Source organism: Micromonospora sp. DT229 (genome assembly GCF_049844505.1).
GTDB lineage: Bacteria > Actinomycetota > Actinomycetes > Mycobacteriales > Micromonosporaceae > Micromonospora.
This window is the reverse complement of sequence record NZ_JBNCLD010000016.1, coordinates 1-114,996: the sequence shown is the minus strand read 5'-3', so window position 1 is coordinate 114,996 and position 114,996 is coordinate 1. Positions and strand designations below refer to the sequence as shown.

Annotated in this window: 103 protein-coding genes, 2 tRNA genes, 3 pseudogenes and 1 riboswitch; of the genes and pseudogenes, 78 read left to right on the top strand and 30 right to left on the bottom strand. The window is 70.8% G+C overall.

The features are described from left to right. Positions 1-59: 59 nt before the first annotated feature. The 3 genes from rplU to obgE all read left to right on the top strand — a co-directional run bounded on the left by rplU (position 60) and on the right by obgE (position 2,198). A complete protein-coding gene (rplU, locus tag ACLQ2T_RS22530; RefSeq protein ID WP_425768323.1) occupies positions 60-374 on the top strand; it encodes a 50S ribosomal protein L21 in 315 nt (104 codons plus the stop codon). Positions 375-385: 11 nt separating this feature from the next. Beyond that, the gene (gene rpmA, locus ACLQ2T_RS22525) at positions 386-637 is read left to right on the top strand and encodes a 50S ribosomal protein L27 (protein ID WP_327024501.1); all 252 of its coding nucleotides are present in this window, start codon (positions 386-388) and stop codon (positions 635-637) included. A gap of 94 nt (positions 638-731) precedes the next feature. Beyond that, positions 732-2,198, top strand: a complete 1,467-nt coding sequence (gene obgE, locus ACLQ2T_RS22520) for a GTPase ObgE (RefSeq protein WP_425768322.1) — start codon at positions 732-734, stop codon at positions 2,196-2,198. A 106-nt stretch (positions 2,199-2,304) separates the two neighbouring features. Here the strand turns inward: obgE and ACLQ2T_RS22515 are convergent, their stop codons facing one another. Next, positions 2,305-2,781, bottom strand: coding sequence for a DUF4383 domain-containing protein (locus ACLQ2T_RS22515; RefSeq protein ID WP_425768321.1), 477 nt, complete (start codon positions 2,779-2,781; stop codon positions 2,305-2,307). 238 nt (positions 2,782-3,019) lie between these two features. Here ACLQ2T_RS22515 and ACLQ2T_RS22510 point away from each other — a divergent pair, with 238 nt between their 5' ends. From ACLQ2T_RS22510 to ACLQ2T_RS22500, 3 genes and pseudogenes are all read left to right on the top strand, one after another. After that, positions 3,020-3,655: a cyclase gene (locus ACLQ2T_RS22510; protein WP_425768320.1), complete on the top strand. Its 636-nt coding sequence runs from the start codon at positions 3,020-3,022 to the stop codon at positions 3,653-3,655. After that, positions 3,652-4,823, top strand: a pseudogene (locus tag ACLQ2T_RS22505) (zinc-dependent alcohol dehydrogenase). The gene ACLQ2T_RS22510 and the pseudogene ACLQ2T_RS22505 overlap by 4 nt, the downstream one beginning before the upstream one ends. Before the next feature lie 204 nt (positions 4,824-5,027). Continuing rightward, on the top strand, positions 5,028-5,411 hold the full coding sequence (locus ACLQ2T_RS22500) for a hypothetical protein (RefSeq protein WP_425768319.1): 384 nt from the start codon (positions 5,028-5,030) through the stop codon (positions 5,409-5,411). A gap of 57 nt (positions 5,412-5,468) precedes the next feature. Here the strand turns inward: ACLQ2T_RS22500 and ACLQ2T_RS22495 are convergent, their stop codons facing one another. Further along, complete coding sequence (locus ACLQ2T_RS22495; RefSeq protein ID WP_012014682.1) at positions 5,469-5,687, bottom strand: DUF397 domain-containing protein; 219 nt, start codon at positions 5,685-5,687, stop codon at positions 5,469-5,471. Between the two features lie 69 nt (positions 5,688-5,756). Between ACLQ2T_RS22495 and pepN the strand changes: the two genes are divergently transcribed. The 9 genes from pepN (at position 5,757) to ACLQ2T_RS22450 (ending at position 16,490) form a co-directional block, all read left to right on the top strand. Then, the gene (gene pepN / locus ACLQ2T_RS22490; protein ID WP_425768318.1) at positions 5,757-8,270 is read left to right on the top strand and encodes an aminopeptidase N; all 2,514 of its coding nucleotides are present in this window, start codon (positions 5,757-5,759) and stop codon (positions 8,268-8,270) included. Positions 8,271-8,343: 73 nt separating this feature from the next. Further along, positions 8,344-8,940, top strand: coding sequence for a nicotinate-nucleotide adenylyltransferase (gene nadD / locus ACLQ2T_RS22485; RefSeq protein ID WP_327024507.1), 597 nt, complete (start codon positions 8,344-8,346; stop codon positions 8,938-8,940). A gap of 109 nt (positions 8,941-9,049) precedes the next feature. Further along, positions 9,050-9,454 (top strand): ribosome silencing factor, encoded by a 405-nt coding sequence (gene rsfS, locus ACLQ2T_RS22480; protein WP_425768317.1) that lies wholly within the window; start codon positions 9,050-9,052, stop codon positions 9,452-9,454. Then, positions 9,451-10,098, top strand: a complete 648-nt coding sequence (locus tag ACLQ2T_RS22475) for a histidine phosphatase family protein (RefSeq protein ID WP_425768316.1) — start codon at positions 9,451-9,453, stop codon at positions 10,096-10,098. The genes rsfS and ACLQ2T_RS22475 overlap by 4 nt, the downstream gene beginning before the upstream one ends. 72 nt (positions 10,099-10,170) lie before the next feature. After that, positions 10,171-11,025: a DegV family protein gene (locus tag ACLQ2T_RS22470; protein WP_425768315.1), complete on the top strand. Its 855-nt coding sequence runs from the start codon at positions 10,171-10,173 to the stop codon at positions 11,023-11,025. 640 nt (positions 11,026-11,665) lie between these two features. After that, a complete protein-coding gene (locus ACLQ2T_RS22465; protein WP_425768347.1) occupies positions 11,666-12,454 on the top strand; it encodes a ComEA family DNA-binding protein in 789 nt (262 codons plus the stop codon). A gap of 50 nt (positions 12,455-12,504) precedes the next feature. Continuing rightward, the gene (locus ACLQ2T_RS22460) at positions 12,505-14,916 is read left to right on the top strand and encodes a ComEC/Rec2 family competence protein (protein WP_425768346.1); all 2,412 of its coding nucleotides are present in this window, start codon (positions 12,505-12,507) and stop codon (positions 14,914-14,916) included. A gap of 156 nt (positions 14,917-15,072) precedes the next feature. Beyond that, positions 15,073-16,050: a DNA polymerase III subunit delta gene (holA, locus tag ACLQ2T_RS22455; protein WP_425768314.1), complete on the top strand. Its 978-nt coding sequence runs from the start codon at positions 15,073-15,075 to the stop codon at positions 16,048-16,050. Then, positions 16,047-16,490: a hypothetical protein gene (locus tag ACLQ2T_RS22450; RefSeq protein WP_425768313.1), complete on the top strand. Its 444-nt coding sequence runs from the start codon at positions 16,047-16,049 to the stop codon at positions 16,488-16,490. The genes holA and ACLQ2T_RS22450 overlap by 4 nt, the downstream gene beginning before the upstream one ends. 143 nt (positions 16,491-16,633) lie before the next feature. Here the strand turns inward: ACLQ2T_RS22450 and rpsT are convergent, their stop codons facing one another. Both rpsT and ACLQ2T_RS22440 read right to left on the bottom strand, forming a co-directional pair. After that, the gene (gene rpsT, locus ACLQ2T_RS22445; RefSeq protein ID WP_425768312.1) at positions 16,634-16,900 is read right to left on the bottom strand and encodes a 30S ribosomal protein S20; all 267 of its coding nucleotides are present in this window, start codon (positions 16,898-16,900) and stop codon (positions 16,634-16,636) included. A 239-nt stretch (positions 16,901-17,139) separates the two neighbouring features. Next, complete coding sequence (locus ACLQ2T_RS22440; protein WP_425768311.1) at positions 17,140-18,126, bottom strand: phosphotransferase family protein; 987 nt, start codon at positions 18,124-18,126, stop codon at positions 17,140-17,142. Between the two features lie 91 nt (positions 18,127-18,217). Between ACLQ2T_RS22440 and ACLQ2T_RS22435 the strand changes: the two genes are divergently transcribed. The 3 genes from ACLQ2T_RS22435 (at position 18,218) to ACLQ2T_RS22425 (ending at position 21,278) form a co-directional block, all read left to right on the top strand. Next, positions 18,218-18,751, top strand: coding sequence for a DUF4240 domain-containing protein (locus ACLQ2T_RS22435; protein WP_425768310.1), 534 nt, complete (start codon positions 18,218-18,220; stop codon positions 18,749-18,751). Positions 18,752-18,845: 94 nt separating this feature from the next. Continuing rightward, positions 18,846-20,723 (top strand): translation elongation factor 4, encoded by a 1,878-nt coding sequence (gene lepA / locus ACLQ2T_RS22430; RefSeq protein ID WP_425768309.1) that lies wholly within the window; start codon positions 18,846-18,848, stop codon positions 20,721-20,723. A gap of 267 nt (positions 20,724-20,990) precedes the next feature. Then, positions 20,991-21,278, top strand: a complete 288-nt coding sequence (locus ACLQ2T_RS22425) for a GlsB/YeaQ/YmgE family stress response membrane protein (protein WP_425768308.1) — start codon at positions 20,991-20,993, stop codon at positions 21,276-21,278. Between the two features lie 138 nt (positions 21,279-21,416). On the opposite strand, the gene ACLQ2T_RS22420 is transcribed toward ACLQ2T_RS22425, so the two are convergent. From ACLQ2T_RS22420 to ACLQ2T_RS22410, 3 genes are all read right to left on the bottom strand, one after another. Continuing rightward, positions 21,417-22,322 carry a phytanoyl-CoA dioxygenase family protein gene (locus ACLQ2T_RS22420; protein WP_327024515.1) on the bottom strand — a complete coding sequence of 302 codons (906 nt, stop codon included), beginning with the start codon at positions 22,320-22,322 and terminating at the stop codon, positions 21,417-21,419. Between the two features lie 219 nt (positions 22,323-22,541). Further along, positions 22,542-23,399 carry a hypothetical protein gene (locus ACLQ2T_RS22415; RefSeq protein ID WP_425768307.1) on the bottom strand — a complete coding sequence of 286 codons (858 nt, stop codon included), beginning with the start codon at positions 23,397-23,399 and terminating at the stop codon, positions 22,542-22,544. A 122-nt stretch (positions 23,400-23,521) separates the two neighbouring features. Then, entirely contained in the window at positions 23,522-24,310 is a 789-nt protein-coding gene (locus ACLQ2T_RS22410) for an enoyl-CoA hydratase-related protein (RefSeq protein ID WP_425768306.1), read from the bottom strand. A 20-nt stretch (positions 24,311-24,330) separates the two neighbouring features. Here ACLQ2T_RS22410 and hemW point away from each other — a divergent pair, with 20 nt between their 5' ends. Next, complete coding sequence (hemW, locus tag ACLQ2T_RS22405; RefSeq protein ID WP_425768305.1) at positions 24,331-25,554, top strand: radical SAM family heme chaperone HemW; 1,224 nt, start codon at positions 24,331-24,333, stop codon at positions 25,552-25,554. Positions 25,555-25,561: 7 nt separating this feature from the next. On the opposite strand, the gene ACLQ2T_RS22400 is transcribed toward hemW, so the two are convergent. Beyond that, positions 25,562-26,161, bottom strand: coding sequence for a DUF4870 domain-containing protein (locus tag ACLQ2T_RS22400; RefSeq protein WP_425768304.1), 600 nt, complete (start codon positions 26,159-26,161; stop codon positions 25,562-25,564). A gap of 207 nt (positions 26,162-26,368) precedes the next feature. Here ACLQ2T_RS22400 and hrcA point away from each other — a divergent pair, with 207 nt between their 5' ends. From hrcA to ACLQ2T_RS22385, 3 genes are all read left to right on the top strand, one after another. After that, positions 26,369-27,391 (top strand): heat-inducible transcriptional repressor HrcA, encoded by a 1,023-nt coding sequence (gene hrcA / locus ACLQ2T_RS22395; protein WP_425768303.1) that lies wholly within the window; start codon positions 26,369-26,371, stop codon positions 27,389-27,391. 70 nt (positions 27,392-27,461) lie between these two features. Continuing rightward, entirely contained in the window at positions 27,462-28,607 is a 1,146-nt protein-coding gene (dnaJ, locus tag ACLQ2T_RS22390; RefSeq protein WP_425768302.1) for a molecular chaperone DnaJ, read from the top strand. A 13-nt stretch (positions 28,608-28,620) separates the two neighbouring features. Next, positions 28,621-29,355, top strand: coding sequence for a 16S rRNA (uracil(1498)-N(3))-methyltransferase (locus ACLQ2T_RS22385; RefSeq protein WP_425768301.1), 735 nt, complete (start codon positions 28,621-28,623; stop codon positions 29,353-29,355). A 50-nt stretch (positions 29,356-29,405) separates the two neighbouring features. On the opposite strand, the gene ACLQ2T_RS22380 is transcribed toward ACLQ2T_RS22385, so the two are convergent. Then, positions 29,406-30,167 carry an SDR family NAD(P)-dependent oxidoreductase gene (locus ACLQ2T_RS22380; RefSeq protein WP_425768300.1) on the bottom strand — a complete coding sequence of 254 codons (762 nt, stop codon included), beginning with the start codon at positions 30,165-30,167 and terminating at the stop codon, positions 29,406-29,408. Between the two features lie 94 nt (positions 30,168-30,261). Here ACLQ2T_RS22380 and ACLQ2T_RS22375 point away from each other — a divergent pair, with 94 nt between their 5' ends. The 10 genes and pseudogenes from ACLQ2T_RS22375 (at position 30,262) to ACLQ2T_RS22330 (ending at position 38,858) form a co-directional block, all read left to right on the top strand. Then, positions 30,262-30,624 carry a histidine triad nucleotide-binding protein gene (locus ACLQ2T_RS22375; RefSeq protein ID WP_425768299.1) on the top strand — a complete coding sequence of 121 codons (363 nt, stop codon included), beginning with the start codon at positions 30,262-30,264 and terminating at the stop codon, positions 30,622-30,624. Positions 30,625-30,668: 44 nt separating this feature from the next. Then, positions 30,669-32,021 (top strand): serine hydrolase domain-containing protein, encoded by a 1,353-nt coding sequence (locus ACLQ2T_RS22370; RefSeq protein ID WP_425768345.1) that lies wholly within the window; start codon positions 30,669-30,671, stop codon positions 32,019-32,021. 160 nt (positions 32,022-32,181) lie between these two features. Further along, positions 32,182-32,928: pseudogene (locus ACLQ2T_RS22365) on the top strand (PhoH family protein); the annotation flags it as partial. Positions 32,929-33,135: 207 nt separating this feature from the next. Further along, positions 33,136-33,669, top strand: a pseudogene (locus tag ACLQ2T_RS22360) (LAGLIDADG family homing endonuclease); the annotation flags it as partial. Positions 33,670-33,837: 168 nt separating this feature from the next. Continuing rightward, on the top strand, positions 33,838-34,311 hold the full coding sequence (locus tag ACLQ2T_RS22355; protein ID WP_425768344.1) for a PhoH family protein: 474 nt from the start codon (positions 33,838-33,840) through the stop codon (positions 34,309-34,311). Positions 34,312-34,326: 15 nt separating this feature from the next. Next, positions 34,327-34,800 carry an rRNA maturation RNase YbeY gene (gene ybeY / locus ACLQ2T_RS22350; protein ID WP_327024525.1) on the top strand — a complete coding sequence of 158 codons (474 nt, stop codon included), beginning with the start codon at positions 34,327-34,329 and terminating at the stop codon, positions 34,798-34,800. Further along, positions 34,776-36,179 (top strand): hemolysin family protein, encoded by a 1,404-nt coding sequence (locus ACLQ2T_RS22345; protein ID WP_425768343.1) that lies wholly within the window; start codon positions 34,776-34,778, stop codon positions 36,177-36,179. The genes ybeY and ACLQ2T_RS22345 overlap by 25 nt, the downstream gene beginning before the upstream one ends. Continuing rightward, entirely contained in the window at positions 36,172-36,549 is a 378-nt protein-coding gene (locus tag ACLQ2T_RS22340; protein ID WP_327024526.1) for a cytidine deaminase, read from the top strand. Before ACLQ2T_RS22345 ends, ACLQ2T_RS22340 begins: the two co-directional genes overlap by 8 nt. Continuing rightward, on the top strand, positions 36,546-37,445 hold the full coding sequence (gene era / locus ACLQ2T_RS22335; protein ID WP_425768298.1) for a GTPase Era: 900 nt from the start codon (positions 36,546-36,548) through the stop codon (positions 37,443-37,445). Before ACLQ2T_RS22340 ends, era begins: the two co-directional genes overlap by 4 nt. 213 nt (positions 37,446-37,658) lie before the next feature. Then, positions 37,659-38,858, top strand: coding sequence for an acyltransferase family protein (locus tag ACLQ2T_RS22330; protein WP_425768297.1), 1,200 nt, complete (start codon positions 37,659-37,661; stop codon positions 38,856-38,858). Here the strand turns inward: ACLQ2T_RS22330 and ACLQ2T_RS22325 are convergent. After that, complete coding sequence (locus ACLQ2T_RS22325; RefSeq protein WP_425768296.1) at positions 38,845-39,675, bottom strand: DUF4097 family beta strand repeat-containing protein; 831 nt, start codon at positions 39,673-39,675, stop codon at positions 38,845-38,847. The two genes, ACLQ2T_RS22330 and ACLQ2T_RS22325, sit on opposite strands and share 14 nt — an antisense overlap. 126 nt (positions 39,676-39,801) lie before the next feature. Between ACLQ2T_RS22325 and recO the strand changes: the two genes are divergently transcribed. The 3 genes from recO (at position 39,802) to ACLQ2T_RS22310 (ending at position 41,818) form a co-directional block, all read left to right on the top strand. After that, positions 39,802-40,677, top strand: coding sequence for a DNA repair protein RecO (recO, locus tag ACLQ2T_RS22320; RefSeq protein ID WP_425768295.1), 876 nt, complete (start codon positions 39,802-39,804; stop codon positions 40,675-40,677). A gap of 114 nt (positions 40,678-40,791) precedes the next feature. Next, a complete protein-coding gene (locus ACLQ2T_RS22315; protein ID WP_327027006.1) occupies positions 40,792-41,568 on the top strand; it encodes an isoprenyl transferase in 777 nt (258 codons plus the stop codon). 64 nt (positions 41,569-41,632) lie between these two features. Then, positions 41,633-41,818, top strand: a complete 186-nt coding sequence (locus ACLQ2T_RS22310) for a hypothetical protein (protein ID WP_327024531.1) — start codon at positions 41,633-41,635, stop codon at positions 41,816-41,818. Between the two features lie 131 nt (positions 41,819-41,949). Here ACLQ2T_RS22310 and gndA read toward each other — a convergent pair whose 3' ends face one another. The 4 genes from gndA to ACLQ2T_RS22290 form a co-directional block, all read right to left on the bottom strand. Further along, positions 41,950-43,395, bottom strand: a complete 1,446-nt coding sequence (gndA, locus tag ACLQ2T_RS22305; RefSeq protein ID WP_425768294.1) for an NADP-dependent phosphogluconate dehydrogenase — start codon at positions 43,393-43,395, stop codon at positions 41,950-41,952. A 288-nt stretch (positions 43,396-43,683) separates the two neighbouring features. Then, complete coding sequence (locus ACLQ2T_RS22300) at positions 43,684-44,484, bottom strand: energy-coupling factor transporter transmembrane component T family protein (protein ID WP_425768293.1); 801 nt, start codon at positions 44,482-44,484, stop codon at positions 43,684-43,686. Beyond that, a complete protein-coding gene (locus tag ACLQ2T_RS22295) occupies positions 44,481-45,917 on the bottom strand; it encodes an ABC transporter ATP-binding protein (RefSeq protein ID WP_425768292.1) in 1,437 nt (478 codons plus the stop codon). The genes ACLQ2T_RS22300 and ACLQ2T_RS22295 overlap by 4 nt, the downstream gene beginning before the upstream one ends. 138 nt (positions 45,918-46,055) lie before the next feature. After that, entirely contained in the window at positions 46,056-46,646 is a 591-nt protein-coding gene (locus ACLQ2T_RS22290) for an ECF transporter S component (RefSeq protein WP_425768291.1), read from the bottom strand. 70 nt (positions 46,647-46,716) lie between these two features. After that, positions 46,717-46,821, bottom strand: a riboswitch (TPP riboswitch). 357 nt (positions 46,822-47,178) lie between these two features. Between ACLQ2T_RS22290 and ACLQ2T_RS22285 the strand changes: the two genes are divergently transcribed. The 4 genes from ACLQ2T_RS22285 (at position 47,179) to ACLQ2T_RS22270 (ending at position 50,385) form a co-directional block, all read left to right on the top strand. Next, positions 47,179-48,144, top strand: a complete 966-nt coding sequence (locus tag ACLQ2T_RS22285; protein ID WP_425768342.1) for a permease — start codon at positions 47,179-47,181, stop codon at positions 48,142-48,144. Then, positions 48,141-48,845 (top strand): TIGR03943 family putative permease subunit, encoded by a 705-nt coding sequence (locus ACLQ2T_RS22280; RefSeq protein ID WP_425768290.1) that lies wholly within the window; start codon positions 48,141-48,143, stop codon positions 48,843-48,845. Before ACLQ2T_RS22285 ends, ACLQ2T_RS22280 begins: the two co-directional genes overlap by 4 nt. Before the next feature lie 26 nt (positions 48,846-48,871). Next, on the top strand, positions 48,872-49,702 hold the full coding sequence (locus ACLQ2T_RS22275) for an alpha/beta fold hydrolase (protein WP_425768289.1): 831 nt from the start codon (positions 48,872-48,874) through the stop codon (positions 49,700-49,702). Between the two features lie 182 nt (positions 49,703-49,884). Beyond that, on the top strand, positions 49,885-50,385 hold the full coding sequence (locus tag ACLQ2T_RS22270; protein ID WP_425768288.1) for a DUF6328 family protein: 501 nt from the start codon (positions 49,885-49,887) through the stop codon (positions 50,383-50,385). A 75-nt stretch (positions 50,386-50,460) separates the two neighbouring features. On the opposite strand, the gene ACLQ2T_RS22265 is transcribed toward ACLQ2T_RS22270, so the two are convergent. The 7 genes from ACLQ2T_RS22265 to ACLQ2T_RS22235 form a co-directional block, all read right to left on the bottom strand. Next, positions 50,461-51,096 carry a hypothetical protein gene (locus tag ACLQ2T_RS22265; RefSeq protein WP_425768287.1) on the bottom strand — a complete coding sequence of 212 codons (636 nt, stop codon included), beginning with the start codon at positions 51,094-51,096 and terminating at the stop codon, positions 50,461-50,463. Between the two features lie 258 nt (positions 51,097-51,354). Continuing rightward, the gene (locus ACLQ2T_RS22260; RefSeq protein ID WP_425768286.1) at positions 51,355-51,753 is read right to left on the bottom strand and encodes a Fur family transcriptional regulator; all 399 of its coding nucleotides are present in this window, start codon (positions 51,751-51,753) and stop codon (positions 51,355-51,357) included. A 115-nt stretch (positions 51,754-51,868) separates the two neighbouring features. Further along, positions 51,869-52,201, bottom strand: a complete 333-nt coding sequence (locus ACLQ2T_RS22255) for an ArsR/SmtB family transcription factor (protein WP_425768285.1) — start codon at positions 52,199-52,201, stop codon at positions 51,869-51,871. Positions 52,202-52,238: 37 nt separating this feature from the next. After that, entirely contained in the window at positions 52,239-53,108 is an 870-nt protein-coding gene (locus ACLQ2T_RS22250) for a metal ABC transporter permease (RefSeq protein ID WP_425768341.1), read from the bottom strand. Beyond that, positions 53,105-53,869: a metal ABC transporter ATP-binding protein gene (locus ACLQ2T_RS22245; RefSeq protein ID WP_425768284.1), complete on the bottom strand. Its 765-nt coding sequence runs from the start codon at positions 53,867-53,869 to the stop codon at positions 53,105-53,107. Before ACLQ2T_RS22245 ends, ACLQ2T_RS22250 begins: the two co-directional genes overlap by 4 nt. Continuing rightward, complete coding sequence (locus ACLQ2T_RS22240) at positions 53,866-54,834, bottom strand: metal ABC transporter substrate-binding protein (protein WP_425768283.1); 969 nt, start codon at positions 54,832-54,834, stop codon at positions 53,866-53,868. The genes ACLQ2T_RS22245 and ACLQ2T_RS22240 overlap by 4 nt, the downstream gene beginning before the upstream one ends. 67 nt (positions 54,835-54,901) lie before the next feature. Beyond that, complete coding sequence (locus tag ACLQ2T_RS22235) at positions 54,902-55,159, bottom strand: hypothetical protein (protein ID WP_425768282.1); 258 nt, start codon at positions 55,157-55,159, stop codon at positions 54,902-54,904. Positions 55,160-55,188: 29 nt separating this feature from the next. On the opposite strand from ACLQ2T_RS22235, the gene ACLQ2T_RS22230 reads away from it, so the two are divergent. The 3 genes from ACLQ2T_RS22230 to ACLQ2T_RS22220 all read left to right on the top strand — a co-directional run bounded on the left by ACLQ2T_RS22230 (position 55,189) and on the right by ACLQ2T_RS22220 (position 57,653). Further along, positions 55,189-55,530, top strand: coding sequence for an antibiotic biosynthesis monooxygenase family protein (locus tag ACLQ2T_RS22230; protein WP_425768281.1), 342 nt, complete (start codon positions 55,189-55,191; stop codon positions 55,528-55,530). A 184-nt stretch (positions 55,531-55,714) separates the two neighbouring features. After that, positions 55,715-56,161 (top strand): hypothetical protein, encoded by a 447-nt coding sequence (locus ACLQ2T_RS22225; RefSeq protein ID WP_425768340.1) that lies wholly within the window; start codon positions 55,715-55,717, stop codon positions 56,159-56,161. Between the two features lie 112 nt (positions 56,162-56,273). Further along, a complete protein-coding gene (locus ACLQ2T_RS22220; RefSeq protein ID WP_425768280.1) occupies positions 56,274-57,653 on the top strand; it encodes a glycine--tRNA ligase in 1,380 nt (459 codons plus the stop codon). A 62-nt stretch (positions 57,654-57,715) separates the two neighbouring features. Here the strand turns inward: ACLQ2T_RS22220 and ACLQ2T_RS22215 are convergent, their stop codons facing one another. Continuing rightward, positions 57,716-58,687, bottom strand: coding sequence for a hypothetical protein (locus ACLQ2T_RS22215; protein WP_425768279.1), 972 nt, complete (start codon positions 58,685-58,687; stop codon positions 57,716-57,718). 184 nt (positions 58,688-58,871) lie between these two features. Between ACLQ2T_RS22215 and dusB the strand changes: the two genes are divergently transcribed. The 4 genes from dusB (at position 58,872) to ACLQ2T_RS22195 (ending at position 70,911) form a co-directional block, all read left to right on the top strand. Beyond that, on the top strand, positions 58,872-60,038 hold the full coding sequence (dusB, locus tag ACLQ2T_RS22210; RefSeq protein ID WP_425768339.1) for a tRNA dihydrouridine synthase DusB: 1,167 nt from the start codon (positions 58,872-58,874) through the stop codon (positions 60,036-60,038). Between the two features lie 577 nt (positions 60,039-60,615). After that, the gene (locus tag ACLQ2T_RS22205; protein WP_425768278.1) at positions 60,616-64,380 is read left to right on the top strand and encodes a LamG domain-containing protein; all 3,765 of its coding nucleotides are present in this window, start codon (positions 60,616-60,618) and stop codon (positions 64,378-64,380) included. 89 nt (positions 64,381-64,469) lie between these two features. After that, positions 64,470-70,622, top strand: a complete 6,153-nt coding sequence (locus tag ACLQ2T_RS22200) for an RHS repeat-associated core domain-containing protein (protein ID WP_425768277.1) — start codon at positions 64,470-64,472, stop codon at positions 70,620-70,622. 121 nt (positions 70,623-70,743) lie between these two features. Further along, positions 70,744-70,911, top strand: a complete 168-nt coding sequence (locus tag ACLQ2T_RS22195) for a hypothetical protein (protein ID WP_425768276.1) — start codon at positions 70,744-70,746, stop codon at positions 70,909-70,911. 119 nt (positions 70,912-71,030) lie between these two features. On the opposite strand, the gene ACLQ2T_RS22190 is transcribed toward ACLQ2T_RS22195, so the two are convergent. Further along, positions 71,031-71,672: a C39 family peptidase gene (locus ACLQ2T_RS22190; protein WP_425768275.1), complete on the bottom strand. Its 642-nt coding sequence runs from the start codon at positions 71,670-71,672 to the stop codon at positions 71,031-71,033. Between the two features lie 427 nt (positions 71,673-72,099). Beyond that, entirely contained in the window at positions 72,100-73,818 is a 1,719-nt protein-coding gene (locus ACLQ2T_RS22185) for a beta-N-acetylhexosaminidase (protein WP_425768274.1), read from the bottom strand. A 273-nt stretch (positions 73,819-74,091) separates the two neighbouring features. Between ACLQ2T_RS22185 and ppdK the strand changes: the two genes are divergently transcribed. Then, positions 74,092-76,800, top strand: a complete 2,709-nt coding sequence (gene ppdK / locus ACLQ2T_RS22180) for a pyruvate, phosphate dikinase (protein ID WP_425768273.1) — start codon at positions 74,092-74,094, stop codon at positions 76,798-76,800. 97 nt (positions 76,801-76,897) lie between these two features. Here the strand turns inward: ppdK and ACLQ2T_RS22175 are convergent, their stop codons facing one another. Continuing rightward, positions 76,898-77,401 (bottom strand): roadblock/LC7 domain-containing protein, encoded by a 504-nt coding sequence (locus ACLQ2T_RS22175; RefSeq protein ID WP_425768272.1) that lies wholly within the window; start codon positions 77,399-77,401, stop codon positions 76,898-76,900. Positions 77,402-77,689: 288 nt separating this feature from the next. Here ACLQ2T_RS22175 and ACLQ2T_RS22170 point away from each other — a divergent pair, with 288 nt between their 5' ends. The 5 genes from ACLQ2T_RS22170 to ACLQ2T_RS22150 all read left to right on the top strand — a co-directional run bounded on the left by ACLQ2T_RS22170 (position 77,690) and on the right by ACLQ2T_RS22150 (position 82,728). Then, a complete protein-coding gene (locus ACLQ2T_RS22170) occupies positions 77,690-78,043 on the top strand; it encodes a VOC family protein (protein WP_425768271.1) in 354 nt (117 codons plus the stop codon). Further along, complete coding sequence (locus ACLQ2T_RS22165) at positions 78,033-79,256, top strand: deoxyguanosinetriphosphate triphosphohydrolase (RefSeq protein WP_425768270.1); 1,224 nt, start codon at positions 78,033-78,035, stop codon at positions 79,254-79,256. Before ACLQ2T_RS22170 ends, ACLQ2T_RS22165 begins: the two co-directional genes overlap by 11 nt. 63 nt (positions 79,257-79,319) lie before the next feature. After that, the gene (locus tag ACLQ2T_RS22160; protein WP_425768269.1) at positions 79,320-80,171 is read left to right on the top strand and encodes a siderophore-interacting protein; all 852 of its coding nucleotides are present in this window, start codon (positions 79,320-79,322) and stop codon (positions 80,169-80,171) included. A 155-nt stretch (positions 80,172-80,326) separates the two neighbouring features. Beyond that, the gene (gene dnaG / locus ACLQ2T_RS22155) at positions 80,327-82,189 is read left to right on the top strand and encodes a DNA primase (protein ID WP_425768268.1); all 1,863 of its coding nucleotides are present in this window, start codon (positions 80,327-80,329) and stop codon (positions 82,187-82,189) included. 2 nt (positions 82,190-82,191) lie between these two features. Further along, a complete protein-coding gene (locus ACLQ2T_RS22150) occupies positions 82,192-82,728 on the top strand; it encodes a hypothetical protein (protein ID WP_425768338.1) in 537 nt (178 codons plus the stop codon). A 25-nt stretch (positions 82,729-82,753) separates the two neighbouring features. On the opposite strand, the gene ACLQ2T_RS22145 is transcribed toward ACLQ2T_RS22150, so the two are convergent. Further along, on the bottom strand, positions 82,754-82,990 hold the full coding sequence (locus ACLQ2T_RS22145) for a flavin reductase (protein ID WP_425768267.1): 237 nt from the start codon (positions 82,988-82,990) through the stop codon (positions 82,754-82,756). A gap of 585 nt (positions 82,991-83,575) precedes the next feature. Here ACLQ2T_RS22145 and ACLQ2T_RS22140 point away from each other — a divergent pair. From ACLQ2T_RS22140 to ACLQ2T_RS22055, 18 genes are all read left to right on the top strand, one after another. Continuing rightward, a complete protein-coding gene (locus tag ACLQ2T_RS22140) occupies positions 83,576-84,379 on the top strand; it encodes a helix-turn-helix domain-containing protein (protein ID WP_425768266.1) in 804 nt (267 codons plus the stop codon). Further along, positions 84,370-84,561, top strand: coding sequence for a DUF397 domain-containing protein (locus ACLQ2T_RS22135; protein ID WP_425768265.1), 192 nt, complete (start codon positions 84,370-84,372; stop codon positions 84,559-84,561). The genes ACLQ2T_RS22140 and ACLQ2T_RS22135 overlap by 10 nt, the downstream gene beginning before the upstream one ends. 129 nt (positions 84,562-84,690) lie before the next feature. Further along, on the top strand, positions 84,691-85,644 hold the full coding sequence (locus ACLQ2T_RS22130) for an endonuclease domain-containing protein (protein ID WP_425768264.1): 954 nt from the start codon (positions 84,691-84,693) through the stop codon (positions 85,642-85,644). Between the two features lie 178 nt (positions 85,645-85,822). Continuing rightward, positions 85,823-87,013, top strand: a complete 1,191-nt coding sequence (locus ACLQ2T_RS22125; RefSeq protein WP_425768263.1) for a YihY/virulence factor BrkB family protein — start codon at positions 85,823-85,825, stop codon at positions 87,011-87,013. 170 nt (positions 87,014-87,183) lie between these two features. Beyond that, entirely contained in the window at positions 87,184-88,362 is a 1,179-nt protein-coding gene (locus tag ACLQ2T_RS22120) for an ROK family transcriptional regulator (RefSeq protein WP_425768262.1), read from the top strand. A 34-nt stretch (positions 88,363-88,396) separates the two neighbouring features. Then, positions 88,397-89,965 carry a sugar ABC transporter ATP-binding protein gene (locus ACLQ2T_RS22115; RefSeq protein ID WP_425768261.1) on the top strand — a complete coding sequence of 523 codons (1,569 nt, stop codon included), beginning with the start codon at positions 88,397-88,399 and terminating at the stop codon, positions 89,963-89,965. Then, the gene (locus ACLQ2T_RS22110) at positions 89,962-91,062 is read left to right on the top strand and encodes an ABC transporter permease (RefSeq protein ID WP_425768260.1); all 1,101 of its coding nucleotides are present in this window, start codon (positions 89,962-89,964) and stop codon (positions 91,060-91,062) included. The genes ACLQ2T_RS22115 and ACLQ2T_RS22110 overlap by 4 nt, the downstream gene beginning before the upstream one ends. A 94-nt stretch (positions 91,063-91,156) precedes the next feature. Beyond that, a complete protein-coding gene (locus ACLQ2T_RS22105) occupies positions 91,157-92,200 on the top strand; it encodes a substrate-binding domain-containing protein (RefSeq protein ID WP_425768259.1) in 1,044 nt (347 codons plus the stop codon). A 56-nt stretch (positions 92,201-92,256) separates the two neighbouring features. Next, a complete protein-coding gene (locus ACLQ2T_RS22100; RefSeq protein ID WP_425768337.1) occupies positions 92,257-93,432 on the top strand; it encodes a Gfo/Idh/MocA family protein in 1,176 nt (391 codons plus the stop codon). 466 nt (positions 93,433-93,898) lie between these two features. After that, a complete protein-coding gene (locus ACLQ2T_RS22095) occupies positions 93,899-95,047 on the top strand; it encodes an inositol-3-phosphate synthase (protein ID WP_425768258.1) in 1,149 nt (382 codons plus the stop codon). Further along, a complete protein-coding gene (locus tag ACLQ2T_RS22090) occupies positions 95,044-96,006 on the top strand; it encodes an SCO3242 family prenyltransferase (protein WP_425768257.1) in 963 nt (320 codons plus the stop codon). Before ACLQ2T_RS22095 ends, ACLQ2T_RS22090 begins: the two co-directional genes overlap by 4 nt. Further along, complete coding sequence (locus ACLQ2T_RS22085) at positions 96,003-97,085, top strand: sugar phosphate isomerase/epimerase family protein (protein WP_425768256.1); 1,083 nt, start codon at positions 96,003-96,005, stop codon at positions 97,083-97,085. Before ACLQ2T_RS22090 ends, ACLQ2T_RS22085 begins: the two co-directional genes overlap by 4 nt. Before the next feature lie 86 nt (positions 97,086-97,171). Next, positions 97,172-97,789: an EboA domain-containing protein gene (locus ACLQ2T_RS22080; RefSeq protein WP_425768255.1), complete on the top strand. Its 618-nt coding sequence runs from the start codon at positions 97,172-97,174 to the stop codon at positions 97,787-97,789. Next, the gene (locus tag ACLQ2T_RS22075; RefSeq protein ID WP_425768254.1) at positions 97,789-98,640 is read left to right on the top strand and encodes a TatD family hydrolase; all 852 of its coding nucleotides are present in this window, start codon (positions 97,789-97,791) and stop codon (positions 98,638-98,640) included. The genes ACLQ2T_RS22080 and ACLQ2T_RS22075 overlap by 1 nt, the downstream gene beginning before the upstream one ends. Further along, entirely contained in the window at positions 98,640-99,827 is a 1,188-nt protein-coding gene (eboE, locus tag ACLQ2T_RS22070; protein ID WP_425768253.1) for a metabolite traffic protein EboE, read from the top strand. Before ACLQ2T_RS22075 ends, eboE begins: the two co-directional genes overlap by 1 nt. Continuing rightward, a complete protein-coding gene (locus ACLQ2T_RS22065; protein WP_425768252.1) occupies positions 99,824-101,212 on the top strand; it encodes an alkaline phosphatase family protein in 1,389 nt (462 codons plus the stop codon). The genes eboE and ACLQ2T_RS22065 overlap by 4 nt, the downstream gene beginning before the upstream one ends. 130 nt (positions 101,213-101,342) lie before the next feature. Further along, positions 101,343-103,454: a ThuA domain-containing protein gene (locus tag ACLQ2T_RS22060; RefSeq protein ID WP_425768251.1), complete on the top strand. Its 2,112-nt coding sequence runs from the start codon at positions 101,343-101,345 to the stop codon at positions 103,452-103,454. 274 nt (positions 103,455-103,728) lie between these two features. Continuing rightward, on the top strand, positions 103,729-104,736 hold the full coding sequence (locus ACLQ2T_RS22055; RefSeq protein ID WP_425768250.1) for a sugar phosphate isomerase/epimerase family protein: 1,008 nt from the start codon (positions 103,729-103,731) through the stop codon (positions 104,734-104,736). Positions 104,737-104,834: 98 nt separating this feature from the next. On the opposite strand, the gene ACLQ2T_RS22050 is transcribed toward ACLQ2T_RS22055, so the two are convergent. Both ACLQ2T_RS22050 and ACLQ2T_RS22045 read right to left on the bottom strand, forming a co-directional pair. Next, complete coding sequence (locus ACLQ2T_RS22050) at positions 104,835-106,013, bottom strand: ROK family transcriptional regulator (RefSeq protein WP_425768249.1); 1,179 nt, start codon at positions 106,011-106,013, stop codon at positions 104,835-104,837. A gap of 139 nt (positions 106,014-106,152) precedes the next feature. Next, positions 106,153-106,560, bottom strand: a complete 408-nt coding sequence (locus ACLQ2T_RS22045; RefSeq protein ID WP_425768248.1) for a hypothetical protein — start codon at positions 106,558-106,560, stop codon at positions 106,153-106,155. A 272-nt stretch (positions 106,561-106,832) separates the two neighbouring features. On the opposite strand from ACLQ2T_RS22045, the gene ACLQ2T_RS22040 reads away from it, so the two are divergent. Both ACLQ2T_RS22040 and ACLQ2T_RS22035 read left to right on the top strand, forming a co-directional pair. After that, a tRNA-Asn gene (locus tag ACLQ2T_RS22040) sits at positions 106,833-106,905 on the top strand. A 246-nt stretch (positions 106,906-107,151) separates the two neighbouring features. Continuing rightward, positions 107,152-107,225, top strand: a tRNA-Ile gene (locus ACLQ2T_RS22035). A gap of 454 nt (positions 107,226-107,679) precedes the next feature. Here the strand turns inward: ACLQ2T_RS22035 and ACLQ2T_RS22030 are convergent. Beyond that, entirely contained in the window at positions 107,680-108,321 is a 642-nt protein-coding gene (locus ACLQ2T_RS22030) for a response regulator (protein ID WP_425768336.1), read from the bottom strand. 17 nt (positions 108,322-108,338) lie between these two features. After that, positions 108,339-109,484 carry a sensor histidine kinase gene (locus ACLQ2T_RS22025; protein ID WP_425768247.1) on the bottom strand — a complete coding sequence of 382 codons (1,146 nt, stop codon included), beginning with the start codon at positions 109,482-109,484 and terminating at the stop codon, positions 108,339-108,341. A gap of 189 nt (positions 109,485-109,673) precedes the next feature. Between ACLQ2T_RS22025 and ACLQ2T_RS22020 the strand changes: the two genes are divergently transcribed. The 6 genes from ACLQ2T_RS22020 (at position 109,674) to ACLQ2T_RS21995 (ending at position 114,610) form a co-directional block, all read left to right on the top strand. Further along, positions 109,674-110,408 (top strand): ABC transporter ATP-binding protein, encoded by a 735-nt coding sequence (locus ACLQ2T_RS22020; protein WP_425768246.1) that lies wholly within the window; start codon positions 109,674-109,676, stop codon positions 110,406-110,408. Then, positions 110,408-112,315, top strand: coding sequence for an FtsX-like permease family protein (locus tag ACLQ2T_RS22015; protein ID WP_425768245.1), 1,908 nt, complete (start codon positions 110,408-110,410; stop codon positions 112,313-112,315). The genes ACLQ2T_RS22020 and ACLQ2T_RS22015 overlap by 1 nt, the downstream gene beginning before the upstream one ends. Before the next feature lie 182 nt (positions 112,316-112,497). Then, entirely contained in the window at positions 112,498-112,914 is a 417-nt protein-coding gene (locus ACLQ2T_RS22010) for a hypothetical protein (protein WP_425768244.1), read from the top strand. A 204-nt stretch (positions 112,915-113,118) separates the two neighbouring features. Continuing rightward, positions 113,119-113,607, top strand: a complete 489-nt coding sequence (locus ACLQ2T_RS22005) for a hypothetical protein (protein ID WP_425768243.1) — start codon at positions 113,119-113,121, stop codon at positions 113,605-113,607. A 407-nt stretch (positions 113,608-114,014) separates the two neighbouring features. After that, a complete protein-coding gene (locus ACLQ2T_RS22000; RefSeq protein WP_425768242.1) occupies positions 114,015-114,299 on the top strand; it encodes a type II toxin-antitoxin system Phd/YefM family antitoxin in 285 nt (94 codons plus the stop codon). Further along, complete coding sequence (locus ACLQ2T_RS21995; protein WP_425768241.1) at positions 114,299-114,610, top strand: type II toxin-antitoxin system RelE family toxin; 312 nt, start codon at positions 114,299-114,301, stop codon at positions 114,608-114,610. The genes ACLQ2T_RS22000 and ACLQ2T_RS21995 overlap by 1 nt, the downstream gene beginning before the upstream one ends. Positions 114,611-114,996 lie beyond the last annotated feature (386 nt).

The following is a 114,996-nucleotide window of genomic DNA, read 5'->3' as shown; positions in this document are numbered from 1 at the left end:
CCGACCGGCAACGGTGGGAAAAGACGCTAGCAGCCTCAACGACAGGGAGTGCGCCTCCGATGTACGCGATCGTCAAGACCGGCGGCAAGCAGTACAAGGTCGCCGAAGGCGACGTGATCGAGGTCGAGAAGCTCGTCGGTGCCCCCGGCGACGCGGTGAAGCTTGCCGCGGTGCTCCTCGTCGACGGTGACGACCTGGTGACCGACGCGACCAAGCTCGCGAAGGTCGAGGTGTCCGGCGAGATCGCCGCACACACCAAGGGACCGAAGATCCGGATCCACAAGTTCAAGAACAAGACCGGCTACCACAAGCGCCAGGGTCACCGCCAGCCGCTGACCCAGGTCAAGGTGACCGGCATCTCCAGCGGGAAGTAGGTCGTCTCAAGATGGCTCACAAAAAGGGTGCGTCCAGCTCGCGTAACGGCCGGGACTCCGCGGCCCAGCGGCTCGGCGTGAAGCGCTTCGGTGGTCAGGTCGTCAGCGCGGGCGAGATCATCGTCCGGCAGCGCGGCACCAAGTTCCACCCCGGTGACCTGGTCGGCCGCGGCAGCGACGACACGCTCTTCGCGCTGTCCGCCGGTGCGGTCCAGTTCGGCAGCAAGCGCGGTCGCAAGACCGTCAGCATCGTGCCGCAGTAGTAGTTGTTCGGCAGGAGCGGGCCGTGGACCTGAATGTCCCGGCCCGCTTCGCCTTTTCAGATGCGGGGGCACTCCCCGCTGGAAGGATTGCGGCGTGACTACGTTCGTTGACCGGGTCGTCCTGCACCTGCAGGCCGGCGACGGCGGGCACGGCTGTGTCTCGATCCACCGGGAGAAGTTCAAGCCGTTCGGCGGCCCCGACGGGGGTAACGGCGGGCACGGCGGCAGCGTCTCCCTGGTGGTCGACCCGCAGGTGCACACGCTGCTCGACTTCCACTTCCGCCCGCACATCAAGGCGCAGAACGGCCGCGGGGGCGCCGGCTCCAACCGGGACGGCGCCAACGGCGCCGACCTGGTGATCACGGTGCCCAACGGGACGGTCGTGCAGACCCTCGACGGCACCGTGCTCGCCGACATGGTCGGTGCCGGTACCACCTTCGAGGTGGCCCGGGGCGGTCGTGGCGGCCGGGGCAACGCCTCGCTGGCCAACGCCCGCCGGAAGGCCCCCGGCTTCGCCGAACTGGGCGAGCCGGGTGAGCACCTGGACGTGGTGCTGGAACTCAAGAGCGTCGCCGATGTCGGCCTGGTGGGTTTCCCGTCGGCCGGAAAGTCGTCGCTGATCTCGGTGATCTCCGCAGCCAAACCGAAGATCGCCGACTACCCGTTCACCACCCTGGTGCCCAACCTCGGCGTGGTCCGGGTCGACAACCACACCTTCACCGTGGCCGACGTGCCCGGTCTGATCCCCGGGGCGGCCACCGGCAAGGGTCTCGGCCTGGAGTTCCTCCGGCACATCGAGCGTTGCGCCGTGCTGGTGCACGTCATCGACACCGCCACCCTGGAGCCCGGACGGGATCCGCTCGCCGACATCGACACCATCGAGGCGGAGCTGGCCGAGTACGGTGGCCTGGCCGACCGGCCCCGCCTGGTCGCCTTGAACAAGATCGACGTGCCCGACGGGCGCGACCTTGCCGAGATCGTCCGGCCCGACCTGCAGGCCCGGGGTCTGCAGGTCTTCGAGGTCTCCGCGGCCACCCGGGAAGGGCTCAAGGAGTTCACCTACGCGATGGCGGAGTTGGTGCAGCAGGCGCGGGCGGCGGTGCCAACCGCCGAACCGACCCGCATCGTGCTCCGGCCGAGGGCGGTCGACGACGCCGGCTTCACCATCGAGGCGGAACCGGACGGCTCGTACACCGTGCGGGGGGTGCGCCCCGAGCGGTGGGTGCGTCAGACGAACTTCGACAACGACGAGGCGGTGGGCTTTCTCGCCGACCGGCTGGCTCGGCTCGGTGTCGAGGAGCAGTTGGCCAGGGCGGGTGCCCAGCCGGGTGACCTGGTGCGCATCGGGGAGCGGGAGTTCGACTGGCAGCCGACCCTCTACGCGGGCGCGGAGTTCGTACCCGGGAGTCGGGGCCGCGACGTGCGGCTGGAGGAGAAGTCGACCCGGGCCAGCGCGGCCGAGCGGCTGGCGGCCCGCAAGGCCCGCCGGCAGCGGCCCGCCGACGAGGTGGAGCCTTCGCCGGAGCCCGAGGCCCTGCCCGAGCCGGACGACGCCGAGTAGTCCCACCAGCCGCCGGCCTGCGCCGCTGATCGACTCCGTTTCGCCGAAACGGCGGTTTCCCACCGCTGTGCACCCCGCCGTTTCGGCGATACGGTGCGTGCCGGGATCAGGGGCGGTCGAGGGGATTGTCGAGTCGCCCGCCGGTACCACGGTTGTTGGACAGCAGCAGGCCCAGGGCGAGCATGCCGAAGCCGAGCGCCAGGTGCAGGAAGTCGTCGGCACCGTTGACCGGAATGAAGTTGGCCGCGCTGTCGTCCTCGGTCGCCCAGCCGTACAGCCACAGGGCCAGGTAGACCGCCCCGCCCGCGGTGAGGAAGATCCGTGCGCCGGCCAGTCGGCGGGCCGCCACCAGCCCGATCAGACCGAAGCCCAGGTGCAGCAGGTTGTGCAGGATGGACACCTGGAACACGCCGAGCAGCTTCGCCCCGGAGTGGTGCCCGGCGAAGGTCATGTCGCCGTACCCGGTGGTGATCCCGGGGATGAAGCCGGCCACCCCGAGGACCAGGAACAGGGCGGCCACGACCAGGGCGGCGAGTTGGACGCGGGTGCGGTCCGGCCGACCGCGGTCTGCCTGATGCGCCATTGATGTCACCCCTGTGGATCTGGATACGCCCGTGGCCGAGGGCGCGAGGTGCGCACGCGCATGGCGATCTCGCGGGCCCGTTGGTCCTCAATTGTCATAGCCCGGCCGTGCTCGCGCAGCGAAACGACCAATCAGGCGGCCCGGGGCCCACACGTCCGCGATGTCGTTTCGTCGACCACCCTCGGGGTAGCGCTCGGGAGGGAGGTCCACCCCGAACATCTCGGATGAAGGAGACATGATGAGGAGCAACGGCGCGAGGTGGGTGCTGCTCGGCGCCGCCACCGTGACCGCGGTTGTCGTCGGCCGGACGGTCGCGCGGCGGCGACATCGGCACCAGCCCGTCAAGGAGGACGGCTGGTACGTGGTGCGGCGCGGGGTGACGGTCGACCGGCCGGTCGAGGCGGTGATCGGCTTCTGGACCGACCGGGAGCAGCTGGACCAGGCCCTGGCCGAGTGGGCGACCCTGGAGCGGATCGACGACGAGCACTGGCGGTGTGTGGCCTTCGACGACTCCGGCGCGGGCGTCGAGTGGCGGGCCGAGATCACCGTCACCGGTCCGGGCCGGTTGAGTTGGCGGGTCACCGACGGCCCGGACCAACAGGGCACCGTGGAGCTGGTGGCGGCCCCGCAGGGGCGGGGCACCGAGATCCGGACCGAGCTGCGCTACCGCGGCGGCCCGGTGCGTCGGGCCCTCGGCCTGGCCGGCGGCAACGAGCCGGATCTGCGGCTGCGCGACACCCTGCGTCGGGTGAAGTCGCTCATCGAGTGCGGCGAGATCATCCAGACCCGGCGCGACCCCTCGGGGCGCAGCGCCCGGCAGGAACGGGCCACCGACACCATGCGCGAGCGGCTGTCGGCGGGAGGCCGGGCATGAGGGCGCTGTGCTGGGAGGGGGTCGGCAAGCTGAAGGTACGCGACGTGCCGGAGCCGACGGTACGCGCGGACGGGGACATCATCGTCAAGGTACGGGCGAGCAGTGTCTGCGGCTCCGACCTGCATCTGATCAACGGGTTCCTGTCGGCCATGCGGGAGGGGGACATCCTCGGCCACGAGTTCATGGGCGAGGTGGTGGAGACCGGACCGGGCGTACGGCGGATCGCCGTCGGGGACCGGGTGGTGGTCGGCTCCGTGGTGGCCTGCGGCGGCTGTTGGTACTGCCGGACCGAGCAGTATTCGCTGTGCGACAACTCCAACCCCCAGCCGGTGTTCAGCGAGAAGCTGTGGGGGCATTCACCCGCCGGCATCCTCGGCTACTCGCACGCCGCCGGTGGCTACTCTGGCAGTCACGCCGAGTACGTGCGGGTGCCCTTCGGCGACATCGGTGCGTTCAAGGTGCCCGAGGGCGTACCGGACGATTCTGTGGTCTTCGCCTCCGACGCCCTGCCCACCGGCTGGATGGCCGCGGACTTCTGCGGTCTGACCGGCGGTGAGGTGGTCGCGGTGTGGGGTGCCGGGGGAGTCGGTCAGATGGCCGCCCGGGCCGCCCAACTGCTCGGCGCCGAGCGGGTCATCATGGTGGACCGGCTGCCGGAACGGCTGTCCACCGCGGCCGACCGGCTCGGGGTGGAGACGGTCAACTACGCCGAGACCGACGTGCTGGAGGCGCTGCGGGAGATGACCGCCGGCCGGGGACCGGACGCCTGCATCGAGGCGGTCGGCATGAGGCCCACGACGTCGGCCCGGCGTACGCGTACGACCGGGCCAAGCAGACCACCCGGTCGCAGTTCGACCGGCCGACCTCGGTCCGGCAGGCCATCATGGCCGCGCGCAAGGGGGGCACGGTCAGCATCGTCGGCGTCTACGCGGGCTTCGTGGACAAGTTCCCGCTGGGTGCGGCGATGAACAAGGCCCTGGTGCTGCGGATGGGGCAGATGCACGCGCAGCGGTACATCCCGATGCTGCTGGAGCGGCTGGCCGCCGGGGAGATCGACCCCGCCTACCTGGCCACCCATCCGATGTCGCTGGAGCAGGGTGCGCGGGGTTACGAGATCTTCGAGAAAAAGCAGGAGGGGTGTCTGCGTACGGTGTTGCACCCGGCCTGACACCCGCGTCGGCCGGTCGGCGGGCGCGGTGTGTGGGCCAGCTGGCCCCTCCCGGGAGGCGGCGTTCCTGGTTGACTGCGTCAAGCGTCGGCGACGCCGCCCATCCGGGCGGCGCGCACCGCGCCCGCCGTCCGGCCCCGAAGGCCGCGCAGTCGGCGGGCGGGGCGCGGCAGCTGGGCCGGCGGGCTCGCGGGGGAGGGACGTATGCAGGACAACAGGCCGGCACCCTGGCGGCGGTGGATGACCGGGGCCTTGCGTGGGGGTGGCGACCCGCCGCTGATCACCTCTGCCCGGCGGCTGGTTCCGGATCGCTGCTACACCGCGCATCTCGGCTTCACCGCTGGCGATCTGGCCGCCGCGCGGGAGACGGCTGTCGGATACGCCGAGGCCCTCAGCCTTCTGCGGCCCGAGGTGGCCCTCGGTGCCGCCGCGGTGTCCCCGGCCGGCGACTGGCGGCGGGCCGAGCGGCTGTTCTGCGGGGCCCTCGGCCCCGATGGTGAGCGCTGCGTCGATGTCGCCGGTCATCCGGGGTTCCATCACGCCCCGGGGCCCGGTGGCCTGGGCTGGGGTGACGGCGATGTCGGCTGAGGGTTCGCCCCGGTCCGGCACGGCGGAACGGGTCCCGCCGACCGGGGCGACGGCCGGTCAGTCGAGGTCGAACTCACCGTCCTGGGCGCCCGCGACGAAGGCGTCCCACTCGGCCTGGGTGAACACCAGCACCGGACCATCCGGTTCGGCGGAGTTGCGCATGCCGATCAGGTCGTCGACGAAGGCGACCTCCACGGCGGCCTCGGAGGTGTCCCCTTCGGCCCGCTGCCAGACCGCCCGGGAGAGGTCGAAGTCGCCCTTGGGGTGCGTTGTCATGGTCCAGTCCTCCAGCGTCGGGGGTAAATGGGGACGCCCGCTGGCGACCCCATCCGGCAGGATAAGCGGATGCCGAGCCTGAGCCGTGCAGAGTCGACCGCGCGTGGCGCGTCGATCGCCGTCGTGTCGTATCACGTGGACCTCGACCTGACCACCGGCGACGAACGGTTCCGGTCGCAGGTCACCATCCGGTTCACCGCCACCGGCACGGAGACCTTCGTCGAGGTCAAGCCCGCCACCCTGCTGGCGGTACACCTCAACGGCGTCGACCTGGACCCGGCCGCGCTGGCGGACAACCGGCTGCCCCTGACCGGGTTGGTCGAGGAGAACATCCTGACCGTCGAGGCGGAGATGGCGTACACCAACACCGGGGAGGGGATGCACCGTTTCGTCGACCCCGCCGACGGTGAGACCTACCTCTACGCGATGTCCTTCCTGGACGAGGTGCAGCGCATCTTCGCCGCCTTCGACCAGCCGGACCTGAAGGCCCCGGTGACCCTGTCGGTCACCGCACCGTCGCACTGGACGGTCGCGGCCAACGCCGAGGTGGCGGCCAGGACGGCTCCGGGGCGCTGGGAGTTCGCCCCAACCCTGCCGATCGCCACCTACCTGTTCACTCTGATCGCCGGGCCCTGGCACCACCGCCGCGACGAGCACGAGGGTGTTCCCCTCGGCATCTACTGCCGGCGTTCTCTGGCCGAGCACCTGGACGCCGACGCCGAGGAGATCTTCACCGTCACCAGGCAGTGCCTGGACCGCTTCCACCAGCTGTTCGCCGAGCCGTACCCCTTCGGCAAGTACGACCAGGCCTTCGTGCCGGAGTTCAACGCCGGGGCCATGGAGAATCCGGGGCTGGTCACCTTCCGCGACGACTACATCTTCCGGTCGGCGGTCACGGACACCCAGCGCGAGCTGCGGGCCACCACCATCGCCCACGAGATGGCCCACATGTGGTTCGGTGACCTGGTCACCATGCGGTGGTGGGAGGACCTGTGGCTCAACGAGTCGTTCGCGGAATATCTGGGCACCCGGGTCACCGCCGAGGCGACCCGGTTCGACCAGGCCTGGACGACCTTCGCGTTGCGCCGTAAGGCGGGCGGGTACGCCGCCGACCAGCGCCCCTCCACCCACCCGGTGGCTCCCGAGCAGGTGCCCGACGCCGCCGAGGCGTTGCTCAACTTCGACGGCATCTCGTACGCCAAGGGTGCCAGTGTGCTGCGGCAACTGGTGGCCTGGCTCGGCGACGAGGCCTTCCTGGCCGGGCTGAACGACTACTTCTCCCGGCACCGGTTCGGCAACGCCACCCTGACCGACCTGCTCGCCAGTCTCGGGTCGGCGAGTGGGCGGGACCTGGCCGGTTGGGCCCAGGTGTGGCTGCGTACCGCCCAGGTCAACACCCTGCGGGTGGAGGTGGATCTGGACCCCGAGGGCCGTTACCGGGAGGTGGCGGTCACGCAGACCGCCCCGGCGACCCATCCGGTGCTGCGCCCGCACCGCATCGGGGTGGGCCGGTATGCCGTCGACGGCGGCGCCGAGCGGATCGAGGTCGACCTGGATCCGAGGACCGACGGTGGTCGCACCGTGCTGGCCGGGTTGACCGGTGAGTCGGCGTCGGCCGTCCTGCTGCCCAACGACGGTGACCTGACCTTCGCCAAGATCCGTCTGGATTCCGCCTCCGTCGCGGCGGTGCCCCTGCTGTTGCCCCGGTTGGCAGACCCCCTGCCCCGCGCCCTGCTGTGGGGCGAGGCGTTGGGCGCGGCAATCGACGGCGAACGGCCGGTCATGGCGGTGGTGGAGCTGATCGGGGCGGTGCTGCCCACCGAGACCGAGGTGATCATCGTCGAGGACGTGCTGGCCATGAGTCGTTCCCTCGTAGACCGCTACCTCGATCCGTCCATGCGGCAGACCGCTCTGGCGGTGATCGACAAGACCTGCCGCCAGATGCTCGATGGTGCCCCCGCCGGGAGTTCCGCGCAGTTGGCGGCGGCCCGGGGTCTGATCGCCGCGACCGTGGACGCCGCCCTGCTGACCGGCTGGCTCGATGGTCGGGAGGTGCCGCAGGGCCTGGCGGTCGACACCGAGTTGCGTTGGGCGATCCTCGGTCGGCTGGTGACCTTGGGGATGGCGGGTGGGGCCGAGATCGAGGCGGAGGCGGCGGCCGACCCGAGTGCCGCCGGTGCGGAACGCGCCGCCCGGTGCCGCGCTGCCGTGGCCGATCCGGCCGCCAAGCGGGCCGCCTGGGAGATCATCATGGCGAACACGGAGCTGTCCAACCGGCTGGTCGAGGCGACCGCAGCCGGCTTCTGGCAGCCCGAGCAGGGGGAGTTGACCGCGGACTACGTACCGCGCTATTTCGTCGACATGCCGACCGCCGCCCGGCTGCGTACCCCCTGGGTGGCCGAGGAGGTGGCCCACCTGGCCTTCCCCCGGTACGCCGTGGCGCAGACCACCCGGGAGGCGGCCGTGGCGCTGCTGGCCCGCGACGACCTGACCCCCGGGCTGCGCCGGGTGGTCACCGACGCCGACGACGACCTGCGGCGTGCCCTGGTGGCGCGGACGGCTCTGGCCGCCACGAATGCCTGACCTCCGTGGTGGGTCGAATGCTGTCCGTCAGGCCGGGCCGAAGATGAGACCGGATTCGGACTACGATCATGGGGTGACGCAAGACAACCGGCGGATCGGGATCATGGGCGGCACCTTCGACCCGATCCATCACGGGCACCTGGTGGCGGCCAGTGAGGTCGCAGACCGGTTCGGGCTCGACGAAGTGGTCTTCGTGCCGACCGGTCAGCCGTGGCAGAAGGAGGATCTCCCGGTCAGTCCGGCCGAGGATCGTTACCTGATGACCGTGGTGGCCACCGCCTCCAACCCGCGCTTCCAGGTCAGCCGGGTGGACATCGACCGAGGGGGCCCCACCTACACGGTCGACACCCTGCGGGATCTGCACGCCCTGTACGGCCCCAAGGCCCAACTGTTCTTCATCACCGGCGCGGACGCCCTGGAGCGCATCCTGAGCTGGAAGAACCTGGACGAGATCTTCGAACTCGCGCACTTCATCGGGGTCACCCGACCGGGTTTCGCGTTGTCCGACGCACACCTGCCCGCCGACACGGTCAGCCTGGTGCAGGTGCCGGCGATGGCGATATCGTCCACCGACTGCCGGGCGCGGGTGGCCCGCGGTGAGCCGGTCTGGTATCTGGTGCCGGACGGTGTGGTGCAGTACATCGCGAAACGGCGTCTCTATCAGGGGTGATCAGTCCCCTTATGGGGCGGATGATGCTGTTTCCGGGGCGAAACCGACAGGTCGCACCGGCGGGTCGTGTGAGAGGCTTGGGTATCGCACGGTTGATCGAAGGAGAACGGTGACAGTTTCCGAGCGCGCTCATGAGTTGGCGATCACCGCCGCCCAGGCCGCAGCCGACAAGAAGGCTCAGGACATCGTCATCATCGACGTGGGCGACCAGCTCGCCATCACCGACGCGTTCGTGCTCGCCGCCGCGTCGAACGAGCGGCAGGTGCTGGCCATCGTCGACGCCATCGAGGAAGCCCTGCTCGACCTGCCGGAGAAGGCGAAGCCGGTGCGTCGCGAGGGCGAGCGCGGTGGACGCTGGGTGCTGCTCGACTACGTCGACATCGTGGTGCACGTCCAGCACACCGAGGAGCGCGAGTTCTACGCCCTGGACCGGCTCTGGAAGGACTGCCCGACCATCCCGTTCGTCGACCGGGACCTGGCTCGTGCCGAGGCCGGCGCCGGATCGGGCGAGTGACCCGGCTGATCATCTGGCGGCACGGCAACACCGACTGGAACGCCGCCAACAAGGTCCAGGGGCAGACCGAGGTACCCCTCAACGACCTCGGCCGGGAGCAGGCACGCGAGGCCGCCCCGCTGCTGGCCGCACTGAACCCGGACGCCATCGTCACCAGCGACCTGAGCCGGGCGGCGGACACCGCCGCCGCGCTGGCCGCGCTCACCGGCCTGCCGGTGCGCTCCGACGCCCGACTGCGGGAACGCTACTTCGGCCAGTGGCAGGGGCTGCTGCTCACCGAGGTCGCCGAACGGTTCCCCGAGGAGTACGCCCGTTGGCGGGCCGGTGACCCGGCTCCCGGCGCGGATGTCGAACCCCTGGACGAGTTGGGCAAGCGGATGGGTGCCGCCCTGCATGAGATCGCCGACGAGATGCCCGGGGGCACGATAGTCGTCGCCACCCACGGCGGGGCGGCGCGGCAGGGCTGTGGGCAGCTGTTGGGCTGGGACCACACGGTGCTGCGTACCATCGGTCCGCTGCGCAACTGCCACTGGACCGACCTGCGCCAGGAGGGTGACCGGGGTTGGCGCCTGCGGGCGTACAACGTCGGCCCACTCGGGGTGCCGGCCACCCCGGCCGCGCCGGGATCGGCCGAGCCGGTCTGACGAGCCGGCGCCGCCGTCCCGGCCCTGAACCGGTTGGACGGCCGACCGGCCCGATCCGCTACCGTGCCGGACATGCCCGTCGCGGTCGTGACCGACTCCACCACCTACCTTCCGCCCGAACTGGTGCCGGCGCACCGGTTGACCGTCGTGCCGCTGACCGTGGTGCTCAACGGTGTCGAAGGGCTGGAGGGAGTGGAGGTCTTCCCCGCCGACGCCACCCGGGCCCTGAGCGCCCGGCGGGTCTCGGTGAGCACCTCCCGGCCGTCGCCCGAACAGTTCGCCCGGACCTACGGCAGCCTGCTGGAGGCCGGCGCGCAGGGGGTCGTCTCGGTGCACCTGTCGGCCGGGCTCTCCGGCACGGTCGAGGCGGCCGAGTTGGCGGCGGCGCAGTTCGGCGGGCGGGTGACCGTGGTGGACAGCCGCTCCTGCGGCATGGGTCTCGGCTTCCCGACTCTCGCCGCCTCCCGGGCCGCCGCCCAGGGCGCGGACCTGGCGGGGGTACGCGCCGCGGCCATCGAGGCGGCCGGCCGTACCAGCACCTTCTTCTATGTCGACACCCTGGAACTGCTGCGCCGGGGCGGCCGGATCAACGCGGCTGAGGCACTGCTCGGTACGGCCCTGTCGGTCAAGCCGATCCTGCACGTCTCCGACGGCGGCATCGTGCTCAAGGACAAGGTGCGTACCGCCAGCCGAGGGGTGGCGCGGCTTGTCGATCTGGCCGTCGAGGCGGCCGACGACACGGCGGTGGATCTCGCCGTGCACCACCTCGCCGCCCCGCAACGCGCCGAGCTCCTACTGGAGGCGCTGACCGTCCGGCTGGGCGACCGGCTGCACGACACGTACCTCACCGAGGCCGGTGCGGCCGTCGCCGCCCATGTCGGCACCGGTCTGGCCTGCGTCGTGATCCACCGACGACCGGCCACCTGAGCTTCCGCCCTCCTGCACCAGCGGTCCCCTGTCGGGCGGTCCCGGTCCGGCGGGCTCTGCCGGGAAGTTGCTCGCCGGACTCTGCACGAGGCGCTCACCGCACACTCCCGACCGGGTGCCGCAACAGCGCCTCGACCTGGGGGCAGCGGCACCGCCGATAGCACATCGTGGGCATGATCAGGGCGTTGTCCACAGGAGGTCGGTTGTCCACAGTGGGGACGGTCAGGGCCGACCTGACCCGGGCCGGTCGTCCTAACCTCGCGCGGTGTCCAACGACGAGGAGACGGCGGTACGGGCGCGCCTGTGGCGACTGATGCCCGGTGCGCCCGAGCGCGGTGCCGACCTACCACCGACAGCGGTGCCGGGGGCATCGGTGACCGACCCGCGCTTCGATGCCTCGGGCAGACCCTGGACATCCGGCCTCGATCCGGTACCGGCGTCCGCCACGGTTGCGACCACCCCGTTGGAGTGGCCGACGGTGCCACTGCCTGTTCCTCCAGTGCCCACCGGCCAGCAGCCACGCACATCGACCGTGTCCGGACCGGCCGCCTCCGGACCGGTCACGGCCAGACAGGTCCGGTCGGCCAGGCCCGCCTGGGTCGATCCCGAACCGACCGACCCGGAGCCGTTGGCCGGACCGATGCCGCTGGTCGGGCCGGTGCTGCTGGCCGATGCTGTGCCGCTGGCTGGGTCGGTGCCGCTGGTTCATCCAGCGTCGCCGGCCGACTCGGTGCCGACCGATGCGTCCGGGCAGTCCGGGCCAGGGCACGATGCGGCCGAAGTCGCACCGGTGTCCCGGCTGCCGGGGCCGGGTGCCTTCGATCCGGGTAGGCGAGGGGTCCGGGCGCTGGCGGTAGTCGCGGTTCTGGTGGTGCTCGGGGCGGCCGGCTGGACCTGGCGCTCCCGACCACAGGTCGAACCGGTCGCTGCCGTGACCGCTGCGCCCACGTCGGACACCTCGGACAGCCCGGAGGGCGACCCGGTCGAGGGGGCGACCGGCGAGGTGGTCGTGGCGGTGGCGGGCAAGGTCCGTCGTCCGGGGCTGGTGCGCCTGCCGGCCGGTGCGCGGGTCGCCGACGCCGTCGCGGCGGCCGGTGGCGCGTTGCCCGGGGTGGACGTCGCCATGCTCAACCCGGCCCGCAAGGTCACCGACGGGGAGTTGATCGTGGTCGGGGTGGCGGCTCCCACCCCGGCGGCGGGTACCGGCCCGGCAGCCGGTAGCGATCCGGGCGCGGGCGCGCGGGTCAACCTGAACACCGCGAGCCAGGCCCAGTTGGAGACCCTGCCCGGGGTGGGGCCGGTGCTGGCCCGACGCATCATCGAGCACCGCGACCAGCACGGCGGCTTCCGGTCCGTCAGCGACCTGCGCCAGGTCAACGGCATCGGCGACGCGCGGTACGAGGAACTCAAAGACCTGGTGACGGTGTGAGGGCGGACGGGCTCTCCTCCTCCGGGCCGCCCTCGCCGGTGGCCGGGTCGCTGCCCGGGGGTGCCGGCCCCTTCGGGGCGATCATCGACCCGAGCGGCGGGCAACCGCCTGACCTGCGGCTGGCTGGGCTGGCCGTGGCCGCCTGGCTCACCGCCCTGACCGGGCTGCACCTCGACGCCCGGCGGGCCCTGCTGCCAGCCGTCGTCGCTGCTGGCCTGGCCGGGCTGGCGGCGCTGCACCTGCTCGGGTTCGTCGGTCGCCCCGGCACGGTAGCCCGGCGCTACGGCTGGATCGTGGTGGCGGTGCTGATCGGGGTGGTCTGCGGCGGTGCCGCCACCTCGGCCCGGCTGGCCGTACGCGACGCCGAGCCGCTGCGCGCCCTCGTCGAGGACCGGGCCCAGGTAACCGCTGAACTGGTCGTCCGGGACGACCCACGGCCGGTACGCGGTGGCATCGTCGGACGCCCGCCCACCCTGCTGGTACGGGCCAAGATGGTGAGCGTCACCGGCCCGGCGGAGCAGCGGGTCACCGTACCCGCTCGGGTGCTGGTCCTCGCCGACGACCCGGCCTGGCGGCACCTGCTGCCCGGTCAACGCCTCACCGCAGCGGGGAAGCTGACCGAACCGCGCGGCGGTGACCTGACCGGTGCCGTGCTGCTGGCCTCGGGCCCACCTGACCGGCTAGGGGCACCCTCGGCCCTGCAACGGGCCGCCGGCCGGCTCCGGGCCGGCCTGCAACAGGCGTGTGCGCCGTTGCCGGACGAGCCGGGTGGTCTGCTGCCCGGGCTGGTGGTGGGGGACACCAGCCGGCTGCCCGAGGAGGTCGAGGAGGACTTCCGGGCCACCGGAATGACCCACCTCAACGCGGTGTCCGGGTCCAATGTCGCGATCGTCGTGGGGGCGGTGCTGCTGCTGGCCCGGTGGGCGCGGGCCGGGCCGGGTCTGGCGGCGGTCCTCTGCGGGGTGGCGCTGGTGGGCTTCGTCATCCTGGTCCGTCCCTCGCCGAGTGTGGTCCGGGCGGCCACCATGGGGGCGATCGGGCTCGCTGCGTTGGCCGCCGGCCGTCCCCGAGCGGCCGTGCCGGCCCTGGCCGCCGCCGTGGCGGTGCTGGTGCTTGTCGACCCCGATCTGGCCGGCGACGCCGGCTTCGCGCTGTCGGTGCTGGCCACCGGTGGTCTGTTGCTGCTCGCGCCCCGGTGGCGCGACGGGTTGCGGCGGCGGGGGGTACCACCGGGGGCGGCCGAGGCGCTGGCGGTGCCGGCTGCCGCGCAGTTGGCCTGTTCGCCGGTGATCGCCGGGCTGTCGGGCACCATCAGTCTGGTCGCGGTGCCGGCGAACCTGCTCGTGGTGCCTGCCATCGCCCCGGCGACCGTGCTCGGTGTGCTGTCCGCGACGGTGTCGCCGATCTGGCCCTTCGGTGCCGAGGTGGCCGCGTGGCTGGCGCACTGGCCGGCGTGGTGGCTGGTGCTGGTCGCCCGGTATGGCGCCCGGCTGCCGATGGGCAACCTGCCCTGGCCGGGTGGGGTGACCGGGGCCCTGCTGCTGGCCGGGCTGACCGTGGCCCTGTTGGTAGCCGTCCGGCGGCCGGTGGTGCGTCGCCTGGTGGCGGTGGGCACGGTCGCGGTGGTGCTCGGCGCCGTGCCGGTGCGGGTGATCGCGCCGGGCTGGCCGCCGAAGGGCTGGGTGATCGCGGTCTGCGCCGTGGGGCAGGGCGACACGGTGGTGTTGCCGGTGGCCCCCGGACGGGCGGTGGTGGTCGACGCCGGCCCGGATCCGCAGGCGGCGGACGCCTGCCTGCGCCGGCTCGATGTGCGCCGGGTTCCGCTGCTGGTGGTCAGCCATTTCCATGTCGACCACACCGGGGGTGTGGCGGGGGTCTTCCGGGGGCGGCAGGTGGACCTGGTGGCGACTCCGCAGTGGCCGGAGCCGGCAACCGGACGGCAGCAGATCCACGATGCCGCCGGGGGTCGCGGCATCCCGGTGGTGCCCGTTGCGGCCGGGTGGCGATATCAGGCCGGTGCCGTGGACCTTGTCGTGGTGGGACCGCCCTACCCGATGCGGGGGACCCGGTCGGACCCGAACAACAACTCCCTGATGCTGCTCGCCACGGTGGCCGGGGTGCGGATCATGCTCACCGGTGACGCCGAGACGGAGGAGCAGCAGGCCCTGCGGGAGCAGTTGCCGGCCCACCGGCTGCGGGCCGACGTGCTGAAGGTCGCCCACCACGGCAGCGCGTACCAGGATCCAGGTTTTCTGGACGCCATCGCCGCGAGGGTAGCCCTGGTGCCGGTGGGGGCGGGCAACACCTACGGGCATCCGAACGACGCGGTGCTGGCCCGGCTGGCCCGGGGCGGGGCGCGGGTGTTGCGTACCGACCTGGACGGGGATGTGGCCGTGGTGCGCGATGGGGTCGGGCTGGCCGTGGTGCCCGGCGGGGTCGACCTGAGTCGGTCCAGACCGTGAACCGGACTCACCGCCGATCTCGAAGAAAGGCGGAAATTGACCCCAGCTTATGGCGATAGATGAAGAATTAGCGGTATGTCGGGATTTGCGCTTTGTGCGGGGTCTGCTCGCACCGTGCGGTCGACCCGACTGGACCGGGCTGGCCAGCGTGCGAATATGGGCGGCGTGACCGCCGCCAGTGCCGCTCCTATTGTGCTCGTCCTCGGTGACGAGGAGCTGCTCGCCACGCGTGCGGTGGCCCAAACGGTCGCCACCGCCCGGGCCGCCGATCCGGAGGTGGACGTCCGCGAGTACCAGGCCGGGCAGCTCACCGTCGGCGAGATCGACGAGATGCTCAGCCCCTCGCTGTTCGGGGGTCGTCGGGTGCTGGTGCTGCGGTCCGGTCAGGACGCCCGCAAGGACTTGGTCGCGGCCCTGCTCGCGTACGCGAAGAATCCCGACCCGGATGTGCAGCTGATCGTGCAGCATCTCGGCGGGGCCAAGGGCAAGGCCTTCGCCGACGGGCTGAAGGCGGCCGGTGCCCAGATCATGCCCGCCACCAAACTCAAGGGGCACCGGGATCGGGTGGCCTTCGTCCGGGACGAGTTCCGCCGGGCCGGCGGCCGGTGCGCCGACGACGCTGCCGAGGCGTTGATCGCCGCGGTCGGTAACGATCTGCGGGAGTTGGCCGCGGCCTGTGCGCAGCTGATCGCCGACACCGACGGCCGGATCAGCGCCGATACCGTGGCCCGCTACTACCGGGGCCGGGTGGAGGTGAGCGGCTTCACCGTGGCCGACGCCACCATGGTCGGTGACGTGCCGGGGGCGCTGGAGGCCCTGCGCTGGGCCCTGCACGTCGGGGTGGACCCGGTGCCGATCGCCGACGCTATCGCCGACGGCATCCGTACGGTCGCCCGGGTCGCCTCCGCCGGGCGGGGCAGCCCTTACCAGTTGGCGAGCAGCCTGGGCATGCCGCCGTGGAAGGTCGAACGGGCCCAGCGGCAGGCGCGCGGCTGGACGCCCGAAGGGCTGGTCCAGGCGATGCAGGCGGCGGCCGAGTGCAACGCGGCGGTCAAGGGCGGGTCGGACGATCGGGCGTACGCGCTGGAGCGGGCCGTCTTCTCGGTGGCCGCCGCGCGGGGCGGCGCCAGATGAGCGGAGCCCTGCGTGGTTCCTGGGCCACGATCTCGGCTGACCAGCAGCGTTACCGGCCGCTCTACGCCCGGGCCCTCGGGCTGCGGGTCGTCAACCCGGGTGGGGTGCTCTGCTTCGTCTTCTTCGAAGGGGCGATCGCCCTGGCGACCCTGCTGGTCCTGGCCGAGTTGGTCACCTGGTGGGCGGTCGTGGTGCTTCCCGCGGCGGTGGCCGTCATGGTCAAGCTCAACGACCTGGTGGCCGCGGCGGTGATCCGCTCGGCGGCAGCCGTACCCGATCAGGAACGCGACCGGTTCCGACGGCAGATGGAACCGGTCGTCGGGCGGGCCCAGGTCGACTGGCTGCCGCACAGCGTGCCCGGGGTGGTGCTCCGGGTGGGGCCTGCGGACAGTGTCGAGCCGACCGACCGTACCGCCGGCACCGACAAGCCGAGACCGTAAGCAGCGGCCGAGCCGAGACCGTAAGCAGCCGTCGAGCCGAGCCGGATCGAAAAGCCGCCGAGGCCGTGGTCAACGCTGGTGCACGAGCGTAAGCCCCGGGGGCACCTGGCCCCGGGGCTTACGTCAGGTCTGCGGTAGTCAGCTCAGGAGGAGAGCGACGCCACGCGCTTGGCGATCGCCGACTTGCGGTTCGCCGCCTGGTTGGCGTGGATGACGCCCTTGCTGGCCGCCTTGTCCAGCTTCCGGGAGGCGTCCTGCATCAGCGCGGTGGCCTTCTCGGCGTCACCGGCCTCCGCAGCCTCGTGGAACTTGCGGATGGCGGTCTTCAGCGACGACTTGACCGACTTGTTACGCAGCCGGCGCTTCTCGTTCTGCCGGTTGCGCTTGATCTGGGACTTGATGTTCGCCACGCGACAGCCTCGTCTTGATAGCTCGGGTTGGTCAGCTTGTGCGCGCGACGAGCATGCGTCATCGCTGCGCGAAGAGCCAGGTTACCAGGTCAGTTCGGACGGGCCAAAACGGCACCCGACCCACGCCGGGGCGCGGCCCCGGGACCACCATTCCGGCTCGCGGTGAGACCCGGCGTCACCCCGGCCTCACCTGTACTCCGCCACGGCCCCAGTTGCCCTCGGCCGGAGGCCGCCCCGGGTCAGTTCCACCCCTGGCGGCGGGCCAACCAGGCCAGGGCCTGCTCGCCGGTCCATCGTTGGTGGGCGGGTAGTTGGGCCGAGGCGGTCGGTGGGGGAGCGGCGGCAGCGGTCAGGTGGTAGCCGGCCAGGGCGGCCAGGGTCACGTCCAGCGCGTCGGTTGGCGCGTCGGCGGCGGCCGGGTGGGTGGCGAACCGGGCATCCACCTCCAGTCCGCTGGCGTACCCGGTGATCAGCAGGCCGACCAGGTCGAACCAGGCCGGTCCGTGACACAGCCAGGTCCAGTCGCAGAACCAGGCCGTTCGGTCGGCGCCGATCAGGACGTTGTCCACCCGCAGGTCACCGTGGGTCAGGCCGGTCGCCTCGGCGGCGTACCGGGGAAGTTTCGACTCCAGCGCGACCAACTCGGTCAGCCGGCCGACCGCCGATGCCGGTAGCGGCGGCGCCGGTTCCCGGCCGGCGGCCACCTCGTCCCACCAGAGGATGTCCTCCCGCGCCAGGTCGGCGAGGCGGGGCAGCCCGAGACCGGCGAGTTCGGTCGGGGGGTCGGCGAGGGCGGCGGCGATGTCGACGTAGCCGGCCAGGGTGGCGTCCAACTCCGCCGGGTCCCACGGCAGCCGGGGGGTGTGCCCCTCGACCGGGTCCAGGCAGAGCGCATACCAGCCGGCCTCCCACAGGGTCCAGCGCAGTCCCGGCACGGGCAGGCCGACGGGTAGCCGGGCGAGGATGGCGGCCTCCCGGGCGTACCAGTCGACCAGGTGAGGCTGCTCGGCGCGGGCCGCGGCCTTCACGAAGGCGCTGTCACCCTCGGCGGTGCGCAGCACCGCGGCGAAACCTCGGGTGAAGCCGGCGGTGGCGACCCGGACCTCGACCACCGGGGCGCCGAGGCGGGCCGAGACGGCGGCCCGGACCGCCGCCGGCAGGGCCGTCCAGCCGGGCCGCTGGGCGGTGGCGTGGTACGGCACGGGCGGCACGGACGGGTTGCTCACCCGACCATGCTGCCCGGTGGCGGCGACATGGGGTGCCCGACCGCCCCGCAACGTGCGGTGACCGTCGGGAGGTCTGTCAGACTGCCAGGCCATGAGGACCGACGACTTCTGGCAGTTGATCGACAGCGCTCGGTCCGGTGGGGGAGAGCCCGGCGCCATCGCCGCTCGGGCCGTTGCGCTGCTCGCCGCCCGCGACCCCGAGGAGATCGTCGGGTACGCCCACCACCAGCGGCGGGTGCTGAGCGCCTCCTACCGGGTGGATCTGTGGGGTGCCGCGTACCTGATCAACGGGGGTGCCTCCGACGACGGGTTCGAGTACTTCCGGGGCTGGCTGATGACCCAGGGCAGGGAGGTCTTCGCCCGCGTGGTGGCCGACCCGGACTCCCTGGCCGAGTTGCCCCGGGTGCGATCGGCCGCCCTCAGCGGCGAGGAGTTCGAGTGCGAGGACATGCTGGCGGTGCCGTGGGATGCGTACCGCAAGGCGACCGCCACCGATCTGCCGACGGACCGGCAGCCGCCGCCGGTGTCGGACCTGAACGACTTCTGGGACTTCGACGACGCCGACGAGGCCCGGCGTCGGCTGCCCAGGCTGGCGGCCCTCTTCGTCGAGCCACCGCAGGAGTGACGGACGCCTGGCCGACGCTCGGCGGGGACGTGGGAGCATAGAGGGGGCCGGCACGAGCCGGCCTGCTCACGTCAGCCGACCAGAACGGACCGCTGTGCCACCGACGCTCGATACCGGCGCGAACGCTCCTGGTGCCACCGACCCGGCGCGGATCAGGAACTTCTGCATCATCGCCCACATCGACCATGGGAAGTCGACCCTGGCCGACCGGATGTTGCAGCTCACCGGTGTGGTCGACCCTCGGCAGATGCGTGCGCAGTACCTCGACCGGATGGACATCGAGCGCGAGCGCGGCATCACCATCAAGAGCCAGGCCGTACGGATGCCGTGGACCATCCGCGATGGTGAGCGGGCCGGCGAACAGGCCGTACTCAACATGATCGACACCCCGGGGCACGTGGACTTCACCTACGAGGTGTCCCGCTCCCTGGCCGCCTGCGAAGGTGCGATCCTGCTGGTCGACGCCGCCCAGGGCATCGAGGCCCAGACCCTGGCCAACCTGTATCTGGCCCTTGAGAACGACCTGCGCATCATCCCGGTGCTCAACAAGATCGACCTACCGGCCGCCCAGCCGGAGAAGTACGCCGAGGAACTCGCCCACCTGATCGGCGGTGACCCGGCGGACTGCATCAAGGTCTCCGGCAAGACCGGCGAGGGGGTGCCCTACCTGCTCGACGAGATCGTCCGGCAGTTCGTCCCGCCGGTCGGTGACGCCGACGCCCCGGCCCGGGCGATGATCTTCGACTCGGTGTACGACGTCTACCGGGGTGTGGTCACCTACGTCCGGGTGATCGACGGGCGGATCAGCGCCCGGGACCGGATCAAGATGATGTCCACCGGCGCGGTCCACGAACTGCTGGAGATCGGCGTCATCTCGCCGGAGATGGTGAAGTCCGACGCCCTGGGTGTCGGCGAGGTCGGTTACCTGATCACCGGGGTGAAGGACGTCCGGCAGTCCCGGGTCGGTGACACGGTCACCATCAACGGGCGCCCGGCGGCCGAGCCGCTCGGCGGCTACAAGGACCCTAAGCCGATGGTCTACTCGGGTCTGTATCCGATCGACGGCTCGGACTACCCGGCCCTGCGCGACGCGCTGGACAAGCTCAAGCTCAACGACGCCGCGCTGACCTACGAGCCGGAGACCTCCGGCGCGCTCGGCTTCGGGTTCCGCTGCGGCTTCCTCGGCCTGCTGCACCTGGAGATCATCGGGGAGCGGCTGGAGCGGGAGTTCAACCTGGATCTGATCTCCACCGCACCGAACGTGGTCTACCGGGCGATCTCCGAGGACGGCCAGGAGGTCGTGGTCACCAACCCGAGCGAGTACCCGACCGGCAAGATCGCCGAGGTGTACGAGCCGACGGTGCGGGCCAGCGTGCTGACCCCGAACGACTACGTCGGTGCGGTGATGGAGCTGTGCCAGAGCCGTCGAGGCAGCCTGCTCGGCATGGAGTACCTCTCCGCCGACCGGGTGGAACTGCGCTACACGCTGCCGTTGGCCGAGATCATCTTCGACTTCTTCGACCAGCTCAAGAGCCGCACCAAGGGCTACGCCTCGCTGGACTACGAGCCCACCGACGAGCAGGCGTCCGACCTGGTCAAGGTCGACATCCTGCTGCACGGCGAGCCGGTGGACGCCTTCAGTGCCATCGTGCACAAGGACAAGGCGTACGCCTACGGCACCACCATCGCGGCCAAGCTGCGCAACCTGATCCCGCGCCAGCAGTTCGAGGTGCCGATCCAGGCCGCCATCGGCAGCCGGGTCATCGCCCGGGAGACCATCCGGGCGATCCGCAAGGACGTGCTGGCCAAGTGCTACGGCGGTGACATCAGCCGTAAGCGCAAGCTGCTGGAGAAGCAGAAGGAAGGCAAGAAGCGGATGAAGATGGTGGGCCGGGTGGAGGTCCCCCAGGAGGCCTTCATCGCCGCCCTGTCCTCCGACTCCGGCGACGGCAAGGCCGCCGGCAAGAAGTAGCCGCGCTGGGAAGATCCCCGAAGGCACCGCTGGTCGATCCGACCGGCGGTGCCTTCGTCGTACGGGCCGGTCTGGGTGTTCGCCGTTTCGGCGCAATGGCGGTCGTCGAGGTGTCGGGTGACCCCCATTGCGCCGAAACGGCGTGTTGGCCACGACGCGCGGCCTGAGTGAGGTGGGCCGGTTTGAGAACTTCGAGGGTCGGGCATTAGGCGGTCACGACAGAAAAAACCACGAACGTGGATCGGCCTTTTGTGAAGGAGAGCGACCATGGAGTTCACTGTCTGGGGCATCATCACCGCGCTGATCGTCGGTCTGATCATCGGCGCCCTGGGCCGCCTGGTGGTGCCGGGCCGTCAGAACATGCCGATCTGGCTGCACATGCTCATCGGTGTCGGTGCCGCCCTGCTCGGTACTGTGATCGCCCGTGCCTCCGGCTTCGCCGAGACCGCCGGTATCGACTGGCGGGAGCTGATGCTCCAGGTGCTGCTGGCCGCCATCGCGGTCGCGCTGGTCGCCGGGGTCGGCCGCAGCCGCCGGGGGGTCACCCACCGGTAAAACTGATCACGGAAAAGGCACCCGACCGGAACGGTCGGGTGCCTTTTCGTTCGCCGTACACCCACTGTGCGACAGGGGTGTCAAGAAGGGCACCCCTTTAAGTACGCGAGGCGTTAATGAGGTGCCCTTACTTACCGCTTAGCGGAGCCAGGGGATGTTGCGGTTGAGCAGACCCCGCTCCTTGAGTTCCTTGCGCAGCGGAATCTCGTCGTCGATGTAGCCGTCCCAGTTGATGCCCCAGTAGTTCGCGGTATGGGTGCCCTCACCGCAGAGCTGACGCTGCACCGGGGTGCGGTTGGCCCACCACTCGCCATCCTTGTCGATGTGCAGTTCGTCGAGGGGACGGATCCACCGGTAGGTGTAGCCGACGAAGAGCATCTTGCGGGTGATGGTCGACAGGTTCGTCGACCGCGAGTGCCACTGGCGACGGTCGAAGATGAAGGCGTCACCCGGGTTGGCGGTGATCTCGACGGTGCCCTCCGGGTCCGGGTTGTGCACCGTGGTGTCCGCCGGGCGGGGCAGCGAGTTCCACAGGTGGCTGCCCGGGATGACCTTGGTGGCGCCGCGACCGGTCTCCGACAGGTCGGAGAGCACGTAGGCGACCTTCAGCGAGAACATCGGCCGGGGCAGGTTCGGGTCCATCGTCTCCGGGTCGGAGTTCTGCCGGTACCCGTCCTGGTGCCACCCCCAGTACGGCTTCTCCGGCTCCAGGGCCGGCGGGGTGACGTCGAGGTGGTTGTGGTGGCTGTAGATGTTCCACCCGGCCAGGCCCCACATGTAGGGGAAGGCGATCGGGTGGGTGAGCAGGTCGCCGAAGAGTTCGTCGCGCTCAAGGAAGCCCAGCAGGTGCAGGGTGCCGTCCTTGGTGGTGTTGCCCTTGGCCTGCTCCTCGGCGTACACCCGGTCGACCGCGGCTTCGAGGGCGGCCCGGTGGTCCTCGGTCAGGACGTTGCGCAGCAGGAGAAAGCCCTGCTCATGGAACTCCTTGCGGTCGACGTCACTGATCGGTTCATAGCCGGTGCGGTCGCCGTAGTCGAATGCCACGTCGTACCCCTCCCCATGAGGTGAAACCATTTCTGGCACAGGTGGCCGATCGTAACGCCCCTTCGCGCCGACCCAGGGACCACCCGCATCGATCCTGACAGCCACGGTCACCCAACGCACCTGGGTGACTACCTCTGGCTACTCAGAGTGTAATCGGCAGACGGTTGGTAGCGAATTGACGGATTTTGCGGTTACTGCGGGTAAGGAGATCGGAGTCTCTCAGGCGTCCCCGAAGACCTCGGCGACGACCTCGGCGGACTGGCGTGAACCGTCACCCACCCGGCTCCACGAGCCGCCCCGGTTGGTCCACTCCAGGTCGCCGAACCGCACCCGCTTCACCCCGTGGTCGGTGGCGTGGGCGACCAGCCAGTGCGCGTACCGCCAGCCCTCGAGCTGGTTGGCCGCGGCGACCGTGAGCCCGCTGGCCGTGGTCGCCGCGGCGGTCAGCCCCCAGTCCAGGCTCAGCCCCTTGGTCAGGGCGGTCGCGGCAGCCTCCCCCCGCATCGCCGGATCACCCCCGAAGGTGCAGACCACCGCGCCGGTGGCGTGGCCGAGCAGCGCGCGGGTGAGCACCTCCGACTCGTCGGCCCACTTCTCGTAGGCCTCCGGGAAGGCCGAACGCTGCACCTTCTGCGCCGCGTCGGTGACCCGCATGTCCTGCCAGCCGCGCACCTTCTTCAGCGCGGCATAGAACCGGTCGGCCGCGTACCGGGGATCCTGGATCTGCTTCGGGGTGCCCCACCCCTGGCTGGGGCGCTGCTGGAACAGACCCACCGAGTCGCGGTCCCCGTCGGCCAGGTTGCGCAACCCGGACTCCTGGTAGGCGGTGGCCAGCGCCACCACCACCGCCCGGTCCGGAAGCTCGTGCTGGATGCCGATGGCCGCGATGGTCGCCGCGTTGGCCATCTGATGGGCGTCCAGGGTCACCTTCCCGTCGGCCTGCACGGTGCACGCCCGGCTGGCCAGCGGCAACCGCAGCCGCTGACCCACCTGCCGCATGCCGAGCACGATGCCGACCACCGCGACCAGCACGACGACCAGGAAACCCGCCACGAGCACCCGAGTCCGCACCCACACCTCCCGTACGACGTCCGCGCAGAAGCGTACGTCCCGCGCCGCTCGATCTGGATCATCCGACCAGTTCCGTCCGAAGCGCGTCATCCGCGCCGGAAGGGAAGTTCCCCGCTATCGGCCGATCCTCACCTGTCGAGTTCGGCCACCCAGCGCGCCGGGCGCTTCTCGCGGAAGGCCATGACCCCCTCCATGCCGTCGGCGGACAGGAAGTACCGGGTGGACAGGGTGCTCAACGCCGCCAACTCCTCGCCCAGGTCGGTGGCGGGCGGCCGGCGCAGCAGCTCCTTGGCCCCGGCCAACGCCGAAGGGGCACCGCGTACCAGGGAGTCGCAGTAGCGCTGCACCGCGGCGTCCAACTCCTGCCCCGGCACCGCAGCGGTGACCAGACCGATCTGCGCCGCCCGCAGGCCGTCGAAGGTGTCCCCGGTCAGGTACAGCTCGGCCGCCGCCCGAGGATGCAGCCGAGGCAGCACGGTCGCCGAGATCACCGCCGGGATCACCCCGATGCGTACCTCGGTGAAGGCGAAGGTGGCCTCGGCGGCGCAGACCGCCAGGTCGGCCGCCGCGATCAGGCCCAGACCTCCGGCCCGGGCCGGGCCGGCCACCCGGGCCAGCACGGGCTTGGGGCACTCCCAGACGGCCGCCAGAACCTCACCCAGCATGCCGGCGGGCACGGTTCCGCTGGCGTACGCCGCCGCCGTCTCCTTCAGGTCCGCCCCGGAACAGAAGACCGGGCCGGTGTGGTCCAGCACGATCACCCGGACGGTGTCGTCGGCGACCGCGGCGCGCAGCCCGGCCAGCAGTTCGGTCATCAACGGGGTGGAGAGCGCATTGCGGTTGTGTGGGCTGTCCAGGGTGAGGGTGCTCACCCCGCGGGCCGTGGTGACCCGCACCAGCGCGTCGGGAGAGGTCATGGGAGGGCACACTAGTGGCCATGCCCGGCGTCCTTCCAGCAGGCGAACCCGTCCCGGTCGACGGGTCGCTGCCCACCTCCGCCCTGAACAGAGTCGATGAGGGCGGCTTCGGGGTGTACGTGCACGTGCCCTTCTGCGCCAGTCGCTGCGGCTACTGCGACTTCAACACCTACACCGCGGAGGAGTTGGGCGGCGGCGCGAGCCGGGACAGCTACGCCGACACCGTGCTGGCCGAGTTGGCGCTCGCCGCGCGGGTGCTGGGCGACCGCCCGCCCCGCCGAGTGGAGACCGTCTTCGTCGGCGGGGGGACCCCCACCCTGCTGCCCGCCGACGACCTGGCCCGCATCCTCGACGCCATCGACCGCACCTGGGGGCTGGCCGCCGACGCCGAGGTGACCACCGAGGCCAACCCGGAGTCGGTCACCCCGGCCTCCCTGAAGGAGCTGCGGGCCGCCGGCTACACCCGGATCTCGCTGGGCATGCAGTCGGTCGCCCCGGGGGTGCTCGCCGTGCTCGACCGCCGGCACAGCGCCGGCCGGGCCACGGCCGCCGCCCTGGAGGCCCGCGAGGCCGGGTTCGACCACGTCAACCTGGATCTGATCTACGGAACGCCGGGGGAGCGCCCGGAGGACTTCGCCGCCTCCCTGGAGCAGGTCGTGACGGCGGGGGTCGACCATGTCAGCGCGTACGCCCTGATCGTCGAGGACGGCACCCGGCTGGCCGCGCGGATGCGTCGGGGGGAGCTGCCGTACCCGGACGACGACGTCGCCGCGGACCGCTACCTGGCCGCCGAGGCCGCCCTCGACGCGGCCGGCTTCTCCTGGTACGAGGTGTCCAACTGGGCCCGTACGCCGTCGGCCCGGTGCCGGCACAACCTGCTCTACTGGACCGGCGGGGACTGGTGGGGCCTAGGACCGGGGGCGCACAGCCATGTCGGTGGGGTGCGCTGGTGGAACGTCAAACACCCCACCGCGTACGCCCAACGCCTGGCCGCCGGTCGGTCACCCGGCCTGGCCCGGGAGGTGCTGACCCCCGACGAGGCCCGGATGGAGGAGGTCATGCTCCGGCTGCGGCTGGCCGAGGGACTGCCCCTGGAGGTCCTGGACGGCCCCGGTCGGGCGGCTGCGGCGCGGGCGGTGACCGACGGCCTGCTGGCCGCGCCCGACTACGCCGCCGGCCGCGCGGTGCTGACCCTGCGCGGCCGGCTGCTCGCCGACGCCGTGGTGCGTGACCTGCTGCCCTAGCTGCCGATCAGCCCTTCACGAAGGAGTAGCTCATCGGGTAGCGGTAGAGGACGCCTTCGTTGGCCTTGACCCCGCCGATGATGCCGAAGATCAACGGCACGACCCAGACCAGCATCGGGACGAAGAACAGAATGCCGCAGGTGATCGCGGTGAGCACCCAGCTCAGCAGCCCGACGACCGCCCAGGTGAGCTGGAAGTTGAGGGCCGCGACGGCGTGTGCCCGCACCGTCGGGGACTGCTGTCCACGGGTCATGTTCGCGATCAGCGGCGCCACCCAGCCGAGCAGGCCACCACCGACGACCACGCCGAGCGGCCCGCCGAAGTGGGCGATGAGCGTCCAGGTCTTGTCCTCGTTGGTGCCGTACCCGCCCCCCGGCGCGCCGTAGCCCCCGGTCGGGTAACCGACACCGGGCGGAGGGTAGCCGCCGGGCGGCGGATAACCACCCGGGGGCGGATAGTCGGCCGAGGGAGGCTGGTCACCCGGGGGTGGGTAGCCACCGGGCGGGGGATAACCGCCGGGCGGCGGGTAGCCGCCCTGGCCAGACGATCCGGAAACCGGGGCGGTGGGATCGTCGCCGTAATCTGGGGGACGAGGTGGTTCGGTCATGGAGCTCACCGTAGGTGCAGGCGGCAATGGCGCACCATAGCGACACCGGTGCGTGTCACCTCTCCGATCGGCCCTCGGACAGCTCCACTTCTTGATCATCGCGCGGTCGGGGGGCCTCGACGTAGACTGGCACTCGCTACAGTCGAGTGCCAGGGCGCCCTTCGGCGGCGGTGACGCTCGACACTGACCTGCGACAGGAGGTGGGAGATGGGTCTCGACGACCGCAAGCTCGCCGTACTGCGGGCGATTGTCGAGGACTACGTCGCCACCCAGGAGCCGGTCGGCAGCAAGGCGTTGGTCGAGCGGCACCAGCTCGGCGTCTCGCCGGCCACCGTCAGAAACGACATGGCCGTGCTGGAGGAGGAGGGCTACATCCGGCAGCCGCACACCAGTGCCGGCCGGGTGCCCACCGACCGCGGCTACCGGCTCTTCGTCGACCGGTTGAGCCGGGTCAAGCCGCTCAGCCCGGCCGAACGCCGGGCGATCGAGCGGTTCCTGGCCGGGGCGGTGGACCTCGACGACGTGGTGCACCGCACCGTGCGGCTGCTGGCTCAACTGACCCGGCAGGTCGCCGTGGTGCAGTACCCCAGCCTGGCCCGCTCCCGGGTACGCCACCTGGAACTGGTGCCCATCTCGACCACCCGACTGATGCTGGTCGTGATCACCGACACCGGGCGGGTCGAGCAGCGGCTGGTCGAACTGCCCGCCCCGATCGCCGCCGACGACGTGCTGGACCTGCGCCGGACGGCCAACGAGAAGCTGGTCGGCATCCAGCTGTCGGAGACCCCGCCCCTGGTGCAGACCCTCATCGACGAATGTGGACCGCACCTGCGGCTGGCCATGACCACCCTGTCCACCGTGCTGCTGGAGACACTGGTCGAGCGGCACGAGGAGCGGATCGCGCTGGCCGGCACCGCCAACCTGGCCCGCGGTGGCCTGCTGGACTTCCAAGGTTCACTGCGGCCGATCCTGGAGGCCCTCGAGGAGGAGGTCGTCCTGCTCAAACTCATCGGCGAGGTTGAGCCGAGCACACTACGGGTGCGCATCGGGGACGAGAACAAGATCGACAACCTGCGGGCGGCCTCCGTGGTCAGCACCGGCTACGGACCGGGGGAGACCATTGTCGGGGGAATGGGCGTACTGGGGCCGACCCGGATGGACTACCCCGGGACCATCGCCACGGTGAGGGCCGTGGCACGCTACGTGGGCGAGCTGCTGGCCCAGAACTGATCAGTCAGGGCCGACGGTGGGCTGCCGCCGACCGGCGTAATGCGAGACGAACACGAGGACACGGAACGCAGTGGCCAGGGACTACTACGGCATTCTCGGCGTCAGCCGAGGAGCCTCCGATGACGAGATCAAGCGCGCCTACCGCAAGCTGGCGCGGCAATTCCACCCGGATGTCAATCCGGACCCGGAGGCACAGGAGAAGTTCAAGGACATCAACGCCGCGTACGAGGTCCTCTCGGACGATCGGAAGCGGCAGATCGTCGACCTCGGTGGCGACCCGTTGGCCCCGGGCGGCGGCGGTGCCGGTGGACCGGGCGGGCCCGGTGGCGCCGGTCCCTTCGTCGGCTTCCAGGACATCATGGACGCCTTCTTCGGCGGGGCGACCGGCGCGGGCCGGGGACCTCGACCGCGTACCCGGCCCGGTGCCGACGCCATCCTGCGGCTGGAACTGGACCTCCAGGAGACCGCCTTCGGGGTGGAGGCACCGATCACGGTGGACACCGCCGTGCTGTGCAGCACCTGCTCCGGTGCGGGTACCGCGGCCGGCACCCATCTGGCCACCTGCGAGGCGTGCGGTGGCCGGGGTGAGGTGCAGTCGGTGCAGCGCACCTTCCTCGGTCAGGTGGTCTCCGCCCGGCCCTGCACGGTCTGTCAGGGCTACGGCACGACCATTCCGCACCCCTGCCCGACCTGTGCCGGTGACGGCCGGGTCCGGACCCGCCGGTCGCTGACGGTGAAGATTCCGGCCGGGGTGGAGGACGGGATGCGGATCCGCCTGGCCCAGCAGGGTGAGGTCGGTCCGGGCGGTGGTACCGCCGGTGACCTCTACGTCGAGATCCACGAGCGGCCCCACGACGTCTTCTCCCGCAAGGGCGACGATCTGCACTGCCGGGTCACCGTGCCGATGACGGCCGCGGCGCTGGGCACCCGGCTGACCATCAAGACCCTCGACAGTGAGGAGCCGGTCGACGTCAAGGCGGGCACCCAACCGGGCAGCACCCTGCGGCTGCGCGCCCGGGGCGTACCCCATCTGCGTGGCACCGGTCGTGGTGACCTGTACGTCCACCTCGACGTGCGTACCCCGACCAAGCTCGACGCCGACCAGGAGCGGATGCTGCGCGACTTCGCCAAGACCCGCGGCGAGGAGGTCGCCGAGCTGACCAAGCAGGGCGGCTTCTTCTCCCGGATGCGCGACGCCTTCAACGGCCACGCCTGACCGGCCCCGTCTCGTGTCCGCTCCACTGTTCCTGGTCGAGTCGCTGCCGGTCGCCGACTCGATGGTGCTCGACGGCCCCGAGGGGCACCACGCCGCCACCGTGCAACGGCTGCGGGTCGGTGAGGAACTGCTGCTCGGCGACGGTCGGGGCGGCACGGCCAGCGCCGTGGTCACCGCCGTCGGCCGGGGCACCCTCGACCTCGAGATCACCGGTCGGGGGTACGTCGATGCGGCGAACCCCCGACTGGTGGTGGTGCAGGGCATCGCCAAGGGCGACCGGGGTGAACTGGCCGTACAGGCGATGACCGAGGCGGGAGTGGACGAGATCGTCCCCTGGGCGGCCGGCCGTTCGGTGGCGCAGTGGCGCGGTGACCGGGGGGTACGGGCCCGGGACAAGTGGGTGGCCACGGCCCGGGAGGCGGCGAAACAGGCCCGCCGGGCGTGGCTGCCGGTGGTGGCGGGCGCCCCGGACGAGTCCACCGGCTCGGTCAGCCGCCGGATCGCCGGCGCCGCCGCCGGATACGTCCTGCACGAGGAGGCGACCGACCGGCTGACCACTGTCGAGTTGCCCGATCAGGGCGAGATCGTGCTGGTGGTCGGCCCCGAGGGCGGCATCACCCCGGCCGAGCTGGCGACCTTCCAGGAGGCCGGCGCACACCCGGTCCGTCTGGGCCCCTCGGTACTACGTACCTCCACCGCCGGGGTGGCCGCCCTGGCCGTCCTGGCCACCCGCCTCCTGCGCTGGTAGACCTGTCCGTTGCCTGGCGCGCGGGAGGGGCTAGAGCCGGGAGTGTGGGGTCAGGTGCGCAGGTAGGAGGCGCCGTTGAGGTCGATGATGGTGCCGGAGGCCCACTCCGCCTCGGGGCTGGCCAGCCAGTGCACGGCCGCGGCGATCTCCTCGGGACGGGCCACCCGGTCGAAGGGGCTCTGGGCCCGGATCGCCGCACCCCGCGGAGCCTTCAGGTGCTCGTTGGTCATGTCCGTCTCGACGAAGCCGGGCGCCACCGAGGCCACCGCGATGCCGTACGGCGCCAGGGCCACCGCCAGCGACTGGGCCATCGCGTTGAGACCGGCCTTGCTGGCGCCGTACGCCGGATTGGTCGGCTCGCCGCGGAAGGCGCCGCGCGAGGAGACGTTGATGATCCGCCCACCTCGCGCGCGCATGTGCTGGGCGGCGCACCAGGCGGCGTTGGCCGCCCCGAACAGGTTGGTGTCGCAGACCTCACGCCAGCGTTGCCGCCACTGCTCGTAGCTGCTGCCGAAGACGGGATGCGGCGGGTCGGCCGGCCCGAACACGCCGGCGTTGTTGACCAGTACGTCCAGCCCGTCCAGGTGGTCGGCGGCCTCGTCGACCATCGCCCGTACCGCGTCGGGGTCGGCCAGGTCGGCGCGGACCACCACATGGCCTGAGCCCGGCAGCTCGGCCCGCAACTGCTCGGCCAACTGCGCCGAGTCGCGGTGGTGGATGGCCACCCGGTCGCCGGAGGCGGCGAAGGCCTGCACCACCGCCCGCCCGATGCCCCGTGAACCACCCGTGACCAGCACTGCCCGTCCCGCCATGGGCGACATCCTGCCGTACCTGCTCGGTGGTGTTAACAAGGGGCCCTTGCTCTACCCGAGGCGTTAAGCAGGGTCCTTTCCTTACACTGCCGGGGTGAGTACTGCTGACTGTCTGTTCTGTCGGATCGTCGCCGGGGAGATCCCGGCCACGGTGGTCCGGGAGACCCCCACCACCCTCGCCTTCCGCGACATCGACCCGAAGGCCCCGGTGCACGTGCTGGTCATCCCGAAGGAGCACTACGCCGACGTGGCCACCCTCGGCCAAGGTGACCCCGCCCTGGCCGGTGAGGTGCTGGCCACCGCCGCCGCCGTGGCCGAGGACGAGGGGCTGCTCGGTGACGGCTTCCGGTTGATGTTCAACACCGGCGGCTACGGCGGCCAGGAGGTGTTCCACGTACACGCCCACCTGCTGGGCGGTGCGCCGCTCGGTCCGATGCTGGCCCGGGACGTGGCGTGAGTTCAGCCGCCGACCGCACCACCGCCGCCGGGCACCTGGAACGGATGGTCCGGCGGGTCCAGGCGCAGGCCCGGGTACCGGCGGTCGCGGCCGCCGTGCACCGGGCCGACCGGGCGCCCTGGACGTGCACGGTCGGCGGCACGGGCAACGACACCGTCCTGGACGACCGGACCCGGTTCCGGATCGGGTCGGTGACCAAGACCTTCACCGCCGTACTGGTCATGCAGTGCCGTGACGACGGTCTGCTCGACCTCGACGATCCGGTGGGCCGGCACCTCGACCTGCCGGCACACGGCGAGTCGACCGTACGCCGACTGTTGTCGCACACCGCGGGCCTGCAACGCGAGCCGTACGGCGACGTCTGGGACACCCTGCGGGTGCCGGACGCCGACCGGCTGCTCGCCGAGTTGACCCGGGCCGAGCGGGTGCTGCCGCCCGGCCGCCGGTTCCACTACTCCAACCTCGGCATGGCGCTGCTCGGTCGACTGGTCGGGCAGGTACGCGGGGGAACCTGGGCCGAGGTGCTGACCGAGCGGGTGCTGACCCCCCTCGGGCTGACCGACACCACGGTTGCGCCCGGTCCCCGGGCGGCCACCGGCTACCTGGTCGACGCCTACTCCGATGAGGCGCATCCGGAGCCCCCGACCGACTTCGGTGCCGTCGGACCCGCCGCGCAGCTGTGGAGCACCGCCACCGACATGGCCCGCTGGGCGGCCTTCCTGGCCGATCCGGCCGCGCTGGACCCGACCGGGCGGGTGCTGGCCCCGGCCACCGTCGAGGAGATGCGCTGGCCGGTCACGGTCACCGACGAGGCCGTCTGGAACGCCGGCTTCGGCCTGGGACTGATCCTGGTGCCCCAGGGCGACCGGGTGGTGCACGTCGGGCACGACGGCGCCATGCCCGGGTTCCTCGCCGGGGTGTACGGCCGACGCGGCGGCGAGGGCACCCCGGCGGCCTTCGGCGCCGCCGTGCTGGGCTCCTCGGGCACCGCGGCGGAACTGCTGGACCTGCCGCACCGGCTGCTCGCCGCCGCCGCCGAGCACGATCCGGCCGACATCACCCCGTGGCACCCCGGCGACCCGGCCCCCGCACATCTGCGAGGGCTGCTCGGCCGTTGGTGGGGTGAGGGCTTCGAGTACGTGTTCAGTTGGCGGGAGGCGACCCTTCAGGCCCGGGGTGCGGACGACCCGCCGGGCAAGCCGCCTGCGGTCTTCGCGCCGCTACCGGACCGGCCGGACGTGTTCCGTACGGTCGCCGGGCGGGAGGTCGGCGAACTGCTCCGGCTGACCCGCGACGACGACGGTGTGGTGGTCCGGCTGCACTGGGCCACCTACCGGTTCACCCGGCACCAGGAGACCTTCGACCGGTACGACTTTCGTGCCGGAATCGATCGTTGATGTCCGCTTCCTCCGCTTCTGTGCGCCTGTGGTGCCACCGGAAATGGGCAGCGTGTCCGAGCTGGCGACCCGATACGATGGAGGTAACGTCAGCACGCCGTGGCGCCAGGCCCGGCACCGAGATCGAGAGCAGGTGGCGTAGGGCCCCGCGGCCCGACCTATGACCGGCACCCCACCTCCCGGCCCACCCCGGGTGCAGACCAGGATCACCGTCCCCGACTCGAAGATCATGGTGAACCTGCTCGGCGCGGGTGACGAGATCCTTCGACTGGTCGAGCGCTCGGTGAACAGCGACGTGCACGTGCGGGGAAACGAGATCACCCTCACCGGCGCGCCCGCCGACAACGCCCTCGCCGAGCGGATCTTCAGCGAACTGCTCGAGCTCATCGAGAAAGGCGAGACCCTGACCACTGATGCTGTCCGGCGTACCGTCGGCATGCTGGAGCAGGGTGGCACGGAACGGCCCGCCGAGGTGCTCACCCTCAACATCCTGTCCCGGCGTGGGCGCACCATCCGGCCCAAGACCCTCGGGCAGAAGCGCTACGTCGACGCGATCGACGCGCACACCATCGTCTTCGGCATCGGCCCGGCCGGCACCGGCAAGACCTACCTGGCCATGGCCAAGGCGGTCCAGGCGTTGCAGACCAAGCAGATCAACCGGATCATCCTGACCCGGCCCGCCGTCGAGGCGGGGGAGCGGCTGGGCTTCCTGCCCGGAACCCTCAACGAGAAGATCGACCCGTACCTGCGCCCCCTCTACGACGCCCTGCACGACATGCTCGACCCGGAGACCATCCCGAAGCTGATGGCGGCGGGCACCATCGAGGTCGCCCCACTGGCGTACATGAGGGGCCGGGCCCAGCCGTACGATGCGCGGGTTCTCACGCCGGAGGGGTTCAAGCGGTTCGGTTCGCTTCAGGTCGGTGACCTGGTCATCGGCTCGAACGGCAGGCCGACCCCGGTGATCGGCATCTACCCGCAGGGGCCCAAGCAGGTCTACCGGGTCACCACCGGAGACGGGGCCTCCACCCTGTGCTGCGGCGAACACCTCTGGACCGTCGCTACCGCAGAGGACAAGCAACGCGGACGTCGGCGCACGCTCGAGACGCAGGAAATGATCGGCCAGGAGTGGCGGGGCCACACCCGCCGGTACGAGCTGCCGGTCGTGGCGCCCGTGCAGATGGAGCCGCAGGACGTCCCGCTCGACCCGTACGCGCTCGGTCTGCTGCTCGGCGACGGTGCCATCTCGTCGCGAACGACGCCCGGATTCAGCACCGCGGATCCGGAACTCGCCCACGCTCTCGAAGCGGCGCTCGCCGGCATCGAACTCGTCCGCAAGAGCGAGTACGACTACGTGCTGCGGCACGTCGACGGGCACCGGGGCGGGGTGATCGTCGCGAACCCGGTGACGGTCGCGCTCCGTGAGCTGGGCCTGGCCGGGACCAGGTCGGGCACCAAGTTCGTGCCCGAGGTCTACCAGCGCAACAGCCTCGATGTCCGGTTGGCCGTCCTGCAGGGGTTGCTGGACAGCGACGGCGGGCCGGTCGTGCAGGCCGGACGCACCTGCCGGGTGCAGTACACGACGACCTCGGCTCGACTGCGCGACGACGTCATCTACCTGGTCCAGTCGCTGGGTGGGGTCGCGACCTGGCGCGGTCGCGCGGCCGAGGGCCGTACGCCCGGTCGGGTGAAGGGCCGCCCGGTCCACTACCGGTCTGACGCGTACGTCGTGGAGATCCGCCTACCCGAGGAGATTCCGCCGTTCCGGCTGGCCCGCAAGCGCCAGCGGTACTCCGAGCACGGTGGCGGGCGGCCGATGCGGTTCATCGACTCGATCGTCCCGGCCGGGGTGCAGGAGACGATGTGCATCCAGGTGGCGGCGGAGGACTCGCTCTATGTCACCGACCACTTCCTGGTCACGCACAACACCCTGAACGACGCGTTCATCATTCTCGACGAGGCGCAGAACACCACCCCCGAGCAGATGAAGATGTTCCTCACCCGGCTCGGCTTCGGTTCCAAGATCGTGGTCACCGGTGACGTCACCCAGGTCGACCTGCCCGGTGGGACGACCAGCGGTCTGCGGGTGGTCCGGGAGATCCTGACCGGGGTGGACGACGTGCACTTCGCGCAGCTGTCCAGCGCCGATGTGGTACGCCACCGGCTGGTGGGTGAAATCGTCGACGCGTACGCCCGCTGGGACGCCGAGCGGGAGAATCAGCAGGCCCAGGGCGTGCACGCGGTGCAGGGGCACAATGCCCAGGGCAACCGCGCCAGCCGGCGCCGCTAGAACGAGGGAAGACAGTTGTCCATCGAGATCGCCAACGAGTCCGGTGTCCCCGTCGACACCGACTCAGTGCTGGCCGTCGCCCGCCACGCCCTCGACGAGATGGGGGTCAACCCCCTCGCCGAGCTGTCCGTGCTGCTGGTCGACGTCGACTACATGACCGAGCTGAATCACCGCTGGATGGGCGGCGACGGCCCGACCGACGTGCTCGCCTTCCCCATGGACGAGGGCAGCATCGACCACGGGCCGGGGGAGAGCGCCGCCGCCGGTGGTGAGCCGGCCCTGCTCGGTGACATCGTGCTCTGCCCGGAGGTGGCGACCAAGCAGGCGGCTACCGCGGGCCACAGCGCCGCCGACGAGCTGCATCTGCTCACCGTGCACGGCGTCCTGCACCTGCTCGGCTACGACCACGCGGAGCCGGAGGAGGAGCGGGAGATGTTCGGGCTCCAGGCCCGGTTGCTGTCGAGCTGGCGGTCGACCCGCACCCGGTGATGGACACTTCGCTGGCCGCGTCCGCCACCGGCCTACCCGACCTGCAACTACTCGCCATCGCCGCCGGGCTGGTGGTGCTCGGTGGTCTCATCGCGATGACCGAGGCCGCTCTGGCGGCGGTCTCGCCGGCCCGAGCCGCCGAGCTGGTCCGGGAGGGTGCGCGGGGCGCGCACACCCTCCAACTGGTCGCCGGTGATGTGGTCCGCCATCTCAACCTGCTGCTGTTGCTGCGGCTGCTCGCCGAGTTGACCGCGACCACCCTGGTGGCTCTGGTCGCGGTGGACACCTTCGGTGCGGGCTGGCGGGCGGCGCTGGTCACCGCCGGGGCGATGACCGTGGTCAGCTTCGTCGCGGTCGGGGTGGGTCCGCGTACCATCGGGCGGCAGCACGCGTACCCGGTGGGCCGGTTCGCCGCGCCGCTGGTCCGCTGGCTGGGCCGGGCACTCAACCCGCTGGCCTCGCTGCTGATCCTGATCGGTAACGCGGTCACTCCGGGCCGTGGCTTCCCGGAAGGACCCTTCGCCACCCAGGTGGAGCTGCGTGAGCTGGTCGACCTGGCCGAGCAGCGGGGAGTCGTCGAACACGGCGAACGACAGATGATCCACTCGGTCTTCGCGCTCGGTGACACCATCGCCCGTGAGGTCATGGTGCCGCGTACGGAGATGGTGTGGATCGAGTCGACCAAGACTCTCGGGCAGGCGCTGGCATTGTTCCTGCGTTCGGGCTTCTCCCGCATCCCGGTGATCGGGGAGAGCGTCGATGACGTGCTCGGTGTGCTCTACCTCAAGGACCTCATCCGGCATACCCAGGGTGGTGCGGCGGAGGACCGCCGACTGCCGGTGGCGGAGCTGATGCGACCGGCCACCTTCGTGCCGGACTCCAAGCCGGTCGACGATCTGCTGTCGGAGATGCAGGCCGCCCGCAACCACCTGGTGATCGTGGTGGACGAGTACGGCGGCACCGGTGGACTGGTCACCATCGAGGACATCCTGGAGGAGATCGTCGGGGAGATCACCGACGAGTACGACGTCGAGCGTCCGCCGATCGAGCAGTTGCCCGACGGCGCGGTACGGGTCACCGCCCGGCTGCCGGTGGAGGATCTCGGCGAGCTGTTCGACACCGAACTGCCGCACGACGAGGTGGAGACCGTCGGGGGTCTGCTGGCCCAGTGCCTCGGCCGGGTACCGATCCCCGGGGCGCAGGTCGAGGTGGCCGGGCTGCGGCTGCTGGCCGAGGGCACCACCGGCCGACGTAACCGGATCGACACCGTGCTGGTGCGTCGGGTCGATCCCACGGACACCCAAGACAACCCGGATGGACCGACCTCCTCCCGGGACGACACGGACCGATCAGAGGAGAGGCAACCCGCAGATGCCTGAGTCACCCGCCGTACCGGCTGCCGTACCCGCCGGCTCCGAACTCAGCGCCGAGGACGGCAAGCTGGTCATCCTGGCCCGGGGAGCGCGAGGCCGGGTGGGGGCGGTCGAAGGTGCCGCGGTACGCGACCAGGACGGTCGGACGTACGCGGCGGCCAGCGTGTCGTTGCCCTCGTTGACGATCACCGCCCTCCAGTTGGCGGTCGCCTCGGCGGCTGCGGCCGGTGCCACCCGGTTGGAGGCGGCCGTGGTGGTCACCGAGGCATCCACTCTCGACGGTGCCGGGTACGCGGCCGTGCGTGACCTGGCCGCCGACGCGCCGGTGCACGTGGCCGCCCCGGACGGCACGGTGCTCGGCACGGTGACCGAGTGAGCGCCGATTCCACCAGACCGGCCTACCGGGCGGGCTTCGCCTGTTTCGTCGGTCGCCCCAACGCGGGCAAGTCGACCCTGACCAACGCGATGGTCGGGCAGAAGATCGCCATCACCTCGAACAAGCCGCAGACCACCCGGCACATCATCCGGGCGGTGCTGCACCGGCCGGACTCCCAGCTGGTGCTTGTGGACACCCCGGGCCTGCACCGGCCGCGTACCCTGCTCGGCGAGCGGCTCAACGACCTGGTGCGGCAGACCTGGAGCGAGGTCGACGTGATCGGCCTGTGCATTCCGGCGGACGAGCCGATCGGCCGGGGCGACCGGTTCATCACCGGGGAACTGGCCGAGTTGAAGGCGACCGTGCTGGCCGTGGTCACCAAGACCGACCTGGTCGACAAGAAGCGCCTGGCCGAGCAGTTGCTGGCCGTCAGCGAGCTGGGCGAGTTCGCCGAGGTGGTGCCGGTCAGCGCCGTCGCGGGGCACCAGGTGGACACCCTGGTCGAGGTGATGACGCGGTATCTGCCCGAGTCTCCGCAGCTGTATCCCGATGACATGCTCACCGAGGAACCGGAGCAGGTGCTGGTCGGGGAGCTGATCCGGGAGGCCGCCCTGGAGGGGGTCCGGGACGAGTTGCCGCACTCCATCGCCGTGGTGGTCGAGGAGATGATCCCTGAGGGGCGGCTGACGAAGATCTACGCCGATCTGTATGTCGAGCGGTCCAGCCAGAAGGCGATCGTGATCGGGCACCGTGGCAGCCGGCTGAAGGCGGTGGGCACGGCGGCCCGGCGACAGATCGAGGAGTTGCTGGGTACCCGGGTCTACCTCGATCTGCATGTGCGGGTGGCCAAGGACTGGCAACGCGACCCCAAGCAGCTGCGCAAGCTCGGCTTCTAGGCGGGGCCGGCCGGTAGGCCGCAGCCCGGTCTCTCCGCTGTGGACCGGGCGGGCCTCCGGCTGTCAATCCGGACTTCTGTCGCTGCATCGCTCTGATCGGTACCGGTCAGGCATATGGGAAGTTTCACTATCCCGCCGGGTCTCTGGGGTTTTCCCACCCCGACCCGGAGGGTAGAGGAACGTGCCTATGCCCCCGGATATAGATGCAGGCTGATGCGAAACCGATACCTTGACCTGCTGCGCTTTCTGGCCATCGTGCGAGTCGTCGTCTACCACGTCACCGGTTGGGCGTCATTGACGCTGCTGTTTCCGGCGATGTCGGTGATGTTCGCCCTGGCCGGGTCGCTGATGGCGGCCTCGCTGCACCGGTTCGGCCCCACTGCGGTCGGCCGGCGGCTGCGCCGGCTGCTGCCCTCGCTGTGGGTGGTAGCCGCGATCTTCGTACCGGCGATGCTGCTCACCGGGTTGCCGCTGACGCCGAAGGTGTTGCTCTGGCTCTTCCCGATCGCCGACCCACCGGCGAACTACTGGGGCGCCTTGGCGCTGAGTCCGATGTGGTACCTGCGGGACTATCTGTGGTTCGTGCTCGCCTCGCCGATCGCGTTGTGGCTGTTCCGGCGCTATCCGCTGCCCACCCTGCTGGCCCCGTACTGCCTGCTGGTGGCGATCGAGTTCGGGGTCTACCCGAACGCCCCCGGGGTGCTGCGGGAGTTCGGGCTCTACTTCGGGGCCTGGCTGTTGGGCTTCGCCCACCAGGCGGGGATGCTGCGCCGTCTGGCGAACCGGTTGCTGGTGCCGATCGTGCTCACCCTGGCGGCGGTCGGCGGTGCCTGGATCCTGAGCCATCCCGGGCCGCGTGGGTACGACCTGAACGACAACCCCCTCGGCAACGCCCTCTGGTCGGCCGCCTTCATCCTGGTGGTGCTGGGCCGGGCACCGTCGAGCGCGGAATGGGTCGACCGCAACGCCGTGTTCGGGCGCGCGGTGACCGTGCTGAACCGCCGGGCGTTGACGGTCTACCTGTGGCACATGGCATTCGTGGTGGCACTCACCCCGCTGGTGGACGTGGTCGGCTGGTCCCACCAGGACCTGCTGGGCCTGGCGATCCGGGTGGTGCTGGTCTTCCTGCTGGTGGGTGTGGTGACCGCACTCTTCGGCTGGGTCGAGGACGTAGCGGCGCAACGCCCACCCGAGCTGCTTCCCGGCGGGCCTCGCCCGGAGGTGCCGGCCGCCCACCGGCACACGGAGTCCCGCCGCGCCGCCGCGCCGGATCGACCCGTCGAGCCGGGTGCGATGGCCCTACCGGGGCAGCGGGACCAGGCGACCGAACCCCGCGAGGACCAGGCGACCGAGTCCCGCGAGGACGTCGTGTCGGGTCAGCGTGGCCGGGGCGGGGACCTCACCGGGACATGACGGTGATGTTCCCGCTGCCCGTGCGCACATCGAGCAGCAGCGGGGCGGCGGGATCGTTGGGCACGTCGACCTCCACCTCACCCGAACCCGCCTCGGTCCGTACCTGGTAGGCGCCGGCCGGTACCCGTAGCTCGACATTGCCGCTGGAGGTGTGGGCACGGGCCGAGGCGGGCTGCTCCAACTCGATCGTCACATTGCCCGAGGAGGCCTGCGCCTGCGCCTCGCCGCGCAGCCCGGTGGCGTTGATGTTCCCCGAGCCGGCCCGCAACACCACCGGAGCCGACACGTCGTACACCTCGATCTCGCCGGAGCCGGTCTCCACCCGCACCGCGTCGGCGGCGCCGGCCACCCGGACGTTGCCGGAGCCCACCTTCACCTCCACCTGGCCCACCGAACTCAGGTCGATGTTGCCGGAACCGGTCTCACCCTCGACCTGGACCCCCTTACCGGCGATGACCTCGTAGGAGACGCTGCACCGGCGCCCGCACGAGGTGTCCAGCACCAGTTCACCGCCCTTGATCTCGTACGTGGTCGCCGGCTGGTTGCCCTGGTAGCGCACCACCCGCTTGATCCGGACCTGGTCCGGATCGCCGTCGGCGCGGATCACCACGTCACCGGCGCCCGGCAGCAGTCGGATGGTGGTGATCCGGGCCTGCTCGGTGGTGTCGAAGTCGAGCCGGCGGAAGGAGACGCTGCCGCACCCGGCCGACCCGATCAGGGTGAGCGCCGCGGCGAGGGCCGTACCGGATCGGCGGACGGTAGCCCACCGGGGGGTACGAGCGGGCGAAGCGGTGCTGGTGCGCTGGTGCGAAGGCATGACGAGCACGCTAACGCCGGTGCCCGGGCGGACACATCCGGGTCAGCCTGCCCCGATACCCGGAGGGAACCCTGAAATCCGACCCGGGGTGACGGTGGCGCTCCGGCCGGGAGGGACAATGACGCGATGGCCGGATACCGCCGACAGCTCTACCGCGACGACGCGGTGGTGTTGCGCGTACAGAAGCTCGGCGAGTCCGACCGGATCATCACCCTGCTCACCCGTCGGCACGGCCGACTGCGGGCGGTGGCCCGGGGAGTACGCCGGACCAGCTCCAAGTTCGGCGCCCGGCTGGAACCCTTCGGCCATGTCGACCTGCAACTGGCCGGTGACCCCAAGGGGGAGGTGGGCAGCTCGCTGCACACCGTCAGCCAGGTCGAGGGGATCGACCTGTACGGTAAGCGGTTCCTCGGTGACTATCCCCGCTACACGGCGGCCAGCGCGATCGCCGAGACCGCCGAGCGGCTCACCCCGGTGGAACGGGAACCCTCGTTGCGGCTGTTCCAGCTCACCCTGGGCGCCCTGCGCGCCCTGGCCCAGGGCGAGCACGCCATCACCCTGGTCCTCGACGCGTACCTGCTGCGGGGCATGTCCCTGGCCGGATGGGCGCCCGCGTTGACCGACTGCGCGGTCTGCGGCACCCCGGGCCGCCACCGGGCCTTCTCGGTGCCCGCCGGAGGCGCGGTCTGCCCGGACTGCCGTCCGCCGGGAGCCGCCCATCCCGCCCCGGCCACGATCGATCTGATGTCCGCGCTGGTCCGCGGCGACTGGCGGATCGCCGACGCCACCGACGCCGGGACCCGCCGGGAGTGCAGCGGACTGGTCGCGGCGCACCTGCAATGGCACCTGGAGCGCACGCTACGCTCCCTGCCGCTGGTCGACCGGGGTGGCCCGGCGACCGTTACGATCCCGCCGGGCGGTGCCGGCGGCGGGCTGCGGCCCCCCGGTGCCGGTGTGACCGGCACGATGCCGCCGCCGGCTGGTACCGACGACGACGACTGACGCCGACCGGCGTCGCAGGAGGAGCCGGTGTCCCTAGCGGATCTCGGCCAGGACAGCGTGAACAGGGGAGAGAGCCGAGTGATCCGATCCACCAGGGCCGGCCGGCGTGAGCCGGTGCCGCCGACCCCCCACCCCTCGGGTGCCCGGCCACCGGCGCTGCCGCCGGCGGCGGTGCCCCAGCATGTCGCCGTGGTGATGGACGGCAACGGCCGGTGGGCCAAGGAGCGTGGGCTGCCCCGCACCAAGGGACACGAGGCGGGGGAGTTCTCCCTCTTCGACACGGTCGAGGGGGCCATCGAGATGGGCATCCCCTACCTGTCCGCGTACGCCTTCTCCACCGAGAACTGGCGGCGCTCGCCGGACGAGGTCCGCTTCCTGATGGGCTTCAACCGGGACGTCATCCGTCGACGCCGGGACCAACTGGTCGACCTCGGGGTACGGGTGGTCTGGTCGGGTCGGGCCGGGCGGCTGTGGAAGAGCGTGATCACCGAGTTGCAGACCGCGGAGGAGATGTCCCGGGGCAACTCGACCCTGACCCTCCAGTTCTGCGTCAACTACGGCGGGCAGGCCGAGATCGCCGACGCCGCCGCCGCGATCGCCCGGGATGTGGCCGCCGGCCGACTCGACCCGGCCAAGGTCACCGAGAAGACCATCGGGCGTTACCTCTACCACCCCGAGGTGCCCGAGGTGGACCTGTTCCTGCGCCCCTCCGGCGAGCAGCGCACCTCGAACTTCCTGCTCTGGCAGAGCGCGTACGCCGAACTGGTCTTCCTGGACACCCTCTGGCCGGACTTCGACCGCCGCCACCTGTGGTACGCCTGCGAGCTGTACGCCCAGCGGGACCGCCGCTTCGGTGGCGCGCTGCCCAACCCGGTGGCGCCGACCACCTGAGGCATAGTGTCCGCCGGGTCTGGGTACCACCCCTGGCAGCAGCCACTGACGGAGGTGAACCCACATGATGCGCAAGCGTGTAGCCCAGTGGGCGGTGATGGCCGTGGCGGTTCCGTTGGCGGCCGCGGGTGCTCGCCGACTCAGCCACTCTCTGGAGTCGCGGCGCGGCCCTTCAGGTGCCAGCCGCATGCTCACCCGGGGAGCCGACCTGTTGCGCCCCCAGAAGGCCCGGCGTCGCCGCTTCTTCTGATCCGGTAACCCGACGCGCCCTGCCCCGATGATCGGGACAGGGCGCGTCGGTGTTCGCTCCGTCGGCCTCAGGCTTCTGCCCTGGTCGGGCAGTGGGCCTCAGGCCTCAACCTCGCCGTGGTCGAGGTGGCCTCAGGCTTCGACCTCGGCGCGGTCCGGGGTGGCCCACAGGGTGTGGAAGGACCCCTCGCGGTCCACCCGGCGGTAGGTGTGCGCGCCGAAGTTGTCGCGCAGGCCCTGGATCAGGGCGGCCGGCAGACGCTCGGCGCGCAGCGCGTCGAAGTAGGCCAGGGAGGAGGCGAAGGCGGGGGTCGGGACCCCGGCCTGGGCCGCCTCGGCCACCACCCGCCGCCAACTCGGCACCCCGTCACGCACGGTGTCGGCGAACCACGGTGCCACCAGCAGGGTGGGCAGGTCCGGCTGCTCGTCGTACGCCTGCTTGATCCGGTCCAGGAAGCGGGCCCGGATGATGCAGCCACCCCGCCAGATGCGGGCGGTGCCGCCCAGGTCGATGTTCCAGTCGTACTCGGCGCTGCCGGCGCGGATCTGGTCGAAGCCCTGGGCGTACGCCACGATCTTCGAGGCCAGCAGGGCCCGGCGTACGTCCTCGATGAACGCCTCGCGGTCACTGACCTGAAGCTTCTCCCCGCTGCCGGGGAAGGCCCGGAGGGCGGCCTCGCGCTGCCCGACGTGCCCGGACAGCGACCGGGCGAAGGTCGCCTCGGCGATGCCGGTGATCGGGATGCCCAGGTCCAGGGCGATCTGGACGGTCCACCGGCCGGTGCCCTTCTGCTCGGCCCGGTCCTGCACGACGTCCACGAAGGCCTCACCGGTGGCGGCGTCGGTGTGCGCCAACACCTCGGCGGTGATCTCGATCAGGAAGGACTCCAGCTCGCCGGAGTTCCACTCCCGGAAGATCTCCGCGAGCTCCGAGGGCGTCGCACCCAGCCCGGCCCGCAACAGGTCGTACGCCTCGGCGATGAGCTGCATGTCGGCGTACTCGATGCCGTTGTGGACCATCTTGACGAAGTGCCCGGCGCCGTCCGGCCCGACGTGCTGGCAGCACGGCTCACCCTCGACCTGCGCGGCGATCTTCTCGAAGATCGGCCCCAGCTTCCGGTACGACTCTGCGGAGCCACCCGGCATGATGCTGGGCCCCCACAGGGCACCTTCCTCACCACCGGAGACCCCGGTGCCGACGAAGTGCAGGCCCTTGGCCCGCAGCGACTCCTCCCGCCGACGGGTGTCGGCGAAGTGCGCGTTGCCGCAGTCGATGATGATGTCGCCTTCTTCGAGCAGCGGCACCAGCTCGTCGATCACCGCGTCGGTGGGGCCGCCCGCCTTGACCATGATGATCACGGCGCGGGGGCGTTCCAGGGCGGCGACGAAGTCCGCCAGGGACTCCGTCGGGACGAAGGTGCCCTCGTCGCCGTGCTCGGTCACCAGCGACCGGGTCCGCTCCGGTGAGCGGTTGTGCAACGCCACGGTGAACCCGTTGCGGGCCAGGTTGCGGGCCAGATTTCGGCCCATCACCGCCAGCCCGGTCACACCGATCTGCGCCGTAGCCCGATCCGCCATCCTCGCCACCTTCCGCGTCTGTCAGTAGTGCTGCGACGGTAGCGCGCTTCGATGCCCGCCCGCGTCATCCCCCACCCCTGGTCACCATGTGGTCGCACCCCGCACCGTGCCTGCCCACCTCACCCGTCCGTGCTCGTCCGCGCCCGCGCCCGCCCGCGTCTGCCTCGTCGATCATGCAGTTTCGGTCGCCCTTGTGCGAAGAACATCCCTTATGCGGGGACAAGAACTGCATGATCGACGGGGCAGAGGGCGGGGGTGGGGTGGGGAGGGGGTCAGGGCGGGGTGGGGTTAGGGGGTCAGGGGGGTGAAGGTGCCTAGGGTGATGCTGACGGTGAGGGCGGCGGCGGCCAGGGCGGGGGCGCAGATGAGCAGCAGCCAGTCGGCGGTGCCGAAGGATTGGCGGCGGGCGAAGGTGCGCGGGGCGGTGGAGTCGAAACCCCGGGCGTCCATGGCGACCGCCAGCCGGGTGCCCCGGCGGATCGCCCCTACCAGCAGGGTGAACGCGGTCGACATGAACAGCCGCAGTTTGGCCACCGGGTTGCGCCCGGCCTCCACGCCCCGGGCCCGGCGGGCCATGACGATCATCTGCCACTCCTGGCCGAGCAGCGGCAACAGCCGGAAGGCGGCCAGCGCGCCGATGGCGAACCGGGCCGGGGCCTTCGCGTTCTGCACCAGTGCGTCAGCCAGCTCGGTCGGATCGGTGGTGGCGAAGACGATCACTCCGGGCAGGGCTACCGCGAACAGGCGCAGCACCAGGCCGAGGGCGGTGAACAGCACCGAGGAGGTGACCATGATCGGCCCGGCGTCGAGCAGTACCCGGCCCGACCGGTCAGCGGCGAACAGCACCAGCGCCACCAGTACGCCACCGGCGGCGATCAACAACGGCCAGGCCCGGCGGAACAGCACCCGGTAACGCAGGCCGAACAACGGCAGTACCGCCAACTCCACCGCGAGGGCGATCGCCGGCGCCACCGGATCCAGCGTCGCCAACAGCGGGAACGCGAACAGCAGCGCCGCGGCCAGCTTGGCCACCGGATTGCGGCGGGCCAGCGGGGCGTCCGGCCGGGCGACCGGTTCGAGGTCGATCATCGCGCCCGCCCGGTCTCGCCGGTCGGCCGTAGCGTCAGGGTGCGGTCGGCCAGCGCGGCGACGAAGTCGGCGTCGTGGGTGACCGTCACCAGGCCGTGGCCGCCGTCGCGCAGCTGTGCGAAGAGGTCCACCAACTCCCGCCAGGTCCGGCGGTCCTGCCCGAAGGTGGGCTCGTCGCAGATCAACAGCCGGGGCGCGGTGGCCAGTGCGGTCGCCACACTGAGCCGCCGCGCCTCGCCGCCGGAGAGGGTGTACGGGTTGGCCCCGGCCAGCTTGTCCAACCGCAGCCGGTGCAGCAGCTCGTCCACCCGGTCGCGGATCGTCGCCTCGGCGGCACCGGTACGCCGGGGGCCCAGGGCCAGTTCGTCGAAGACCGTACTGGTGACGAACTGGTGCTCCGGATCCTGGAACACCGAGCCGATCCGGCGGGCAAGTGCCGGTGCGCGCCACCGGTGCGGTGGCTTGTGGGCGTCGGCCCCGGCCAGCTCCGCGCTGGCCGACAGCCGACCGGCACCCGGCTTGCCCAGCCCGCCGAGCAGCAACGCGAGGGTGGACTTGCCGGCACCGTTGGGACCGAGCACGGCCAGCGCCTCACCGGCGCGTACGGTCAGGTCGGTGGGGGCCAGCCGGGGCGGCTGGCCGAGCCCGTCGGCGGTGAGCAACACCTCGCCGGCCGGGGTGGTGGCCTTGCGCGGCGGGAGTGGCCGGCCCGGCACCCAGACCCCCTCGGCGGCGAGGGCGTCACCGTGGGCGGCGAAGACCTGCTCCGGTGGGCCGTCGGCCCGCACCCCGCCTCCGGGTTCGAGTACCACCACCCGGTCCACCAGCGGCAGGGCGTCGGAGATGCGGTGCTCGACCAGGATCAGGGTGGTGTCGCCGTCGACCGCGCGGGCGATCGCGGTGCGGACCAGGTCCGCCCCGGCCGGGTCGAGGTTGGCGGTGGGCTCGTCGAGCAGCAGCAGGTCGGGGCGCAGCGCGAGGGCCCCGGCCAGGGCCAGCCGCTGCTGTTCGCCGCCGGAGAGTGCTGCGGTGGGACGGTCCCGGTGGTACGGGAACCCGACCCGGTGCAGCGCCTCGTCCACCCGGGGCCAGATCTGTGCCGCCGGCACCCCCCGGTTCTCCAGCCCGAACGCCACATCGTCGCCGCTGCGGGCCATGACGAGTTGGGACTGCGGATCCTGGAAGACGATGCCGACCCGTTCCCGGGTCTCGGTCGGCGGGCGGCCGTCGATCTCGATGGTGCCCTCCTGCTCACCGGAGTCCTCCGGCAACAGCCCCGCCAGCGCCGCCAGCAGAGTGCTCTTGCCCGCCCCGGAGGGCCCGAGCAGCAACACCCGCTCACCCCGCTGCACCCGCAGGTCCACCCCCCGCAGGGCCCAAGCCCGCCGCCCCGCATGCCGCCACCCGAACCCCCGAACCCAAACCCCACCCACCCCCACCACTCCTCTCCTCCCCCCACTCCCTTCCACCCGCACCCCCTCGATCGTCGCGGTGATCAAGAAGTTTGCGTCTGGAATTGCTGCTCGCCAGACGCAAACCTCTTGATCAACAGGGCGATGGGGGAGGGGGCGTTAGACGAGGGGGCGGTTGCGGCCGGCGGGGAAGCGGTCCAGGACGCCGGTGCCGGCCAGCGCCTTGGTGAGGGCGTAGCCGCCGGCGCCGGCGACCACGGTGGCGCTGACCACGGTGAGCAGCGCGTACGGGATCCGGTAGCTGCCCAGCTCGTACGCGGTGTTCCAGACGAAGAAGTCGAACAGGGCGGCACCCAGACCGGTCATCGCGCCGGCCAGCAGTGCGGTCGGCAGCCGGAAGGAGCGGTACCGGAAGGCGGCGAAGGCCAGTTCCGCACCGAGACCCTGGATCAGACCCTGGACGATTGTGACACCGCCCCACTCCGAGCCCAGCAACGCGGAGACCGTCGCCGCGACCGCCTCGCAGAACAGCGCGGCACCCGGCTTACGGATCACCAGCCCGCCGAGCACCGCCGGGACCAGCCAGACCCCGTACATGATGGCCTGGCTGGCCGGGAAGAAGGCGAAGGCCGGGTCCGCGACCCGCCAGACCGCGCCCCAGGCCCAGAAGATCACACCGAAGGCGACCGCGATCACCGCGGCCACGACGATGTCGATGGTGCGCCACCGGTTGGTGGTCGGTTGGCTCATGATTGCTCCCAGTCCAGTGTCGAACCAGGTAAGACGCACGCCGCGCCCGACGGCACCGAGCCGTGGCGGGCAGGAGGTGGACCGAACTCCCTGCGCTGGCATTACCCAGATCAGGTACGGAGGGTCTGCGGGCGAACCCGCACTCTCAGCGCTGTGCGCTCCCCTGTCGGAGGTGAAGTTGTCTCGCCGACGCTAACACCTTTGAAGATCAACAGGCAACGTGATCTAGCAGGTCGGGCCGGGTGCGGCCGGGTCGAGGGCGCCAAGGGGGTACGCCCGCCCGGCGGATCCACCCGTTTCGCCGACATCCATCGACCTCACCGCCCTCGGCCGGTAATCTCAGCCCGCCGAACCACCGGGGTGAAGAGACGGCAGGGTGAGCACAGAAACGAATCAAGCCGTACCGGTCGATGAACCGCAGAACGGTCCGACCGGTGCCGCCACCGACCCCGCACCCCAGCCGACCGCTGTCGCCACCGACCCTGCGCCCCAGTCGACCGGCCCCGCAGCGGAGCCGGGCGGTGGTGGGGCGCTGCGGCGATGGGTCGGCGATCGGGTCGGTTCCGTGGAGGTGCTGGCCGGGCTGCTGATCCTGCTGGTGATCTTCCGGGATCCGTTGGCCGGGGCGTTGGACGATCCGCGCCTACAGACCTGGACCACGGTGTTCGTCTCGATCATGGTGCAGGCGGTGCCCTTCCTGGTCTTCGGAGTGCTGCTCTCGGCCGTGATCGCGGTCTTCGTACCCCGGTCGTTCTGGGCCAGGGCACTGCCCCGACACCCGGCCCTGGCGGTACCGGCGGCCAGTGCGGCCGGGGTGGTGCTGCCCGGCTGCGAGTGCGGCTCCGTACCGATCGCCGGTTCCCTGATCCGCCGGGGGGTCACCCCGGCCGCCGCCCTGGCCTTCCTGCTGGCCGCACCGGCGGTCAACCCGATCGTGCTGACCGCCACCGCGGTCGCCTTCCCGAACAATCCCGAGATGGTCCTGGCCCGGGGCCTGGCCAGCCTCGTGGTGGCCATGGTGATGGGCTGGCTGTGGCTGCGCCTCGGTCGCACCGAGTGGATCAGGATGCCCCGCCGACCGGAGCTGGAGGACCCCCGCCGGGGCCGGGCCTTCTGGGCCGCCGTCCGGCACGACGTCACCCACGCCGGTGGCTTCCTGGTGCTCGGCGCGATGGCTGCCGCCAGCATCAACGTCCTGGTGCCGGAACGATGGTTGCAGACCCTCGCCGACAACCCCTGGCTGTCCGTCCTGGTGCTGGCGGTACTCGCCGTACTGCTGTCGCTCTGCTCCGAGGCGGACGCCTTCGTGGCGGCCTCGCTGTCGCAGTTCTCCCTCACCTCCCGACTGGTCTTCCTGGTGGTGGGGCCGATGGTGGACCTCAAGCTGATCTCGATGCAGGCCGGTGTCTTCGGACGTCGGTTCGCCTTCCGGTTCGCCCCGGCCACCTTCGCGGTGGCCCTGCTGGTCGCCACCGGTGCCGGGGCGGTGCTGCTGTGAACCGGCAGGCGCAGGGGGTACTCCTGCTGCTGTTCGGCGGGGCGGTGCTGCGGGCCAGCCTCACCGACCTCTACCTGCGCTATGTCAAGGAAGGGCTGCGCCCCTTCCTGATCACCGCCGGCCTGCTGCTGGTGGTCGCCGCGATCATGACCCTGTGGTACGAGTTACGTCCGACCGCCGGTGAGCATGACGGGCACGGCCACCACGAACCCCGGGTGGGCTGGCTGCTCATCCTGCCGGTGCTCGGCCTGCTGCTGGTGGCCCCACCGGCCCTCGGCTCGTACGCGGCCAGTCAGTCCGGCACCGCCCTGAACGCCCCGCGACAGTCGGACTATCCGCCGCTGCCCGACGCCGACCCGGCGCCGGTCAGCGTCCTGGACTACGCGGCGCGGGCCCTGTTCGACCGGGGTGCCTCGATCGGCGACCGGCGGGTGCAGTTGACCGGCTTCCTCACCACCGGCGAGGACGGCCGACCCATCCTGGCCCGCATGGTGCTGTCCTGTTGCGCGGCCGACGGGCGGCCGGTCAAGCTCGGGCTCACCGGCGAGGTGCCGGTCGGGTTGCCCGACGACACCTGGGTGGAGGTGATCGGCCGGTACAGCGACCGGATCGGCCGTGACCCGGTCAACGACGCCGAGATCCCGTACCTCCAGGTCGAGTCCTGGCGGCGGATACCCGCCCCCAAGCAGCAGTACGACTGAGCGTCGACCTCGGTAGGCTGCCGTTCATGCACATCGACGCCCGAGGTCTGCGGTTCGACGTCGTCGCCGGTGGCCCGCAGGACGGTGAACCGGTGCTGCTGCTGCACGGTTTCCCGCAGCACGCGGGCGAGTGGAACGACGTGACGACGACCCTGCACGTGGCCGGTCTGCGCACCTACGCGGTCGACCAGCGCGGTTACTCCCCGGGTGCCCGGCCGACCTCGGTTCAGGCGTACCGGCTGGCGGAGTTGGTAGCCGACGCGGCCGCCGTACTGGACGCCCTCGATGTCGACTCCGCCCATGTGGTGGGGCACGACTGGGGTGCCGTGGTCGCCTGGGCGCTGGCCGCCGGCAATCCGGAGCGGGTCCGCACCCTGACCGCCGTCTCCGTGCCCCATCCGGCCGCCATGGCGTACGCCCTGGCCGAGGACTCGCAGCAGAAGGCGCGCTCGGCGTACATGATGCTGTTCCGTCGGCCCGGGGTGGCCGAGAAGACCCTGCTGGCCCTGCGGGCCCGAGGGCTGCGCGGGATGCTGCGCGGGGTAGGGGACCCGGCGCGGGTGTCCACGTACGCCGAACCGATGCGCGAACCCGGCGCCCTGACTGCGGCGCTGAACTGGTACCGGGCGATGTCCCAGACGGACCTGGCGGCGATCGGCCCGGTGACCGTGCCGACCACCTTCGTGTGGAGCGACCGGGACGTGGCGATCGGGCGTACCGCTGCCGAGGCCTGCGCGGGCCACGTGCGTGGGGACTACCGGTTCGTGGAGCTGGCCGGGGTCAGCCACTGGATTCCGGACCAGGTGCCGACCCGGTTGGCCGAGGCCATCGTGGCCCGGGTGCGTTCCGTCGCCTGAGTCCGGCGGACGGCTGCTGTCGCTGGTGGATTCGGGGTGGGCGACGGCGGCCGGCGCAGGTGGGCCGAGTCCGGCGGACGGCGGCTGTCGCAGGCGGTTTCGGAACGAGGGCGGTGGGGCAATCAGCGTTGCCGCCGTCGCCGAATCGCGCCGACGGCGTGCCGTACCCCCGGAGGTCAGCGGTGTCCAAGGAAACCGAGAAGCAGCGATGGCAGCGCAACTTCGCCGACCTGTTGCAGGAATTGCGGGTGGCACAGACCGGCGTACAGATCCTCTTCGCCTTCCTGTTGACCCTGCCGTTCAGCAACGGCTTCGACGACACCACCCCGTTCCAGCGGGACGTCTACATCGTCGCCCTGCTCGCGGCGGCCGGCGCCACCGCGATGATCATCTCGCCGGTGGCGTTCCACCGGGCACTGTTCCGTCAGGGACGTAAGCCGGATCTGGTCCGGTTCGCGCACCGGATGGCCTCCGGTGGCCTCGCCCTGATGCTGATCGCGATGGTCAGCTCGGTCCTGCTGATCACCGACTTCGTACTCGCCCGGCCGATCGCCTTCCTGCTCAGCGCCGTCACCGGCCTCTGGTTCCTCACCTTCTGGCTGATCCTGCCGATCTCCCGCCGCAACTGGGGCGACGACGACATCGACGATGACGAAGACCCCAGCGGCCTGTCCAACGACTAACCCCTTGCCTCGCTTGCCACGTTGATCAAGAAGTTTGCGTCAGAATCGGCGCCGATCACGACGCAAACTTCTTGATCAACGTGGTTGGGTGGGGGAGGTCGGTGGGGTGGTGGGGGTGCGCAGGCCGAGGTGGCGTAGTTCCAGGGCGGCGAGGGCGGTGATGGTCTGCTCGTCGCCGTGCCGCCATGCCTGCGCCACGTCGGGGTCGATGCGGGTGAGTCGGCGGATCGGCTGGGTGGCCAGGGCGCGCAGCGCGAGCAGGTCCCGGCCGGCGGGTACGGCAGCCAGTGCCGCCGCCGATCCGGCCCGGCGCATCCAACGCACCCGCAGCGGCAGCCAGCCGAACACCACCAGCCCGAGCGGTACGATCGCCATCCCGACGGACAGGGCCAGGGCCAGTTGATCCACGAGTTCCTGCTGGTCACGCCCGGCCTCGGCGAGCGAGCGGGCCGCCTCGGCCGCCCGCTCGAAGGGCGCGGTCAACTCGTCGCCCACCAGTGGCACCCGGCCGACCTTTCCGCCGGCCTCGGCCAGGTTGTCGGCCAGCCCACCACCGGCCCCTTCCAGCTTCTGCCCCGGTACGGCCAGCCTCTGCACCAGGTCGTGCAACCACAGAGCCCCACGGATCGTCACGTACACCCAGGCGACGACGAGCAGATCGGTGAGCAACTGTCGCAGCGCCACCGGAAAGCGATCGGCATAAATCTTCACGCCGCCCACCCTGCCACGCCCGCCCCCACCACGCCCCACCCACCGCCCTTCACGCCCCGCCCCGCCCCGCCGCCCCGCCCGCCGGTCTTGCCGCGCCCCGCCCAGCCCTGCCCCAGCCCTGCCGATCTTGCACTTTCGGTCGCAGATATGCCCGCTTTAGCAGCCTTTGCGGCGACACAAAGTGCAAGATCGGCGAGGCTGGGGCGGGGCGCGGGGCGCGGAGGGTGCGGGGCGCGGAGGGTGCGGGGGAGGGTGGGGTTAGGGGGTGCAGGTGGGGCAGGTGCCGAAGATTTCGAGGGTGTGGCTGACGTCGGTGAAGCCGTGTTGGGCGGCGACCTTGTCGGCCCAGGTCTCCACGGTGGGACCGGCGACCTCGACCGTACGGCCACAGGCCCGGCAGACCAGGTGGTGGTGGTGTCCCTCGCTGCACCTGCGGTAGAGGTGCTCACCGCCCGGCGGGCGCATCACGTCGATCTCGCCTGCGTCGGCCAGGCTCTGCAAGGTCCGGTAGACCGTGGTCAGGCCGACCCGTTCGCCGCGTTCGCGCAGCATCGCGTGCAGGTCCTGGGCGCTGTGGAAGCCTTCCACCTCGGCCAGCAACGCACTGACCGCCGAGCGTTGCCGGGTGTTGCGGACCGCCGTACGACCGTCGCTCATGCCGGCACTCCGCTGCGCTGCGTGCCGCCACGAGGCTCGCTCGCGCTGAGCCGGCCGATTCGTTTGCTCATGACGGCACCCGGGCGTGCGTGCTCATGACGGCGCTCCAGCAAGCTCATGACGGCGCTCCGGTGCGCTGGGTGCCGCCGCGGGGCTCCTCCCCGGCGTGGCTGACCGCGTCGGCGACGATATGGGCTACATGCTCGTCGACCAGGCTGTACGCGATCTCCCGGCCGCGCCGGGAGCCGCGCACCACACCGGCGCCGCGCAGCACCCGCAGGTGTTGGGAGACCAGCGGCTGGGTGACGCCCAGGGTGTCGACCAACTCGTGCACGCAGCGCTCGCCGCCGGCCAGTTGGCTGACGATGGCGAGTCGGATCGGCGCGGAGAGGGCGCGCAGCAGCTCACTGGCGCCCTCGTACGCGTCGTACCCGGATCCGCTGCTCACCACGCAACGATAACCAGTGTCAGGCAGCCCGGGGTGGTCAGGATCGGTCGAGCACCACCTCGTGGGGCTCCGGTGCGGGCTCCGGCGCGGGCCGGGTCCGACGGATCCGGCGCCAGGCGGCGGCGAGCAGGGTGACCACCACGAAGGAGACGATCGCGAGCACCACCACGGAGGCGCCCGGGGCGGTGTCGGCCACCGCTGCCAGCCAGATGCCCGCCCCGGCGGCGAACAGACCGAGGGTCATCGCCGCCGCCATGGTGGCCCGGAAACCCCGGGTGACCTGCTGGGCGGTGGCCACCGGCACCACCATCAGCGCGCTGATCAGCAGGACCCCGACCGCCCGCATCGCGATCGTCACGGTGATCGCGGTGGTGACCGCCAGCAGCAGGTTCAGGGCGCGTACCGGCAGGCCGGAGACCCGGGCGTACTCCTCGTCCTGGCAGACCGCGAACAGCGCCGGACGCAGGGCGATCATCGTGATCAGCACCGCCAGGCCGAGCGCCGCGATGGTGACCAGGTCGCCGCGGGAGGTGGTGGTGAGCGCCCCGAACAGGTACGCGTTGAGGTTCGCGCTGGTGCTGTCGGACAGCCCCACCAGGACCACGCCACCGGCGATGCCGCCGTAGAAGAGCAGGGCCAGGGCCAGGTCCCCGGAGGTACGGCCGCGCTCACGGATCAGCTCGATGGCCACCGCACCGATGACGGCCGCGATCACCGCCATGATCACGGGGGAGGTGCCGAAGAGCAGGCCGGCGCCGACACCGGTCAGGGCCACATGCCCGATGCCGTCCCCGATCAGGGCCAGCCGCCGCTGCACCAGGTAGATGCCGAGCGCCGGCGCGGCCACGCCGATCACCAGTGCCCCGATCAGGGCGTTCTGCATGTACTCGTACTGGAAGAGGTTCAATTCGTGCCCCACAGCCCGGCGGGTTCTTCGGGACAGTGCGGATGCACGTGGTCGTGGTCCGGCGCCGCGTGGTGCCCGGCCGGTTCCGGCACCGCGCCGTCGTGCGCGATCAGACCCTGGTGTACGACGACCGCGCGGCTGATCAGCGGCTGTAGCGGACCCAGTTCGTGGGCCACCAGCAGTACGGTGCCGCCGCCGTCGACGAAGGCGCTCAGCGCCTCGGCGAACGCCTCCTGGCTGGCGGCGTCCACCCCGGCCGTGGGCTCGTCGAGCACCAGCAGCTCCGGTCGACCGGCCAGGGCACGGGCGATCAGGGTGCGCTGCTGCTGTCCGCCGGAGAGGGTGGACACCGGGTCCTTCGCCCGGTCGGCGAGACCCACGGCCCGCAACGCCTCGGCCACGGCCGCCCGGTCGGCACGTCCCGGCGGGCGCAGCACCCCCCGACGGGCCAGCCGGCCGGAGGCGACCACCTCGGCCACCGTGGCCGGTACGCCACTGCCCGCGCCGAGCCGCTGCGGGACGTACCCGATGCGGTGCCACTGGCGGAACCGGCGTGCCGGCTCGCCGAAGAGGGTGACCGAGCCGGAGCTGAGTGGGACCAGCCCGAGCACGGCGCGGATCAGGGTGGACTTGCCGGAGCCGTTGGCGCCGAGGATCGCGACCACCTCACCGGCGGTCACGGTCAGCGAGACGTCCCGCAGCACGGGGCGGCCCTCGTAGCCGACCATGCCGTGCGCAACGGTGATGACTTCAGGTGTCACGAGCAGCTCAACGCCGTCCGTAGGGATTCCAGGTTGGTACGCATCACCGAAAGGTAGTCCCCGCCGTTTTCGGCGGAGAGCCCCTCCAGCGGATCGAGCACCGCGGTCTGCGCGCCCACCTCCCGGGCGATGGTCTCGGCGACCTTGGGGCTGACCAGGGTCTCGAAGAAGATCGTGGTGGCCCCGTGCTCGCGTGCCTCCTCGGTGACCGCGGCCAGCCGCTGCGGGGAGGGCTCGTCCTCGGGGGTCAGCCCGGTGATGCCGATCTGCTCCAACTGGTAGCGCTGCGCGAGGTACCCGAACGCGGTGTGGCTGACCACGATCTCCCGGCGCTGGCAGGTCTTCAGCCCCTCGGTGAACTCGGTGTCCAGCTTCTCCAACTCGGTGCGCAGGGCGGCCGCCCGCTGGGTGTACTCGTCGGCGTGGTCCGGGTCGACCGCGCCGAGCCGTTCGGCCAGCTTGTCGCCGATGGTGGCCAGCCGGGTCGGGTCGAGCCAGACGTGCGGGTCCTTCGCTCCGTCGGACACCTCGTCGGCATGCTCGTCATCGTGGTCATGGCCGTCGCCGTGGTCGTGGTCATGGCCACCGGCGGTGGCGTCCAGCAGGGGCTCCACCTCGGCCACGTCGAAGGCGTGGTCACCGCCGTGCTGCTCGATCGCCTCGTCCACCGCCGGCTGGAAGCCGTGCAGGAAGACGATCAGCTCCGCGTCGATGATCTGACTGACCTGCCGCGGGTTCAGCTCCAGGTCGTGCGGCTCGGCACCCGGGCGGGCCAGGTTGGTCACCGCCACGGCGTCCCCGCCGATCCGCTCGGCCAGGAACTGCAAGGGGTAGAAGCCGGCCACCACGTCGACCCGCTCCGGGTCGTTGCCGGCCGCCTCGTCGCCGGTGCAGCCGGTGACGAGGGTCAGGGCGAGCGCGGCCGTGGCCGCGGCCAGAGCTCGGGAGGCGGTGCGGAAGGTCATGCAACGACTGTCCGTGACAATGACAATGATTGTCAAAAACGCATAGTTGCATGTCAGGGCAGGTTGATCAGAGTAGTTTCACCAGGCCGACGGTGACCAACAGGGTCAACATCAGCAGCCGGATCACCCGGGTGGGTGGCGTCTGCACCGGCCAGGTCGTCACCAGCAGTGCGGCCACCGCAGCGGCCAGCAGCAGGGTGAACAGCCCGCCCAGCGGGCCCGGGGTGAAGAACGCGACCAGCACCAGGAGCAGGGTGACCAGGAACACCGTCGTCGGGTTGGCCCGGGCCAGGCGGGCGGCGATCTGGCGCTGCGTACGCTGCATCCCACAGACTCTACGAGGAGGAGTGCCCGGTGCTGGTGACCAACCGGTTCGTGGTCGACGACGACGGCGCCCAGGAATTCACCGAACGGGCCCACGCCGCCCTAGCGGCGCTCGCCGCCCGCCCCGGCTACCTGCGCGGGCAACTGGTCCGGGCCCTGGACGACCCGCGACACTGGTGCCTGGTCACCGAGTGGGAGTCGGTCGGCACCTACCGGCGGGCGCTCGGTGGCTTCGAGGTCAAGGTCACGGCGATCCCGCTGCTCGCCGAGAGCATCGACGAGCCGTCCGCCTACGAGACCCTGGCCAGCGCCGCCCCCGAGGGCGAGGTGGTGGTGGTCGCCAGCGATCGAGCCGCGGGTCCTTACCGCTGAGCTGTCGGGCACTACGCTGGCTCCCATGACCGTTCCCGGACCGGCGGCCCCACCACCCCACCCCCCGCTGCCCGGCCAGCAGAGTCCGTCCGGCCAGCAGAATCCGTGGCCCCCCGGCCACGGTGGCTTCCCACCGCCCGGTGCGGTCGAGTCCGGGGTACCGGCCCCGCCGACCGGCCCCGGAGTGGCCCCGCCGTTCGCGGCTCCGCCGACCGAGGGCGGTCGCTCCCGACTCTGGCTGGGCTTGGGTGCCGGGGCGTTGGCGCTGGTGCTCTGCTGCGGTGGTGGCGGCGCCGCCACGGTCGGTCTGCTGATCAGTGGGGTGCAGGCGGTCGAGGAGCAGGGCCGTACGGTCTCCGGCGACTACTACCGGGCCCTGGCCGACGGCGAGTACGGCCAGGCGTACGACCAGCTCTGTGACGAGATCAAGCGGCGCGAGTCCCGGCAGGAGTTCGAACGCCGGGCCGCCGCCGAGCCCCAGATCGTCTCCTACCAGGTGGGCAAGGTGGACACCACCACCCTGACCGTGCCGGTGGATGTCACCTTCGCCGGGGGCGGCCAGGAGCGGCAGCAGGTCATCCTGGCCCAGGACCAGCAGACCGGGGGCATGGAGGTCTGCGGAGTCAACTGACCCGGCGCAGGTAATGTGCTGGGTTCGGGACAGCGGTGGTCGTACCGTTGTCCTGAACTGCCCCTTCATCCCATCGCGTCCCCGCCGACCGCCAGTCGGCGTAGGAGGAAACATGCCAGCCGACCGTATCGACGCCATCGTCAGCCTCGCCAAGCGCCGAGGCTTCGTCTTCCCCTCCAGCGAGATCTACGGAGGCACCCGATCGGCGTGGGACTACGGTCCGCTCGGCGTGGAACTCAAGGAGAACGTCCGCCGCCAGTGGTGGAAGACCATGGTCCAGCAGCGTGACGACGTCGTCGGGCTGGACTCCGCGGTGATCCTGGCCCGGGACGTGTGGGCGGCCTCCGGCCACCTCGACGCCTTCGTCGACCCGCTGACCGAGTGCCAGTCCTGCCACAAGCGGTTCCGGGCCGACCACCTGGAGGAGGCGTACCAGGAGAAGCACGGCAAGCCGCTGGCCTCACTCACCGAGCTGAACTGCCCGAACTGCGGCAACAAGGGCACCTTCACCGAGCCCAAGATGTTCAACGGGCTGATGAAGACCTACCTGGGCCCGGTGGAGAGCGACGAGGGGCTGCACTACCTGCGCCCGGAGACCGCCCAGGGCATCTTCGTCAACTACAACAACGTGGCGAACGCGGCCCGGAAGAAGCCGCCGTTCGGCATCGCCCAGACCGGCAAGTCGTTCCGCAACGAGATCACCCCGGGCAACTTCATCTTCCGGACCCGCGAGTTCGAGCAGATGGAGATGGAGTTCTTCGTCGAGCCCGGCACCGACGAGCAGTGGCACGAGTACTGGCTTCAGGAGCGCTGGAACTGGTACATCGACCTGGGGCTCTCCGAGGAGAACCTGCGCTTCTACGAGCACCCCAAGGAGAAGCTCTCCCACTACTCCAAGCGCACGGTCGACATCGAGTACCGGTTCCAGTTCGGCGGCAGCGAGTTCGCCGAGCTGGAGGGGGTCGCCAACCGCACCGACTTCGACCTCACCACGCACAGCAAGCACTCCGGGGTCGACCTGTCGTACTTCGACCAGACCAAGAGCGAGCGCTGGGTGCCGTACGTGATCGAGCCGGCCGCCGGCCTGACCCGCGCGGTGCTGGCCTTCCTGCTTGAGGCGTACGACGTCGACCAGGCGCCGAACGCCAAGGGCAAGATGGAGGAGCGCACCGTGATGCGCTTCGACCCGCGGCTGGCTCCGGTCAAGGTGGCCGTGCTGCCGTTGTCGCGCAACGAGGCGCTGTCGCCCAAGGCCAAGGACCTCGCCGCGCAGCTGCGCAAGCGTTGGGTGGTCGAGTTCGACGACTCGCAGGCGATCGGCCGCCGCTACCGCCGCCAGGACGAGATCGGCACCCCCTTCTGCGTCACTGTCGACTTCGACACCCTGGACGACAACGCGGTGACCATCCGCAACCGGGACACCATGGCCCAGGAGCGCATCGCCCTGGACCAGGTCGAGCGTTACCTGATCGACCACCTCCCGGGCTGCTGAGGCGTAAGCAGCTGTAAGGAAGGGCCCCTTCTTAACGCCTGGCGTAGAGGAGGGGCCCCTTCTTAACAAGACGCGGGCCGAGTGGGCTGGTCGAGGCGTACCCGGACGGTGGCACCGAAACCACGTCGGGAGTCGTACGCGTCCTCCACCGTGCGGCGCACCCGGCGCGGCTCGCGGCGGATCTGCGCCGGCGTGAAGTGCAGCACCAGGACCCCGAGCCGACTCAACTCGTTGTGCCGGTCGAGTGTGCGCGTCCAGTCAGCAGGTCGGAAGTGGTACTCCTGCGAGTCGACCTCCAGCGCTACCGCCGCGTCGGCCAGATAGCCGTCCGGTGTCGGCAGCAAGGCGCCGTTCAGGTCGAGCAGCCGGGGATTCCAGTGGATCTCGCTCAGCACGCTGCTGTCGGCCAGACACTGGCGCAACTCCGCCTCGGGCGCGGACCGGATACCCGCCGTCACCTCCGCGAACGCCTTTCTGATCAGCGCCGTCCGGCTGCGCCGTGCCCGGGCGATCTCCTCGTCCAGGGTCGTGAGGTCGGCGTACCCTCGCTGCACGGCCTCGGCCACGATGGCCCGTACCGGACGGAGTTGCCGCAGGTCGCGCGCCGCGTCGACCACCGCGCGGGCCGGTGAGCACACCGCGTACAGCGGGGTGGTCCGGGCCCGAACGTCCAGGGCGAGAGTCCGCGAGATCACCGCATATCCTGCCGAGGCGCGTCGGGCGTGATGCGGCACGATCAGGTGTACGTCGTCGCTGCGCGGGCTCTGTCGGAAGCCGTACCAGGTCAGTGCGGCCAGGCCGGTCAGCTGGGCTTGGGCACCGGCGTACAGCACCGCCGAGATGCGCCGCTGCTCGTCCGTCAGGGTGCCGGTGACCAGGGCGTACGTCGCGGGCAGCACCCGTTGCCAGAGGGCCCGCCGGGTCTGCCGGTACAGGTACATGTCGTCGAAGCCGAAGCTGAGCAACTGGGTACGACTGACGATCTGCTGTTGCCGCTCGGCCAGCTCGGAGAACTCGGGTGGAGGGGTACGCATGCCGGGAGCATCACCAGCCCGACCGGGCTTTGTCTCAGCCGAGCCGGGTAGCTGTGGACAGCCCCGCACCCTGTGGACGACGCCCCACCTGCGACCGGAGTGTGGTATGCGTCGCGTTAACAGGGGGCCCTTCCTATGCAGGAGGCGTTAAGAAGGGGCCCTTCCTTACACTTGGGCGGTGACCATGCCGACGAGTGCTGCCCTTGGGCCGTTGAGGATCGGGCGGCACCAGGTGTGGCCGCCGGTGGTGCTCGCGCCGATGGCCGGCATCACCAACGTCGGTTTCCGGCAACTCTGCCGGGAGCAGGGTGGCGGCATCTACGTCTGCGAGATGATCACCACGGTCGCCCTGGTCGAGCGGAACCCGAAGACCCTGCGCATGATCGCCTTCGGAGCGGACGAGAGCCCCCGCAGCCTCCAGCTCTACGGCACCGACCCGGAGATCACCGCCGCCGCCGTACGGATCGTGGTCGAGAAGGATCTCGCCGATCACATCGACCTCAACTTCGGCTGCCCGGTGCCGAAGGTCACCCGGCGCGGTGGGGGCGCGGCCCTGCCCTGGCGGCGCCGACTCTTCGCCCGCCTGGTCAAGGCCGCGGTGGATGCCGCCGCACCCGCCGGGGTGCCGGTCACGGTCAAGATGCGCAAGGGCATAGACGACGACCACCTGACGTACGTCGAGGCGGGGCTGGCCGCCCAGGAGGCCGGGGTCGCCGCAGTCGCCCTGCACGGGCGTACGGCCGCACAGCGCTACTCGGGCACCGCCGACTGGGACGCCATCGCCACCCTCAAGCAGGCCCTCGATGTGCCGGTGCTCGGCAACGGCGACATCTGGGAGGCCGACGACGCGCTGCGGATGGTGGCCCACACCGGGGTCGACGGGGTGGTGATCGGACGGGGCTGTCTGGGTCGGCCGTGGCTCTTCGCCGACCTGGAGGCGGCCTTCGCGGGGCGTACCGAGCGGCGGCTGCCCACCCTGGGCGAGGTGGCGCTGACCATGCGCCGGCACGCCGAGTTGCTGGTCGATCAGTTCACCGCCGGGGCCCGTAACCCGGCCCGGGGCGAGCGGGACGGCTGCACCGACTTCCGCAAGCATGTCGCCTGGTACCTCAAGGGTTTCCCGATCGGCAGCGAGCTGCGTCGCGCCCTGGCCATGATCGACAGCTTGGCCCAGTTGGACGACCTGCTCGGCAAACTGGACCCGACCGTGCCGTTCCCGACGGAGACCCTGGGCCAGCCGCGCGGGCGTACCAACTCGCCGGGCAAGGTCTTCCTGCCCGACGGCTGGCTGGCCAGCCGCGACGACGACACCGTCCCCGAGGGCGCCGAACTGGCCGATTCCGGCGGCTGAGGTCCGTCGCGGAGCAGGACCGGGTAAGGCCGACAGGTGACCCAGGTCGCCCTCGCGATCCCTGTTCCCGACGTATCACGAGAATCTGATGGCCGAGGCATCCCACCGGATACCCGTTTTGACGGAAATGCGCGACGCCGATCTCGAATCCCATTGTTTCGAGAAATGTCGATGAGCCGATTGGTCGTATCGGTGACTGTCGCGTGTTTCCGGGTCCATCGTCCATAGTGGTGAGAGTCGGACGAAAGCCATGGCCAGGCAAGATCCTTGACCTCCACTATGGTCTTGGCGTCACCAGTTCTGTACTTTGTGGAACGTACTGTTGATCAAGCTGCTGTACGGGGGTGCGGCTTTGTTGTCATTCCTTCATGCCCGCGTTTTGTCCATTTTGGCCATTTCGGCGTTAGCGGGCTCTCTACTGGTGGTATTGCCGGCGACTCCTGCGTCGGCCGGTACTCCGGATCCGTGTGTCGACGCGGACACCTTGACGGCATCCTCGGAACGTGCCGCCCAGGCCTTGGCGGCCTCCTGTGAAACCGAGGTCGAGGTCCTGGCGGCGGCGTCGGAAACGACGAAGGTGTTCGCACAACCCTCTGGGGACTTCGCCTTCGAATCCTGGGCCGAGCCGCAGTGGGTCGAGCAGGACGGTGCCTGGGAGGAAATCGACACCACCTTGGAGGCGGGGGCGGACGGCCTGATTCGTCCGGTCGCCGCCACGGCCGAGGTGGTCTTCTCAGCCGGTGGCACCGGTCCCTTCGCCACGATGACCGGAGCGGGCGCGACCTTCTCACTGGGCTGGCCGGGCGCCCTGCCACCGGGCGTGATCACCGGCGACACGATCACGTACCCGAACGTGTATCCGGACGTCGATCTGGTGGTCAGGGCCGAGCGGGGTGGCTTCTCGCATCTGCTCGTGGTGAAGAGCGCCGCCGCCGCCGCGAATCCGATGGTGCGGGAGACCCCCTATGTGGTGGGTGGCTCGGCCGAGGTGGCGGTCGTGGACGGGGCGGTAACCATCTCCGGCCCCGACGGTGTGCTGGCGGAGTCGCCACCGGCGGTGGCGTGGGACTCACCGGAGACCGTTTCGCGGTCGGCCGGGTTCCTCGCTTCCCACGAGTCAATCGAGGCTGCCCCCTCCACCGTTCGGGGACCGGCCGACTCCGCCCTGGTCACCCCGGTCGAGGTTCGGCTGGAGGGCAACTCGTTGACGGTCGCCGCCGACCCTGAGGTGCTGGAGGCCGGGAGCTTCCCGATCTTCATCGACCCGACGTACGACAAGAAATGGGCCCGATGGGCGCCGGTGAACGACTCGCGACCGGACACCCGATGGACCTCGGGGACCGCCTGGCCGCGTGAGACGGCCCGGGTGGGGTCGAACTGGGACAGTCACGGCGACATCTGGCGGGCACACTTCTACTTCGACACGACGGTGTTGATCGGTAAGCGCCTGGTCGGCACGACAAGTGTCGACGCGTACCTGGTGCACACCGGGTGGTGCGCGGGCGAGTCGATCGGCATCTGGCAGACGAACTCGATCGCGAGCAACACCCCCACCTGGAACGGGATGAAGAACAAGTGGCTGCACGACGGGCCGTTGCAGACCAGGCTGGGCAAGGCCAACGCGTCCTGCGGCCAGGATCCCGAGTGGCTGAGTTTCAATGGATCCAAGATCGGCCATCATGTCCAGCGGCACGCGGACGGGGGCGGTGGCTCGATCACCTTCGGGTTGCGAATGGGAACCGAGAGCGGAGGTCGGTGGGCCAAGTTCAACCCTAACCACGTCAAGTTGAAGGCCACCTACGCACACAAGCCGACCTCGGCGGTGGCCGTACGGACCTCACCCGGTGGCAACTGTGCCGCCTCGCCCGGCCCCTGGATCACCAACCGGACTCCGACCTTGTTCGGCAAGGCCAAGGACGGCGACGGAACCGTACGGGTGCAGTTCGACCTGAACGGGCCCACCAGTCCGGCTGTCCATCTCTCCGCCTGGACCAAGTCCGACAGCGAACGGGCCTGGCCCACCCCGACCCTCGCCGAGGGCAACTACAACTGGCGGGTCCGGGGCACCGACATGGAGGACGGCACCGATTGGACAAGCTGGTGCTACTTCCGGTTGGACCACACCCCACCGACGGCACCCGTGGTGGCCCGGATGTCCGACAGCCCGGTCGTCGGCGAGCCGGTGACGCTCAAGCTGACCTCGTCGGACGCCCGTTCCGGGTTGCGGCGGTTCGCGTACGGCATCGGGGTCGACGCCCAGCAGCATTTCGTGAACTCCACCGGTACGACGACGATCACGTTCACGCCGGAGAGCGGTCGTACCCACGTGTACGTGTGGGCTCAGGACAACGCCGGCAACTACTCGGCGCGCACCGAGTTCAACTTCTACAGCGGCCGCAGCACCGAGGCCCAGTCCCAGGGCGCATGGCGGTTCAACGGTGACCCACTCGACGACTCCGGCCAGGGCGGACACCTCGAACTCGGCAACGGAATCGACTACGGTCCCGACCGTGCCGGCAGTCCCGATGCCGCGCTGACTTTCGACGGTACGGGCTGCGCGCAGACCTCTCCGGTGATCCGGACCGACTCGGACTACACCGTGGCTGCGTGGGCCAAGCTGACCTCGACCAGCGGCAACCGAGCCGTCGTCGCGCAGGCGGGCTCCGCCGCGTCCGCGTTCGCCCTGGGTTACGACGCCGCAACCAACAGGTGGCAGGTGTCGTTGGCCGGTGCGGACAGCGCGAACTCGGGGTCTGTGGTGGCCTCCGCGCCGGCCGCTGCGGTGGGCCAGTGGCAGCACCTGGCCGCCACGGTCGACCCGTTGGCCAAGGTCGTCCGCCTCTATGTCGGTGGGGTGCTTGCGGCGCAGGCCACCATCGGTGGTCAGTTGTGGCACGCCGAGGGTCGGCTGCTCATCGGATGTGCCGGCAGCCAGTCGTCGTCGTGGCACCACATGACCGGCTCGATCGATCAGGTCGGGATCTGGCAGGGACTGCTCTCCGACGCGCAGATCGGGCAGGCGGCCACCGAACTTCCCGCCGGTGAGATCGGCAACTGGCCGTTGCACGGCGACGGAACCGAGACCACCGAGCGTTCCACGGCTCTGGTCTCTCCGCAGCCGGCATCTTGGACGGAGGACCAGTACGGCCGGTTGCGCTCGGCGGCGCAGTTCACCGGCACCCAGTGCGCCCGGACCGAAGAGCAGGTCGTGCGTACCCATGAGTCGTTCTCAATCGCGGCGTGGGTGAAGCTGGACAGTGTCGGCACCGGCAGCCAGACGATCATCGGACAGGACGGCGATCGGGTCAGTGGCTGGTTCCTCGGCGCCCGGTACCTCAGCGGAGCGCCCTACTGGGCGCTGATGATGAAGCCGACGGATGACGAGTACTCGCTGTCCCACATCGTTCGCTCGTCTTCGTCGGTCGATGCAGGCACGTGGACTCATCTGGTGGGTGTCTACAACGCCACCGACAATCGCCTCAGCCTGTATGTCAACGGCACCCTGGCCGCCTCGGCGGTCGGCACCGGTAGCCCGTGGCGAGCCGAAGGGCCGCTGACCGTGGGGTGTGCCCGCCATGCGGGCGTGGATGCCGACCACGTCAACGGGGCGGTCTCCGCGGTGCGGGCCTGGCAGGGCGCGCTGACCGCCGACGAGGTGAAGACGGTGTACGGCGGCAACCCGGCGGTCAAGCTGGAGGGGATGTGGCCCCTGGAGGGCCCGGCCAGCGACATGCCGACCTACCTGCAGGACATGTCTGGCAACGGCCGTGACCTGTCGGTCCCCGGTCCGTACAACTGGGGACGGGACCGGGCCTTCGGCCAGGACGGTGCTCTGCTGCTGTCCGACCACTCCTGTGCCGAGGCGTCCGGCCCGGTGATCCGCACCGATGCCTCCTTCACCGTGGCGGCCTGGGTGTTCCTGGAGCAGACCACCGGCCATCACACCGTCGTGGGGCAGGCCGCCGGTCAGCGGGGCGGCTTCGACCTCAAGTACCTCCCCGACACCGATCGCTGGCAGTTCGAGTTGTCGTCGGCGGAAGGCGACGACTTCGTGTGGCACAAGGTCATGTCGACGGATCCTCCGCTGCTCGACGAGTGGACCCACCTGGCGGGTGTGTTCGACGTCGCGGCCGGCAAGGTACGCCTCTATGTCAACGGTGCGTTGCAGGGCGAGGCCGACGGTCCGACGACGCCGTGGATGGCCAACGGACCTACCCTGATCGGCTGTTCCGGAGCCACCAACGGAGACCGTTGGTCCCCGCTGCAAGGACTGGTGGATGACGTCCGGATCTGGACCTCCACCCTTGCCCCGGAGCGGATCGCCAACCTGGCCGACGGCTGACGGTCACGGGGCGCGGCTGCCGGCCGCGCCCCGCCCAGCCTTCTCTCTCTCGACTTTCCTCCACCCCTTCTCAGTGCAAGGAAGGCGACATGTCGCAGTTACGCTACGTGCATAAGAGCGTACGCAAAGCAATAATCGTGAGCGCCGCCGCGACGTTGGTGGCGTCGACCCTCGCGGTGACCCCGCCAGTGCAGGCGGCCGAGGTGCCCTCGGGCGACCGCAAGGTGAAGCAGATCCGACCGGAGTCTGCGCGGCGGGTACCGGTCGATCGGACTCCCTTGCCGGACGACGGTGGCAGGTGGGCCGGACCGGAACACGCGACCTGGCCGGCCGCCGGCCGTGCCACCCTCGTGATCGCTGACTCCCCGACGGAGCGGTTGCGCGATGGTGGCTGGCCGTCCGGACGGGGAGTCCAGAGGGTGGCCGGTGGTCTGCCGGTGACGGCTTCGGCCGTCGCCGGCCGGCGTGCCCCCGACCAGACGCGGGTGCAGGTGCTGGGTGAGGAGCATTCCCGGCGGCTCGGGGTCAGCGGCCCGGTGGTGGTCGTCGACGGTGGCACCGGGGCGGTCGAGACCGCCTTCAGCTATGCCGGCATGCGGCAGCTCTACGGCGCGGGGTGGGGTGAGCGACTGACCCTCAAGCGGCTGCCGGCGTGTGCGGCGACCACCCCGCAGCGGTCGCAGTGTCAGGCGGTCGAGCCCGTCGCGGCTACCAACGATCCGGTAGCGCGTACGGTGTCGACACAGGTCAGCCTCACCGGGGCGGAGCCGGTCGTGTTCGCTCTGGTCGGCGAGGATGCCTCCGAGGACGGCGACTACAAGGCCACCGACCTGCAGGCGTCGGGTTCCTGGACGGCAGGCAGCGGGTCCGGTGGGTTCTCCTACTCGAACCCGGTGCGGCTTCCTCCGGCGGAGGGGCCACTGCCCGAGGTGTCGTTGGACTACTCCTCGCAGGCCGTCGACGGGCGGATGGCCGGGGCCAACAACCAGGCCTCATGGGTCGGTGACGGCTGGGACTACGGGCCGGGGTTCATCGAACGGACCTACGCCACCTGCGCCGACGACCGGAACGCGGTCGACGGCCGGGATCCCAACAACAAGGACAAGAAGACCTACGACCACTGCTGGAGCGGTGACTCGCCGAACGTCACCGTCTCGCTCAACGGCACCAACACCTCCCTGATCAAGGACGACGACACGGGCGTGTGGCGGGCCCAGAACGACGCCAACTGGCGTATCCAGTTGCAGGGCAGCGCGGCGACGACGGGCAACGCCACGACGGAGCGGTGGACGATCACCACCCCGGACGGCACCCGGTACTTCTTCGCCGGCGAGGCTGCCTCGGCCGACTCCCGCTGGACGAAGCCGGTCTTCGGTAACCACCCGGGCGAGAAGTGCCACGCCTCCGCCTTCAAGGACTCGGCCTGCAAGCAGGCCTGGCGGTGGCTGTTGGACAAGGCGGTGGACGTGCACGGCAACACCGTCCGCTACTACTACCAGAGTGACACGGGGCACTACGGTGCCGCGGGCGACAAGGACAACCGGCAGTCCTTCCACCGGGGCGGCCACCTGACGCGGATCGAGTACGGCCTGCACGCCGACCACCCGAGTGTCGCCGCCACCGGCCGGGTGCTGTTCACCGTCGCCGACCGGTGCCTGGCGACCGAATGTCACGAGGACGGCAAGCCGGTGCGGGCCAACTGGCCGGACGTCCCCTGGGACAAGGACTGCGCCACGGCGCCCTGCACCGACAAGCTCGCCCCGGTCTTCTTCAATACCAAGCGACTGACCAAGATCACTACCCAGGTACGCAGCGGCAGCACCTTCTCCAACGTCGAGTCGTGGAGTCTGGCTCACGAGTTCAAGGCGCCGAGGACCGCCGGTTCGGCGTCGTTGTGGCTGAAGGAGATCGTGCACGCCGGGCACGTCGGCGGCAGTGTCACCGAGCCGCCGGTCCGATTCACCGGGGTGGAGTTGGCCAACCGGGCGAACGTGCTGGCCGGGGCCCCGATCTTCTCCCGCTGGCGGATCCAGAACATCCGCACCGAGTCCGGCGCGGATCTGCACGTCACCTACTCCACGCCCGACTGCGACCTCAACGATCTGCCGTCCTCGCCGCAGAACAACTCGCGGCTCTGCTACCCCGTGTACTGGACCCCGGACGGCTACACCGAACCCGAGCTCGATTGGTTCCACAAGTACGTCGTCACCGAGATCTCCGAGATCGACCGCACCGCCGACCAACCGGCCATCGTCACCCGCTACGTGTACTCCACGGGTGGCAGCAGCACCAACGTGTTGTGGGCCTACGACGACAACGAGTTCACCAAGAAGAAGCACCGCACCTACGGGCAGTGGCGCGGTTACTCCCAGGTGGTCACCAAGGTCGGTGAGCCGGACCAGGGGGTGCCCCTGACCACCCGCGAGCGGTTCTACCGCGGGCTGCACGACCAGCCGCTGCCGGGCGGTGGCCGGCGCAGTGTGCAGGGCTCCGACTCGGAGACCAACACCTTCACCGACCACCGGGCGTTGGCCGGGTTCCCGCTGGAGAAGGCGACTCTCGACGGGACGACGGTGGTCCAGGCAGTCACCACCCAGTACTGGACCCAGCAGACCGCCGCGCGTAGCCATGCCGGAGGCACCGATCGGGCGTACCTGAGCGGACCCTCGGTGCGCAAGAGCCGCAAGCTTCTCGCGCCGAACGTGTGGGCGCGGACCGAGACCCGGACCACCTACAACGGGGACGGCCTGGCCACCTCGGTGTCCGACCTGGGGGACACGTCGAAGCCTGGCGACGAGACCTGCACCCGCACCACGTACGTCACGAATACCGGCGACTGGATCCGGGACGCCGTGTCCCGGGTGGAAACCGTCGCCAGGGCCTGTGGTGACCCTGTTTCGCGTCCGGCTGACGTGCTCTCCGACGTCCGGACGTTCCACGACGGCTCGAACACCCATGGCGCCGCCCCGACGAAGGGACTGGTGACCCGCCAGGACACCCTCGACACCTGGACCGGCGGCCCGGTCTACACCACCACCGCCCGTACCAGCTACGACGCACTGGGCCGCGTCACGAGCGCCACGGATGCCCGGGGCGAGACCACCACCACCGCGTACACCCCGGCGGGCCCGGGACCGGTGACCCAGACGGTCACCACCAACCCGCTGGGCCACCAGACGACGGTCACCCGGCAACCCGCCTGGGCCGAGCCGATCGCGCTGGTGGACGCCAACAACAAACGCACCGACCTGGAACATGACCCGCTCGGCCGGCTGATCAAGGTGTGGCTGCCCGGCCGGCCGAAGGCGACCCGGACGCCGAACCTGGAGTTCAGCTACCTGGTCCGCAACAACGGTCCGCTGGCCGTCACCAGCAAGCGGCTCGGGCCCAACGGCAACTACCTCACCGAGGTCGGGCTCTTCGACTCCCTGTACCGGCAGGTGCAGACGCAGAAGGACGCCCTCGGCGGCCAGCGCCTGATCTCCTCGACCGGCTACAACGACCGGGGTCTGGAGGCTTACCGGGCGGGACCGGCATACATCACCGGTGCGCCGGACACCGGGGTGTGGCAACTGAACCCCGGCGCGGACCGGGCCCGGACCGTGCTCAGCTACGACGGCGTCGGCCGGGTGATCAGCGAAGCCCTCTGGTCGGCCGACAGCGAACTCTGGGCCACGATCACCAGTTACGGCGGTGACCCGGACGGCTGGCGGGTCTCGGTCACCCCACCGCAGGGTGGCACCGCCACCGTCACCCTCAGTGACGTGCACGGCCAGACCACGGAGTTGCGGCAGTTCCACGGGCCGACCCCGACCGGGGGGTACGACACCACCAGGTACACGTACACCCCGCGCGGCGACCTGTCGACCGTCGTCGGCCCGACCGGCAAGACCTGGAGCTACGAGTACGATCTGCGTGGCCGGAAGGTGGCCACCACCGACCCGGACAAGGGCACCTCCACCTTGGCCTACAACAACGCCGGTGACGTCATCGCCAGCACGAACGCTCTCGACGAGGTGGTCACCGTCGAGCATGACGCCCTGGGGCGGCCGTCGCGGCGCTTCGCCGACGGGGAACTCATCGCGCAGTGGACCTATGACACGCCCGCCAAGGGGTACCTGTCGAAGCAGGTGTCGATCGTCGACGGCTTCTCGTTCAGCCGCCAGATCTCGTTCTACAACAACGCGTACCAGATCATGGAAGAGTCGTCCGTGATCCCGGCAATGCCCGGTCTGGAGGGGGTCGCCGGGACCTATACCTCGACCTCCACCTACCGGGTGGACGGCTCGTTGGAGCGGATGAAACTGCCGAGGGTCGGTGGGCTGGAGTCGGAGATCGTCAACCATACCTACGACGATCTGGGCAATGTGACGCGAGTTGTCGGCACGATGTCCTCCTCCGGGACCAACACCGTCTATGTCGACGCCACCACCCAGTCACCCTTCGGTGAGTTGCTCCAACGCAAACTCGGCGTCGAGGATCAGCCACAGGCGTATCAGAGCTACACCTACGACGATGTGACCCGACGGCTGACCGGTTTCCATTTCGACCGCGACGCCACCGTCCCCAACGTCGCCGCCGTGCAGTACGAGTACGACCCGGCCGGCAATGTGTTGTCGATGGCCAACCGGCCGCAGGACGACGACGACAACCCCCGGCCCGCCGACAGCGATGTGCAGTGCTTCCAGTACGACCATCTGCGTCGGCTCACCCAGGCATGGAGTCAGGCCACGGCGACCTGCGCCACCGCGCCGCAGGCCTCGATCGTCGGTGGGGTGGCTCCGTACTGGATGTCGTACGCCTTCGACAGGGCCGGTGCCCGCACCTCGGTGACCGACCACCGCACCGGTCTGACGTCGAACTACGGCTACGCCGACCCGGACAGCCCGCAGCCGTACGCGGTCCGCACGGTCACCGGTGGTGGTCGAAGCGCCCAGTACGACTGGGACGCGAGCGGCAATCTCACCCACCGGAGTGTCGACGGGGTCGACGAGACCCTGGAGTGGAACCCGCAGGGCAAGCTGACGGAGATCACCGGACCCGCTGGGACCACCCGGATGGTCTACGACGTCGACGGCAACCGCATCGCCCGGCTCGACCCGAACGGTCAGGCGACCGTCTTCCTGGGCGGGCACGAGTTGACTGTCGTGGGGCAGAGCACGACGGCGACCCGGTACTACTCGCACAGCGGAGACGTCATCGCCTCCCGTACGGCATCGAGTGGCACCGCCGTCCAGGATGTGATCTGGCTCGGCGCCGACCGGCACGGCACGGTGCTCTGGACGGTCAACTCGGTCACCCGGGTGGACACGATCAAGTACCTGGACCCGTACGGCAACCCGAGGCCTGGCGGGAGCAACGGCACCTGGCCCTCCGGCCAGCGCGGCTTCGTCGGAGGCATCGCGGACCCGAACGGCCTGTCGTTGCTGGGGGCCCGGTTCTACGACACCTTCCTCGGTGCCTTCATCTCCGTCGACCCCCTCATGGATCTGACGGATCCGCAACAGACCCAGGGATACTCGTACGCCAACAACAACCCGATGACCTTCACCGACCCGGACGGACTCATTCCGATGGCCACCGGATCAACCCATGACGAGTTGCAGCACCAGAAGAAGACCGGCAAGCGGGTCACCCAGAACCCGGTAACGAATAAGTGGACGGTCGTGGCCGCCCCGAAGCCCGTTTACCGACCCAGCGCGTACGCGCGGTACACGCCTCGGCAGATTGCCAACATGATGGGCGAAAGCGGGGTACCCCAGCCCGCCCCGGCACCAGCACCCGCACCGCAGCAGTCCCAGGTGACGCCTTTTTGGAACTGGTCTGCTTGCCTGATCGTGTGTGTCGGGCTGACCGGCACGGAGGAAGGGGGGTTCTTGGAAGTTGGCGGACTAGGCTGGGGTGGAATTGGTGCGACATACGGAGCCACTTCCGTTCCCCCTTCCCAGATGGCAGGCAATGGTTACGCACAGGCGTGTCTAGCCCTGTATGTCGGGGGCTGTTGGCAGACCGGTCCGAAGATCGGTGGGGGCAATTGGCATGGTGGGGGAGTCACGGGGGGCAGCGGAAAGAGTATCTTCTTGGGAATGATGGGGAGCTGGAAGATAGACGACGGAAACTGGTCGAGTTCACGAGGCTCTGAGGCGGTGAAGGAGGCGGGAAGGAAGGCGACAGCAAAGAGTGCTGCTGGGCCGACATCGAACGTCTTCGTCCGTTCTGCAGTCACGATCTACGTGCGGTAGGTGAACAGTGTTAGAAGGTGAGCGGATCGGGGATTCACTTCCGTCCGGTGCGAGGCGGAGGCCGCTCTATCGCCTGGCGGTATGGTGGCTCCGTCTGCTCCCGATCGCACTCGTGCTGTCTATGACTTTCCTGCTGGATGGCGGCTGGGTGGTGCTGTTGGTGCATATATCAGCGGGGATGCTGATTACCCTGCCGTTGCGTTACATAGCGTACGCCGAATGGGAGATCAAGCAATCGGATCTCGACGAACTGGCACTACGCGACGCCATCAACCCTCGATTCTGGTGAGGTCCGGTGCCCGCGCTGCCCTCGTGCAGCGCGGGCACCGGACCCCACCTCCCTGCCCTAGTTGAGTGAAAGGGCCGACCCCCGGATGGGGGTCGGCCCTTTCGGTGTGTGGGTCGGTGTCAGCTGGTGGCGGTGTAGCCGCGGGTGGCGATCCAGTCGGCGAGGTTGTCGGTGGTGAGCCAGTATTCGGCGGTGTCGGGGTTGGCGGAGTCGGCGATCTTGACCTGCTCGCCGTGGTCGCGGTAGCCGGTGACGCTGATGTAGTGGCCGCCTTCGTAGCTGTGGGTGGTGCCGGTGGTGTCGGTGGTGGTGCCGGCGATGTTGGCGACCACGGCGCGGCCGTCGTCGACGGTGCGCTTGATGTCGTCGCGCAGCTTGTCGGCGTGCTTGTCGGCGGCCTTGGCGTCGGGGATCTCCACCGAGCGGTAGACGTTCTTGCCGGTCTCCTTGTTCAGCACGGGGGTGATGTCGTTGATGGAGTTGGTGCCGTCTTCGGTGGTGCCCATGCGCTTGGCCATGTCGTGCTGGTCGATGTCCTTGCCCTGGACGGACAGGGCGTTGCGTGCGGCGGCGGGGCCGCAGTAGTAAAAGGTGTCCTGGGCTTCGTAGCGCACGTCGAGTTGGCGTTCGCTCTGGTGGTCGCGGGCGGCGATGACGCCGGGAGTGGCCTGGGCGGCGATGGCGGGGGCGGCGATGCCACCGGCGGTGGCGGCGGCAGCGGCGATGGTCAGAGCGGTCTTACGCAGGATGGTGGTAGCCATGATGATGTTCCGCCTTTCCGTTCGGGGGTGTACGCGGCGACCTGCGAGGGGGTTCGCGGCGGCCGCGCAGTAGGGGGGAAGATCGTGGTGCGGGGCTCTGGCCCCTGCTCGGGCATCGGGGACCCGCTGGGCCGCTCACGATGTCCGGGATATGTGTAACGCCGGGTGGGCCTCGGTCATTCCGGCCCGGCATCCCGGGGGCGCCGTGTAGGAGGCGTCGTGGTTACCCCCTGTACAACGACGGGGCTGGGGGCATCATTCCGCCGCTGCGGTGACCCAGGTCACCCCTTAGTGGGACAAACCACTCAAAACTCCGCTCGACTGATCGACTCCGTTACGCCGGAATGGCGGTCTCTGGCCGGTCTGGACCCCGCCGTTTCGGCGTAACGGTGGGGGGCGCCGCAGGACTCCGCTGACCGATGACCGATCAGCCCTGAGCGGAGCGGATCGCGCCTTGTGCCGACGGTGCGGACCGGGGCGCGGGGACGGGTGGCTGGGTCGGCCAGGGCAGCTCGGGCGAGGGGTGGTACGCGATCCCGGCCGCCGTCCAGCGCGGGCCGTGCCCGGCCAGGCGCTGGCGGAAGCCCTCCCAGTCGTGCGCGGACCGGGGGGACCAGGCCAGCTCGGCGATCGCGGGTAGCCGGGGGAAGAGCATGAACTCGACCTCGGTACGGGTGGTCACCGACTCGGTCCACAGGGGTGCTTCCACACCCAGCACCGCCTCGGGCGGTACCCCGGTCAGGTGGGTGGCCGGGTCCCAGTCGTACGCCCGGTGGACCTCGATCAGGGCGGCCCAGTCGTGTCCGATCGGGGTGTCCGGGGCGTACTTCATGTCCAGGTAGGCGTGATCGGCGGGGGAGAGGATCACCCGGGCGCCACGGCGTACCGCCTCGGCGGTGACCGGGTCGTCGGGGCGGGTGCCCCACCATTGCAGGATCCGGCCGTCCAGGTGGGCGGCGGGGGCGATCTGATGCCAGCCGATCACCTTCTTGCCCAGCCCGGCCACGGTCCGCTGCACCCGTTCGACGAAGCGGGCGTACACCTCGGCGGGCACCTTGAAGGCCTCGTCGCCGCCGATGTGCAGCCACCGGCCGGGGGTCAGGGCGGCGAGTTCGCCGAGGACCTCGGCGACGAAGGCGTACGTCCGCTCGCTGGTCGGGTCGACGTAGCTGAACCCGACCTCGGTGCCGGTGTACGGCGGCGGTGCGATCCGATCCGGGGCCAGTTCCGGGTAGGCGACCAGGGCGGCGTTGGTGTGGCCGGGCAGGTCGATCTCGGGGATGACGGTGATGTGCCGGGCGGCGGCGTACGCCACGATCCGCCGGTAATCGGCCTGGGTGTAGTACCCGCCGGGGCCGCCGCCGACCTGGGTGGCCCCGCCGAGGTCGGCCAGCCGGGGCCAGGAGTCGATCGCGATTCGCCACCCCTGGTCGTCGGTGAGGTGCAGGTGCAACCGGTTGAGCTTGTACCGGGCCAGGTGGTCGATGACCCGCAGCACGTCGGCGACCCCGAAGAAGTGCCGGGCCACGTCGAGCATGGCGCCCCGGTGGGGATACCGGGGTCGGTCGAGGATCGACCCGCCGGGCAGCACCCACCGGTCGGTGACCGGGGTGGCGCTCTCCACGGCGGCGGGCAGCAGTTGCCGCAGGGTCTGCACCCCGTGATGCAGACCGGCGGGGGTGCCCGCGCGTAGGCGTACCCCCTCGGGGGTGACGTCCAGCCGGTAGCCCTCGGCGCCCAGGTCGGCCTCGTCGGTGAGGTGCAGGACGATGCCGCCGGCCGGGGGTTGCCCGGCGATCTCGGTCACCGGCAGGGGGTAGCCGGTGGCCGGGCGGAGCAGGGCGGCCAGTTGCTCACCGACGGCCAGGGCGGCCGGGTCGGCGCTGACCCGGATCACCGCCTCGGCGGGCAGCAGGTAGTCGGCGCCGGGGTCGGGCTCGACCCGCTCGGGGGCGGGCACCACCTGGCCCAGCCGGATCGGCGCCGCGGGGGCGAGTAGCGCCGCCGCCGCCCGTTCCGCCGCGCCCGCCAACTCCCCGGCGGTACGCGGGCCGGCGAGATCGGTCGGGTCCAGGGGCTTCGGCGTGGTGCCGGGCAGGGGGAACACGAAGGGCTCCGAGGGGTGTATTCGCGGCGGTTGTGGCAATGGTGCGAGGTGTGGCGACGGTACGTGTTCTCAAGAGTACGGCGCGGCAAGCAATTGCTTGTTCGTGTTTATGGAAGCGTTCCCAGAAACCCGGACGAACGCGGAAAGTCATGATTGCTGTGCCCATTGTCACCGAATGGCCCCAGGCTGGGCCTCGTTCGCTTAGCCTTCGCCCACCGATCGGCACAGCAACCCGGATTGCCCATGAGGGCTTTCGGGGTACAAAAAACTGAACCTTCGTTAAGTGTCAGTCCGGGCGCGTGGGAGGCTTTGGTGACAGCGCAGGAAACGGTCGAGCACAAGTACGTCTACGACTTCGCCGAGGGCAACCGGGATCTCAAGGACCTGCTCGGCGGCAAGGGTGCCAACCTGGCCGAGATGACCCACCTCGGCCTGCCGGTTCCGCCCGGCTTCACGATCACCACCGAGGCGTGCAAGGCGTACCTGGCCAGCGGGGAGCAGCCCGCCGGGCTGGCCGACCAGATCGCCGCCCACCTGGCCGCCCTGGAGCAGGGCATGGGCCGCCGCCTCGGTGACCCGGACGACCCGCTGCTGGTCTCGGTGCGGTCCGGGGCGAAGTTCTCCATGCCGGGGATGATGGAGACCGTCCTCAACGTGGGACTCAACGACCGGAGTGTGGTCGGGTTGGCCGCCCAGGCCAACGGCAACCACAGATTCGCCTGGGACTCCTACCGGCGACTGATCCAGATGTTCGGCAAAACCGTCTGCGAGGTGCCGGGCGAGGAGTTCGAGCACGCCATCGACGAGGCCAAGCGGGCCAAGGGCAGCACGGACGACCTGGACCTGGACGCCGACGACCTGCGGGCACTTGTCGACACGTACAAGAAGATCTTCAGTAAGCACACCGGGCGGGAGTTCCCGCAGGACCCCCGCGAGCAGCTCGACCTGGCCATCCGGGCGGTCTTCGACTCGTGGAACGCCGAGCGGGCGGTGATCTACCGCCGACAGGAACGCATCCCGGCCGACCTGGGCACTGCGGTCAACGTGGTGGCCATGGTCTTCGGCAACCTGGGCCCGGACTCCGGCACCGGGGTGGCCTTCACCCGTGACCCGGCCAGCGGGGCCCAGGGCATCTACGGCGACTACCTGGCCAACGCCCAGGGGGAGGACGTGGTCGCCGGCATCCGCAACACCGTGCCGTTGCAGGAGTTGGAGCGGATCAACAAACCCGCCTACGACGAACTGCTGGACTACATGGCCCGGCTGGAGCGGCACTACAAGGACCTCTGCGACATCGAGTTCACCATCGAACGCGGCAAGCTGTGGATGCTGCAGACCCGGGTCGGCAAGCGTACGGCCGCCGCCGCCTTCGTCATCGCCGGTCAACTGGTCGACGAGGGCCTGATCGACCTGGACGAGGCGCTGCACCGGGTCAACGGGGCCCAACTGGCCCAGCTGATGTTCCCGCGTTTCCAGCTCGACCACGGCTTCGAGCCGGTCGCCACCGGCATCGGCGCCTCGCCGGGGGCGGCGGTCGGCAAGGTGGTCTTCACCTCGGCCCGCGCGGTCGAGTTGGCCGGTCAGGGTGAGGACGTCATCCTGGTCCGCCGGGAGACCAACCCGGACGACCTGAACGGCATGATCGCGTCCAAGGGCATCCTCACCTCCCGGGGCGGCAAGACCAGCCACGCCGCCGTGGTGGCCCGAGGGATGGGCAAGACCTGCGTCTCCGGCGCCGACGCACTCGACATCGACGTGCCGAAGCGGCGGATCACGGTGGCCGGTCGGACGGTCACCGAGGGGGAGGTGGTCTCCATCGACGGCACCACCGGCAAGGTCTACCTGGGTCAGGTGCCGGTCACCCCCTCCGAGGTGGTGCAGTACTTCGAGGGTGAACTCGACCCGGAGGCCACCGACGGCGCGCTGGTCCAGGCCGTACACCGGATCATGTCGTACGCGGACGCCCGGCGGCGGCTGGCGGTACGCACCAACGCCGACACCGGTGCCGACGCGGCGCGGGCGCGGCGTTTCGGCGCCGAGGGCATCGGGCTGTGCCGCACCGAGCACATGTTCCTCGGTGACCGGCGGGAACTGGTCGAGCGGTTGATCCTGGCCCGGGAGGCCCCGGAGCGGGAAGCCGCCCTCGCCGCGCTGCTGCCCCTGCAGCGGGCCGACTTCGTGGAGATCTTCCGGGCGATGGACGGGCAGCCGGTCACCGTTCGGCTGATCGACCCGCCGCTGCACGAGTTCCTGCCTCCCCTGGAGCAGCTCGCGGTCGACGTGGCGGTGGCCCAGGAACGCGGCGAGGATGTGGCCAAGGAGGAGGCGCTGCTGGCCGCGGTACGCCGGATGCACGAGGAGAACCCGATGCTGGGGCTGCGCGGGGTACGCCTGGGCCTGGTCATCCCCGGCCTGTTCGCGATGCAGGTCCGGGCGATCACCGAGGCCGCCGTGGAGTGCACCCGCCAGGGGATAAACGCCTGCCCGGAGATCATGGTCCCGCTGGTCGGCGCGGTGCAGGAACTGGAGACCGTACGCGCCGAGGCCGAGAAGATCATCGCTGAGGTGGCCGGTGGCAGCGATGTCGAGGTGCTGATCGGCACGATGATCGAGGTGCCCCGGGCGGCCCTGACCGCCGGGCAGATCGCCGAGGCGGCCGAGTTCTTCTCCTTCGGCACCAACGACCTGACCCAGATGGGCTGGGGATTCTCCCGCGACGACGTGGAGGGTGCCTTCTTCTGGCGCTACCTGGAACTGGGCATCTTCGGCATCTCGCCGTTCGAGTCGATCGACGCCGACGGCATCGGTCGACTGGTGCGGATCGCGGCCGAGGAAGGCCGGGCGGCTCGTCCCGGACTCAAGCTGGGGGTGTGCGGCGAGCACGGGGGCGACCCGGACTCGGTGCACTTCTTCCACGCCGTCGGACTGGACTATGTCTCCTGCTCGCCGTTCCGGGTGCCGGTGGCCCGGCTGGAGGCGGGCCGGGCGGCCGTGGTCACGGCGGGCTCGGACAGCCGCTGAACGACCCGGGGTCGGCGGGCGCTGTCCGCCTACCCCGGTCTCGGGCGCTCCGATCCGCGGCCGACCCTCAGACCGGCGGCCGGTGCGCCGTTCGGGCTCAGATCGGTGGGCGGCGCCAGGTGATGTGCGGGTCCCGGCGGGTGCGCTGCCCCGGCAGGGTGGACATCGGGGTACGCACGGCCAACGGGGTGTGGGGATCGGTCTGAAGCGGCGTCAGCGGGGTCGATCGGCGACAGGCGGCCAGGGCCGGCCCGGCCCGATGCACCATCGCCAACGCCTCCTCGCGCAGCGCCACCAGGTCGGCGCCGGGGGCGGCCACCAGGGTCAACAGGGCATCCCCACCGGCCGGATAGGTGATCACGCAACCGGCCCCGGTATGCACCACGGATTCGTGGAAGGGACCCTGCCGGACGGTCGCCGCCATCCGGTTGCCGACGCCGTAACTCGCCGCCGCCAGGGCGGCCAGGTAGGTGGCGTCGGTCAGGGGCAGGTCACTGGAGATCAACAGGCCGTCCGTGCCGGCGAGCACCGTGCCGGTCACTTCGGGCCGGCGTCGGCGCAGCCCCTGCAACTCGGTGCCCATCATCGTTTCCGCGTTCACGAGCGTCTCTCTCCCACCGGTTGTGTCGCCGCTCAACAGGTGACGTTCCGCGATGGCGACGCTACCCGTGGATGTCGAATAACGCGATCCCGTGACCGTCGGCAATCGGACGACAACTCCAGTCTGATCGGAGGATGTGAACCTTTCGGCCACAGTTCGTCGTCGCGCCCTGCGGCGCGGCCGGGCGTAACCTGAGGCTCGCCGGAGGACCATCGTCGCAAAGGGGTGCCGGATGAGTGTGCGTACCGCGCTGTCGGGGCTTGCCGGTGACCGGTCGGAGGTGTCGGCATGACCAGTGTCTGGACGAGCCTGACCATCGATGCCCGTGATCCGGCCCGGTTGGCCCGCTGGTGGGCCGAGGTGCTCGGCTACCAGGTGGTCGCCGAGCAGCCCGACGAGGTGGAGATCCGGCAGTCCGTCGACCGGTTGCCCGGCATCGTCTTCGTGCCGGTGACCGCTGCCAAGGAGAACAAGAACCGGCTGCACCTCGACCTGCGACCGGCCGACCGGGAGGCCGAGGTGGAACGACTCGTCGACATGGGTGCGCGGCATGTCGACGTGGGCCAGGACGGCAGCGACTGGACGGTGCTCGCCGACCCGGAGGGCAACGAGTTCTGCGTACTCGCCCCACGTGGGGACTGACGCGCAGCGGCGGGTGACCGAGCCGGTCAAGGACGCCGGGGGAGACCGTTCACCGTACGAGCGGGACCGGGCCCGGGTGCTGCACTCGGCGGCGTTCCGTCGGCTCGCCGCGAAGACCCAGGTGCACACGGCCGGCACGGACGACTTCCTGCGTACCCGACTGACCCATTCGCTGGAGGTGGCCCAGATCGCCCGGGAGATGGGGGCGCGACTGGGCTGCGATCCGGACGTCGTCGACACCGCCGGGTTGGCGCACGACCTGGGGCACCCGCCGTTCGGGCACAACGGCGAGGCGGCCCTGGACGCGGTCGCCGCCGCCTGCGGCGGCTTCGAGGGCAACGCGCAGACCCTGCGGGTGCTGACCCGCCTGGAGGCCAAGGTGTACGCCGCCGACGGCACCTCCGTCGGGCTCAACCTCACCCGCGCCTGCCTGGACGCGGTCAGCAAGTACCCCTGGCCGCGTCGGCCGGGCCGGCGCAAATTCGGGGTGTACGCCGACGACCGGCCGGTCTTCGACTGGCTGCGGCAGGGGGCGCCGACCGGGGAACGGCGTTGCCTGGAGGCGCAGGTGATGGACTGGGCCGACGATGTCGCGTACTCGGTGCACGACGTGGAGGACGGCATCCACGGTGGATACCTGACCCTGGACCTGCTGCTGGCCGACCCCGACGAGCAGGCCGCCCTCTGCGCCGACGTGGCCGCCACCTACTCCGCCGAGCCGGCGGACTACCTCGGCCAGGTGCTGACGGAACTGCTCGCCGATCCGCTGCTGGCCCCGCTGGCCGGATACGACGGCAGCCACCGCGCCCAGGCCGCCCTCAAGGCCACGACAAGCGTGCTGACCGGCCGGTTCGTGGCCACCGCCGTCGCGGCCACCACGGCCCGGTTCGGCCCCGGGCCACACCGTCGCTACGCGGCCGATCTCGTGGTGCCCCGGTCGCTGCGGGCCCAGTGCGCCCTGCTCAAGGGCATAGCCCTGCGCTACGTGCTGCGTCGCCCCGGGGCGCAGGGGCGCTACCAGCGACAATGGGAGATCCTCACCGACCTGGTGCGGGTGCTGGCCGACCGGGCACCCGAGGCCCTGGACCCGGTCTTCGCCCCGCTGTGGCGCGCCGCCCCGGACGACACCGCCCGACTGCGGGTGGTGGTCGACCAGGTGGCCTCCCTCACCGACCCCGCCGCCCTGGCCTGGCACACCCGCCTGCTCGCCTGACGCCGTGGTTGGGCGGCTGACGCCGGCCGGTCGGGCGCCGGCGGGTGAGGCTAGCCTAACCAGATGACCGAGCGCCCGAAGACAGTCACCGCCACCCGCGTGGTACGCACCGAACGACTTACCCCGCATGTGGTCCGAGTGGTGTTCGGCGGCTCCGAGTTGATCGGCCTGCCGGTGGGCGAGTTCACCGACCACTACATCAAGATCGTCTTCCCGGTGCCGGGGGTCGAGTACCCGCGCCCGATGGAGCTTGCCGCGATCAAGCGTGAACTGCCGCGTGAGCACTGGCCCCGGCTGCGGGCGTACACCGTGCGGGCCTGGGATGCCGAAACCGGGCAGATGACCGTCGACGTGGTGCACCACGGCGAGACGGGCCTGGCCGGGCCCTGGGCCGCCGCCCTGCGCCCCGGCGACGAGGTGCTGTTCACCGGCCCCGGTGGGGCGTACGCCCCCAACCCGGAGGCCGACTGGCACCTGATGGTCGGCGACGAGAGCGCCCTGCCGGCGATCGCCGCCTCCCTGGCCCGGCTGCCGGTGGGCGCCCCCGCGCACGTCTTCGTCGAGGTCGACGGCCCGGCCGACGAGCAGCCCCTGCCCAGCCCCGGCAACGTCCACCTGACCTGGCTGCACCGCGATGGAGGGCCGGTCGGCGCCGCCCTGGTCCCCGCCGTCCGGGAGTTGGAGTTCCCGCCCGGCACGGTGCACGCCTTCGTCCACGGCGAGGCAGGCTTCGTCCGCGACCTCCGCCGCTTCCTGCGGGTCGACCGGGCCATCCCCCGCGAGTCCCTCTCCATCTCCGGCTACTGGCGCCGAGGCTTCGACGACGAAGGCTGGCGCGCCACCAAACCCGACTGGAACCGCCAAGTAGAAGCCGACGAACACCCCACCCCCACCCACCCCCTCCCAACCCGTTGACCATGAGGTTGGCGGCACTTCTGTAGATCAAGTCCGCCGTCAACCTCATGATCAACAGAGGTGGAGGTGGAGGTGGAGGTGGGGTGGGTGGGGGTGGTCGGTGGGGTTGGGGTGGGCAGGGGAGGATGGGGAGATAGCGAGAAGGGGGTGGGGGTGTGGCGGGGCGGATTCGGGATGAGGACATCGCGCTGGTTCGGGAGCGGGCCTCCATCGCTGAGGTGATCTCCGACACGGTGACCCTGAAGTCGGCAGGTGCGGGCAACCTGAAGGGGCTGTGCCCGTTCCACGACGAGAAGAGCCCGTCGTTCAACGTCTCGCCCGCACGTAACGTCTGGTACTGCTTCGGCTGCGGTGCCGGTGGCGACGCCATCAAGTTCCTGATGGACGCTGAGCATCTCAGCTTCGTCGAGGCGGTGGAGCGGCTCGCCGCCCGGGTCGGACTGCAACTGCGGTACGTGGAGGACGACCGGTCCGCCCCGCGCCGGGAGCGACCCCAGCAGGGGCAGCGGCAGCGGCTGGTCGCCGCGCACGCCGCCGCGGTGGAGTTCTACACCGCCCAACTGACCACGGCCGGTGCGCGTACCGCCCGGGAGTTCCTCGCCCAGCGGGGCTTCGACCGGGCCGCCGCCGAACGCTACGGCTGCGGATTCGCCCCCGAGGGCTGGGACCCCCTCACCCGGCACCTGCGCCAGCAGGGGTTCAGCCACGACGAACTGGTAACCGCCGGGCTGTCCCGGCCAGCCCGCTCGGGCAGCCTGATCGACCGGTTCCGGCGTCGGCTGCTCTGGCCGATCCGTGACCTGACCGGTGATGTGATCGGCTTCGGGGCCCGCAAGCTGTTCGACGATGACGACGGCCCGAAGTACCTCAACACCCCCGAGACCCCGATCTACAAGAAGTCCCAGGTGCTCTACGGCATCGACCAGGCCAAACGCGAGATCGCCAAGCAGGGCCGGGTGGTGGTGGTCGAGGGGTACACCGACGTGATGGCCTGCCACCTGGCCGGGGTGCCGACCGCGGTGGCGACCTGCGGCACTGCCTTCGGCGGCGACCACATCGGCGTACTGCGTCGGCTGCTGCTGGACACCGACGCCGTGGCCGGGGAGATCATCTTCACCTTCGACGGGGACGCCGCCGGGCAGAAGGCCGCCCTGCGCGCCTTCGAGGACGACCAGCGTTTCGTCGGGCGTACCTTCATCGCGGTCAGCCCCGACAACATGGACCCGTGTGACCTGCGCCTGGCAAAGGGCGACCTGGCCGTACGCGACCTGGTCGCGCGCCGCGAGCCGCTCGTCGACTTCGCCCTGCGCCACGTGATCAGCCGGTACGACCTGGACACCGTCGACGGTCGGGTCGAGGCCATGCGCCGGGCCGCGCCGTTGGTGGCCAAGCTCAAGGACCAGGAGAAACGCCCGGAGTACGTCCGCAAGCTCGCCGGTGACCTCGGCATGGAGATCGAGCCGGTGCAGCGGGCCGTGCTGGCCGCGGCTGCCGGCCGGCCGGTGGACGGCCCGACGCGTTCGGCGCGCAGCGAGCCGAGCGGGGACAGTCCGCAGTCGATGGTGGAGCGGGAGGCGCTCAAACTGGCCCTCCAGGAGCCGGTGCTGGCCGGGCCGATGTTCGACGCGATCGAGGCGACCGACTACCGGCACCCGGTGCACGAGGCGGTGCGTACGGCCATCGCGCAGGCCGGTGGTGCCGCCTCGGCGACCGCGGGCGCGGTGTGGGTGGAGGCGGTACGCGACGCCTGCGAGGACCTCGCGGCCCAGGCCCTGGTCGGTGAGCTGGCGGTGGAGCCGCTGCGGATCGACGGCGAGCCCGACCCGAGGTACGTTTCGATCACCATGGCCCGCCTGCAATGGGGGTCGGTCACCGCCCGGATCCGGGAGTTGAAGTCCCGGATCCAGCGGATCAACCCGGTCAGCAACAAGGACGAGTACTTCGCCACCTTCGGTGAGCTGCTCTCACTGGAGCAGCATGCCCGGGCCCTGCGCGAGCAGGCGGCGGGAGGATTGTGATGATCAGACTGTTCCGGCGTCGGCCCAAGTTGCCGCCCGCCGCCCGGCCACCCCTGGAGCGTGACGAGCGGGTGCTGGCCTGGGCCTCCGTCGGCAACGGCGAAGGCGACGGGGTGGTCGTGGCCAGCAACCTCGGGTTGTGGCTGCCCGGACGCGCCCACCGGATCGGCTGGCACGACATCGTCAAGGCGGTCTGGTCGGGTCGGGAACTCACCGTCACTCCCGGTGAGCAGGTCGCCGAACGCGAGGGCTACCTGGTGGTCGCCGACCGCCCGGCGGAACGCTACCTGCTGCTCGACCCGGGCGAGCTGCCGCACCAGGTACGCACCCGGATCACCAAGTCGGTGGCGTACACCCAGCATCACGCCCTGCCCGGCGGTGCCGGCCGGATCGTCGGTCGGCGGGTGCCCGGGGTGGATGGTCTGACCTGGATGGTCCACTACGACCCCGGCACCCCCCGCGACGACGAGGCGGTGATCGCGGAGACCGACAAGCTGGTCGCCGCGGCCCGCGCCGCCACCACCCCCCAGGACCTCTGAGCAGGCTGCTTGTCGGGCGGCGGTGTCAGCGGGGGCGGGCCCAGGTGAGGAAGCGGTCGGCCAGGGCCTGCGGCGGAAGTTGGCCGTGGAGGTCGTCCGTCGCGTCGTACATCATCGTACCGAGGTAGATCAGCAGTCCGGTGCGGTTCTCCCGGTACTCGCCGAGCAGGGCCAACCGAGCGGGAGAACACGGCCAGGTCGCACCACACACCCGACATCGCCAGGACGGCCGCGCCGCGACATGCGGCCGGTAGCGGGGCATCAGCCCTTACCCTCCGTGGTCCTTCGCGGTGACGGCAGGCAGCGCCCTTCGCGGTCGAGGCGGCGGCCAGCTGGGTGATGATCGGTGCGGCCTCCGTTGGCCCGCCACTCCTGGGCCCGGGTGAGCCACCCCGGCCGTCCCGGTCCGTTGAGGGGGAATACCTCCGTCGGCGCGGTCGCCCACGCCGGTCGCTCGACGGTTTCGGACGGCGCGCCCGGTGACGGTGGCTGGCCGGCGGGGGTGTCCGGCGTGGCCAGCGGAGGCCGGTGGGGCGGTGTGGGCCATGGCGCGGGCGGTAGGGGGCGGCTGTTGCGGATGCGTCGGGGCAGCCGCGCGGACGCCGTCGAGGGTCGGCATTGCCAGAACTTGAGTCGCATGGAGCCTCCGTCGAGGTGGGAGAGGGGCGCCGGGCCGATGGTCGGTGCCGGCGCCCCGGCCTGGTTCCGCCCGCCGTCCGATCCCGTGAGCGGTCCCGCTGCGTGACAGTCTGGTGAGAATGCGATTACGGTGGGAGGTCCGGCACGGTGACGACCAGGGCGTCCGAAGCCGGTTTCCAGGCGGTACGAAGATGTACGGAGGCTGTCCGTGGAACGCTCGTCCATGTTGGAACACTTCGCGGAGGAGCTTCGGCTGGCTCGTACGGTCACCGGGATGTCGCAGAGCGCCCTTGCCGAGGCGTTGAGCTACTCACCCGCCTTGGTCGCCAAGGTGGAGACGGGTGAGCGGCGACCCAGCCTCGACTTCGCCCGCCGCTGCGACACGGTGTTCGGCGCAGACGGCCGGTACGAGCGCATCCAGCGCCGCATCAGCCGCGAAACCGTGGTCCCCTGGTTCCGCGACTGGCCCGGCATCGAAGCCGAAGCCACCGCCCTACGCTGGTTCGAGCCGTTGTACGTGCCGGGCCTGTTGCAGACCGAGGGCTACGCCCGTGCCATCTTGGACGGCGCCGGGCTGTTCGCGTCAGACGAGATCGAGCAGCAGTTGACGACCCGGCTGGACCGTCAGACGGTGCTGACCCGAGAGCGTCCGCCCCTGCTCACGGCGGTCATCGACGAGTATGTGCTGCGGCGCCGCATCGGCGGGCCGGAGGTGATGTGCGAGCAGTTGCGGCACCTGGTGAAGCTCGGATCGACGATGCCTCGGCTCCGAATCCAGGTGGTGCCGCTGGCGGCCGGAGCCTACCCGGGGCTCGACGGACCCTTCGTGATCGCTACCTACCCACAAGGCGATGACGTGGTCTACCTGGAGGGGCAGCGTCATGCGCAAGTCCTCGACCGCTCCGAGTTCGTGCGGCAGATGGTCGAGATTTGGGAGGCGATCCGGGGTGAGGCACTATCGCAGCAGCAGTCCCTCGACCTGATAGCGGAAGTGGCGGAGACATGGATCTGACCGGCGCCCGGTGGCGCAAGAGCACCCGCAGCAACGGCGGCGGCGGCGCCTGCGTGGAGGTGGCTGACAACCTGCCCGGCGTGGTGGCCGTACGCGATTCCAAGGACCCGACCGGGCCGGTGCTGGCGTTCACGCCGAAGTCCTGGCAGGCGTTCGTCACGCAAATCTCCGAGCCCTCGTAGCCCGACTCGCCTCGCTGCGCTGCCGGGTTGGCCTGAAGCTGGTCAATCTTGGACAGTTGTCGTTACGGAATAACGGTAAGTGTCCAAGATCTGGTGGTTAGGTGAGATGCCGGGGGCCACTGTGGGCGGATGATTGTTCCCGATGAGCGCGCCGGGGCGCTGGAGTGGCTGGCTTTCGAGCAGGCCGGGGTGCTCACCCTCGCGCAGGCCCGCACGGTGCTCTCCGAGGGCACCGTACGCGGGCTGGTGCGCTCCGGGCGGTGGCGTTCGATCAGCCGAGGGCTGCTGTTGGCCGGTAACGGGCGGTTGACCCGGGACCAGCAACTGTGGGTGGCCGTCCTGGCCGCCGGGCGGGGTGCGGTCCTCGCGGGAGCCACGGCGGCCATCGAAGCCGGGGTACGTGGCCTGCGGCTGGAACCCGTGCATGTGCTGGTGCCGGCGGCCCGTCGGGCGGCGCGTACGACCCTGCGCCGGATGCCGATCGACATGGCCGCCGTGGTGGTGCATCGGACGGCGGTGCTGCCCGCCGAGCACCTTCAGGTCGGTCGTCCGCCCCGGACCACCACCGCGCGGGCGTTGGTCGATGCGGCCGGATGGGCGTCGTCCACCCGGCAGGCGCAGGAGATCGTGGCGGCCGGCTGCCAGCAGCGGCGGGTACTGCCCGAGGAGTTGGCGACCGTACTCGATGTGCTGCCCCGGGCGCCCCGACGGCTGTTGATCCGGCAGACCATCGACGATGTCGCCGGTGGCGCCCAGGCTCTCAGTGAGATCGATTTCATTCGGCTCTGCCGCCGGGCCGGCTTGCCCGCGCCCGAACTGCAGCAGCGGCGTACCGACACGGCCGGGCGGATCCGCTGGTTGGATGCGTACTGGCGGCAGTGGCGGGTGCATGTGGAAATCGACGGTGCGCATCATCTGGATGTCCGCCATTGGGCTGCGGACATGCAGCGCCAGAACGATATCTGGACCACCGGGGACCGCATCCTCCGCTTCCCCGCCTGGCAGGTCCGGGCCCACCCGGACCAGGTAGCCGACACCGTACGCCGTGCCCTCCTCGCGGCCGGATGGCGACCCGAAAACTGAATCTTGGACAGTTTCCGCTAGCGCCGAACGCCAACTGTCCAAGATTCACGGTGGGAACACTGGAGATTGGCGTCAGTAGATGCAGATTGGGGGTGGGGGGTTGGGGGATTCGGTGGGAGGTTAGGTGGGGGCGGTGGCCGGGCATGTCGTGGTCGGCGACCGAGTCGAGGGAGGGGCGATGGCCTCCGAGAATGCATCCAGCCGGGACGGGCGCGGTCCCGCGCGGCCGACCCAGCCCGAGCCAGCCCGGCCCGACAAGGCCGCCCAGCGGTACGACAAGGACGAGACCCAGCCGCGCGGCGAGGCCGCTCGGTCCGACGACAAGGTCGAGACCGGGCCCGATGGCGAGGCTGCCCGGTCCGACGGCGACACCGGGAGTCGGGCGTACGGCGGGGATGCTGGGGTGGGGCGGGATGAGCCGAGCAAGCCGACGCACCTGTCGTGGCGGGAGTGGGTGGCGGCGCTGCGGCGGACGGTGCGGGAGTTCAGCGACGACCGGCTGGGCGACTGGGCGGCGGCCCTCACCTACTACGGGGTGTTGTCGATCTTCCCCGGCCTGTTGGTGCTGGTCTCGTTGCTCGGTCTGCTCGGCCCCTCGGCCACCGAGGGGGTGCGGGACACCGTGGACGAGGCGGTGCCGGAGGAGAACATCCGCCAGATCATCGACGCGGCCCTCGACCAGGCGCAGAGCAGCGGGGGGTTGGCCGGGCTGGCGGCGATCGTCGGTCTGCTGGCGGCCTTCTGGTCGGCCTCCGGTTACGTCGCCGCCTTCATGCGTGCCGCCAACGCGATCTACGACGTGCCGGAGGGGCGGCCGATCTGGAAGACGCTGCCGATCCGGGTGGCGGTGACCGCGGTGATCGGTGCGCTGCTGCTGACCAGCGCGGTGATCGTGGTCTTCACCGGCCGGTTCGCCGAGCATGTCGGGTCGGCGCTGGGGCTGGGGCGTACCGCGGTGACGGTCTGGGATCTGGTCAAGTGGCCGGTGCTGTTGGTGCTGGTCAGCCTGATGTTCGCCATCCTGTACTGGGCGTCGCCGAACGCGCGGCAGGGCGGCTTCCGGTGGGTCAGCCCGGGTGGGGTGCTGGCGGTGCTGCTCTGGCTGCTGGTCTCCGGGGCCTTTGCGGCCTATGTGGCGAACTTCGGCTCCTACAACAAGACCTACGGCGCCCTGGCCGGAGTGATCATCTTCCTGGTCTGGTTGTGGCTGAGCAACGTGGCGATTCTGTTCGGCGCGGAGTTCGACGCCGAGTTGGCCCGGGGTCGGGCGATCGCCGGGGGTCTGCGGCCGGTCGACCGGGAGCCGTACGTCGAGCTGCGTGATGATCGCAAACTGCGCTCGAAGGATGACGCTCCGAAGTCGTTCTGACCTGCGGAAAGGGGATAGGCGGGGGGTGGCGCCAGCTTTTGCTAGATCCAACAAAAGTTGGTCCAGATTCGCTCTAAGGTCTGGACACCACGCATCGACGGCTCCTACTGTGTCGGGCACCACGCATCGATATTTCATCGACGTGAACGAGCCCGGTGGAGAGGTGAGCCGTGCACACCGCCGACCCCCTGCACGTACGGCTGCTGCGGCTGCTCCGTAACGAGGGAGCGCTGTCGCGCGCCGAGCTCGCCGACCGGCTCCAGATGCCCCGCCCCCGGCTGCTAGCCGAGTTGGAACGACTGGTCGCCCTCGGGTTCGTCGCCGAGGCCGGCAAGGCCGCCTCCCGGGGCGGACGCCGCTCCACCCTGGTCGAACTCAGTCCGCACCTGCGCTTCGCCGCGGTGGACCTGGGGGCCAGCTCCATCGACGTCGAGGTCGTCAACGGCCGCCTCGAGCCGGTGGCCGCGTACGCGGAGTCGGCCGACATCCGGACCGGGCCCAAGGTCACCCTCCAGCGGGTCAACGAACTGCTGCACAAGGCCCGGGTGGACGGCGCCTACGACCGGCTCGACGCGGTCGGCATCGGGGTACCCGGCCCGGTCAGCTTCCGCGACGGGGTGCCGGTGTCCCCGCCGATCATGCCCGGCTGGGACCGCTTCCCGGTCCGTGAGCTGCTCACCCGCGAGCACGGCTGCCCGGCAGTGGTCGACAACGACGTCAACATCATGGCGATCGGGGAGCGGCACGGCGGCGTCGCTCACTCCGTCGACGACTTCCTGTTCGTCAAGATCGGCACCGGCATCGGCTGCGGGATCTACCTCAGCGGTGAGGTCTACCGGGGCACGGACGGTTGCGCCGGGGACATCGGCCACATCCAGGTGGACCCGCACGGGCCGATCTGCTCGTGCGGCAACGCCGGCTGCCTGGAGGCCCTGTTCAGCGGGGCGGCCCTGGCCAAGGACGCCACCGCCGCGGCGCGTACCGGTGCCTCACCCGCCCTGGCCGAACGGCTCAGCGCCAACGGCACGGTCACCGCCCTGGACGTCGCCGCCGGTGCGGTGGAGGGGGACATCACCTGCATCCAGCTCATCCGCGAGGGTGGTCGACGGGTGGGTGGGGTCCTGGCCGGGCTGGTCAGCTTCACCAACCCCTCGATGATCGTGATCGGTGGCGGTCTGGCCCACCTCGGGCACGTGCTGCTCGCCGAGATCCGCAGTGTGGTCTACCGCCGCTCGCTGCCGCTGGCCACCGGCAACCTCCCGGTGGTGCTCTCCGAACTGGGTCCGCGGGCCGGGGTCGCCGGTGCCGCCGTACTCGCCAGCGACCTGGCCTTCGGGGAGGCGACGTGAACCGCCGACAGTCAACGTGGAGTGGAGCACCGGCATGAGTGAAACCGGACATCCCCTGGTCGAGGCGCCCGCCGACACCGTCGCCGGTGAGGTGGTGCTGCGGCTGTCCGACGTGGTGAAGACCTTCCCCGGGGTACGCGCCCTGGACGGGGTGCAGTTGGAGGTCCGCGCGGGCGAGGTGCACTGCCTGCTGGGGCAGAACGGCGCCGGCAAGTCCACCCTGATCAAGGTGCTGGCCGGGGTGCACCGGCCCGACTCGGGGCTGGTCGAGTGGCGGGGCCAGCCGGTCAGCTTCGCGAACCCGCAGGCCGCCATGCGCGCCGGTATCGCCACCATCTACCAGGAACTCGACCTGGTCAACGACCTGTCGGTGGCGGAGAACGCCTTCCTCGGCCACGAGCCGCGCAGCTTCGGCTTCATCCGCCGGGGCCACATGGCCCGCCGTACCCGGCAGATCCTCGGTCGGCTCGGCCACGCCGAGATCCCACCCGGGCGGATGGTCCGGGCGCTGCCGGCGGCCGGCAAGCAGGTGGTCAGCATGGCCCGCGCCCTCTCCCACGAGGCCCGACTGATCATCATGGACGAGCCGAGCGCGGTGCTCGCCCACGACGAGGTCGACAACCTGTTCCGGATCATCCGCGAGCTGACCGCCCAGGGCATCGCGGTCATCTACATCTCCCACCGGCTGGAGGAGATCCGCGAGATCGGGGACCGGGTCACCGTCCTCAAGGACGGCCGGACCACTGCGGCGAACCTGCCCGCCCGTGACACCCCCACCCGTGACCTGGTCTCCCGGATGACCGGCCGCACCATCGAGTACGTCTTCCCGGAGCGCCCCGCCACCACCACGGTCGGCCAGACCCTGCTGGAGGTGCAGGGGCTGACCCGCTCCGGCGAGTTCGCCGACGTCTCCCTGACGGTCGCGGCCGGTGAGATCGTCGGCATCGCCGGGCTGGTCGGTTCCGGTCGCTCCGAGGTGCTGGAGACCATCTACGGGGCCCGCCGGGCCGAGTCGGGCACCGTCCGGATGGCCGGCAAGGCCCTGCGGCCCGGCAGTGTCGGCGCGGCCGTACGGGCCGGCCTGGGCATGGCCCCGGAGGAGCGCAAGAGCCAGGCCCTGCTACTCGGGGAACCGATCTACCGCAACGTCACCCTGGCCACCTTCGCCCGCTACGCCCGGCTCGGCTTCACCGACGTCGGCAAGGAGCGGGCCGAGGCGGACCGGATCGCCGAGAGCCTGGAGATGCGACCCCGCGACGTGGGTCGGCCGGTACGGACCCTGTCCGGCGGCAACCAGCAGAAGGTGGTGGTCGGGCGCTGGCTGCTCGGCGGCACCCGACTGCTGCTGCTGGACGAACCCACCCGGGGCGTGGACGTGGGCGCCCGAGCCGAGCTGTACCAGGTGATCCGGGAACTCGCCGCGCAGGGCGTCGGGGTGCTGCTGGTCTCCAGCGAGGTACCCGAGGTGCTCGGCCTGGCCGACCGGGTCCTGGTGATGCGGGAGGGGCGGGTCGTACGTACCGCTCCCGCCGGCGAACTCGACGAATCCACCGTCCTCGACCTCGTGATGTCGGGGTCCCTGATGGAAGGCGCAGCGGCATGACCGATACGCCCACGACCAAGTTGCCGGCGCAGTCGCCGCCGGTGGACCGGGCCGAGACGGAGGCGGCCGGCCATCGGGCACCGACCGGCCGGATCTCCTGGTGGCGCGGCGACGGCGGTGACGGGGCACGGCGCAACCTGGCCCTGATCGGGGTGCTGCTGATCCTGTTCGTGATCGGTGCGGCCACTCGTTCCGATCTCTACTCCAACCCGGACTGGGTCTGGGCGAACATGCTCAGCATCCTCAAGCTGGCCTCGGTGGTCGGGGTGGTCACCGTCGGGATGACCTTCGTCATCATCGGCGGCGGCATCGACCTCTCCGTCGGCGCGATCGTCGCGCTGGCCGGGGTCTGGTGCACCACGGTCGCCACCCAGAGCTTCGGCGCCGGCGGCATGGTCTTCACCGCGGTCGTCGTGGGAATGGGGGTCGGCCTGGTCAACGGGGTCCTCATCGCGTACGGGCGACTGGTGCCCTTCATCGCCACCCTGGCCATGCTGGTGGCGGCCCGGGGACTGGCCGCCGAGATCTCCGACAAGCAGACCCAGATCTCGCAGAACAGCACCATCAACGGCATCGCCAGCAACAGCCTGCTCGGCATTCCGCTGCTGGTCTACATCCTGGCCGCAGTCGTCATCGCGGGTTGGGTGCTGCTTAACCGCACCACCTTCGGTCGGCGTACGGTCGCCGTGGGTGGCAACCCGGAGGCCGCCCGACTGGCCGGCATCGACGTCAAGCGGCACACCGTGCTGCTGTACGTGCTGTCCGGACTGTGCTGCGGTATCGCCGCCATCATGCTCACCGCCCAGGCCACCTCGGCCCAGGCGGCGATGGCCAACCTCTACGAGCTGGATGCGATCGCCGCCGTGATCATCGGCGGCACGCTGCTCAGCGGCGGGCGGGGCACCATCGTCGGTTCCCTGCTCGGTGTGATCATCTTCGCCACCATCACCAACCTGTTCGCCATCAACGGCCTCTCCACGGAGGCCCAGAACATGGTCAAGGGCGGCATCATCGTCGCCGCCGTCCTGATTCAGCAGGTCCAGTTCGGCAGCCTGTCCCAGTTCTTCCGTCGCAACAACCGGCTGACCACCGGCTGATCACCACATACCCCCCAGGCCATCGGCACTTCGACGGTGGCCGGGACCCGCACACCCCAGATCCCTCTCCACCACAGATAACCAGGAGGTCGTGATGACCCAGCACAGTCGCCGCCGGCTGCTCTTCGGCGGGGCGGCCGTCGGAGCCGGCGTACTGCTGGCCGGCTGCACCAGCAACGAACAGGCCACCCCGACCGAGGCCCAGACCAAGGCGGCCGAGGGCGGCGGCAACGCCGAGCCCGGCAAGAAGGTGACCATCGGCTTCTCCGCCCCGGCCGCCGACCACGGCTGGATCGCCGCGATCACCAACAACGCCAGGGCGCAGGCGGCCGCGTACTCCGATGTGGAGTTCAAGACGGTCGAGGCCGGCGCGGATGCGGCGGCCCAGCGGGCGGCGCTGGACACGTTGATCTCGCAGAAGCCGGACGTGATCGTGCTGCTGCCGCACGACGGCAAGGAACTGAACTCCTTCGGCCTGGCGGCCATGCAGGCCGGTATCCCGGTGGTCAACCTGGACCGGGCCTTCCCGGACGCCAAGGCGTACCGGTTGCAGATCAAGGGCGACAACTACGGCATGGGTGTCTCCGCCGCCACCTTCATCGTCGAGCAGCTCAAGGCCAAGGGCGTGAGCAACCCGGTGATCGCCGAGATCGCCGGCATGGACGAGCTGGAGCTGACCCAGGAGCGTACCCAGGGCTTCAACGACACCCTGGCCCAGCACGGCTTCAAGGTGGCCAACCGGCGGGCGGCCCGGTTCACGGTCGACTCCGGCCAGCAGGAGACGAGCCAGCTGCTCCAGGCCCTGCCGAAGATCGACGCGATCTGGAACCACGACGACGACCAGGGCATCGGTGTGCTGGCGGCGATCAGCCAGGCCAACCGCAGCGAGTTCTTCATGGTCGGCGGCGCCGGCTCGAAGAAGGCGATGGAGGACATCCAGGCCGACAACACCGTGCTCAAGGCCACGGTGACCTACAGCCCGTCGATGGCCTCCTCGGCCATCTCGCTGGCGCGGCTGATCGGCCAGGAGCGGGGCATGTCCGACCTGGTGGAACTCCAGGTGCCCAAGGAGATCATCCTCGCCTCCGAAACGATCACCAAGGAGAACGCGAGCAACTACCTCAAGCTCGGGTTCTGACACGACCGGGGGGAGACCCAACCTTGTCCACGAACGACAAAGAACTGCGGGTCGGCATGGTCGGCTACGCGTTCATGGGCGCCGCCCACTCACAGGCGTGGCGCACCGTGAACCGGGTGTTCGACCTGCCGGCGCGGGCCCGGATGGCGCTGATCTGCGGCCGGGACGCCGGGAAGGTGGCCGAGGCCGCCGACCGGCTCGGCTGGGACGAGCACACCACGGACTGGCGGGAGTTGGTGGCCCGACCGGACATCGACGTGGTGGACATCTGCACACCGGGTGACAGTCACGCCGAGATCGCCCTGGCCGCGCTGGCCGCCGGCAAGCACGTACTGTGCGAGAAGCCGTTGGCCAACACGGTCGCCGAGGCTCAGGAGATGGCCGCCGCGGCGGCCACCGCCCGGGCCGGCGGGGCACGCTCGATGTGCGGGTTCAACTATCGACGGGTACCCGCTGTGGCGCTGATGCGCCAACTGGTCGCCGAGGGGCGGCTCGGCGAGATCCGGCACGTACGGGCCAGCTACCTGCAGGACTGGATCGTGGACCCGCAGTTCCCGCTGGTCTGGCGGCTGCGCAAGGAGGTGTCCGGCTCCGGCGCGCTGGGTGACATCGGGGCACACATCATCGACCTCACCCAGTACGTCACCGGGCAGCAGATCGCCGGTGTCAGCGCGGTGACGGAGACCTTCGTCAAGCAGCGTCCGCTGCCGAGCGAGTCCAGCGGATTGGCGGCCCAGACCGACGGCGGCAACGTCGCCACCGGACCGGTCACCGTCGACGACGCGGCGATCTTCGTCGCCCGTCTGAACGGCGGGGCACTGGCCACCTACGAGGCGACCCGGTTCGCCACCGGACGCAAGAACGCCCTCCGGGTGGAGATCAACGGGTCGCTCGGCACGGTCGCCTTCGACCTGGAACGACTCAACGAGCTGGAGTACTACGACGCGACGCGACCCGCCGCCGAGCAGGGCTTCAGCCGGATCCTGGTGACCGAGGGCGAGCACCCGTACCTGTCGGCCTGGTGGCCGCCGGGACACATCATCGGGTACGAGCACTCCTTCACCCACCAGATGCGCGACTTCATCGAGGCGGTGGCGACCGGGGCCGACCCCAGTCCGTCGTTCGCCGAGGCGTTGCAGGTGCAGCTGGTGCTGGACGCGGTGGTCCGGTCGGCCGAGGCGGGGTCGGCGTGGACCACCGTGGAGCCGGCGTTGGCGACGGCCACCCTCTAGAGCCACCCTCTAGAGCCACCTTCGGTACCCGACCGGCGAGGGCCGGCCGCGGTTGCGCCCCGCGGCCGGAACGGGTCGGGTACCGGAGATCGTGCCGACGGGCCGCCCGGCCCGGTGGCACGAGCAATGCGGTTCCTCCGGAGCGGCCGGACCGGGATTCCCCGGCCGCACCGGAGGGCCGCCGCCCGACCATCCACCCCCGACGAGCCCCAGGAACCCCCGGGGCTCCCACCCAGGATTTCTCACCTCGTCGTCCGGCTGGTCGCCTTGCCATGCGTACCAGCCGGACGCAGGCAGGCAGCGGTGAGACGCCGACCGCCGCCGCCTGCCAGCCCCGTCCGTCCGTACCGCTCCGCGTCGCCGGACCGGTGGTGACGCCGCCGACGTCGGCGCCGGCCGGTGACACGCACCGGAGCGGACGGCGGACGGGGCGCAACACACGGTGCAACGACCGGGAAGGAGCACCATGCGTACGGGTGTCTGGCTGGTGGGAGCGCGCGGCTCGGTCGCGACCACCAGCATCGTGGGGGCGCTCGCGCTGCGGGCCGGGCTGACCGCCCCTACCGGGTGCGTCACCGAACTGCCCGCGGTGGGCGGTCCCGCCCTGCCGGCCTTCTCCGACCTGGTCTTCGGCGGACACGACGTGGTCGCCACCCCGCTGGCCAAGCGGGCCGAGGCGCTGGCCGCAGCCGGGGTGCTGCCCGCCCGCCTGGTCGCCGCGCTGCCCGAGGAACTCGCCGCGGTCGAGCAGGAGTTGCGTCCCGCCCCCACCGAGGGCAGCCAGGCCGACCGGGCCGCCGCGATGGTCCGGGACCTCACCGAGTTCCGCGACCGGCACCGGCTGGCCCGGGTCGTGGTGATCAACGTGGCCGCCACCGAACCGGCCCCCGAGCCGCACCCCGCCCACGCCGACCCGGCCGCGCTGAGAGTCGCCCTGACCGGCCCCGAGGAGGTGCTGCCGCCCAGCTCCCTGTACGGGTACGCGGCCGTGACGGCCGGCTGCCCGTATGTCGACTTCACCCCGTCGACCGGGTTGCGGCTGCCGGGGCTGGGCGCGTTGGCCGAACAGCACCGGGTGCCGTACGCCGGGCATGACGGCAAGACCGGGGAGACCCTGCTCAAGTCCGTACTGGCCCCGATGTTCGCGATGCGCAACCTCCAGGTGCGCTCCTGGTCCGGGGTCAACCTGCTGGGCGGGGGAGACGGGGCCACCCTGGCCGACCCGGCCGCCAACGCCGCCAAGGTACGCAGCAAGCAGCGGGTGCTCGGCGAGACCCTGGGCTACCTGCCGCAGGGGGACACCCGCATCGACTACGTCGAGGAACTCGGCGACTTCAAGACCGCCTGGGATCTGATCACCTTCGCCGGGTTCCTGGGCACCGGTATGCGGCTGGAGTTCACCTGGCACGGCTGTGACTCGGCGTTGGCCGCCCCCCTCGTGCTGGACCTGGCCCGGCTCACCGCCGCCGCGCACGCCGCCGGGCGTACCGGGCCCCTGACCGAGTTGGCCTTCTTCTTCAAGGACCCCCTGGGCGAGGGCACCCACTCGCTGGCCGACCAGTGGACCCGGCTGTGTGAGTTCGCCCGGGGACTGCACTCAGGAGGCACCCGATGACCCGCATGGCCGACCTCCTGGAACTGGTCCGGGCCCCGGCCGCCCTCTCGGTGCCCGGGGACGTGGTCGCCGGTGCCGTCGCAGCCGGTGCACTCGGTCCGCGTACGCCCGCTCTGGCGACCGCCTCGGTGCTGCTCTACTGGGCCGGCATGGCCGCCAACGACTGGGCCGACCGGGGGTTGGACGCGGTCGAACGCCCGGAGCGGCCCATCCCCAGCGGACGGGTCAGTCCCGGCTTGGCGGTCGGCCTGGCCGCCGGTCTGACCGCCGCGGGCGTCGGGCTCGCCGCAGCCGCCGGGGGACGTCGCGCCGCCGCCGTCGCCGTGCCGCTGGCCGCCACCATCTGGGGGTACGACCTGCTCGCCAAGAACACCGCCGCCGGTCCCGCCGTGATGGCCGCCTGCCGAGGGCTGGACGTGTTGCTCGGTGCCGCCGGTGGCCGTCCGGTCCGGGCCCTGCCGGCGGCGGTGACCGTGGCCGCACACACCTGGACGGTCACCGCCCTGTCCCGACGCGAGGTCGACGGCGCCGACAGGGCGCTGCCGTTGCGTACCCTCGCCGGCACCGCCCTGGTCGCGGCGAGCGCCGCGGTACCGCCCGGCCCGCGTTCCGCAGACCCCGCTGCCCGGCGGGCGCCCGGCCACCGCGAGGAGTGCTTCGGTGCCGGCCAGTGCGGCAAGCGCTTCGGAGCCGGCCGCCGTGCTGCCGGGGCCGTCGCTGCGGCGCTGCCGGCCGTCCTCGCCGGGTGGTACGCCGCCCGCTACGGTGCCGCGCAGGCCCGGGTGGTCGCCGAACCCACCGCCGGTCGGGTGCGCCGGGCCGTCGGTGCCGGCATCACCAGCCTGCCCGCCCTGCAGGGCGCCCTGACCGCCCGGGCCGGAGCCGGTCTGCTCGGGGTGGCCGTGGCGGCGGCGGCACCGCTGGGCCGACGGCTGGCCCGGAAGGTCTCCCCGACATGACCGCCCCCGCCTCCGGTGCTTCCGACGGCCTGCGCTTCGGGTACGGCACGAACGGCTTCGCCAACCACCGGCTCGACGACGCCCTGGCGGTCATAGCCGACCTGGGTTACGTCGGGGTGGCGCTGACCCTGGACCACGACCACCTCGACCCCTTCGCCCCGGAACTGGCCCGGCGGGTGGATGCCGTCCGGCGTCGACTGGCCGAACTCGGCCTGGCCGTGGTGATCGAGACCGGGGCGCGCTACCTGCTGGACCGGTGGCACAAGCACGCCCCGACCCTGCTGCACGACGACGCCGCGCTGCGGGTGGAGTTCCTGCGCCGGGCCGTGACCATCGGCGCCGACCTGGGTGCCGAGGCGGTCTCCTTCTGGGCCGGGGTACGCCCCGAAGCGGTCCCGCCGACCCTGGCCTGGGACCGGTTGCTGGCCGGCTGCACCAGTGTGGTCGAGGCGGCCGACCGGGCCGGGGTGACGCTGGGCTTCGAGCCCGAGCCGGGCATGCTGGTCGAGGACATCGCCGACTGGCGTCGGCTGTACGCGGATCTGGGCGCACCGGCCTGCCTGGGCATCACCCTGGACATCGGACACTGCCGCTGCCTGGAGTCGCTGCCCGTGCCCGACTGTGTCCGCGAGGTCGGCGCGCACCTGGTCAACGTGCAGATCGACGACATGCGCCGGGGGGTGCACGAGCACCTGGAGTTCGGCCAGGGTGAGATCGACTTCCCGCCGGTGCTGGCGGCCCTACGCGAGGTCGACTACCGGGGCCTGGTCGCGGTCGAGCTACCCCGCCACTCCCACGCCGCACCCGCGGTAGCCGCCCGATCCCTGGACCACCTCCGCCTGGCCTCCGCCGCCTCCGCCGCCTCCGCCGCGCCGCCGACAGCCTCGGCCGCACCGGTCGCCTCGGCCGGATCGGCGGCCGGCGCAGCGGAGCGGGTCGACCCGCCGGAGGACCTTCCTACGCAGCCCCTTTGCTCTGCTTCAACGGACGCATCACTGGCGTCCGATATCCGGACAGCCACCGCTGCGTGGATTGAAGCAGAGCAAAGGGCGCGCGGGGACGACACGGACCTGCGGTGAACGAGGTGGAACGGCAGGGCACGAACCAGCCGGAACGCGAGCCAGGCCTGACAACAGATGGCATGGAGAAAGGGGTGAGGACGGCGATGAGATCGGACGACCTGCGGGCGGCCCTGCGGGGCCTACCTGATCCGGACTGGCTGACGGCGGCCCTGCACGGTGTCGCGGCACAGCCCTCGACGATCACCAGGTTCTTCCCGGCGGTCGGTCGGCGCTGCGGCCGGGCCGAGCTGCCCGACCTGCCCGGCTGGACCGCCGACGAGGCGGCCCGGGCCCTGCTGCTGGCGTACCTGCCGGCCGAGCACGCCACCCACGCCGAGGCGCTCTACCGCACCGGGGACGCCGCCGAGAAGCGGGCCGTGCTCAAGGCCCTGCCACTGCTGCCGATCGGCACGGCCGGGATACCGCTGCTGCACGACGCCCTGCGTACCAACGACACCCGGCTGATCGCCGCCGCCCTGGGCCCGTACGCGACGCACCTGGACGCGCCGACCTGGCGGCAGGCGGTGCTCAAGTGCGTCTTCACCGGGGTACCGCTGGCCGTGGTGGCCGACCTCGACACCCGCGCCGACGGGGAACTGGCGGTGATGCTGGCCGGACTCGCCGCCGAACGGCAGGCCGCCGGCCGCACCATGCCCGAGGACGCCACGGCGCTGCTGGACCGGCTGACCGCCGGCAGCCGACCGCACCACAGGGAGGCGTGATGCGCATCTTCGACCCGCACATCCACATGACGTCCCGCACCACGGACGACTACGAGCGGATGGCCGCCGCCGGGGTACGGGCACTTGTGGAGCCGGCCTTCTGGCTGGGCCAGCCCCGCACCAATGTCGGATCCTTCACGGACTACTTCGACTCCCTGGTCGGCTGGGAACCCTTCCGGGCCGGACAGTTCGGGATACGTCACCACGCCACGGTCGCGCTCAACCCCAAGGAGGCCAACGACCCGCGCTGTCGGCCGGTGCTCGACGTGCTGCCCCGCTACCTGGAGAAGGACGGGGTGGTCGCGGTCGGCGAGATCGGGTACGACTCGATGACCCCGGAGGAGGACGCGGCCTTCGCCGCCCAACTTGCCCTGGCCGTGGCGCATGACCTGCCGGCCCTGGTGCACACCCCGCACCGGGACAAGGTCCGGGGGGTGGAGCGCACCCTGGCCGTGGTCGCCGAGTCCGGCATCGACCCGGGGCGGGTAGTGGTCGACCACCTCAACGAGGTGACCGTGAAGCAGGTCCGGGACACCGGCTGCTGGCTGGGCTTCTCCATCTATCCGGACACCAAGATGTCCCCGCCCCGGATGGTGGAACTGCTCAAGGCGTACGGCACCGAGCGGATGCTGGTCAACTCCGCCGCCGACTGGGGCCGCTCGGACCCGCTGCTGACCCGAGCCACCGGGGACGCGATGCTGGCCGCCGGATTCACCGACGACGACGTGGACCGGGTGCTCTGGCGTAACCCGGTCGAGTTCTACGGGCAGTCGGGTCGGCTGGACCTGCGCGACGAGGACGACGCGGAGCAGACCTTCGCCGGCAACTCGATCCTGCGCGGCGGCAGCTGATGCGACTACGACATGCCGGCGGGCGCACCGTACACCTGGGCTACTGCACCAATGTGCACCCCGCCGAGGAGTTCGCCGGCATCCTCGCCCAACTGGACCGCTACGCGGTGCCGGTCCGCGCGGCCCTCGGCGCCGACCTGCTCGGCCTGGGCCTGTGGCTGGCCGCCCCGGTCGCCGCCGAACTGGCCGCCGACCCGCAGGCCCGTCGCCGGTTGCGCACCGAGTTGACCGTACGCGGGCTGGAAGTGGTCACCCTCAACGGTTTCCCGTACGCGGCCTTCCAGGCGCCCGTGGTCAAGGGGGCGGTCTATCAGCCGGACTGGACCACCCGGCAGCGGCTGGACCACACCCTGAACCTGGCCCGGGTGCTGGCCGACCTGCTGCCCGAGGACGCCGCCCGGGGCTCGATCTCCACCCTGCCGCTGGCCTGGCGTACCCCCTGGGACGGTGCCCGGGCCGAGCAGGCCCGGCGGCGGCTGGACCAGCTTGCCGCCGGGCTGGCCGCCGTCGAACGGGACACCGGCCGCACCATCCGGGTGGGGTTCGAGCCGGAGCCCGGCTGCGTGATCGAGAGCAGCGCCCAGGCCGTGACGGCCTTGTCCGGGACGGACCCCGAGCGGCTGGGGGTCTGCCTGGACCTGGCCCATCTAGCCTGTGCCTGGGAGGAGCCGACCGCCGCCCTCGACCGGTTGGCCACGGCCGGGGTGCCGGTGGTGAAGGTGCAGGTGTCGGCCGCGCTGGAGGCGACCGACCCGGCCGCCGACCCGGCAGCGTTGCGCCGCTGGGTCGAGCCGCGTTTTCTGCACCAGACCCGTACCGCCGGCTGTGCCGGCGCCCACGACCCGGCGGACCCCCGGTGGGCCGCCGACGACCTGGACCTGGCCCTCGACGCCGGGCTGCCCGGCCCGTGGCGGGTGCACTACCACGTACCGCTGCACGCCCCACCCGAACCGCCGCTGGAGGCGACCCTGCCGGTGCTGCGCGCCGCCCTGGCCGCACTCTTCACCGCAGCCGACGCGGGCTGCGACCACCTGGACGTCGAGACGTACACCTGGGGGGTGCTGCCGGCCGCGCGGCGCCCGGACACCGACGCGGAGCTGGCCGCCGGGATCGCCGCCGAGCTGGCCTTCGCCCGCGACGAACTGGTCGCCCTCGGGCTGACCCCGACCGAAACGGTATCGGCATGAGTCGCAAACTTCTGGTGCTGGACGTGGTGGGGCTGACCCCGCGTCTGCTGGCCCACATGCCCCGGCTGCGCGCGGTGGCCGACACCGGGTTCCGCGCCGAGCTGGGTACGGTGCTGCCGGCGGTGACCTGCTCGGTGCAGTCGACCTTCCTCACCGGTGCCCTGCCGACCGAACACGGCATCGTCGGCAACGGCTGGTACTTCCGCGATCTCGGTGAGGTGCTGCTCTGGCGGCAGCACAACGCCCTGGTGGGCGGGGACAAGATCTGGCAGGCCGCCCGGCGGGTACGCGGCGACTACACCGTGGCCAACGTCTGCTGGTGGTACGCGATGGGCGCGGACGTGGACTGGACTGTCACCCCACGCCCGATCTACTACGCCGACGGCCGCAAGGAGCCGGACTGCTACACCGACCCGCCGCAGCTGCACGACGAGCTGACCGCCCGGCTGGGCACCTTCCCGCTGTTCACCTACTGGGGGCCGGGAGCGGGGCTGCCCTCGTCGAGCTGGATCTGCCGGGCCGCCGAGCAGATCCTCACCGAACACTCTCCCGACCTGACCCTGGTCTACGTGCCGCACCTGGACTACGACCTGCAACGCTTCGGCCCGTCCTCGCCGCAGGCCGCCGCCGCGGCGACCGAACTGGACGGGGTGCTGGCCCCCCTGCTGGACGCCGCACAGGCCCGGGACACGACCGTGGTGGTGCTCTCCGAGTACGGCATCACCGAGGTCTCCCGCCCGGTGGACGTCAACCGGCTGCTGCGCGCCGAAGGGCTGCTGCGGGTGCACACCCAGGCCGGCATGGAGTACCTGGACCCCTGGACCTCCCGGGCCTTCGCGGTCGCCGACCACCAGATCGCCCACGTCTACGTACGCGACCCGGCGGACCTGGCGGCGGTGGCGAAGCTCTGCGCCGGGCTGCCCGGGGTGGCCGAGGTGCTCGACGCCGAGGGTAAGGCGGCGCACGGGCTGGACCACCCCCGCGCCGGTGAGCTGGTGCTGGTGGCCGAGCCGGACGCCTGGTTCACCTACTACTACTGGCTGGACGACAACCTGGCCCCGGACTTCGCCCGGCTGGTCGAGATCCACCGCAAACCCGGGTACGACCCGGCGGAGCTGTTCTTCGACCCGGCCGCTCCCGGCGCGGCGAAGGGCCGGGCAGCCGCCGCGTTGGCGCGCAAGAAGCTGGGCCTGCGGTACATGATGAGTGTGGTCGGGCTGGACGCCGGGGCGCGGGCGGTGCGGGGCTCACACGGGCGGTTGCCGGCCGACCCGGCCGACGGTCCGGTGCTGCTCTGCTCCGACCCTTCCCTGGCCCGGGAGCGCTTCGCCGCCACGGAGGTGAAGGGGCTGCTGTTGGAGCTTGCCGGGTTGGGGAGGCCCTGACCGCCCGCATTGGCGCCAACTTCCGCTTCATTCTGCGAAAGTCGATCCGTCGTCGGCGGAAGGCATGGACTCATCGACGAATGCCACTTAGTGTCGTAGCTGGTGCCGACCGGATCGTTGGGAGAGCCACATGCGCAGACTCCGCCCCGTCCTCGGCGTGGCCGTCACCGCCATCGCCGTTCTCGCCTGCACCACCCCGGCCACCCCGGCCAGCGCCGCCGACACCCCGTACGACGTGCTGGTGTTCTCCAAGACGGCCGGCTTCCGGCACGACTCCATCGCCGTGGGCACCCAGACCATCCGCGACCTGGGCGCGGCGAACAGCTTCACGGTGACCGCCACCGAGGACGCCGGTGTCTTCACCACCGGCAACCTCGCCCAGTACGAGGCCGTGGTCTTCCTCAACACCACCGGCGACGTGCTCAACGCCAGCCAGCAGACCGCCTTCGAGTCGTACATCGGTTCCGGTGGCGGCTACGTCGGTGTGCACGCCGCCGCCGACACCGAGTACGGCTGGCCCTTCTACGGCAACCTGGTCGGGGCGTACTTCCGCTCCCACCCGGCCATTGCGCAGGCCACCGTACGGGTGGAGAACCGGGCCCACGCGGCCACCGCCCACCTGCCGCAGACCTGGACCCGCACCGACGAGTGGTACGACTTCCAGGCCAATCCTCGTCCGGGTGCCCGCGTCCTGGCCAACCTCGACGAGTCGTCGTACTCCGGTGGGGTGATGGGGGCCGACCATCCGATCGCCTGGTGCAAGACGTACACCGGGGGCCGGTCCTTCTACACCGGGGCCGGGCACACCCAGGCCTCGTACGCCGAGCCGGCCTTCCGGGCGCACCTGCTCGGCGGCATCCGGTACGCGGCCGGCCGCACCAAGGCCGACTGCCGGGCCGAGACCGGCTACACCACCCTCTACAACGGTTCGACCACCGGCTGGTCCCAGGCGGGGCCGGGCGGTTTCACCAACTCCGACGCCACCCTGACCTCCACCGGCGGGATGGGCCTGTACTGGTACAGCGCCAAGCAGTTCACCAACTACTCCCTCAAGCTGGACTGGCGACTCGCCGGAGACGACAACTCCGGAGTGTTCATCGGCTTCCCGCCGTCGAGCGACCCGAACTCGGCCGTCGACAACGGCTACGAGGTGCAGATCGACAGCACCGACGCCGCCGACCGCACCACCGGCGCGGTGTACGGGTTCAAGTCCGCCGACCTGGCCGCCCGCGACGCCGCGCTGAACCCGCCGGGGGAGTGGAACACCTACGAACTGCTGGTGGAGGGAGAACGCCTCCAGGTGTTCCTCAACGGGGTGAAGATCAACGACTTCACCAACACCGACCCGGTCCGCTCCCTCGCCGGCCACATCGGCATCCAGAATCACGGCACCGGCGACGAGGTCTCCTTCCGCAACATCCGGATCAAGGAACTGGGCGGCACGAACCCACCGCCGGGCGGCAACACGACCGTGCAGGCCGAGGCGTACAACTCGGCCAACGGGGTGACCGTGGTCGGTAAGACCGGCGCCAACGGCGGCCAGGTGCTGGGCTACATCGACCCGGGCGACTGGGCGGCGTACGCCAACCTGGACCTGACCGGGGTCACCTCGCTGCGGGCCCGGATCGCCTCCGCCGGCCCCGGCGGGACCATCCAGGTGCGTACCGGCTCGACCACCGGCACCGTTCTCGGCTCGGTGGCGGTACCGAACACCGGAAGTTGGAACACCTTCACCGACGTCAGCGCCACCCTGTCGAACGTGCCGAGCGGTACCCGCACCGTCTACCTGACCTTCACCGGCTCGGGCGGCAGCCTGTTCGACATCGACGACTTCACCCTGGTCCGGGGCGGCGGCACCGGTGGCACCGGCCCGATCACCGGGCTGGGCGGCAAGTGCCTGGACGTGCGCAACGGCTCCTCGGCGGACGGCACTCAGGTCCAGATCCTCACCTGCAACGGCAGCGCGGCGCAGACCTGGACGGTGACACCGAACTCGACCATCCGCGCCCTGGGCAAGTGCCTGGACGTCAACGGCGGCGCCGCCGCGGACGGCACGAAGATCCAACTGTGGACCTGCAACGGCGGCGGCGCGCAGAACTGGTCGGCGCAGTCGAACGGCACCCTGCGTAACCCGCAGTCGGGCAAGTGCCTGGACGTGTCGAACAACAGCTCCGCCGACGGTCAGGCGGTGCACCTGTGGACCTGCCACACCAACGCCAACCAGCGCTGGACCCTCCCGTAACGATGTAAGGAAGGGCACCTTGTTAACGCCTGGCGTGGTACAGGGGCCCCCTCTTAACACGGGCGAGCGCCAGGGCCTTTTGCGTCGCGGGTGACGGGCCTAGAGTGAAAGACGGCGACCGTGAGGTGGCCGGTGAGTCGACGGGAGGCGCAACCCGTCGGCCCCAGGCGTGACAACGCCCACCGGCACCCCCTCGGGGCCGTCGACTCCGGCATCCCTCGCCCCGGTCACGCAGGTACGGAATCCCCATCACCACGACAGGGGAAAAGGACTGATGGCGCGACCGATCACGCTGTTCACCGGCCAGTGGGCCGACCTTCCGTTCGACGAGGTGTGCCGGCTCGCCGCCGAGTGGGGCTACGACGGTCTGGAGCTGGCCTGCTGGGGCGACCACTTCGAGGTCGACAAGGCCCTCGCCGACGACTCGTACATCGAGCGCAAGCGGGAGACTCTGGCCAAGCACAACCTCCAGGTCTTCACGATCTCCAACCACCTGGTCGGCCAGGCGGTCTGCGATCACCCGATCGACGAGCGGCACCAGGGCATCCTGCCCGCCCGGCTCTGGGGCGACGGTGAGCCCGAAGGGGTACGCCAGCGGGCCGCCGAGGAGATCAAGGACACCGCCCGGGCGGCGGCCAAGCTCGGCGTCAACACCGTCGTCGGCTTCACCGGCTCGTCGATCTGGCACACCCTGGCGATGTTCCCCCCGGTGCCGCCCTCGATGATCGAACGCGGCTACCAGGACTTCGCCGACCGGTGGAACCCGATCCTCGACGTCTTCGACGAGGTGGGGGTGCGATTCGCCCACGAGGTGCACCCCAGTGAGATCGCCTACGACTACTACACCACCAAGCGGACCCTGGAGGCGATCGACCACCGGCCCGCCTTCGGCCTGAACTGGGACCCCTCGCACTTCGTCTGGCAGGAGCTGGACCCGGTCAACTTCATCTTCGACTTCGCCGACCGGATCTACCACGTCGACTGCAAGGACGCCAAGGTGCGTACCGGCGACGGGCGACGCGGCCGACTCGCCTCGCACCTGCCCTGGGCGGACCTGCGGCGCGGCTGGGACTTCGTCTCCACCGGCCACGGTGATGTGCCGTGGGAGGACTGCTTCCGGGCCCTCAACGCGATCGGCTACGACGGCCCGATCTCGATCGAGTGGGAGGACGCCGGGATGGACCGCCTGGTCGGTGCCCCCGAGGCCCTCCAGTTCGTCCGCCGGCTCGCCTTCGACGCCCCCTCCGCCGCCTTCGACGCGGCGTTCAGCAGCAAGGACTGAGCAGATCCCCTGAGGGCCCGGCGACCACCGGGCCCTTCCGGGGGTACGCCGACCAGGCCTGACGGGGAAGGGTCGCACCGGCACCCGTGCCGACGCCCTCAGCCCGAGGTGAAGACGTACTCGCTGGCCAACCGGGCCGCACCGACCAGGGCGGCCCGGTCCGCCAGGTCGGAGAGCACCACCGGCATGGTGCCGGTGGCCAGCGGCGCCGACCGGCGGTAGACCACCCCCCGGATCTCGGAGAGCAGAATGTGCCCGAGACCCTCCGGTGCCCCGCCGATCACCACGATGCCCGGGTTGAAGAAACTGACCAGACCGACGAGCACCCGCCCCACCCGGCGGGCCGCGTCACGGACCAGCGCCTGAGCGGCCGGATCACCGGCCGTCGCGGCCGAGGCGATGTCCGGCACGGTCAGGGTGCCCGCCTCGGCCAGGCGGGTCGCCAGCAGCTCCGACCGGCCACCGCGAGCAGCCGCCGACGCCGCCCGGATCAGCCCCGCGTCACCGCAGTACGCCTCCAGGCAGCCGAACTCGCCGCACCCGCAGACCGGCCCGTCCTCACCCAGCGGCAGGTGGGCGATGTCACCGGCGCTGCTGGTGGCGCCCCGGTAGAGGGAACCACTGAGCACCAGACCGCAGCCGATCGCCGTACCCAGCTTCAGGTACAGGAAGTCGTCGAAGGTCCGGCCGATGCCGGCATGCTGTTCCCCGAGGGCGAGGACGTTCGCGTCGTTGTCGACCAACGCCGGGCAGCCCAGTTCGGTGGCGAAGGCGTCCCGGACCGGGAAGCGCTGCCAGCCGGGCAGCACGGCCGGCGCGACCGAGGTGCCACCGTTGACCGGCCCGGGTAGCGCGATGCCGACCCCGGTGAGTTCGGCGACGCCGAGTTCGGCACGAAGCTTCTCGACCAGTTCGACGGCGCGGGCGATCACCGGCTCCGGCCCGCCCCGCACCTGCGCGGGCTCAGCGGTCTCGGCCAGCACGTTGAGCTCACCATCGGTCAAGGCCACACTGATCCGGTCGGCGGCCACGACGACGCTGGCGAACCGCACCCGGGCCGCCAGACGCAGCAACGAGGACCGGCGTCCACCACGGGAGGCGGCCAGCCCGGCGGTCTCGACCAGCCCGCGGGCGACCAGGCGGTCCAACTCGGCGGTGAGGGTCGAGCGGGAAAGGCCCAGGATGTCGCCCAACTCCACCCGGGAGCGGGGGCCCTCGTCGCGCAGCAGTCTGACCAGACTCGCCTGCTGTGGGTTCTCTGGTCGGACGAGCGTCATCACCAACACCTCCCGCCCGAAGTCTTCCATGTGGGTGTTTCGGGCCTGTGGCCCAGCCGACCCGCAGCAGATCCGCCGGAGGCACGCAGCAGCCGGGCCCGACCACCACATGGGTGATCGGGCCCGGCTGGATATGTCGCTACAGGTTGGTGCCGTTGGTGCCGGAGGGCTTGCTGCGAGCCGTGGTCGAGGTCGTCGAACCGGTGCTCGACGAACTGGTGCTCGACGAACCGGTGGTCGACCCCGACGGGTTGGTGCTGGACTTGGCGCCAGCCGTGGCCGGCGTGCCCGCGAAGGCAGCGTCGGACTCGTGCTTGCCGTTCGGGCTCAGCTTCTCACCCAGCTTCGAGTGGCCGAGCTTGTCCTTACCCTCGTTGTAGAGCCGGCTGGCCTGGGCCTGGGCGACCCCGGCCGCCTCCTGGACGGTCGGGTGGTCGAGCACCTTGCGGCCCTGGACCATCAACTCCTCGTACTTCTCACGGCCGGCACGGGCGCCCAGGACGAACCCTGCAGCCAGCCCGCCAAGGAACATGATCTTTCCGCGCATGGCGGCTCCTCTCGTACCTGACGCGCCGTCGACCCACCCCCGATCCGGGCGGGGCCGACCAGTTCGCGCCTGCGTCCTGTCGTCGGCAGCTAACTACCCATCCTGCTCTCTGCTCATACCTCCTTGTGCCCCGATGGCGATTTGTCCCACACAATCCGATCGGTGCGCCCCGCTGATCGTGAGGGTAACCCCCTGGACCAAGACCCCCCGGAGTCCTGTACTCTTGTGCCCGGCGCACGGCGCGGAGAGATCCGCATCGGGCGGCGGTGCAGTCCCCCGTAGCTCAATTGGCAGAGCAGCCGGCTGTTAACCGGCAGGTTTTTGGTTCGAGTCCAAACGGGGGAGCTTGCTCTCCAGCACGACATGCCCACCGGCAACCCGGTGGGCATTCGCCGTTTCCAGGCCGAGATGTCCGCTACCAGGGCGCCAGCTGCATCGACCGTGCTGGTGGGGCCGGTGGGCGGGGCGGGCTCAGATTTGCCGGCCGCCCGCTGTATTCTCGCGTTGCCCATCGTGCTGCTGAGGCGGAGGGCGACGCCGGCATGAGCGGCCGGTGATCGACAGGGGCGGGATGACTCCGGCCCCGGTGCCGGGGCGGTAGCTCAGCCGGTTAGAGCAGGGGACTCATAATCCCTCGGTCGCGGGTTCGAGTCCCGCCCGCCCCACTCCTCCCCCAGGTCAGCGGCCCTTTTCGGGGCCGCTTTGCCGTGATCGGGACCGGTACAGCAGCACCCGTGGATCCACCGCCAGGTCGACCAGGGACGAGACGCAGGCCCACCCGATCCGGCCACGAGCCCGTGGTGATCGTGCCCTCCTGTGCAGCCCGAGCAACGCCGCCGCGCTGCGCAGGTCGATGGCGGAGCTTGAGAAGGGCGATGCGGCCGAGCGGGGCCTGATCGACCCGGCCACCGTCCGGGACGTCGCATGAGGCTGGTCTTCACCGCAACGGCGTGGAGCCAGTATCTCAGCCACACGTACCGGGAACTGGTCAAGCGCATCAACGACCTCATCACGGATGTGATGCCCAACGGGTACAGTTCCACGCCCCCGACGCACGCGGCACCCGCGGTCCCGGCCGATCCGATGGCACGCCTGACAGGCGTGATCGATCCCGTTCGGTCAACCGCGAAGGTAGGTGAGAACGGCGGACACCCGGCGGTCCGAGTGCGGGTCGAGCGGGAGCTTGGCGAAGATGTTGCCGATGTGCTTGCGCACCGCGGCCTCGCTGACGAACAGCTTGCCGGCAATCGCGTGGTTGGTGTGGCCTTCGGCCATGAGCGCCAGCACCTCCCGTTCGCGTTCGGTGAGGCCGGCGAGCGGACCGTCGGTGTGCCGGCGGACGACGAGCTGGCGGACGACCTCGGCGTCGATGACCGTGCCGCCCGCGGCGACACGGTCGACGCTGTCGAGGAAGTCGCGTACGTGGCCGACCCGGTCCTTGAGCAGATAGCCGATGCCGCCGCCGGGGGCGGAGTCGAGCAGATCGCCGACGTAGGCGTCGGCGACATAGGCGGACAGCAGCAGGATCGCGATGCCGGGATGGGCGGCTCGGATGGTGGCCGCCGCGCGCAGGCCCTCGTCGGTGTGGGTGGGTGGCATGCGAATGTCGGTGACGACGAGGTCGGGGCGGCAGTTGGCCGCGTACGTGAGCAGGGCCGGCGCGTCTGCGACGGCCGCGACGATGTCGTGGCCAGCGCGTTCGAGGATTCGCACCAACCCTTCGCGGAGCAGGGCCGCGTCCTCGGCGACCACGATGCGCAGTGCCTTCGGCGGCGGCGTCAGTGAATTGGGCACGTCATCCTCACCTGGGTCGGGCCGCCGGCGGGGCTGGTGATTTGCAGGTCGCCGTCGAGGGCGTCGAGCCGGGCGCGCAGTCCGGCGAGGCCGGTGCCGGCCTGCGGGTCAGCGCCGCCGACGCCGTCGTCGACCACCGAGACGATCAGTGCGTGGTCCTCGGTCCACGCGTGCACCTGTGCCGATCGGGCCCGGGCGTGGCGGGCGACGTTGGTGAGGTTTTCGCTGACGAAGAAGTAGGCCGCGGCCTCGACGGCCGGGGGGAGCCGGCCGTCGAGGGCGAGATCGAGGTGGACCGGGACCGGTGACCGACCGGCGATCTCGTGCACGGCCGCGGCCAGACCATGGTCGGTCAGTACCTGGGGGTGGATGCCCCGGATCGTGGTGCGCAGGTCGGCGAGGGCCTGCTCGGCCTGCTGATGGGCCTCGCGCACGAGGTCGAGGCCGGGGCTGTCGGTCAGGTCCAGTTCGGCGCTGCCCAGTGTCATGGTCAGCGCGACGAGGCGCTGTTGGACGCCGTCGTGGAGATCGCGCTCGATCCGGCGGCGTTCGGTTTCGAACGCGTCGACCAGCCCGCTTCGGGAGCGGCGCAGCTGCTGGATCGCTTCGGCCAGTTGGGCTTCGGGCGGGTCCAGCAGGTGCCGCACCAGGGCCGCCTGGCCGCAGGCCAGCGCGGTGACCGCGTACGCCAGCAGGACGAGTGTGAGGATGCCGGCGGGCACCGCCAACCACGCCTCACCGGTGTTGTCCACCCGCCACCCGGCGACCTCGAGCATGTCGTGACGGACCAGCACCGGAGCGAGGATCAGCACGACCGGAGCCGTCAGCAGCACCACCACCGCGGCGTCCACGAGCCAGAACAGCGTCACCAGCAGGACCGTGACGCCCGTCTCCGGCCAGGCCACGCGGCCATGTTCCGGATCGCGCGGCGCGGGTAACCGGCTCACCGGCCGCCCGGGAAAGATCAGCCGGAGCCGGCGCCGCTCGCCTGCGGCGGCGAGGTGCGCGAGCGTCGGAAGGCCGGCGAGCACGAACAGTCCCGCGACCACCACGATCGTGGCCACGCCCACTGTGAGTACCACGAGCAGAAGGATCAGCCAGCCGAGACCGACGGGCACGGTGGTGGCCACGTACGCGAGTGAGCGCCACGGCCACACCGACGCCAGAAACCGCGTGGGGCGTCCCCGTACGGCTGTCCAGGCATCATTCACGTGCCCAACCCTACGGTTCGCACCGGCCGGGCGGGGTAGCGTGCGCGCTACCCCCGAAGTCGCGTCGAAGCCCGTGTGGTGGGCCGCGCCGGCAGGTGTGCTGAGGGCATGAACCAGGCATCCCCGGCGGCCGTCACGCTCGACGGCCTCACCCGCTCCTACCGCTCGCGCGCCGGCACGGTGCATGCGCTGCGCGGCGTCACCCATGTGTTCCAACGCGGCACGTTCACCGCGATCATGGGACCGTCCGGCTCCGGAAAATCCACCCTGCTGCAGCTCGCCGCGGGCCTCGACCGGCCGACCGGCGGGCGGGTGCTCGTCGGCGACACTCAGCTCGACAAGCTGGACGAGACCGCGCTGACCCGCTTCCGGCGCACGTCGATGGCGTTCGTCTTCCAGTCCTACAACCTTCTCGACGCGCTCACCGCGTTCGAAAACGTCGCGCTTCCCGCCCGCCTGGCCGGACGCCGTGTCGACCCGGCCGCCGTGCAGACCGCCCTGGCTCACGTCGGCCTTGCCGAACACGCCAGGCGCCGGCCATCGGAGCTGTCCGGCGGCCAGCAACAGCGGGTCGCGATCGCCCGGGCGCTGCACGGTCGGCCCGACGTCCTGTTCGCCGATGAACCCACCGGCGCCCTGGACCGCGGCACCGGACGAGACGTGCTGGAACTCCTGCGCTCGCTGGCCGACGGCGGCCAGAGCGTCGTCATGGTGACCCACGATCCACTGGCTGCCTCGTACGCGGACGCGGTGTTGTTCCTCGCCGACGGGCAGATCGTCGGTCACCTCACGCACGCCGACGCTGGTCAGATCGCCGCGACGATGACCGACTTGGAGCGATGATGCTGACTTTGAGCCGGCAGACCGTGCGCAGCTCATGGCGCGGCTATCTGGGCGCCTTCGTCGCGCTGCTGTTCGGCGTCGTCCTGATCGCCGTCACCGTGACGCTCCTCGGGAGCGTCGACGCCACCGGCGGCCGGCCCGGCGTCACCGCCGACCAGCGCGCCCAACTCGACGACCTGGCCGCGGTGTTCGGGATGATGTCGGCGATCTCGGCGTTCATGGCGCTGTTCGTGGTCAGCAGCACGTTCGGCTTCGTCGTGGCCGGCCGTCGGCGCGAGCTCGGCCTGCTGCGCCTGGTCGGCGCGACGCCAGGGCAGGTGCGCCGGCTTCTGCTGGGCGAGTCCCTCGTCGTCGCGGCCGCGGCCACCACGGTTGGCGGTCTGCTCGGCACGGCGCTGGCCCCCGCCGTTCTCTGGCTGGTGGAGGCCATCGGGATCACCACGCTCGACCTTCGGGCGCCGCGCCCGTGGATCGCCTGGGCGGTCGCCGTGCCCACCGGTGCCGTGATCGCGCTCCTCGGGGTCTGGCGATCCTCGCGCCGCGCCGCCCGGATCGCCCCGAGCGCCGCCCTGCGGGAGGCGACGATCGAACGAACCCGGCCGAGCGTTCTCCAGCTCGCCGTCGCGACGCTGTGCTTCGGCGTCCTGGTGGTCGTCGTCGCCGCCGACATGCCGCCGCTGTTCGCCCTGATCGCCTCCATCCTGCTGCCCGCGGTGGTCGTGATTGGCCTGATGAGCATCGGCCACGCCGTCACCCCGCGGCTCGCCGCCCTGCTCGCCCGCCCGTTCGTCGCCCGGGACGTCACGGCCCGGATGGCCCGCGACGAGGTGCGTGCGGCCGCCCGCACCACCGCCGCGGTCGCCGCCCCGGTCGTGGCCATCTCCGCCATCGCCGGGTCGCTGCTGCTGTCCCTCAGCTTCACCGCCGACTGGACGAACGCGCAGGACCGGGCCTGGCTGCGCGCACCGCTCGTCGTCGAGGCGGACAGTCCGGCCGCAGCGGCGGCGGTCGCGTCCGACAAGGCCGTCGCGATCGCCGACGTACGCCGGCAGGGCATGCTCCAGCGTGACGAGGAGGGCCGTCCCGGCGTGCGTAATCAGGTCGAGATCCTCGACCCCGTCACCGCCTCCGCCGCCCGGGGCCTGACCGCCACCCGCGGCACCCTCGACGACTTCCAGGGACGCGTGGTGGCGGTCACCGCCTCAGGGGTCATCGACGCCGGCGTCGGCCTGGGCGGCACTCTCCCGGTCTGGATCGCCGGCGAGCGGGTCCCGTTGCGGGTCGTCGCCGTCGTCCCCGACGCACCCGACCTGTACGGCGATCTCGTCGTCCCGGCCGGCCTGTTCCCGCCCGCAAGCGAACGTGCCACCGGGACGGTCTTCGTCCTACCGCGCGCCGACGCCGCCGCGGCGCGCGTCTCCCTCCAGCGCACCCTCGGCGGCACCAACAGCCGGATCCTCGACTCCGGCGACTGGATTGACGCCACCACGGCCCAGAGCCGCCAGGCCAACAACCTCAGCCTCACCATCCTGCTCGGACCGGCCGGCCTCTACGCCGCCATCGCGATCGTCAACGCCACCCTCATCGGCGGATCCCAGCGGCGCCGGCAACGCGACCTGGTCCAGTTCCTCGGCGCGACCCCCGACCAGGTCCGGCGAGCAGCCAGCTGGCAGGCCGTCCTCGTCTGCGGCACCGGCCTGCTCCTGGGCGGTGCCACCACCGTGCTGCTCGGCTGGCTCGTACGCCGCGCCATCACCGCCGACCTGGTCGGCATCGCCGTGCCCATCACGATCCCATGGCTCCCGCTGCTCGGCATCGGCGTCACCTGCCTGCTGCTCACCGTGGCCGCAGCAGCGGCCGGTATCCGTACGCGCAAGGCTCCACATCTAGCCGGGAACGCGCCATGAGCGATGCGCGAGCGACGGGTCTGACGGCGTTCCTGCTGATCTCGTTCGGTGCTGCCTGGGCTGGGAGGCGGTGGCCGTCACCGGACGGCGCGCAGTGGATCGAGGCGTACCGGCACTGGACGAACGGATGATCCTCGTGGCGAGGGGGACCAACGGTCAGTGAGTACCAGTACTACGAGTTCGTGGCGGTCGACCGGCCGTTGACCTCGGGGGAGCAGCGTGAGTTGCGGGCGTTGTCGACGCGGGCGCGGATCACCTCGTCGAGTTGCGTCAACGACTACCAGTGGGGTGACCTGAAGGGCGACCCGCTGGAGTGGATGCAGCGGTACTTCGACGCGTTCCTCAACGAGCAGTACGCGATCATGATCGCCCGGGACTGGAACGTTCCCGCCTCCGGGGCCGGCTACGTCACCCGGTTCCACGTCGACCAGGAGTTCGCCGCCCGCTACCCCGTCCGGCAGGTCGGCGGCCGCGACATCCTTGAGCTGTGGGTGCCGGCCGAGGAACTCGACGAGTTCAACCGGCACATCGTCGGGCTCGTACACCATCGTGGGTTGGGGCCGGGGGACGGCGTGCCCATGCCGGCGCAGGAACGGTGACGGACGGTCATCGCGCCGGTCGTTGATCCACGAGTGGTGGTCGGGCGGACGGTGTCCGTGGCGCCGTTGCTGGTCGCGGATCGGATCAATCTGCGGCTGCGGCGGGTGACCGGCGCCGCCCCGGATCGCGGCGCGCCGGGAGCCGTGCCGGGAAGCCGCCACTGACCTGCATCGATGCGACAGTCGACCGTAGGTTGCGTGGGCATGAGACTCAAACTCGCCCTTGCCGTCGCGACCGCGGCGCTGGCGTCCGTCATCGTCCTCCCGGCCGCCGCCCTTGCCGCACCGGACAGCCTGGCCTGCGCTGCGGCGGGCAGCTACAGCCGTGTCGTCGGCGGCACGCCGACGACCTTCTGGCTGGTCGGCTCCGTAAGCACCTATCGGTACTGGCACGTCGTCGAGGCCACCTCCGACAACTACCAGCGCAGCTACGTCGCGCGGTGTAGCGGCGACACGATCGTCACCGCCACGGATCTGGCCGTGACCGCCACCGGCGGCGATCGCTGCGGCAGCACCTCAACCAGCGTGTACCAGTACGTCGGCGCACGGACCGGCCTCCAGCCGAATCCGGGTTGGCCCGGGTTCTCCCTGGAGTACGAGTACCACTACTGGCACGTGAAGCGCTGGGTATGGTCCGGATTCTTCGGGTACTGGACCTACGACCACTCAGAACTCGCTCGCTGCCTCGTCTGAGGTCGGCTGACACGGGGGCCTGCGGCAGGGCTTCACCGTGCAGGAAGAGACGCCCCACGGCTGTTCCTACGGGTCGCCAAGGCCCAGCGGCGTCCGATGCGAAATCCGACTGCCCGCGGCCTCCTGACGGTGCCCGCCCGAGGCTCATCGGCCTGGCACCCTCGGGCTGCCCAACCTGAGTGGAAGCGGCTCGCCGACGATCGTCGCACTGCGGTTCGCATGGTGGCACCTTCGGCCCACCTCAGACGGATACCCAAACGGAGGGGCCAGCGCGGCGAAGCCGCAGGCCACGGTCGATATCTCGGATGCTCATCGCGGCTCGACTCCGCAACCCTGGACAGCTCGCCGCCTCCAGAGCCGGGCGAAGAACGTGGCCAGAATTCTGACCAGTCGTTAGAATGGCCGCTATGGAGACCATTCCGATCACGGAGGCCAAGGCCCGGATCGCCGAGCTTGCCGACCGGGTCGCTCGGGAGCACGATCACTTCACGATCACCAGGAACGGCCGCGCCGACGTGATGCTGATCTCGGTCGCCGAGTACGAGTCGATGCGGGAGACGCTCGACCTGCTCTCCGACGATGAGGCCCTCGCGGATCTGCGCCAGTCGCGGGAGGATTTCGCGGCCGGCGACACGTTCTCGATGGACGAGGTTCGCACCGAGCTGGAACGGCGTCGCGGTAGGGCGGCCTGATGCCGTCGCAAGGCGGGCGGCGGGACGACACGGGCGAGGCGACCAGCCCGTACACGGTGATGTTCTCCCGGCAGGCCCGCCGCAACCTGCACGAGGACCTGCCGCTGGAGGTCGCGGTCGCGGCGACAGAGACCATCCAGCACGCGATCTCGGTCAACCCCTATCGGGCGGGCAAACCACTCGACGAGCCCTTCGACGGCTTCCACTCCGCCCGCCGTGGCACGTACCGGGTCATCTACCGGATCAACGAGGCCAAGCGTGTCGTGGAGATCCACTCGATCCGCCACCGGCGCGACGCCTACCGCTTCTAGGGCCACGTCTGGAATCGCGCTTCATCGGGCTGGCCTGCCCGTCCCCAGCGCTAGCGGGCCACCGGCGACGGTCGGCCACCTGGCCAGGTCGTCCTCGAAGAGGTCCGCGTATCCGATCTACGACTCCATATCCAGACCCAGCGAGCCCGGCAGGCTGCCTATGAAGTCGGCGCGTTCGGGTTCCGCTGCGGCAACACGCTCCAGTGCCTCACGGAACTCTCGGTGTTCGCCCACTGTCATCTGGCCGAGCAGGTATGCGATCTCTTCCAGCGCGTTCAGTGCCGCTCGCTCCGCATCCGCAGTCGGCCCGACTGGGGTTGACCCGGCTTGACGGACAGGGTCGATAAGTTGATCTCACGCTACCTTGCTGGTTGACCTGCGGGAAT

Coding starts and splice junctions, on each gene's coding strand:
- rplU (WP_425768323.1), top strand. CDS start 60: ATGTACGCGATCGTCAAGACCGGCGGCAAGCAGTACAAGGTCGCCGAA.
- rpmA (WP_327024501.1), top strand. CDS start 386: ATGGCTCACAAAAAGGGTGCGTCCAGCTCGCGTAACGGCCGGGACTCC.
- ACLQ2T_RS22515 (WP_425768321.1), bottom strand. CDS start 2,781: ATGGCGCATCAGGCAGACCGCGGTCGGCCGGACCGCACCCGCGTCCAA.
- ACLQ2T_RS22510 (WP_425768320.1), top strand. CDS start 3,020: ATGAGGAGCAACGGCGCGAGGTGGGTGCTGCTCGGCGCCGCCACCGTG.
- ACLQ2T_RS22500 (WP_425768319.1), top strand. CDS start 5,028: ATGCAGGACAACAGGCCGGCACCCTGGCGGCGGTGGATGACCGGGGCC.
- ACLQ2T_RS22495 (WP_012014682.1), bottom strand. CDS start 5,687: ATGACAACGCACCCCAAGGGCGACTTCGACCTCTCCCGGGCGGTCTGG.
- pepN (WP_425768318.1), top strand. CDS start 5,757: ATGCCGAGCCTGAGCCGTGCAGAGTCGACCGCGCGTGGCGCGTCGATC.
- ACLQ2T_RS22470 (WP_425768315.1), top strand. CDS start 10,171: ATGCCCGTCGCGGTCGTGACCGACTCCACCACCTACCTTCCGCCCGAA.
- ACLQ2T_RS22465 (WP_425768347.1), top strand. CDS start 11,666: ATGCCGCTGGTCGGGCCGGTGCTGCTGGCCGATGCTGTGCCGCTGGCT.
- holA (WP_425768314.1), top strand. CDS start 15,073: ATGGGCGGCGTGACCGCCGCCAGTGCCGCTCCTATTGTGCTCGTCCTC.
- ACLQ2T_RS22450 (WP_425768313.1), top strand. CDS start 16,047: ATGAGCGGAGCCCTGCGTGGTTCCTGGGCCACGATCTCGGCTGACCAG.
- ACLQ2T_RS22435 (WP_425768310.1), top strand. CDS start 18,218: ATGAGGACCGACGACTTCTGGCAGTTGATCGACAGCGCTCGGTCCGGT.
- ACLQ2T_RS22425 (WP_425768308.1), top strand. CDS start 20,991: ATGGAGTTCACTGTCTGGGGCATCATCACCGCGCTGATCGTCGGTCTG.
- ACLQ2T_RS22410 (WP_425768306.1), bottom strand. CDS start 24,310: ATGACCTCTCCCGACGCGCTGGTGCGGGTCACCACGGCCCGCGGGGTG.
- hemW (WP_425768305.1), top strand. CDS start 24,331: ATGCCCGGCGTCCTTCCAGCAGGCGAACCCGTCCCGGTCGACGGGTCG.
- ACLQ2T_RS22400 (WP_425768304.1), bottom strand. CDS start 26,161: ATGACCGAACCACCTCGTCCCCCAGATTACGGCGACGATCCCACCGCC.
- hrcA (WP_425768303.1), top strand. CDS start 26,369: ATGGGTCTCGACGACCGCAAGCTCGCCGTACTGCGGGCGATTGTCGAG.
- ACLQ2T_RS22380 (WP_425768300.1), bottom strand. CDS start 30,167: ATGGCGGGACGGGCAGTGCTGGTCACGGGTGGTTCACGGGGCATCGGG.
- ACLQ2T_RS22370 (WP_425768345.1), top strand. CDS start 30,669: ATGGTCCGGCGGGTCCAGGCGCAGGCCCGGGTACCGGCGGTCGCGGCC.
- ACLQ2T_RS22355 (WP_425768344.1), top strand. CDS start 33,838: ATGCGGTTCATCGACTCGATCGTCCCGGCCGGGGTGCAGGAGACGATG.
- ACLQ2T_RS22340 (WP_327024526.1), top strand. CDS start 36,172: ATGCCTGAGTCACCCGCCGTACCGGCTGCCGTACCCGCCGGCTCCGAA.
- ACLQ2T_RS22330 (WP_425768297.1), top strand. CDS start 37,659: ATGCGAAACCGATACCTTGACCTGCTGCGCTTTCTGGCCATCGTGCGA.
- ACLQ2T_RS22325 (WP_425768296.1), bottom strand. CDS start 39,675: ATGCCTTCGCACCAGCGCACCAGCACCGCTTCGCCCGCTCGTACCCCC.
- recO (WP_425768295.1), top strand. CDS start 39,802: ATGGCCGGATACCGCCGACAGCTCTACCGCGACGACGCGGTGGTGTTG.
- ACLQ2T_RS22310 (WP_327024531.1), top strand. CDS start 41,633: ATGATGCGCAAGCGTGTAGCCCAGTGGGCGGTGATGGCCGTGGCGGTT.
- gndA (WP_425768294.1), bottom strand. CDS start 43,395: ATGGCGGATCGGGCTACGGCGCAGATCGGTGTGACCGGGCTGGCGGTG.
- ACLQ2T_RS22300 (WP_425768293.1), bottom strand. CDS start 44,484: ATGATCGACCTCGAACCGGTCGCCCGGCCGGACGCCCCGCTGGCCCGC.
- ACLQ2T_RS22290 (WP_425768291.1), bottom strand. CDS start 46,646: ATGAGCCAACCGACCACCAACCGGTGGCGCACCATCGACATCGTCGTG.
- ACLQ2T_RS22275 (WP_425768289.1), top strand. CDS start 48,872: ATGCACATCGACGCCCGAGGTCTGCGGTTCGACGTCGTCGCCGGTGGC.
- ACLQ2T_RS22260 (WP_425768286.1), bottom strand. CDS start 51,753: ATGAGCGACGGTCGTACGGCGGTCCGCAACACCCGGCAACGCTCGGCG.
- ACLQ2T_RS22240 (WP_425768283.1), bottom strand. CDS start 54,834: ATGACCTTCCGCACCGCCTCCCGAGCTCTGGCCGCGGCCACGGCCGCG.
- ACLQ2T_RS22235 (WP_425768282.1), bottom strand. CDS start 55,159: ATGCAGCGTACGCAGCGCCAGATCGCCGCCCGCCTGGCCCGGGCCAAC.
- ACLQ2T_RS22220 (WP_425768280.1), top strand. CDS start 56,274: ATGCCAGCCGACCGTATCGACGCCATCGTCAGCCTCGCCAAGCGCCGA.
- ACLQ2T_RS22215 (WP_425768279.1), bottom strand. CDS start 58,687: ATGCGTACCCCTCCACCCGAGTTCTCCGAGCTGGCCGAGCGGCAACAG.
- dusB (WP_425768339.1), top strand. CDS start 58,872: ATGCCGACGAGTGCTGCCCTTGGGCCGTTGAGGATCGGGCGGCACCAG.
- ACLQ2T_RS22200 (WP_425768277.1), top strand. CDS start 64,470: ATGTCGCAGTTACGCTACGTGCATAAGAGCGTACGCAAAGCAATAATC.
- ACLQ2T_RS22195 (WP_425768276.1), top strand. CDS start 70,744: ATGACTTTCCTGCTGGATGGCGGCTGGGTGGTGCTGTTGGTGCATATA.
- ACLQ2T_RS22190 (WP_425768275.1), bottom strand. CDS start 71,672: ATGGCTACCACCATCCTGCGTAAGACCGCTCTGACCATCGCCGCTGCC.
- ACLQ2T_RS22170 (WP_425768271.1), top strand. CDS start 77,690: ATGACCAGTGTCTGGACGAGCCTGACCATCGATGCCCGTGATCCGGCC.
- ACLQ2T_RS22160 (WP_425768269.1), top strand. CDS start 79,320: ATGACCGAGCGCCCGAAGACAGTCACCGCCACCCGCGTGGTACGCACC.
- ACLQ2T_RS22145 (WP_425768267.1), bottom strand. CDS start 82,990: ATGCCCCGCTACCGGCCGCATGTCGCGGCGCGGCCGTCCTGGCGATGT.
- ACLQ2T_RS22135 (WP_425768265.1), top strand. CDS start 84,370: ATGGATCTGACCGGCGCCCGGTGGCGCAAGAGCACCCGCAGCAACGGC.
- ACLQ2T_RS22130 (WP_425768264.1), top strand. CDS start 84,691: ATGATTGTTCCCGATGAGCGCGCCGGGGCGCTGGAGTGGCTGGCTTTC.
- ACLQ2T_RS22125 (WP_425768263.1), top strand. CDS start 85,823: ATGGCCTCCGAGAATGCATCCAGCCGGGACGGGCGCGGTCCCGCGCGG.
- ACLQ2T_RS22115 (WP_425768261.1), top strand. CDS start 88,397: ATGAGTGAAACCGGACATCCCCTGGTCGAGGCGCCCGCCGACACCGTC.
- ACLQ2T_RS22110 (WP_425768260.1), top strand. CDS start 89,962: ATGACCGATACGCCCACGACCAAGTTGCCGGCGCAGTCGCCGCCGGTG.
- ACLQ2T_RS22105 (WP_425768259.1), top strand. CDS start 91,157: ATGACCCAGCACAGTCGCCGCCGGCTGCTCTTCGGCGGGGCGGCCGTC.
- ACLQ2T_RS22100 (WP_425768337.1), top strand. CDS start 92,257: ATGGTCGGCTACGCGTTCATGGGCGCCGCCCACTCACAGGCGTGGCGC.
- ACLQ2T_RS22095 (WP_425768258.1), top strand. CDS start 93,899: ATGCGTACGGGTGTCTGGCTGGTGGGAGCGCGCGGCTCGGTCGCGACC.
- ACLQ2T_RS22090 (WP_425768257.1), top strand. CDS start 95,044: ATGACCCGCATGGCCGACCTCCTGGAACTGGTCCGGGCCCCGGCCGCC.
- ACLQ2T_RS22085 (WP_425768256.1), top strand. CDS start 96,003: ATGACCGCCCCCGCCTCCGGTGCTTCCGACGGCCTGCGCTTCGGGTAC.
- ACLQ2T_RS22080 (WP_425768255.1), top strand. CDS start 97,172: ATGAGATCGGACGACCTGCGGGCGGCCCTGCGGGGCCTACCTGATCCG.
- ACLQ2T_RS22075 (WP_425768254.1), top strand. CDS start 97,789: ATGCGCATCTTCGACCCGCACATCCACATGACGTCCCGCACCACGGAC.
- eboE (WP_425768253.1), top strand. CDS start 98,640: ATGCGACTACGACATGCCGGCGGGCGCACCGTACACCTGGGCTACTGC.
- ACLQ2T_RS22065 (WP_425768252.1), top strand. CDS start 99,824: ATGAGTCGCAAACTTCTGGTGCTGGACGTGGTGGGGCTGACCCCGCGT.
- ACLQ2T_RS22060 (WP_425768251.1), top strand. CDS start 101,343: ATGCGCAGACTCCGCCCCGTCCTCGGCGTGGCCGTCACCGCCATCGCC.
- ACLQ2T_RS22055 (WP_425768250.1), top strand. CDS start 103,729: ATGGCGCGACCGATCACGCTGTTCACCGGCCAGTGGGCCGACCTTCCG.
- ACLQ2T_RS22050 (WP_425768249.1), bottom strand. CDS start 106,013: ATGACGCTCGTCCGACCAGAGAACCCACAGCAGGCGAGTCTGGTCAGA.
- ACLQ2T_RS22045 (WP_425768248.1), bottom strand. CDS start 106,560: ATGCGCGGAAAGATCATGTTCCTTGGCGGGCTGGCTGCAGGGTTCGTC.
- ACLQ2T_RS22020 (WP_425768246.1), top strand. CDS start 109,674: ATGAACCAGGCATCCCCGGCGGCCGTCACGCTCGACGGCCTCACCCGC.
- ACLQ2T_RS22015 (WP_425768245.1), top strand. CDS start 110,408: ATGCTGACTTTGAGCCGGCAGACCGTGCGCAGCTCATGGCGCGGCTAT.
- ACLQ2T_RS22005 (WP_425768243.1), top strand. CDS start 113,119: ATGAGACTCAAACTCGCCCTTGCCGTCGCGACCGCGGCGCTGGCGTCC.
- ACLQ2T_RS22000 (WP_425768242.1), top strand. CDS start 114,015: ATGGAGACCATTCCGATCACGGAGGCCAAGGCCCGGATCGCCGAGCTT.
- ACLQ2T_RS21995 (WP_425768241.1), top strand. CDS start 114,299: ATGCCGTCGCAAGGCGGGCGGCGGGACGACACGGGCGAGGCGACCAGC.